Below are 115343 nucleotides of genomic sequence, written 5' to 3'. Positions count from 1 at the left end.
AGCGTTTTCAACGGGCGAATCCCTCGTTCATTAGTCAAAGCAAATAAGACTTGCCACACAATATCTTCGTTTTCTGAGCCACAATCGCTGATGACGTTTAAAAGCGATCGCTCTACCAAAACAGCTTTTGGGTCAGCGCCAAGGGCATAGTATTGGGCAGTGGTTGTAATCTTTTCCGCTTGTAACTGAGCGCCCACGACTTGCAATTCAATCAGACGAACTCCTCCGGAACGTTCTGCTAAATCTTGAACCAGTGCTTCAATCAGTGAGTCTTCTAACTTAAATTGAGACACTGTTGCCAGTGTGCGAATCACGTTTTTCGTATCTTCCGGGGAAATATCTCCCAAGGGATAACGAAGCTGTCGCTCCAAAATGTTGTTGTTGATGGCGTTGAGATTACAGTACTGTTCACACTCCAACAAATAATGCAGATAATCTTCTCGTAGTGACAAAATGACTTTCACAAAAGGAAGATTCAGACATTGCGCCAAAAAATCATAAAACTGACGCCGCTGGGCTAAATCAGTACACGCAAAGAAAAATTCTTCAAACTGGTCAAAAATTAGAACGGTTAATAAATTGCGTTCATAAGATAGCTGCAACTGCTCAAGAATCGTGGGAATGTCTGAAGGGGTGAAGGTTGGTACGTCATAAACGTTGGCTTTGCCAAACGGATAGGGAAGGCTTGAGGCTTGGGAGGATTCGTTTGAACTTTCTATTCTGCTAACTTGCCAACTGTTTAATTTTTGGGTAAGTAGTCGTCCTAACTCCCCTACCCAATCTCTATACACTTTTTGCACAACTGGCATGGTTGCTCTAGTACCGATGATTCGTGCTTCTAGAGCAGGTACCAAACCTGCATTGAGCAGCGAACTTTTACCAACGCCGGAGGAACCGTGAATGATCGTTAGCTTGTGGTCATTACGACTGAGACGTTCAATTAGGCGATTGACATCGATCTGCCGCCCTGCTGCTGCGATTTCTGGGGGGGAGAGTCTTCTCCCTTGCCGTCCCGGCTGCAAGGAGGTAGCACCGAGGAAGGGACAAAGACCATACTGTTGTTCAATCAAGCGCTGCTCTTGCTTGAGTTCAAACGCTCGTAGATATTGCTGTTGCTCAAGATAAAGCGATCGCAATTCCTGCAAGATATCAATGTAGAGCTGTAGTTGTCGCTGTTGAGAGTGGGGTGGTGACTTAATCGCTTGTTCCAGGGACGTAACAGCCGCGATTGGCTCACCCAACTGCCGCTGTGCTTTTGCCACAATCAACAGAAAAAAGGCTCGATAGTGATCGACACCTTGCAACACCACTTCACTACTACTTTGCGATCTCCCTTTAGACGGTACCGGAAGCAATCGCTTCTCTAAGCTTTGCTCTGTTAAAACAACGGAAGCCCAGGCTTGTGCGTCAACCGAGAGTTGCTGAGGTTCTGACGATTGAGAGGGGTCAAGAATATCGATAGCACTAGTGGCTAAGGCTTGTGCATCCTCCCACATTGACTCGACTAACGCCACAAGTGCCAAAAAACCATACGATTGAGCCAGTCGCACAGGATTGTTTTGAATTTGAGGCTGCGCTAGAGCCTGTAGCGCCAGAGCTTGTAGAGCTGTCCAGTTTTGTAGGTATCGGAACACCTCCCCCAGTTGAATGGTTAACTGAGCGACTATATCTAACCGCCCAGCTACGGCAAACACGTCTATTGCTGACTGAATCGATTCCCTAGCCTGCTCCCAGTTTCTACAACTTTCGGCTGGTTGCAACTCGGCTTGGCGGCAATAACACAAGCTGATGTGATGGAGCAGTACTCCGATACGCTCTAGTATTTTTTGGTTTTGAATGTTTGATTTTGAATTGGGCTGAGTTTGCCGACAATCGATTTGTTCAGTCGAGAAATTCTTTCCTCTTTTCAGTTCTTGCTGCCAAAAGCCTAGACTCTGCTGATACTGTTCTAATGCCAGAGCAATTTGATCATGGTCAAAAGCCTCTCGTCCCAAAATAAATTGCCAGGTAGCGCGTAATTCTGGTTCTAGGCTGATATCACGGACGTACAAATCCCGCAGTGCTGACTCCAGTTCCTGGCGTCGGCGGCAGCTTGGTGCCAAATCAAGAGCATTGTTGGGTAGAAACTCCCCGAAATCGCTGCCTAAAATCGCGGCAAAGAGATCATCGGCGGCTTGATGCCACAACGCAAACAACTGGTTTGTCGGGAGTTCAAACTTAATCGAGGTAGCAGCCCAACTCTTAAAATCCGGGGCAAACCGTGTGAGCTTTTGCAGTACGTCATCGGTTATCCATAGCACCAAGGGAAATGTCAGATGTTTACGAAACTCATCCCGCTCTTGGTTTGTCGAAACCAGTACGTGATCAATATCTGTTACCGACTCTAGGTCGAATAGGACTAAGGCGGATGGCTGTTCATCGTTAAGGACGGCGAGGATATTAATCAACAGGGTTTTGAGCGACTTTGGTAGAACTAACTCACGCATCGGTGCAGTTGTCAGTTCTTGTAGTCTCTGCCACATCTGCGTTGAGCAGACTTGGTAGTTACAGCGCACCAAAATCAGAGCAAAATGCCCCTGTGAGAGACTAATCGCACGAGATAGGGTTCCTAGCGATCGCTCATTTGATGCGACTATCTCTTCTGGTCGAGCTTGCTCCCTCATTCAACAAATGCTTTGACTGGTACTGGTACACAATTGCCAATTCGTCTAGGTGTATTTCTCTGGTCAGAGTAAAATCGAAAACTTTTGTTGAGCAGATATTGGACGTTTCCAGCAAAAATGTGGGCACTTAGCTATTGCTCAAAATTGACTTCTCTACACTGGCTCAGCTTTGAGTTGGGTATTCTGAGCCTTTAGCACCCATTAGTCATTTGGCTTTTCGATCAAACAGCTTCTGAATACACTTACCTCCTAAGTGTAGTAATTGTTCACTGACGATTTTTACCTAACGTCCTCAGTTTCTTGGCTAGACTACTCAAAAAATCCCCGAAAACACCAGAAATCGTATTCCTTTGATGAGTAACACGAGCCTAGATGAAATGTAACAGCCAAACCTAGCAATTTGGCATCCGTGATTTTGCGGATATTTGAGTTTGCCTACAAGTTAAAAATCACAATAATTACACTATCAGTGATTTGCCGGACAGTGTCAGTGACTAAAAATTAAGAAATCTAGTGATCATACAAGAAGATGAATGTGACAAAATATTCACTAACTAGTGATACTCGTCACTGCCTAAAGGTGGCTGGCAAGAAGGCAACGCTGATAAATCGTTGATTTTGCTACAACTTGCAGTAGGGTAGACACGGCTAGCCCTGTGTCTTGTTTAAGGCGCGTAGGTGGTAGGTTTTAGGGGAAAATCTAGAGCAAGACTTGGAAAGCTTGGGACTTCGGGAAAATTCTAACTCCAAGACTCGCCGCTCACCCTAGACAAACGCCACCTAAAACCTGCCAGTTTGACAGGGGTAGGTAGACACTACCTACCCGACTGAATCCTTGCTGTTGGCACGGCAGTTGAGTGCTGGACTTCTACGAAACGGAACTTTTATTAGTTACTGCACTCAAAGAACGAAACCGTTCTGTTTCTACCAAGGCTGGGTTGATCCCAAACCAGCGACCCAACTCATCCCGGTATTCATAGACAAACCCACTGCGTAGCAGAACTTGGTACTCCCTTTCACCTTTGACAACCTGCTGATGCACCACTTGGGACAGCAACTCCCATTCTTCATCGTCCACGCCCAGTGTGAGGTCATCACGGTTGCTTTTGATGACACTCTCCAGGCATCGGCGTGATAGGGGAGGATCTTCCTGTTGTAGGCAGCTATAGAGCAGCCCCAATAAGTTGCGGACATGACCCCCGCTAATACGACATAGACGGTTAAGGGTTGCCAGACTGTCAAAAACCTTGGGAATCAAACTCAGCCGCGCCTGAGCATCAACATCGGGAAAGGCTCGTGCCAGTACCAGTTGTTGCAACAGAGTTATTCCTTTGGGAGAGTCTCGACCATCTCGGAGCTGTATCGGCACCATCGGCAAGACTTTCGGGGCTACCCCACCCCCTAAGCGATTTTTTAGGGTTTCATATTCATTGGAGAACATCAAATCCAAGGGTAAGGTGTAAACAACGTGGCAGTTCAATCGCCGCAACTGAGAACCACGGTCGATGAAGAGGTACTCTGGTTGCGATCGCCCAGAGGGCATCGGGCGATTATCAACTCGGTCAAGATTATCAATAATCACCACCAAGCCTTTCTTGCCGCGTCCCTTGAGTTCTTCAATCCCTCGCCCTAGAATTTCTTCATTGATCGCACTCAAAATACCTTGAGTTCGGGGTTCTAGGTGCTGCCTGAGTTGTTCGCGCAGTTGAGGGCTGTCTTTGGTTTTAGCTGTAATTTTGCCAATACCGAGCGAGAGTTCGGCTTCAGCAGACAAATCAATCGGGGTTTGGAAAAAGTCTTTGATGTCGTTGAATAATCTCGCAAAATACTGGGGTCGAAGGTGGATACCAATCGCTTCCAAGCTTTCGCTCACTGACTTGGCGATGCTGAGCAAAATATCGCTGATATCAACATCCGCCATGTCCAAGTCTTGAGAAGACTCAAAATAAACGACATGAAATTGCTGCTGCTCCAACTGAGCTTTGAGTCGAAACAGCTCGGTAGACTTTCCACAACCAATGTGTCCGGTAAATAGCTGACAGGTCGGCTCATCTGGAGAAAGACGAGTGATGGTTCGTCCTAGGGCTTCGATAATCCTACCGCCCCGCACGGAGGAAAAATCGATATAGTACTGACGATCATCAGGATTCCCTACAATTAAAGTCTTTGCAGGGTTACACGCTTTGAAAAATGTTAGTAGATGCAAGTCCATTCTTACTACTTTACAGGTGTCTTTCCTGATCACCTGTCGCATTTGGATGTAAGACTTTATAGTGTCTCTACCCTCCCTAACGCAAGGGAAAGACAGCCCTCACCCAGGTCGGATTGACCAAGCCCCTCTGGGCTAAGGAGTAGGGAGTCGGGAAAAGACACCCCCTTGCGGAAGACTTTTGTCGTTGAACCTTGACGGGTTTCCTGTCAATAAACAACCGCGAACAGTTAACCACAGGCATTTGGGAAATTTCTGAAGGTTCAGAAAAGCTCTAGTGAATTAGAGCCGATAGCGGCAATAATTGGCATACTTATAGCGTCGGGAAAAGGAGTGGTTCAATGAAAAAGTATCGTGAGCTAAGTGGATACGGGAGTACGGCTAAAGGGGTTCTACCCAGCAGCCCGTTACTCTTCCTTCGTTAAGCAGTTCAACAAACACATTACATTCACTTATGTTCTTTCTTGATTGAGCGGTAGTAGATGGCAAACATCGCATCAGTCTCTCAAACCCAATTAACCACCCGACGCAAAAAGCTACGACGTGAGCGCCGGGTTAAATCATTTCAAGCACTTTGGCGATCGCTGTTTGTCGGTGGGATGGCAACCAGTTTGGTCTGGGCGATTACTTTACCCGAATGGGTGATTCGTCAACCGGAACAAATTGTGATCGAGGGCAATCATTTTCTTTCCGCCCAAGCGATTCGTTCGCTATTGCCCTTGTCGTATCCGCAATCTTTACTAAAAGTCCAACCCCAAGCGATCGCCAACTCATTGGAATCTCAAGCCCCCATTGCGGAAGCAACAGTCAGTCGGCAACTGGTACCACCTGGACTAACAATTCAAGTGAAAGAGCGTAAGCCAGTGGCGATTGCCCAAGCCGCCGCGTCAAAAAACGCCAAAAGTTCCCACTCCAATCAGCCAGGAGGATTACTGGATGAAGAGGGTGTCTTGATGCCCGAAAGTAGCTATCAGTCAAACTCTGCCAACGTAGAGTTGCCTACGCTGAAGGTTATTGGCTCTAGCGATCAGTATCGTCCCTATTGGTCAGAAGTTTACCAAGCCGTAAGCCACTCACCCGTCAAAGTTTTCGAGATAGATTGGCAAGATCCAGCTAATTTAATCCTGAAAACCGAATTGGGAAACGTTCACTTTGGTCCTTACAGTTCCAGATTTAGTGAGCAACTGGGTATTTTGGATCGGATGCGAGAATTACCAACTCGTGTAAGCCCCAGCAAAATCGCCTACATTAACCTCAAAAATCCAGACTTTCCGGCAATTCAAATGACAAAAGAAAATGTCTCTGTTCAATCGGACGCTGATTAAGATTAAAAAAAGAGTGTTACAAAGGTGCATTCAAGTCTATTGTTAAATTCTTACCAGCGATGTTTGACAACTAGCCTCTGGAACCCCATTCGGCAGTTCAACAAGCATTCGTTGGTTTTTCAATCGACTTACCCTATAGTTGACTCAGATTGCTACCTATAACTGATAAAGTTGTATATCGACCCTAACCTATTGCAATGACGCTTAATAGTAAACTAGGGCTTGACCATCAAAGCTCTCGTATCACATCCGCCGCTGATCTTTCAATTGAAGTGGACAATAGCCATCCCTTCAGCAATTCCGGACTACAGTTCGGCCACAAGCATGATTCCAAGGGAATCCCCAGGGAAGAAATGAGGAGTGACAATATCGTGCCAGGTAGTGTTGCCAAAATTAAAGTTATTGGTGTTGGCGGCGGTGGGGGCAATGCAGTCAACCGCATGATTGAAAGTGAGGTGGCTGGGGTAGAGTTCTGGTCGATCAATACAGATGCTCAGGCACTGGCTCAAGCGTCTGCTCCCAAGCGGTTACAAATGGGGCAGAAATTGACACGAGGGCTTGGTGCAGGTGGTAATCCAGCGATTGGTCAGAAAGCCGCCGAAGAATCCCGCGATGAAATTGCTCATGCTCTAGAAAATACTGACCTCGTTTTCATTACGGCTGGCATGGGAGGCGGTACAGGTACAGGTGCTGCCCCAATTGTTGCTGAAGTGGCAAAGGAAATGGGTTCCCTAACGGTTGGTGTTGTCACCCGCCCGTTTACCTTTGAGGGACGTCGCCGGACTTCTCAAGCCGAGGAGGGCATTGCCGCTTTGCAAAGCCGGGTGGATACTCTGATCGTGATTCCCAACAACAAATTGCTGTCGGTAATTTCAGAACAGACACCCGTTCAGGAAGCTTTTCGGGTTGCCGATGATATCTTGCGCCAAGGGGTGCAAGGAATCTCCGATATTATTACGATTCCGGGTCTAGTTAACGTTGATTTTGCCGATGTCCGTGCTGTAATGGCGGATGCGGGTTCAGCGTTAATGGGGATCGGTGTTGGTTCTGGAAAGTCGCGTGCCAGAGAAGCCGCGATGGCAGCAATTTCCTCTCCTCTACTTGAGTCCTCAATTGAAGGAGCAAGAGGTGTTGTCTTTAATATCACAGGTGGCAGCGATCTCACGCTCCACGAAGTTAATGCAGCCGCAGAAACCGTTTATGAGGTGGTTGATCCCAACGCCAATATTATTTTTGGTGCTGTGATTGATGAAAAACTTCAAGGTGAGATCAGAATCACGGTGATTGCTACCGGATTTAGTGGAGAAAGCCCGACTGTACCAGTGGCAAGAGAAATTCCCTATCAGCAACGGCGACCGATTACACCAATCCCAAATCCACCTTCACCGCAAAAGATGGACCCCGGCAGTAGACCTGGATTGGATATTCCGGAATTCCTGCAACGGCGCCGTTTCCCTAAGCCCTAGAGGAAGTCAAGAGAAGGAAAGCTTGAAGTGAAAGCGTCTTGATACGTTTCACTTATTCAAGACATTTCCTTTCATCAGTGATTTGGCTGGGAATTCGGTCTGAAGCTTTATCCTGCAACCAGATTCTGTTGGCTGGAGGCAAAATATTAACGCGGCTGAAGAGTGAGCGATCTTAGAGCCTAGCTGATCTACAGTGCAAAGCACTCAAAACTGCCTGCACTAGCCGAGCAAAATGCGATCGCAAGCTGACAATGCCGTAGGCTGATACCAGAGCAAATTGAGAACATCACTGGTAGGTATCCTTGTTCCTCATTTGCTTCAACACTAATTTAAAATATTTATTTTTCTTAAGATGATAGCGGATACAAAGTTGCAATCAGAGATATCACTTACTTCTCAACAATCAGGAGAAGCACTTGGAACAGTGCAGCAGGAAAACTTCTCCTCCAATACTCCAGTGACTTCAACCAATCTGCAACAACAGGACATAACTTGGTATACGACTCGCTCCCGCGTCCCTGTTGCTTTAACGATTGCGGGTTCAGATAGTGGTGGCGGCGCAGGGATTCAGGCAGATTTAAAGACATTCGCAATTCACTGTATTCATGGCACAAGCGCCCTAACCTGTGTGACAGCCCAAAATACTCAAGGCGTGACACGGGTTGATGCTCTACCTGTAGCATCGGTAGTTGCCCAAATCGCGGCGGTAGTTGGTGATATCGGTGTCCAAGCCACAAAAACTGGGATGTTACTCAACCAAGAAATTATTGAGGCTGTTGCCTCACAAGTAAAGGAGCAAGGGCTAAATAACTTGGTAGTAGACCCAGTGATGGTGTCCCGTACTGGTGCCCAACTTATTGATGACCAGGCTATAGAGTCCTTGCGGGATGCTTTAATACCATTGGCGACAATTGTGACGCCTAACCGTTACGAAGCGCAAATTCTAAGTGGTTTGGAACTTCATACCCTAGACGATATGCAATCTTCGGCTCAACGCATTCACCAATTGGGGGCAAAAGCCGTTTTGGTAAAAGGAGGAGCAATGACGGGCAATCTTCATGGTGTGGATGTCTGGTTTGATGGTCAAACTTTATTGACTCTTTATACAGAGTCGGTAGAGACATCAAATACTCATGGAACGGGTTGTACCTTGAGTAGTGCGATCGCAGCAAATTTAGCACTTGGCAAAGACCCGTTATCTGCCGTGCGGTTGGCGAAGGATTATGTAACAACTGCATTAAAGTACGCTCTTGACATCGGTCAGGGGACAGGTCCTGTTGGACACTTTTTTCCACTATTACCTGCCGATACCCTAAATTTGAATGTCGGTGCGAGTAAGGTTGAATAGGCAAGCAAATTTCACCAAAAAAATGCTGCATTTGAAGTCAAACTTCAACTATCCTTGCCTTACAGACGTTTTGCTGTACTCATAACCTCTATTTCCCTGATTAAGCCCTTTATGCAAAACCCGTCAACCGATCGCTACGTGCCGCCAACACCATCAAACGCCTATTGTCCGTCAGTTCCAATTTCTGTTTATCGGGAACTAGCGGCTGAGTTACAAACAGCACAGGCAAAGCTGGATTCTCTCACATCACAAAACCAGCACCTAGTCAAACAAAATCAACAACTGCGACAAGAAGTTGAAAAAGTTGTTCAGTCAGCCCAACACCTCCAGCAGATTGTCTCAACATTTGGACAGGCGAATCAGGGTGATGTGCCTCGTCCGATGCCACCCTCGTCACCGCATCGACCGACTGCTAGTGTTCCCAATGTTGAATTTCCTTCTTCTGTCCAAAACTCTGAACCGGATTTCGGTCCCTACAAGGAGACGGTGGTGATTGAACAAGAAGAACCTCGTCCTCGTCGCACATCCCACTCCGAAGGACTCTCTGATATCAACGGCTGGTTTTTAGTGGTAGCCATCTTAGGAATTGTCTTGACAGCCTTTGGCGCTGGCTTTTGGGTGGTGCGACCATTGTTAAACAACAGCAATCGTTAAGCCGTAGTGTCAGTTAGGTGATGATGGGTTAATCCCAGGTTTCACAATGGCTGCTATTGATGTCAAAACAGGCGTGTATTTACCGCCCTATTCGCTTCAAAACGCCTACAGTATTGGCTCGAACCCCTCCCCTCTCTGGATGGGGAAGCTGCTCTTCAAAAGCCTCTAGAATGCCCTTTAGGTCACGTTGGCACTCGTTTAACGAAGGACTGCGCTAGTGCGGACAATTGGCTAAATGCAATCATCAACTCGGATTGAGCTAAAGATTGGTCGAAATCGCCTGAACCGGACAAGTAGGAATACACTGTTCACAAACGATACAACGCGATCGCGTAAAGTTTAGTTTGAAGTCTTTAGGATTGAGCGTGAGCGCTTCTGTAGGACAGACTCCAGTACATAAGCCACAATCGACACAACTCTCTTCATTGATAAGAATCTCACGACCAACTAGAGAAACATTAATGTCTTGCGATCGCATCCACTCAATCGCCGCATCTAACTCATCAATATCCCCTAGTAGTTCCACCACTAGCGTACCGATTTGATTCGGAGCAACTTGGGCACGGATAATATTGGCTGCCACATTAAAATCTTTTGCCAGTCGGTATGTCACTGGCATCTGAACCGTGCGTTTGGGAAAAGTTAGGGTTACCCGTTTTTTCATCGTCTTGTTAGAGTGTTTTTGTAAAAGTTAACAAATTATAAGTTTGGTTAAGCATGGCGGCAAATTTACCTGACTCGGCAGCGACTTCTCCCCAGAAGTCTGGAACGACTAACGGCACTCGCATCAGAAATTTCTTAATTGCACTAGTTGCGATCGCGCTGAGTGTTGTCCTTTTCCTGGCATTACAAACAAAAACAGGTGCTACCTCCCTCGACACACAAGCAGAAGAAGCGACACCACTGGAAATTGCCTTAAGCAATGGCAAGCCAACGTTGCTGGAATTCTATGCTAACTGGTGTACCAGTTGTCAGGCGATGGCGAAGGATTTGGGTGAACTGAAACAGCAATACGCTGAGTCTGTCAACTTTGTGATGCTGAATGTCGATAACAGCAAGTGGTTACCAGAAGTCCTCAACTACCGGGTGGATGGGATTCCTCATTTTGTGTTTTTAGGTCAAGACGGAAAAGCGATCGCGCAGGCAATTGGTGAACAACCTCGTCCCGTAATGCAGGCAAACTTAGACGCTTTGGTAGCTTCTCTCCCTCTCCCTTATACCCAAGGTAGCGGACAGGTTTCTAGTTTTGAAGCCCCTGTGTCAACACCACAAGCTCAAGATGATCCACGTAGCCATGGTACTCAGGTAAAGCAGTAATGTCGTTGTTGGTTGTTGGTTTTTGGTTTTTGGTTGTTAAGCTTCTTGTGAATCCACAATAATGGAATTACTTGTACTTGGGAGCGGTGCCGATGACTCCAGCAATCTCTGAACAAGTCCGGTGGACGATCGCTGATTTAGAAGGTTTCCCCGATAACGGCAATCGTTACGAGATTATTGATGGAGAGCTATTTGTGACCCGTGCCCCACACTTAGATCATCAGGATGTTGCTGGCTTGCTCTACGCAGAATTATTGCATTGGTCAATCCAAAGCAGGCTAGGTAAACCGTATATGGCACCAGGCATCATTTTTGGTGAGAACACTTACTTTGGCATTGAGAGGGTCAACAATCCAATATTCAGGAATATCCAGGACGCTGTATTCTGCCCGTTTAGCGCCATAGTCAGTGCTTTTGGTTGATTCGCTGACAACTTCAACGACAAGTAGGGGTGGGGCTTCGTTTAATCCAGCTTACGCCTTCAGGAGACGACGAGCGATGAAGGTAGCACTTAGGAGTGTGAAACCTGCGATCGCATGTTGTTCAGGGACAGACTCAGATTTAGACTCAACCTCACTACCAGGGAATAAAGATTTATCAATTTTAAACGCGATCGTGTACTGACCTTTTACCTTGTCCTGCAAAAAAATACTCTGAAAAGTCTGCTAGTTTCTAGAGTTATTCATCCCACACCTAAAAAAGTGGGCTTTCTTGCCCGAATTCTGTAAAAATAGGTGCCGTGATGCTTCCATCATCTCAGGAGCCATATTTGTGACACTGCCCCCTAATCGCCGTCCCCCCAGCCAAGCAATAATTATCCTCTTATATATTGCTGGCATTGCTTTGGTTGTTACTGCCATTATTCTGGTGCTGAGAGGGACAGGTGTTCTCAAGCAAATTCCGGAATACCTCATTTGGGCGATCGTTCTATTTACAATTGGTGCAGGTATCCTGGGGGGCATCAGAAGTCTGAGGCGGTGGTAATGTTAAGTGCCTCAAGTGTTTGATTATTTATTGGGTATCAGCCTGTGACTCCATCTCCTCCGTCTGAAACTTTAATTGTTACTTACGTTTTTGCCGTTACTGTTGCCGTTACTGTTGTTGTCTATTTACTTAGAGGCTTTGGTGTTCTGACGTTTCTTCCCGGGGCCGTACTTTGGGTATTGATTTTGCTCTCAATTGCTACAGGTCTTGTTTACGGCGTTCAGAAAACACGACGCTATTGAGTGATTTGGAAGCTCTGACGCTGCGAAATTACTTTTATTCCCTCTATATTCAGAAGCTCTGTTAGAAGTTTGATTCCCTATTCTTCTAATTTGAAACTGGTACAGTTAATAATAAAAGTTTGAGCAAACTTATGTACTACTGTTGAGGGCTAATTCCGAAAATTTACTGGTGATGAGTGGTTATCTTTGAGCGTTTATTGGAAATGTACCCTTGGCTATGGCGAGTACATGATACAGTAAACCGGAAAAGCCCTTCTACAAAGGGTTGAACTACCCTCTGCCTCCAATTTTGTTAGTCAATCAGTGTCTCCCTTACTTTTCTCTCGCACTATTCATGTTGTAGCGCCCAGAAGAAAGACTGTGCTCAAACAACCATTGCTTATTTCCTGGTGAATTATTAAGCCAATGTTTAATCATATCAGCCCATTTTACCGGGATTTGTAACTGCTTCCAAGCTTCATAAGATTCCACAGAAAGGCTCCAATAAAGCTCCGGATTTGAAAGGAGTTTTTCAATACAGTCTGATAAAGCGATTGGGTTAGCCGATGAGAAAATCATTGCACTCACACCATTTTTTAAATTGTCTAGAAACATCGGGTGATCTGAAGCAATGATTGGAGTTCTCGCGCAAAGCGCATGAGTAATAGCTAGGGGAAAACCTTCTGGATATTCATGCCGACTAGGAACTAAAACGATATCCGCTTCTCTCATCAATGGTAATACGCTACTATTAGGTACCAATCCCAAGAAATCTACATAATCCTCAATTTTTAACTGCTTTGCTTTATTGAGAAAGTAGTCTTTCTCATCTCGACCCGCTATCTTTAACCTTACTGGGAAGTTCTTTACTTTTAACCGAGCTAACGCTTCTAAGGCATCACCAACACCCTTAGCTTCTATCATTGAACCGATATAAAAAAGTTCCCAACTCTTTCCGCAATCGGGAAGTTTTTTAGGAGAGAACGAGTCCGGTGTATCAGTAGCAATGAAATCCCAAGGAATTATTTTATCGGGTTTAACTCCTATTTTCTGGAATAAGATGGCTGAATTAACGCCATAAGCGCCAACCCATTCTATCTGCTTATTGTTTAATAAATTTGTTAGTAAGAAATTGCGTAACTTGCTTCTTAAACCTCTTCTTGAGACTGATTCTGCAAACGTCGCTATTGTCGGGATTTTATTGTTTATTGCCCACCGAAAAACTTCTCGGATCGGTGTTCGCATAATTAAATGAGTTGGCTTTTGTTCTTCAATCAATTTTATTAATTTATTGACTTGAATATCTTTATCAAACCCAGCTCCAATGGCACGTACCCCATTGTGGAGAACCTCATTGTAAGGTTCTTTTGTCATACAACAAAGAACTGTAACTTCCTCTGTTGTTTCTCTCATTTCAGCAACGGTGTCAACCGAATATCTTTGAGCATAATAGGTTTCGCTGCCTCCTGCCGCTAAACGCTGAGCTGCTTCACGATAATCGCCAGCATATTGCACAAACAATAAACGCATCAGTTTATCTCACTACATGAGCTTTAGGAATGTAATCCAGGTTTACTGAGCTAAAACTATGAAATTCTTTGATTGATGCTACGACTCGTTCTTGATCAATTTCAGTTAAATCATTGTAGAACGGGAGACGAAGTAAGCGATCGCTTATATCCTCAGTTACCATGCAATCTCTTTCCTTCCCTCCAAACCCACGTCCCATCTGCGATATGTGCAATGGCAGATAGTGAAAAGCACTGGAGATTCCCTCAGCCTTCAAATGAGAAATCAAGGCTTGACGTTCCTCTAGCGAGGGCATCAGCAGGTAGAACATATGATACGCCTGTTCACAGTGGGCGGGTACAATCGGAAGCCGGATGCCATGCTCCTGTGCCCAGTCTTGAAGATGTTTGTAGTAATACTCCCATACCTGTCGTCGTTTCGATTGAATCTGTTCGCGAGCTTCTAGCTGAGCATACAAAAATGCGGCAAGCATATCTGATGAAAGATAGCTTGAACCAACATCTACCCAGGTATATTTATCGACTAAACCACGGAAAAATCGGCTACGGTTAGTCCCTTTCTCTCGGATAATCTCAGCCCGTTCGATATACTGAGGGTCATTAATAAGTAGTGCGCCGCCCTCTCCACAGATAAAGTTCTTGGTGTCGTGAAAGCTTTGAACCGCTAAACAACCAAATGTCCCTAAATATTTACCGTCATACTTCGCGAACAACCCATGAGCATTGTCCTCAATAACCGCTACTCCATGACGCTGAGCAATCTTTAAAATTGCTTCCATTTCGCACCCAACACCCGCGTAATGTACAGGAATAATCGCTTTAGTACGAGGTGTGATGAGTTTTTCTAGCTGGGTTTCATCCAAATTGAGTGTATCTGGACGAATGTCGATAAAAATTGGGTGTGCGCCGCGTAGCACGAAAGAATTGATGGTTGAGACGAAGGTGAACGAGGGAACAATAACTTCATCTCCTGGTTGAATATCCAACAACAACGCCGCCATTTCTAAAGCATCGGTACAAGAAGTCGTCAGCAGCGCCTTTTGAACTCCAAGTGTCTGTTCTAGTAATGCATGACACTTCTTTGTAAAAGAACCATCACCACTCAGATGCATGTTCTCAATGGTCTGTCGGATATATTCAAGTTCTTTTCCGACAACAAAGGGACGACAAAAGGGAATGGAAGACAAAGAAATTTTTTGCTCTAACATGAGATTGCACCTAAAAGATGTTGAGTGGCTAGAAGCGCCCTCACTTGTCAATGCTGTACAGCCCAAAATTCACTGTAACTTAGCTAATATTTGATTGTCATTTAGCTGAATTCTGTGGCTTTACCTACTGTTCTGCCACACCATCAACTTCAATGGCTATAGAGCTTTTCAAAAGTTAAGTTTTAAAACAACACAATGAGTTTATATCAAATTCTTGCTGATCACAATTGATAGTAATTTTAAATCTCAATATACAAGAACTTTCCTTAAAAGTGCAACTTTTAATAGAAACAATACAAAAATGGTAGATACATTAACTATTGTCAACCTATCTTGACAAAAGCTTGAAACTGGCGATAAAGATACATACTATTCAGAGTAAACCTTTTTGAAACCAAGTTTTCACAAGTAATATGTGCTAAAAAAGCTTTAATAAACAGTCTTGTAGTTGATATCCGTTTTAGCTAAACATATCAAACTTGAATGGATGAAAACCAATAAAGAAAGTACTAGTTGGATAAGAGCTGCCTTTGTATTAATGTATTCTTAACTAAAATTTAATAATCAGCGTCTGCTGGGCAGTGCTGGTGGGAAAAAGTTCATACCACTGAAACGACCTTACTTCAGGGTGTGTTAGTAGATTGAACGAACTCAATAACTATGTGTATGCACGGTGCTGGGAAGGAAGACTTTAGCGCAGAATAGAAATTATTAGTCTCTATATTTATTTGGTACTTTTTTAGTTTTGAATCCTCTACGAGTTGTGGTGATTGGTGGCGGTGCTGCTGGTTTTTTTGGGGCAATTGCCTGTGCGACTGCCCATCCTCACGCACAAGTCACGTTATTAGAAGCTGGGCATCAACCCTTATCTAAGGTTCGTATTTCTGGTGGCGGACGCTGCAATGTCACCCATGCTTGCTTTGACCCGGCTGCCTTGGTGCAATACTATCCCAGAGGTGGTAAAGCCTTGCGTGGGGCGTTTTCACGATTTCAACCCAAGGATACGGTTGCCTGGTTTCAGTCTCATGGTGTTCAGTTGAAAACTGAGGCAGATGGGCGGATGTTTCCCGTTACTGATAATTCAGAAACGATTGTCGATTGTTTGGTAAAGGCAGCTAATGAGGCTGGGGTAAAACTTCGTGTAGGTACTGCGGTGAAGTCTGTCAGACGGCACTCCATACCAACTCAAGGGGAATTTGAGATTGAGTTGAAAACAGGTGAGATTGTAAAATGCGATCGCCTTCTCCTCGCGACTGGTAGCAATCCTCAAGGACACCGCTGGGCGAAAGACTTAGGTCATACGGTCGAACCTTCTGTCCCCTCTCTGTTTACCTTTAATATTCCAGACCCTCGTCTAAAAGATTTAGCAGGAGTTAGTGTTAATGATGCCCGCCTACGATTACCCGATGCACCGTCTACTTTGAATGAGCAAACAGGGCCCTTACTCATCACCCATTGGGGTGTGAGTGGGCCTGCTGTTCTCAAGCTTTCTGCTTGGGGGGCAAGATTCCTGCATGATCAACACTATCAAACCCCCTTACTGATCAATTGGCTTCCTCAGTACAACCAAGATAGCCTTCGTAAACTGCTGCTAGCGGTTAAGTCTCAGTTGCCTCAACGCCAAATCACAGGAAGTTGCCCGGTTCCTATCCCCAAGCGCCTTTGGATGAGTTTGGTTACTCATGTTGGTATTGGTGCAGAGGAACGTTGGGCCCAAGTCTCGAAGAAAGCGCTTAATCAACTGATTCAAGAACTCAATCAAGGGCGATACTTCATTAAAGGGAAGGGTGTTTTTAAGGAAGAGTTTGTCACCTGCGGTGGCGTGAGTTTAAAGGAAGTGGATTTCAAAACGATGGAAAGCCGTAAGTGTCCGGAGCTTTACTTTGCTGGAGAAATTCTCGATATTGATGGCGTTACAGGTGGGTTTAACTTTCAAAGTGCTTGGACAACGGCATCGTTAGCAGGTCAGGCGATGGGAACGATGCTGGTGGCAAATTAAAAACCTAACCCCTAACAGAACCGCACTCTCCTCTCCTCGTAGACTACCCTATATAAACAAATCCTCCGCTTCAAGTTTGAGACCGCTCAGCCCCCTAAATCCCCCAATTCTGGGGGACTTTGAGGAGTTCGGAAGCCCCCAGAATTGGGGGTTGGGGGCAGATATCCTTGTACCTTTACAAGGCTGGATTTACAAAATTAGGATGCTCTTGGCGGTACAATACTGGGCGACTGTAAAGGTTTAGCGACTTGCAGATAGGCTCTCAATATTCATCTTGAAACTTCTGGGCGAATAGGGCGTCTTAGCGGTTCAATTAATGTGTAAATATTGCAATGAAGTTTAGCGAAATTGCCGAAAAACTGAGCGATGCGACCGATCGCAATAGTCTAACTAGCAACCCAGAATTTAACCCAGAAATTACTGGAGTTGCACCAATTGAACACGCTTCTGGCGATACTCTCAGTTATATCGAAGGAGCTAAGTTTGCCGCTATGGTGGGTAAGACAGCCGCAGGTGCTTTGATTTTGCCACGGGATGAAGCCCTACAAGCACAAGCGACACAAAGAGGTATGGCTTGGATTGCTGTATCTGAACCCCGGTTAGTTTTTGCAAAAGCGATCGCACTTTTCTACAAACCCTTCCACCCGACACCAGAAATCCACCCGACTGCTGTCATTCATCCTTCTGCTGAGATTGGTAAAGATGTTTACATCGGCGCCCATGCCGTGATTCAAGCGGAAGTGAAAATTGGCAATGGCGCTTGGATTCATCCCAATGTCGTGATTTATCCTGAAGCCGAAATTGGCGATCGCACTATCTTACACGCAAATTGCACCATCCACGAACGCTCAAAAATTGGCTCAGATTGCGTAATTCATAGCGGTGCTGTCATCGGTGCAGAAGGCTTTGGCTTTGTCCCTATACCGACAGGCTGGTACAAAATGGAACAATCTGGTTGCACAGTGCTAGAAGATGGTGTCGAAGTCGGCTGTAATACTACCATTGACCGCCCTGCCGTTGGTGAAACACGAGTTGCCCGGAATACAAAGATTGATAACTTAGTGCAAATTGGTCATGGGTGCGAAATTGGCGAAAATTGTGCAATGGCATCACAAGTCGGTTTAGCGGGTGGTGTGAAAGTCGGCAACCGTGTGATTCTTGCAGGTCAAGTGGGAATTGCAAATCAGGCGAAAATTGGAGATGGTGCGATCGCGAGTGCGAAAGCTGGTATTCATAATGATGTAGAACCGGGTGCGATTGTCAGTGGAATCCCCGCCCTTCCTCACAAACTATTTCTCAAAGTTGCTGCCGTTTATAGCCGCCTCCCGGAAATTTATCAAACTCTCAAGCAGCTACAGCGACAGATGGAAGCCAAGAAATAATACTAATTGAATAGGCGTAACTCAACAAAACGAGTTTTCCTACCCCTTCAGCGAGAACCTAAAGCTTAGTCAGTTTCCAGCTACAGAGGGATTGGTAGATTGTTGTGAATTGATAAATTTAGAGCATAAGAAATGGAGCTTTAAATAATGCAACGTTCAAATTCATCTAAATCACTTTTGTCCAAAGTTGTTGGAGCTAGTGTTCTCGCTGCTAGCGTAGCCTTTGTTCCCTTCACTCTACCCGCTACCGCGCAAACCAACACCGCTCCTGATACGACCACAACTACGGATCAAGGTGTTCAAACAGCCGAATATGAAGATGAAGATAGTTTTGACTGGGGCTGGTTAGGTTTGCTCGGATTGGGTGGTCTTGCTGGTCTTGCTGGTCGTAAGCGCAATGATGATGTACGTTACCGCCAAGCTGATGATGTGCGGACTACTAACTACGGCCGATAAAACAAGGAAAACGAATAACTTTTTGGGTGTCAGATTTGGTTGATTAGTGGTTTTTGAAATAGACAAGGATCTTACTGGTGGATATTAAATGTCCACCAGTTTTTTCATTGCATTTAATTGGGGGTTTTTATGAGGCTTCTGACTGCAATTCATCCAGACGCGCCAGCACCTCTGTACTATGAATCGCTGGTCTTACCCCAATATAAATTTCTCTTAAAATGCCTTCTGGGTCAATGATGTAGGTGTGGCGTAGAGAGACGGAACCAAGCCAAGAACCATATGCTTTACTAACTTCTCCATCAGTATCAGCCAACAGAGGAAATTTCAGACCTTCAGAATCACAAAATTCAGCATGGGACTCTACATCGTCTGCACTAACACCGAGAATTTGCACGTTTCTATCTGTATATTTTTGCAAGTCTTGCTGAAACCGACGCGCTTCTAAGGTACAACCAGAGGTGAAATCCTTGGGATAGAAGTAGAGTACAACCCACTTACTCCGATAGTCCGAAAGTGACACCTCACCATCACCTGTATTAGTCGGTAGGGTGAACTCTGGTGCGGATTGATTGAGAGGAGGTTGTTTCCCGCCGAGGGCGTTAGCAGTTGGCGTGAAGTTCAACCAGGCAAGGAAGGCGAGACAGCTAGCAAAAAGAGTGGTTAAAAACGTGCGTCGAGACATCATGGTGAATTCGGAGCGTTTTACTTTACATAAGTTTACAATCTATCAGCTTTCAGCGGTCAGCTTTCAGCTTGGATAGGACTTACGCCAATTGCTCGTTTAAACACTATTCGTAGTAGTAGGGTGGGCACCATCGACAGGTAGAGGTTCTGCGTAAGTCCTGTTGGAGTTAGAAGTAATCTCTTAGTGAACGGTATACAAAAAGCACTGCGTCCAGTCAATTACTGGCTTTTAGCCATTTCAAGCTCATCAAACTTTCTTACTGAATCTGTAAAATAGCAACAGTAAAAAATAGGTTAGAGCCTGATTTAGAGGGAAAAGTGTGAAACCACTAAATGTGAAGAGATTCTACAACGCTTGTAACCCTGGTAAGACCCTAAATATGGGAAACCCAGACGACCAGAAGTACTACATCAATTTTTCTTCAGTCCGGGGCGGTGAAATCGTTGAGGAACTGGGGCAAACGATTCTGCTGTCTGATGAGTCAACCTGCCAGTTGTTTACAGGACACATCGGCTGTGGTAAGTCTACTGAATTACTCAGATTGAAAGAAGAATTGGAGGAACAGTCGTTTCATGTCGTTTACTTCGAGTCATCTCAAGACTTGGACATGGCGGATGTTGATATTAGTGATATTTTACTTGCGATCGCACGACAGGTGAGTGAAAGCTTAGAAGATGTTGGCATTAAGCTGAAGCCTGGATATTTTTCTAGTTTGTTTGGTGAAATCTCAAACTTTTTGCAAACCCCAATTGATTTTTCTTTGGGGGCAGAGTTATCGCTAGGGATTGCTAAAGTTACAGCTCAAACTAAAGAAAGTCCTAAACTTCGCAACCAATTACGGGATTATTTAGAGCCTAGAACTAGTAATATTTTAAAATCAATTAATGACGAACTACTTGCCCCTGCAAATGAAAAACTAAAGCAACGCGGGAAAGAAGGACTAGTCGTCATTGTTGATAATTTAGATAAAGTCGATAATACAGCAAAACCTTGGGGACGACGACAGCCAGAGTATTTATTTATTGACCGAGGTGAGCAATTAAGTCGCTTGAGATGTCATGTGGTTTATACGATTCCCTTAGCTTTAATGTTTTCTCCTGAATATGGAAAACTGCAAAGTAGTTTAGGCAGTGCTAAGGTATTACCAATGGTACCAGTGCAAGCACGTCAGGGGAATAACTTTGAAGTTGGCATAGAGTTACTACGACAACTGGTACTAACTAGAGCCTTTCCTGACTTACCTCACCCTGAACGACTCAATAGAGTCACAGAAGTTTTTGATAGTATTGAAACTCTAGATCGATTGTGCTGCGTGAGTGGTGGTCATGTGCGAAACTTACTACGGCTACTGCATGAATGTATTCCAAAAGAACGTCCTCCTCTTTCACGTATCTGCTTGGAAGGTGTGATTAAACAACGCTGTAATGAGCTAACGTTAGGCATTAAAGATGAAGACTGGGAGTTACTCCGTCAAGTTAGACAAATTAAGAAAGTAAGAGGCGAGGAAGGCTACCAAAGTCTGCTGCGAAGTCTATTTGTATTCGAGTACCGTGATGCCGATGGTTCTTGGTTTGATATCAATCCAGTTTTGGCAGAAGCTAAAGAGTTTAAGTCATGAATGACTTGCCTGAATCTGAAGATATTGCAGCTTTTAACGAAAAGGCTTTACAGACACTTGCCAATAAGATTGAGCTAACGGAAGGCTTCTCGCTAATTTTGGTGCGCTGCAACTATGCTAGTGTGCGATCGCGTATGGTTTCCCTACTACGAGAAATCTGTTCGGTTGAAATCCGTGAACTTGTCTTAGAGGAGTCTGTTAAAACACTCTACACCACGATTCAATCCGCTCTTGGCGAGGAACAGCCTGATGCTTTAATGGTGTTTGGCTTGGAGGCAGTTAGCAACATTGACAAAGTTTTAGTTTCTGCCAATTTAGTACGGGATGAGTTTCGCCGTAATTTTCTTTTTCCCGTTATCTTGTGGGTGAATGATGAAGTTCTGCAAAAGTTGATTCGATTAGCCCCAGATTTAGAGAGTTTTGCTACTACAACTGAATTTGCGATCGCAACAGATGAACTCATCGATACGATTAACAAAAGTGCTGATGATGCCTTCAAGAAAATCTTAGGCGCTGGTGCTGGGAAATTTCTCGATAATGCTGTGCTTAATATCGCAGTTGATTCACGTCATCGTTCAGAATTAGAGTCAGCTTTAAGAGATTTACAAAGGCGGGTAAAGCAATTAGATCCAGAGCTAGAAGCTAATCTCCAATTCCTCCTTGGACGAGATGCACAAGCGAATGGAAAAATGGAAAAAGCTGGACAATACTATGAGCAAAGTTTGGCATTTTGGAAACATAGTGATTGTGTAGAACGACATGGGGGATTGTTATTCTATCTAGGCTTATGGTGGCGGCGATATGCGGTTTTACATCGTGCTGAGTATCGGCAAGCTTGCCTACAAGCTAAGACTTTCTTTCAGCAGTGTATTAAAGTATTTCAACAGGGTAATCGTCCTGATTTAGCAACTAAGTTTATTAATGCCTTAGGAGAAGTTTTAACACGATTAAAGGAGTGGGATGAAGTAGAACGTGTTGCCAAGGACTCAATTCACCTGCATCAAACTTATCGAGATAAAAGTCACCTTGCTTCTTCAGGTTATGCTTATGGGCTTTTGGCTGAGGTTGCTCTCAAAAAATCGAACTGGAGCGAAGCAAGAAATTATGCGAAACTAGCACTACAAAAAAATGCTGAACCAGAAGTCGTTACTCATATTTTAAATGCAAACAAAGATTGGAGCTGGGCATGGCAACAGTATCAAAGTCTATATCTGTTATTACTGGCTCAATCTCAACAACACCTTGGTCAACAGCAAGAAGCGCTAAGTAATTTAGAGAATGCAAGACAAGAGTGTAATCCTCAATACGATCCACAGCTTTATATTCGCATCTTAAAAACCTTGCGATCGCTTTATTTCAACCAAGGTGAATACCTGAAAGCATTTGAAATTAAGCAAGAACAACGCTCTATCGAAGCGCAGTACGGTTTCCGTCCTTTTACAGGTGCAGGAAGCTTGTTACCTCTAAAACGAGTAACGAATCCTGCCTTACAGACAGCAGATATAGATGTAATAGCACGAGAGCGAATTACGGCAACAGGACAACACCAAGATATTAGTAACTTAATTGAAAGAATATCGCGCAATGACCACAAACTGATTGTAATTCACGGAATGTCAGGAGTGGGGAAAAGCTCACTATTGCGGGCGGGATTAGTGCCAGATTTGAAACAACGAACAATAAGCGATCGCAATGTCTTACCTGTTCTCTTAAGACGAGTCATTTATACGAATTGGGTCAAGGAATTAGGCAGGCAGCTAGCAGAAATATTAGCGGAAAACGAAATTAGAACACAAAGTAATCAGGAAGAAAATTTTAGCCCCGAATCCTTTGATTCTCAAGAGCTAAAGCTTGATTCAATAGAGGCAATTATTGAACAGTTAAGAAGAAATGTAGAGAGTAATCTCCTAACTGTTTTGATTTTTGACCAGTTTGAAGAGTTCTTCTTCATTTGTACTAATTTATGTGAACGGCAGCAATTTTATGAATTTCTTCGAGTTTGTCTGAATCTTCCGTATCTAAAAGTCATTCTATCCTTACGAGAAGATTATTTACACTATTTACTAGAGTGCGATCGCTATACAAATTTAGATGTTATCAACCAAAATATTTTAGATAAAAATATCCGGTACTATTTAGGAGACTTTTCTCCAAAACGTGCTAAATCAGTAATTCGCGAATTAACAGAGCGATCGCAATTCTACTTACAACCCGAACTCATCGACCAATTAGTGCAGGATTTAGTTGGAGAATTGGGAGAAATTCGCCCAATTGAGTTGCAGGTAGTAGGAGCGCAACTGCAAACAGATTACATCACAACGCTCGAACAATATCATCAGCTAGGGAGCAATCCTAAAGAAAAACTGGTTCAGCGTTCCCTTGAAGATGTTATCAAAGATTGTGGTGCTGAAAATGAACGTGCTGCTCGTCTAGTTTTGTACTTACTAACCAATGAAAATGGGACTCGCCCTCTCAAAACTCGCGCTGAGTTGATAGCAGATTTAGAAGTATTGGGCTTTGAGTCAGAGACAAAGCAATTAGATTTAGTCCTAGAGATATTAGTCGGTTCTGGACTAGTATTTTTGGTGCCAGAATCTCCAGCTAACCGTTATCAACTTGTTCATGACTATCTGGTTGCCTTTATTCGCCAACAACAAGCACCTGACTTGCTAGAAGAACTGGTAGAAGCGAAAGAGAAACAGAAGCTAACAGAAGCACAACTGAGACAAGCACTGCGGGAGAAAGAAGAGGTACTGCGCTTAGAACAGCAGGAACGCAAGCGGGCAGAAATTGCGGAGATTGAAGCGTTAAGTTCACTATCGCAAGCTTTGCTTCTATCCCATGATCACTTGGGAGCATTAGTCGCTGGTATTAAGGCAGTTAAAAAATTAGAAGCCATGGAAGCGCTAGCTGATCTCAAGATTAGGACAGTAGATAGGCTGCGGCAGACAGTCTACTCTGTGAGAGAGCGTAATCGCTTTCATGGACATAGGGAAGCTTTAAAAAGTGTCTGCTTCAGTCCAAATGGTCAGATGCTTGCTTCGGCTAGCAGTGACCGCACAGTGAAGCTTTGGGCATTGGATGGCACAGAACTGCAAACCTTTCACGGGCATAACGACAAGGTTTTTACTGTCAACTTCAGTCCAGATGGTCAGATGCTTGCTTCAGCGGGTGATGATTGCACAGTGAAGCTTTGGGCATTGGATGGTACAGAAGTGCAAACCTTTTACGGGCATAGTGACAAGGTTTTTACTGTCAGCTTCAGTCCAGATGGTCAGATGCTTGCCTCAGCTAGCCTTGATACCACTGTAAAACTCTGGCGTTTGGATGGGACACAAGTGCAAACCTTTCACGGGCATAGCGGTTCAGTCAGTAGCGTCAGCTTCAGTCCAGATGGGCAGATGATTGCCTCGGCTAGTTTTGACCGGACAATCAAACTCTGGCGTTTGGATGGTACACCAGTGCAAACCTTGCGCGGGCAAAGTCGTTTCTTTGACATCAGCTTTAGCCCAGATGGTCAGAGGCTTGCTGCGGCTAGTAGTAACCGGACAATAAAAGTTTGGCGTTTGGACGGTACACAAGTGCAAACCCTTCAAGGACATGGCGACAAGGTTTATCAGATTAGCTTTAGTCCCGATGGGCAGATGCTGGCTTCGGCTAGCCTGGACACAACGGTAAAACTCTGGCGTTTGGATGGAGATGGTACAGAAGTGCAAACCTTTCACGGGCATAGTGATAAGGTCAATAGCGTCAGTTTCAGTCCCGATGGTCAGATGCTTGCCTCAGCTAGCGGCGATCGCACAGTGAAACTTTGGTATCTCAATAGTCAAGAATTACAAATATTTCATAAACATTGTAGTCCGGTCAGTAGCGTTAGCTTCAGTCCGAATGGTCAAACCCTTGCCTCGGCTAGCAGCGATCGCACAATAAAACTCTGGTGTTTGGATGGCACAGAACTGCAAACCTTTCGTGGGCATAGCGATTTAGTGGGTAGTGTCAGTTTTAGTCCCGATGGTCAACTGCTTGCCTCAGGTAGTCGCGATCGCACAATGAAACTCTGGCGTTTAGATGGCACAGAATTGCGAACGTTTCAGGGGCATAGTGATTGGGTTAGAAGCATCAGCTTTAGTCCCGATGGTCAACTGCTTGCCTCAGGGAGTAGTGACAATACAATAAAACTTTGGAGTTTGGATGGCACAGAACTACAAACCATTCACGGGCATAGCGATCGGGTTTATAGTCTCTGCTTCAGCCCCGATGGGCAGATAATTGCCTCAGCTAGCACCGATCGCACAGTAAAACTTTGGAGTTTGGACGGCACAGAACTACAAATCTTTCGAGGACATACCAATAAGGTCTGTAGTGTAAGCTTTAGCCCTGACGGACAAACAATTGCCTCCGCTAGTGATGACCAGACGGTGAAACTCTGGCGTTTAGATGGCACAGAACTACAAACTTTTTATGGGCATAGCAGTTCAGTCTTTTGTGTCAGATTCAGCCCAGATGGTCAGACACTTGCTTCAGCTAGCCGCGATCGCACTGTGAAACTGTGGCGTTTGGATGGTACAGAACTACAAACCTTTCAGAAGCATAGCGATTGGGTTTGGGACGTTAGCTTTAGTCCTGATGGTCAGACACTTGCCTCAGCTAGTCATGATTCCACAGTAATGCTAATTAGGTGGAATTTGGGTTTAGAGGATTTACTCGTGCGTGGCTGCAACTGGCTTAGAGATTATCTAAAGACTAATCCGAATGTGAGCGAAAGCGATAACCCTTGCGGGATGCTTCGCTAGCGCACTCTGGTGCGATAGTATTTGCCCCCCTCCATAAATAGGAATCTACTCTTCCACCACTTCAATCAGGTCTTCAATCATCACATCAAACGTGCGAGCCAATTTTTGCAGCGCTGTCACGTCAACTGTGGCTAATCCAGGAGAACGGGCATAGGTTCTGAGAGTGCTATAAACAACCCCTGAGCGCTCAGAAACTTCCTTTAGTGTCCAACCTCTCTCTTCAGCGAACTCACGAATCCGCAATCTAACTAAGCCCATTTATATATTGACAAATGACTTATATAAGTCATTTAATAAGAATGTCCCAAAAGTAATCGCCCTGCTGCCTAGTAAACGGAAGGGCGATTACCAACTATCCCCAAATAAATTGGAGGCAAACACCATGATATCAAGACCGCAGCCGCTCTCATGCGCTGTAACTAGTTTTGCTGAGATTGCAGCAAGAGGGAGGGGTACATGACCTACAAAGACAGACTGTCTCCCTGGTGTATAATCCGCCATCTCCCGAATTCGCAACGATTAGTGGTTGGTCGTTCGCGTCGTCGTAATGATGCCGAAGAACACCTCCGACTACTGAAGCGGATGGTACCCAATAGCGACTACAGTATTATTTTTGACCCGATGCTTGATAATGCTGATGCTTCTGCTGATAGCAAACAGCCTCCTGAAGAGACTGCAACCCTGATCTAAATTACTGGAGGAGTGGAAAGAGCGATCGCATTTCTTAGGTAAGGTGCGATCGCTCTATTGATTCATCTAACTTCTCACAGCCAATGGTAATTTGTACCAGGGAAGATGAGGATATTCATGATGTTCCCAGTGGTACCCAAAGTGATAGCAAGTTACAAAAGACCAGAAGATAGAATAGTAGCTACTTTTGGCACAATGACGATTGGTATAACCAGCTTTAGGTCGCCGATGAGGTAAGAAAATACCGAAGTAAAACAACTGAATAGAACTCAAGAAAAGCGGTAAAAGCCAGAACAGGATGAGATTAATCATCGGGATATGTAGCCCCCAAAGCAGTGAGTAAAAGATGATGCTCATGCCAATGAGTAAAACCCAAGCTTGTTTACCATCTAAGTACTCTTTCATGAACTTGACATACCAAAAAAACGGGTTGTTTTGTCCTCGTTCACAAAAATCCGGGTCTTTTTCACTCGAAGGAAAGCGGTGATGTAACCTATGCTTTTCTGAAAGTGTTTTGTAAGGCAACAGCACATACAATCTTGCTGCAAGAGAGCCAATAAAATCGTTGATTTGGCGATTTTGAGGAAAGATAGTCCCATGTATCGCGTCGTGTGCCGTAATGAATATTCCTGTATGGAGAAATGCCCTCCCAAGTACAGCAGGTACTATCCAAATCAGAGGAATCTGAGAAACATCGATAGAAAGAAGGACGATCAAACTGCTTAACCATAAGAGGATTAGTGTAGAAGCAATAAAGATTCCTAAAAAGGGGTCAATTAGTGAGTGGATTAGCCCCTTTGTCGGGAAAATAGCATTTCGCATAAATCTAAGCTAAGTAGAATAAAGTGTATACTTTTCCAAATTATTGTAGCTTTTTGTTAACAAACCCTGTCTAAGGGCGCATTCGACTGTAATCAAATGAATGATTTTGTGAAGAGCGCTAAGGTAAACGCGATCGCATTAGCCCAATAACAACGAAAAGCTTTGCTAGTGTTAAAAGGGAGACACTTGTCCAATTACTCCTGTGGATATAGTCAATGTCTGGTAATTCTTCCCCTCTGATTCAAACACTGACCCCAGAACGCTGGGCTGGCTGGAGCATGGACTTCATTGGGGCAGGTGTCACAGGTTTATTAGTTAAAAATGGTCGGCTGGTACGGACATTAATTCCGGGGCGTCATTTCAGCTTTGCCCTGCCCTTCCTGGAACAATGCCAACTGGTTTTGGTAGATACCAAGGTTCGGAACCTAGAGATTGTGTCTCAGGGAGACTTTTTATCCCGCGACCAGTACTTGGTTAATGTTTCCCTGAATGTGATGTACCAAGTCGTGGATGCGAAGCGGGTTGCCTTGGAGTTATCCGACCCGATTGCCGCTCTGACAAGTGCAGTTAAGGATAATCTGGGAGTTGCAATTGGTCAGATGCGTGTCGAACAATTAACAACTCATGGACGAGTGCAAGTCCGGCAGTACCTACTCGACCATTCGGAAGTATCCTACGCCTTAGGCTTTGCCTTAGAAGATGTGCGAGTGAGCGATATCAGCTTCCCTCAAACTCGTGGAATAATTCGTCAGGTTGAGGGATTGAGTGCCCGTCAGGAAGCCGAACACGAAGCCGTGCTGAAAATGCAGATTGCACAAGCGGGTCGTCCAGAAATCCCCTCACCCCCCGTACAGCAGGTAAACATTATTTCTGGTCGTGACCCTAACGCCCATGAACCTGCCCTCGGTGCCACTCTAGAAGCGACAACTTTTGCGATTGAAGGACAACCTGTTCAAGCAAGTCTGCCAGTTCGAGATAGACCGATGCTTGCCCCGACGGTGCTGGAGACAGGAGGAGTTGCCGAAGCTCGTCTGGTGCATCGGGTATCGGGTGCGATCGCCATTCTATCAACCAACCCCTTCACCATTGGACGCGAACCCAACAACACTCTCGTCCTTGATGATGTTCTGTGTTCGCGCAACCATGCCTTAATTAGCCAATTTACTGACCCACAGGGTAAAGTCCGATACCAACTAACGGATTTGAGCAGTTCCAATGGTACTTATGTTGGTGGACAACGGCTTGCTCCCAATCAACAATTCTGGCTGACTCCTGGAAATGTCATCAAAATTGGTACGCAAGAGTGGACGTTTGAAGCATAATTTCAATTTTGTTTAGATCTTAAATGACAGATTGAAGCATAAGCCTCAGAACTCTAGTAAATGGACGAGAATGCGAAGCAAGTCTTCGACATCAGCCGGAACACGATACAGGTTTAAGTCTTGGGAAACCTGACGGGTTTGTCGGTTGTAAGTCCCAAACTGCCAGATAGTTCCGGTAGAAACAGCCCCTTGCAAAACAGCTTGCTCTGAATCCAACCATTGATCCAGAGCAATAAATTCGACGGCTAACTGCACAAATCCGCGCTCTAAGTCTTCATTTTTTGCCTCTATAACCACTACAGTTTGCTGAGTTTGCAAGAAATAATCGAGAGAACCTTTTAACTGATTGCTAACCGCAACAGGGTACTCAACATTCAAAGTTGCTTGGGTATAATGCAGAACATCTGTCAGGACAGGAGCAATCAAGAATTCCCGGCGAGCTGCTTCACTGGTGAGAGTAAGCCGGGGTAGGCTCTCTTCAATCCGCTGCTTCAAGTCAATAAGGCGATCGAGGTGGCGTTCAGACCGGGGAAAGTCGAGATGCTGTTTTTGAAGGGTTGCATCAAAGTATGCCAGGATGTCTCGCGGGGCAAAGTTTAGTTTGAAGTAGTCAGCAAAAGTGTAGGACTGACCTGGCTGAATGATATTAGCTCTGGACATGGTAGTTTTCGTTGTTGGTTGTTTGTTATTTGTTGTTTGTTGTTGGTTGTTTAGTAAAGAAGAAAAATAACTAATAATAAACAACAAATAACACTTTACTTGTGTGGTATTAGTCAACTTCTACGCTTCCAAAATGCCGCGACTCGCTCCTCCCATTGCTGTAATAAAGTCTGCATCACTTCAGGCTCAAACCAGAACACTTCAGCAGGTAGTCCTGGAATTGCTACAGCAAGCATCGTATGCTCCAGGTTAATATCATAGTCTTGGTAATAATGATTTACAGCACTACAATAAGCCGCAATTTGCAGGGGATAATCGTACAAACGCTCTACTGAACCTTTAGGTTTGTCCGCAGTTTTCCACTCACAGATACAGGGAATATTCCTAAAGCTAGCCACACAGTCCACTCGTCCTGCATAGCCCAAGTCATAGTTGAAAACGGTGCCTTCTATCAACCTGACATGGCTGATATCTTGCAAAATCGGTTCTATGCTTTGCCAGTAGGGTTGAATAGCATCAGGACAAGGAGAATCTTTGCCTTCGAGATAGCGTTGAATTTGCTTATGGGTTCCTGTACCACGTCGCGAAGCCGCTCCCGAAATTTGCTTAGCTTCAGCTACTCCAACTCGTTGTTGCCAATTGAATAACCTGTCTCTATCCTCTTGCGGTTTAGTAGCGTTAAGAATGGTTGTAACGCTCGGAAGCTTTGCACCCTCGGCATCAACGTAATATTGCTTGCCATTCTCTCGCACCTGTTTAGCGCTGAGGTGAGGGAGGAGTTGAGTATCGGAACGCATTGATTTAGTGTATTCCCTATTCAATTAACTAATTGCAAGTTAAAAGGGCAGCTTACCGCACTTTCAGAGTTCGTAAGCGATTGATTGCAGCCGCAAGCTCAAAGTGGCGGAAGAGTACCAAGTCTCCTTGAGGGAAGTGAGTTAGTATATCTAATCCCTGTCGCTCAATATCGACCATGACGCGATCAAGAATTTCTGGCAACGTGCTATGCCCATTGACATAGTGCCGCTTAGCATACACTATAGCTTCTGCGATCGCTCTTAATTGTCCCGTTTCCACAATCTGCTCTACTGCCGATAAGTCAATCTCCTGGGTACCAAATACCACTTCGTCTACATCTCGGACTTTCAACTTGACATCCCGTTGACCGCGACTAGGGTCGATACTCTCTGGTAAGGGTACACGGGGAGTAATTTGCCCAAACTGTTCGCCACCTTCGGGAGTGCGTTCTGTACTGTTAGCTTTAGCGATCGCTTTTGCCTTCTCGGTAACATCACTAGGTTGGAAGTTTTCCATCGCAATCACTGTATCCGCGACATCAAAGTAATCGCCACTCCCACCCATCACCAAAATTGTCGAAACACCGTAGTCTGTATATAGTTGTCGCACCTTGTCGATGAACGGTGTGATCGGTTCTTTGTCTTTAGCAATCAACTGCTGCATTCTGCGATCGCGAATCATAAAGTTAGTTGCTGCCGTATCTTCATCTACCAGCAGTAACTGTGTCCCAGCTTCTAGTGCCTCCATAATATTTGCAGCCTGGGAGGTACTACCACTGGCATTTGTTGTCGAAAATTCACGAGTAGATCGATTTTGGGGTAACTGGTTAATAAACGGTGAAATATCGACACTCGCGATACTGCGTCCATCTTCAGCACGAATCTTCACTGCTGCTAGCTGAGTAACAACCAGTTCTCGACCATCATTAGGAATATGGTTGTAGACTCCGAGTTCAATTGCTCTAAGTAAAGTGGACTTGCCATGATAGCCACCGCCAACGATTAGAGTGATACCCGCAGGAATCCCCATACCAGTAATCAAACCCCGATTCGGACAAGTGAAATCGACTCTCAACCTCTCTGGGGATTGGAAGGCTACCGCATCATTGAGCAAAGGTTGTTCATCAACACCACTACATCGAGGCAAAATTGCACCATCAGGAATGAACGCTACTAATCCTCGCTCATCCAATTGCTGACGCAACCAGTCTGCATCTTCAACCGTTTCGACATGATGCAGAATTGCTGTTGCATCTAGCGATCGATACTTGATAGCTTGGTCAACAATTTGGAGAATATCATCGCACAGCATTTGGGCTGCCTGTCGCCCTGCAATACTTCGCCCACGCGCTGGTAAGCCAACAACGAAGCGCACTTCTACTAATTCATCCGAAATAAACGCAGTGGTACGCTCAAGTACAGATTGTCCGACATGAGCGATCGCAATTAGTCCACTATTACCCGTATCCCGACGACCACTAATGTCCTGTGCAGTATGGTAAAACGAGCGAGTTAGGTAATCTCGTAAGGCAACTTCACGAGATGGGGTTTGATATAGCTGAGGAGGAAAACCCGCAACCGACTGCGGTAGCTGTACTCGTACTTGACTGGGAGTAGCGAAAGGGTCACCCTGAACACGGTCAATAATTAGAGTGAAATCAGGAAACTGGTAACTTCCTTTGATATCTTTATAAGCTTTGTAACCACGACCATCCAGTTGCAGGAGTAGTTGGCGCAGATTCTCTCGATTCGTCATGAGTCATTGGTTATTGGCAATGGGAAAGGGACAACTGACCACTGACAAAAAACCAGACTATCGCAAACTCACCGAAATGTCCCTCAACTTAAAACGATGAACCGGGTTGCTTGAGAAATTCGGCTTCTTCTGGAGTTGTCTCTCGACCAAGAATCTGGTTGCGATGGGGGAAGCGCCCAAAACGCTCAATTACTCTCAGGTGGCGGTAAGCATAATCAATTACCTCACGCATTTCAGGTTCATCACCTAGTTGTTCGCACAACTCAACGCACCGATGCTGATCTGCAAGATTTTCATTGTGTTCAAACGGTAGGTAGACAAACCAACGTTGCAGTTTAGGCAGCTCTTTGTCAAAGCCTTGAGTAACCATGTGTCTTGCATAAGCAAGCGCTTGTGGGTCAGTAGCAAAGGCTTGGGGTTGACCACGAAACATATTACGAGGGAACTGATCGAGTAGGATAATCAGCGCGAGACAGCCTTGAGGTGTTGCCTTCCAGTCGTCTAGTTTACCTGCTGCGGCTTGGTTGTGAACGTTGAGAAAACGCGATCGCACTTCATCATCAAACTCTGGGTTTTTGGTAAACCAAACTTTCCGGGACTTCCCATAATCCGCCTCATCCGGCTTACCAAACCAAAACTCTAGAATTGCCTCGGCTTGCAACATCAACCCTTCCTATTACCATCCGCTCCCACTTGCTTCACCAATTAGTGTAAAGGCTGCCCAGTTGATGGGTTGGGGATATTGTTTCATCGTTGTCAGCATCGCGCTTCTCAACGCTTGAGCTTTATCAGTATTGAGGGCAAGCTGACGATAAAACTCGGTCATTAATAAAGCCGTGGCAGTATCAGGCAGCGCCCACAGAGAGACGATCGCACTTGGCACCCCAGAGGTAATTAAAGAACGAGATAGCCCAAGGACACCATCACCTGTAATCTTTCCCTGTCCCGTGTGACAGCCACTAAGGACAACCAACTCCGCATTGAGCTTTAAGTTTAAGATTTCTCCAGCCGTGAGGAAGCCATCGTCATTCTCTGAGGGAGCCAGCGCGATCGCACCTGGTACACCTAATTCCTTAATGTCATCAAGTAACCCATGTGTCGCTAGGTGAACTAGTCGCATTTTGGGCAGTTGCTGCACAATCTCAACTTTGGTAGCTTGATCACCAATTACAGCTTTTGTGTTTAGTAGAGTTGCGATCGCATTGGCTTCCTCTTCAGAACCTGGTAATGGTGTCAATTGCTCAACCGTTTCCCCAAACTTGAGTGTTGGCATTGTGGGATTGCCTACAACTAAAACCTCCTTTCCTTGAAGCGGTTCCTTGTATTGTGTCTCTAAACGTTGCCGTTGTTGGTGTGTTAAATCCAGTACCTGAATTGCTGGAGCGGTCAAGATTGTATGCTTCTCAATTAGGTATTGACCCGAAGCATTTTGTAGTGCTGCAAAGGGTAATAAAAACAGGGATTCTTGGGGGATGAAAATGACACGCGCTTCAGGATTTGTCGGGAGAAACTCAGCAATTGGTTCAATTAGTAGTTGATGCAGTTGCTTTCTTGCCGCCTCTCCACGGCGAAGCCGAGGACCTTGCAATATTCTGCTAGTGTTAACGAGTTCATCTAAGGCTGTTAGAGCATTATCTGCTGCCTGTTTTTGCGATTGTCGTAAGAACTTGAGGTCAACTCGACGAAATGTTACTCTTCCAGTTGGCTGAACGACCCAAATCAACAGTTCAGATGGTTCACCTCGAAGCTTACCTTGAACCTTGAATGCTTCATCAGGAACAATCGAATATTCAACCAGTGTTGCTTGTTGTGTTTTAGCGATTTGTTGAATTTGCTCAATAGTTGGTGGCTTAGACTTTGCTGATTCTAGAGCCGCTTCTGGAGATAGGCGCTTTGCCAGCAATTCCACAAAAGCACGCGCTCTTCCCTGCTCCGAAATCTCTAAGGCGGCTTCAAATTTATCTTGAGCAATAAGGATTTGTTGCAGCAGGTTGTAGGTAAGAAATTGAGTATCAAAAATAGATATTTTCTCGGCATCCTCCAATCCTGGGCGGAGAGATTCTAGGACTTTCACCGCCTCTCGTAGTTTTTTCTCAGCTTCTTTGAGATTGCCGGAGTTGAACAAAGTATGCCCCAGGTTATTGAGAGCCAATCCCTCTGCACGGGGGTCACCGATTGACTGCGCGATCGCTAAACTTTGTTGTTGATAAGTAATCGCTGCTGCAACATCGCCTAAATCTGCATAGACTGCACCTAAATTACTCAATGCATCCCCTTCAAGCTGACGATCACTAACGTCTCTTGCGATCGCTAGACTTTCCTGATAATTTTTAATCGCTTGGTTGGTATCCCCTTGTGTATGGTAAGCGGAGCCTAAGTTGTTCAGTGTATATCCTGCTCTCTGTTGATCGTTAATCTCCTGCGTGAGCGCTAAACTTTGCTCGTAATGCTCAATCGCTTTGTCATAATCCCCTAATCTGGCGTAAATCGCACCGACATTCCCTAAGGCAGTCGCTTCTCCTTTGCGGTCGTTAAGTTCTCCTGCTATCGTCAAGCTTTGCTGAAAAGATGCGATCGCTTTTTCATAATCACCTAGGCGTTCGTAAGTATTGCCTAGATTACCCAAAACTTCCCCTTCTGCCTGACGATTCCCAGTTTCCCGCATGATAGCGAGAGCTTGCTGATGGGACTCAATTGCTTTGATATACTCACCTAACGCTTTGTAAGCAATACCAAGATTACCAAGAGCTTGTCCGATACTAGAGCGATCGCCTATTTCTTGAGCAACACTTAAGAACCTCTCCAGGACTTCAATTGCCGCTTGATTCTTTCCCAACAATAAGTAAGTAGCACCCAAATACCGTAGTACAATTCCCTCTTGATGAGGGTCTTGGAGTTGCTGATAGATTGCGAGTGCTTGCTGCCAAGACTCAACAGCCGCATCTAGTTGACCTTGCTGATACTGCTCAATACCTTGGCGAAATAGTTGCTCCGCTTGCGCTTGGCGGGGATGTTCTTGAGTTTGGACTGATGTTAGTGAGGATGAAAATACAACTGGGGGGCAAATCAAAAATGATAAAGCGATAGTTAGGAGGGTAACAGAGGCAGTGAAGCTAATTCCGTAGGATTGCATAGTGATTAAAGCAGCATCTTCATGATTCAGGGCTTCTAGTACCGCTTTACGGAAGTCAAAAGTTCCTTAAGTGTAAGGTGTTTAAACACTTGTAAGCTCGTGACTTATTTCTGCCCGCCTGCACTAATACTTCTATCGTTTCCTCTTGTGTACTTTCCCTACTGCCGTGGAGTAGCCCACATTACATCAGTCAGCAATTCCGGTGGAGATGGTCTTGGTAGGGTTGAGGTATCCGGCGAAGTATTAGTTTCTGGTGGCAGTTGTAACTCAATACGCAGCAATCTTGGCTCAGAATCCTCTTGAAGGACTTCTTGTTTCTCGCAATCTTCTTCCTCAGAAGAGCGATCGCTTTCATCAGTTTCATCAGTTGGTTGTCCAGCTTGTTCCCCAGGTTTCTGGCAATGGCTAACCAAATCGTCGGTTTGGCTATCTCTGTATTGTGATTGCTCATCTTGTTGCTCAAATAGTTGGGTCGCAACCTTCCTGGCATTACTGAGAGAATTATCAGTGGTATCCGTGTTACCCCCTGTATTTCCATCAGTAAGATTACTACCACCATCACCTGGAATATTGCCAGCCATGTCGCCACCAACACCACCATTACCTGGAATATTGCCACCACCGCCAGTACCACCGCCGCCAGTACCGTCACCATCACCAGGACTACCACTATCAGGAAGAACGCCAAATACTTGGTCTTGAAAAGATAAGACTACAGACGCATTGCCAGTGATTGTAATGATCGCTCCAGCCGTACCACTAATATTATCGGGAAGACTAAGTGGTTCGTAGGTTTCATTTCTATCAAGCGCAAAGGGTACATCTGGAATAAAGTCATCAGTATCGAAAAGCGGATCACTAGCGGGTACGAACGGTTCACCGTCCCCAAGAAAGACGTTAGGACCCACTAAAAAAGGCGCATCTCCACCTTGAATACTAATTGGATCTGTATCACTTCCAGATGCACCGTTGTGTCGAATAGTAATTGAACCTCCAGTGCGAACTTCAAGGCTGACTGGCAGTGGAGTTGGTCTGTATATGAAAAAAGAATTATTATCTAGTTCCTCTAATAAAGATGCCTCATCAGGAAGCCCAGTCTTGTCAAGCAGGAATTGTAGTAAATCGGGATTGTCTTGAAGCTGGGTAGGAGTTACAAGTTGTGGTTGTCCTAGAAATGAGCTTTCAAACACACCTGTCGCTTGGAAAAGACCAGAGGCTGTGATGTCAATAGTACGACCAGCCGTAATAGTTTCCACCACAATATTTCCTTCTGTGGAGGTCAAAGTCACAGAGTTGTTATTAAGAGCATATGCATCAATCTTTCCTCCAGTGATGCTAGCTCCAGTAATTTCTACATTCCCTCCATTCGTCTCAATATCTTGAAATTCAACATCACCTACAGCAGAGATAGATACAATCCCTCCATAGGTTCCATCGCCAGAGGTGTTGATATTTCCTACTGTGATGCTACCTGGTGATGACGGTTCTCCCGTAGATGTGAAATCGGTTCCCAAATTAGGTACATCTAGCTGAGGCGTATTTGGAAGATTGTCGAGTTCAGTAACACCTGCTCGCAAAATTAAAGCTGGACTACTTGCCAAAATGGGAATATCTGGATCTGTCGCCACTGTTGGTGTAGTCGGATCATCACCAAACAGGGCAGTATTCGCTCCTGTAATGGTAATATTTCCTCCAGTAAGGCTTCCTTGCGCTTCAACTTTAAGGGCTACCCCCTCGTAATCACCAAAGCTGACATCTCCCTGAGAACTGATAATACCCATTGAACCAGCCGCCGTGAACTCAAAGTTGGCAGGGACACTAGATAAGTTGAGAGCAGAAAAATTACCCCCAGTAGTAAAGTTACTATTTGCCGTAATCACACCATCACTAATCAGGCTTAAGTTACCGCCACTTTGAAACCATTGCTCAGAAGTCTCAATATCGATGCCATTATTACCTTGTATTAATAAATCTCCCTCAGCTTGAGCTACAAAGATTTCTGATTGAGTACTCTCGACTTGCACTGTATCTTGTGCCAACAACTCTATGTTGTTGCTTGAAACAAGTTGGCTATTACCAAGTACTAAATCCCCCTGCGCCTGTAGATTCAAGTTTTCTCCAACAAACTCGGTACTAGACCCAATAATTGTGCCTGTTTGGGCATCTGACTCTAAATTAGAGCTAGTTACTTCTACCGTACCGTCTGTATTGACTGTCAGTGCCTCGGTAGAAGAGCTATATAGTATTACTGTGTCATTACCACTAACAACAATTCCTTGAGTATCATCTGTTTCATTGCCAGTTAGTAGTTCGGGTAAAGAGAGAATCGGTAAAGTCCAGTCGTTAGGTTGAGTACCTGCCCCAAGTGGCTCAATCTCCAAACTCAGCACTTGTCCTTCCTGAGTAATCCTCACGAGGTTTTCGTTCGGAACAGCTGTTATCGTAATTTGACCATTAGGCGTTGAGAGATCTCCTGTGTTGAGGATAGTGCCGCCTAGTAAAGTTAAGTTTCCCTGCTCTACATTCAGGTTTCCAAGATTAACAATTAAACCTGATTCACTCCCTGGCTCACTAACTGTGAAGGCGAACCCTGTGGGACTACCTACTAGTGAGGTATAGTCATTTGTTCCTTGGGCACTAAACCAGTTATCACCAAAACTAATCCCTGTCGCAGTAGTAGCTGTAAAGGAGGCTGGTACATTCAGACTTGCCCCACGACCAAAAACTATCCCAGCAGGATTCATCAAAAATAGATTAGAGTTGCCGTTTGTGACTTGGATTAAGCCGTCAATCACAGAAGGATTGCCACCAACGACTCGACTGAGGATATTTTGAATAGTTGAATTAGAGATAAAGTTCGCAATCTGGTCTGAATTAAGACCAAACTGCTGAAAGCTGTGGAACAAATTTGCTCCTGATTGGGTGCCGCCTGTGATGTCAAATTGGTTGCCGCTGACGTTGACTAGAGTGCCAATCCCATCAGCCTCTGGAACAATGGGTTGTGCCTGTACTGGCTGGGAAGCGATCGCAATAAACAAAGCCGTCCCTAAGGGAATCGTCTGGAGAACTCGTGTGAGTAGTCTACTATTGCTTTTTGTAGATCGTTCCATACACTCTCCTTCAACAATATTTAATGGTAAAACAAGCTTTAATATGCTTGTATTTTTTTAATCTTAATTAAAGCTTTAAAAATGATACAGATTACCAATAAAGTAGTCATCGCATCCCGATTTGACTAGTAGTACAAACTTACAAGGTTCAATCCGGAAACTATAGAAAATTTATTTAACTTATATCTAAAAAAACAACACCCTTACAAAGGGAACTAAGACAGTTCTAGAAAATTGTATCTCAAGGATGTTTATTAGATAGCTCACTCAATGGGAGGAAGAGCAACAACCCAATTTAACTGTAGGTTGAGAAAAATCGGGTAAAGGTTGTGACGCTGTAGCGATGAGCGCCTATCAAAGAATTTTGTAACTCACCGCCCGATTTGAAGAAAGCCGCTATCTGTTTGATTGAAAAGAAATGAAAACACAGCTTGACAAGCGCACGTTAGTTGCAGCCGCTGTTACTCTTGTATGCTGGGCTTCAGCGTTTGCTGGTATTCGCGCCAGTTTATCAGCTTATACGCCGGGACAAATTGCTCTCATGCGGTTCTTGGTTGCCTCAGTTGTGCTTGCTGTGTACGCTGTAATTACTCGGATGCCTTTGCCCAAGAAACAAGACTTGGGTGCGATCGCGATTATTGGATTTTTGGGAATTACCGCCTATCACCTACTACTGAACTATGGGCAACTCACGGTAACAGCAGGTGCAGCAAGTTTGCTAGTGAACACAACTCCTGTATTTACAGCACTTCTTGCGATCGCTTTTTTGGGAGAACGGCTGAGTTTTCGGCGGTGGATTGGAATTGCTGTAAGTTTTACTGGAGCCGTAGTGATTACAGGGGGAGAAGCTAAGGGATTTAGCTTGGACTTTGGGGCTTTGCTTATTCTGCTCTCGGCTGTGTCTAATAGTGGTTGGATGATTCTACAAAAACCTTATCTCAAAAAGTACAGCCCTCTCCAACTCACCACCTATAGCATTTGGGCAGGAACACTATTCTTGACACCTTTCCTCCCCAGCTTGCTGCAAGCCTTACCGACAGCTCCCATTAATGCAACGATTGCCGTAATCTACTTAGGAGTGTTTCCTAGTGCGATCGCTTATGCGACTTGGGCTTATGTCCTGGCACAGATTCCTGCTTCCCGTGCTGCAACACTAATCTATGTGGTGCCAGTGTTAGCGATTTTCATTGCTTGGGTTTGGCTGGCTGAGGTGCCAACCCTGATTTCGCTAATTGGTGGCGCTATAGTTCTCTCAGGAGTTGTGCTAGTCAATACTGGCAGACGTGCTGAAAAACCGACCTAATTTTCTTTTCTCTCTCTTGCCCAACGCGATTGCAAGGGATGCAATGCATTGTCATTGCATCTCTACAAATCACCCGTGCTGACATCCCATAGTCTCACCGTTTGGTTAGCACTACTACTAACAAGTGTTTTACGGTTTTATTGAGGTGAACCAGAAGTACCAGATTGAGACTGGCTTTCACTTTGTTCTGGTGACGCCTGATTTGCCGTGTTCGGTTGTGTTGTTGTAGAAGTGCCAGTGGTAATCTGGTTTTCGGTTTCGGTGGGCGAGGCTTGATTCGTTGTAGAAGTGCTACTGGGAGCCGAGTTTTGAGGCAGCGTTGGTGAAGCTTGAGGTGCTGCGTTCTGCTGTGTAGCACTAGGTGGTGCGACTTCAGGCGTTGTATTTTGTTGAGCTGGGCTTTGCTGTTGTTCAGGAGTTGGAATAGTTATTTGGATATCAGGCTGGGTTTCTTGAGGTGCTGCTGGTGGTTCCTGGTTAATAACCGGAACTTCTTGAGTTCTTTCAATAATGGTTGTTTCTCGGATCGGTTCTTGAGGCGCACTGGGTGCAGGCACAAGTACAGGTGTTTGTGAATCTTGTTGCTGGTTTAGAAAGAACAGGCTACCAACAACCAAACCTACCAGAGAGGTGAGAGCAATGCCTATTACTAAACCACGCGCCGCTGTTTTTTCATCCCGCTCTTCCTGGCGTTGTTGTTCAAGGCTACGCTCGGAAGCACGACCGGACGTAGCCATCTCTATAGGAGGATACAGCACCAGGAGTAGGCGCTTTAACGTTCGTGTTGAGATTTTGTCCAGTTTTGGGATGGCTACTGGGATTGTTGGTTGTACGATTTTGTAGGTTGTCCATTTTGATTCCTAAAAAGTTATTAACTAGCTATTGAAGATTAATTGTTAGAGACTTCCTGATCATTGAAACCAAGATTTAATCAAAGGTGATGCACTTTTTTTAACAGTAGAAGAACTTTAAATTACTAACTTATTGGATTTATCAAAGTAGCTTAGAGTATCTAATTGAAGTGGGTTTCGCTGACCTTATTGAGTAGCTAAAAAACTTGACTGCTGGTTAGCGCCTATTACTTTTCTAATACTTTAAGACTGGCTAGTAATAGGTGCCGGAGCTATATTTACGGGTACCGTTGACGGTTGATTTTGATGCGTCAGTAAAAATATAGCTCCGCCTAGCAGTCCAGCAAGTGCAGTAATTGCAATGCCTAGCAGCAAGCCACTAGCCGCATTATTGTTGTCGCGGATGCTCTGATCAACACGCATTTCTTCCTGACTTTGATGTTCTTGTTCCATACCATGCAAATAACCATCACGGTAAGCAAGTTTATTAAGTCTGTCTACACGCTCATTAGTAGTTTTAACCATCTGTTTTTTATCGGTATTCATCTGATTAGACCTTGTTTCAATGGAACGCTAATACAGGTCAGGACGCAGATGTTTCGCTTAAATCTGTGAGTAAACTGATTTTTCAATCCTCTTTAATAATTAGCTTGAGTCTTATGTCCTGTATAGCTAAAGATATCCGCTTTAAGAAGATGAACCGCTCTATCTAGAAAAAGATTCTTCCCTACACCGAAAGATTGAGGTTATTGATGACTCTCTTAGAAGCGAGAAGTAGGAAGTAGATAAAACGCTTTTATTCATAGTTATTGACAAGCTTATAGAGAGTCTGGTCTTAAAAGAAGTTACCCTTGATTCAAGACCTTAATTTAATCTCTTCAATTTTCGGATGTTACTAGTTCTCGCCTAAAGTCTATGCTTGAGGCGAACTGTGGCTTAAAAAGCGATCGCGAAGTGAAGCATCTTCCTTGGTATTGCTCGTTTCAGGACTCACTCTTTTTCCCTGGCTCTAGTAACCTATGAAAATTACCCTGAAGCGGTTATGGCAATTCACAAATTATTCACAACTTAGTGAGTATTATGCTGTTATTAGCTTAGAAGTTCAACGCGCCCTCTGTAGTTGTCACCAAGAGGGTGCTTTTTTGTGTATCAAGACTCCCTGTAACATGGGCTACTACTTTACAAGCGCATTCGCTTTGTTGAAGATGTCGCGAGTACTGGGTATAGCTTAGGAGTTATCGTAGAGCAGGTAATCGCTGCTGCGCCTCCCCCAATAGAAGTAGATCAGTGCAAGACTAAACGGTAGCGTTGGCCCATACCGAGTTGCATTCAAAGATAGTAGACCCAGCAATGGGGAGATAGGGAGAAAGAGAAAGTACTACGTTTGACCGCAGCTTGGTATCAGGACGTGTTGATTAGCGTCACTATTAAGGTAAGGGGAAATGGGTGAGCCAGAAAAAATACTGTCCCATCATGAGAGAAAATTGTGAAAATTCCTGGCAATACTAAGTGTGTGAAGAGCGCCAATAGCTATCAGTCAAAAGCATACTAAAAAACCCAGCTGTTGATCTGCTGGGCTTTGTTTTGAAGAAGTGGTAAGCGATCACCACCCATTCACAAATTATTCACACTGAGTCAATACGCTTTTATTTGTATAGGCACTGCCGTAAATACTCTCTCAAGAAAAGGTTTGGGAGGGTATTTTTCTATTATCCTGTAGTCTGCGACATTATCTTCAGGCCGTGAGACTTAGAGAATTGCTCTACCGCGCTTGTATAGCAAAAGGCAGAGGGCAGAAGGGATGCATATTGACGGGTCCTGGTTTCAGTATGAGAGCGAGAGCCTAATCGCCTTGGCGACTGCTATGTTAAAGCGTTCCCCTACGTGTGAGTAGTCCCTCGACTGAATCTAATCCGGTAGGAAATATTTATACCCCAGTTCACAAATTATTCACACTACATCATTAAGCTCTAAGGATGAGTGTAGAAGCCAGCCCTCTTTACTGCCTCAAGAGGGCTTTTTTTTTATAGAAATCTCTAATTCTAGAACACCTATTGTCGCCGCTTCTCCCTGAGGAGAAATCCTTAACGCAGCAGTGCTCTCCAAGTCGCAGAACCCACAACTCCATCAGGTTCAAGCTGGAAGTTCTGTTGAGCGGCGATCACAGCAGATTGAGTTGCTGTTCCAAAGACACCATCGATGGTTCCTCCTAAAAAGCCTAGAGCTTTCAACCGCTGTTGTAGCTGGACTACAGCTGGTCCTTGCATACCCTCCCGGAGAATTGGCAAAGTAACATTCGTTGCAATGGGTGCTGGGATTTGTCCTACTTGGCTAACCTGCCCCGTTGTAGGTATCGTGCTGGGGCGGGTATTTGTTGTTTGGAGGGATGAGGGAACTGGAAACCCAGAGGCTGGCGTAGTTGAAGAGGATGTTGCAGGAGTCTGCTGTACTGAAGAGATACTGGGAAATAAACGGCTCCAAGTCGCTGGTCCTGCGATGCCATCGGCATTTAAGCCAGCGGCTTGTTGGAAGTAAGAAACAGCGCTTACCGTACTTTCTCGATAGACACCATCAACGGTATCGGTGTAATAGCCTAAAAGCTTGAGAGCAGCTTGAAGTTCAGACACAGCCGCCCCTTCACTACCGAGTTGGAGAGTTGGGCGATTGACAGTAGTTGCAGGTGTGGCTTGCGCCACCATTGGGATAACTGAATTGATTTCAACAGCAACAGTTGGTTTTCCAAAGTTGAGCGCAAGCAAACAGAAAACCCCCCCCTGGACGACACAGCTAGCATTAGTGATACCTAGCACTAGGCTTTTACCCATTGCCGCCAATCCTCTACCTCACTCCAAAACGATTCTCTCACTTGCTGCGGTCATCCTGATCAGATGGCAGAAGTTTGACCTATTCTATACCAGCTTTTGTTTTACTCATCAGAGTTTCCCTAAGGCGATCGCTACAAGTTCCCTCAGTTCCTACATCATCAAGCAAATCTAGGGCAGCATCCAACGCCACAATCCCGGATAAAGGGAATGAATCCCCTTTCATAGCAGTTAAACGGTCAGCTATCAGCCATCAGCTTATTGATTGCCTCAGCGGGTCCAACTACAGAGACATACGGTTCAAGGAAGTAGAGTCTAGCAACAGCTTGAGCCATTTCAGGAGTAACGTTAGCAACATCTTGCTGAAACCGAGTATCAAACTCAATCCCTAAACCTAATGTCTCGTACCAACCATACGTTTGGGCAAGCTGTGCATTAGTTTGCTTACCTAAAGCGTATTGACCAAGCAGCTTATTTTTCGCAGTTTGCAGTTCATCAGGACTTAGTGGGGTAGAGCAAAGACGTTCTACCTCAGTGCTTAGACCAACAAGAGCCGTTTCTGTATTTTCCGGTGCTGTACCCATGTAGACAACGAATGTAGAAGCCGACTGGCGCGTTGGGTAAAAGGCTGAGACATCGTAGGCTAAACCTCTTTTCTCTCGTAGTTCAACAAACAAACGGCTGGAAAGACCGTTACCCAGGTAAGTATTCAGCAGTTTCAGTGCAGCATAGTCTTGATCTTGTACAGGGGAAGCGAGATAACCCAACATCACGATTGACTGCTGCGTTTCTTGCGGTGTCACGACTTGGCTGGGTTGGGACACAATTGAGGGTAAGGGTTGAATTGGCAAAGGGGTTGCGGGAGATTGCCAATCCCCAAATACTTGCTTAACCTGTTCGACTGCCTGTTCTGGTGTTACACGACCAGCGATGCTAATCACCATGTTGTCAGGTCGGAAATAGGTCTGATGATGTAACTCCAAGTCAGCACGATTCAGACGAGAGGCGGTGGCTTCTGTGCCTAGAATTGAAACAGCATAGGGATGGTCTTGATACATGACCTGCCGCAACTGTTCAAAGGCGATACTAAAGGGTTGTTCTTTTTGAGAACGAATATCCTGAAGTGTGAGATGCCTTTCTAGTTCTACCTCAGCTTCTGGGAAACTAGGCGATCGCAACATCTGTCCGGCTAGCTGCAATATCTCAGACCAATCAGCAGAAACGGTCTTCAGAGATAGTAAAAAATAATCGGTAGACGCATCAGCGCTGAGATTTGCCCCCACTGACTCAATTCGTTCGGCGATTTCCAAGGATGAAAGCTGCGCGGTTCCTTTGGTAATTACAGTTGAGAGTAGATGAGATAGTCCTGCTTTTTCCCTTGGCTCCCACTGACTACCCGCTCGAATAAATAGGCGACTCGCAATAATATCTGCTGCTGAATTTTCGACAACAATTACAACAATGCCATTATCTAAAACTGTACGATGGATTATCTGCTGTGGCAAAGCGGTCACATTTTGAGGCATGAGTTGTTAATCGTTATGAGTTAAAAATCAACAGTTGAGCAAAGTCTAGGCGTTGTGAGCCAGAAGCCACTAATTAGAACGTCTGCGAGGGACGCTCTTGAGTACCGGAGTTCAAAGATTTTTCAATAGATCACTCTTTACTGATAACGCATAATGCTTCACTATTCCCCAACCATTGGTTTAACGACAGTAACGGCGTAGTGCCCAGGGGAAAGATATTGCTGCGCTAAGTGCATCAAGTCTGACGATTTGAGTCTTTGAATTTGATGCGGATAAGTGACGGCTACTTCTGCAGTCGCAATCGTGTTGTAGTACCCATACAAACCAGCAAGCTGACCTGCGGCTTCTGTAGAAAAGGTATAGTCATTACACAACTGACGTTGACATCGGCTGAGTTCTGCTTGTGAGACTGGTGTATTCTGCAATTGCAATAAGCGATCGCAAATTAATTCTTCTACTTGTTCCAAATACTGTGGCTCTAAGCACGCGCTGATTGTAAATAAACTTGAATCTCGCTGTAGAGAGAAACTGCTACTAATATTTTGCACCAATTGCTGCTCTTCCCGTAACTCGCGCACCAATCGAGAAGACCGTCCATCCGCTAGCAGCACCGAGAGTAAATCTAAGCCGTAAGCATCCCGTAATTGCTCTACTCCAGGCCCAATCCAAGCCATTAATAGACGTGCTTGCTCCAATCTAGGTAAATATAGCTCTTGGCGACGGATTTCTGTGAGCGGCGGTTCTGCCTCTACCTCAAACTTGGGACATTCAACAGGGAGAGGAAAGTCTTGAAAGGATTGGTTTACTAAATTCAAGGCGGATTCTCGATCAACCCCACCAACAACAACCACTGTCATATTTTCCGGCTGGTAGTGAGTCGCATGAAAGTGCCGCATCTGCTGAGGTGTTTGCGCTAGCAAGTGTTCTTCTGTTCCTAGGATTGAACGTCCGTAAGGGTGGCACTGGTAAACACTCTCACCTAAAGCTTGAAAGCCTATCCAATCGGGATTATCGTAACAGGAACGAATTTCTTCTAGTACAACATCCCGCTCCCGCTCAAATTCTTCATCGGGGATTGAAGCGTGTAAGAGCAAGTCGGCCAGGGGAGGCAGGGTATCTTCTAAATACTGAGCCGCTGTAGTAATAAAAAAGTGAGCGTAATCGTGGCTAGTTGCTGCATTTGAGACTCCGCCGCGACTTTCAATTACCCAATCAAAGACTCCTGTTGGTAGTCGTTCAGTGCCTTTGAAAATCATGTGTTCTAAGAAATGAGCCATTCCCGACCATTCATCAGGTTCTGCGGTCGCACCTGCACGCACCCAAACATCCACTACCACCACGGGGGTTGCAGGTACGTGTTGATGAATTACGGTCAAGCCATTGCTCAGTCTGAAGATATCAGCAGGAAACTTTAAAGCAGTCAGCGGCTCAGTTAACAACTTTTTTTATCTCAATCGTTGAGTGATTTTCAATAAGTTTATAGCAACGCTTCAGCAATCGAAAGATGAATGTTTTGGTCTACAGATAAAAGCCTCATTTCTATGTAAAAATCCCCCAGCCTTCAAGACAGGAGGATTCAACATTTACAGATTCCCCATGACGCCGTCTTACCTCAGTTTATGACCTGGAGAACCAGGTGGGCACCATTAGACCCTCGTTTGAAGTTTCCGGGTACAAGCCCGGTCTACTGTCACAAGAGCGCTAGATTCCCTTTTAAGAACAGACATAGATCAAAAAACAGTATTGGCAGTCACCAACGCCTCAGTAGAACCTGTATACCCATTGTAGCTATTTATCTACAGATGACCACTCGGTTGAATAAAGGTGGCACGCCTCTAGCTTCCCTTGCCTCCTATTCCATCATGCCTGTTCGGGTCTTTCTTCTGCTTCTTCGCCCCATCAGATTCTTTTTTGGGCTTCTTAGCTTCTCGACCGCCCTTTTCCTTTGCCATAAAATCATTCCCCAATAGAGGTTCCCTTCATTCTGAACCAATCTAATGATTTGAGGAGCAAATCTCTAACAATTAGGTATTGAGTCAAGTTCACCACATCTGTTGACTGGCTGGTGGGGAGCAGGTAAGTTTCACTGTTAACTGCCCGTAAGCGCCCGAATTAATCCGGGCAAAGGATAGTCAGTGTTGAAGAAGAAGGAAGCAACCCGCCTTTGGTCTGTAGCTATTTTTTGAGAAGGCTAACGCGATCGCTTTTTGTCCAACATCACAATGCACAAACGCGCTCAACGGTAAGCTAGAATTGGAATATTAAGAAATCTTGAGCGGAGCGTTTTACCTCTGCCATCCATTCCCAGACGCCTCTATGACTCTTCCCATTCGCAACGTCGCTATTATCGCCCACGTCGATCACGGCAAAACTACTCTTGTTGATGCCCTCCTCAAACAATCCGGCATCTTCCGCGAAGGGGAAGACGTTCCAGATTGCGTTATGGACTCTAATGATTTGGAGCGGGAGCGGGGAATCACAATTCTTTCCAAGAATACTGCTGTTCGCTACAAAGAAACATTAATTAATATTGTTGACACGCCCGGTCACGCTGACTTCGGTGGAGAAGTCGAGCGAGTGTTAGGGATGGTGGATGGCTGCATCCTGATTGTCGATGCGAATGAAGGCCCAATGCCCCAAACTCGGTTCGTGTTGAAGAAAGCCTTAGAGAAAGGACTGCGCCCGATTGTCGTTGTCAACAAAATTGACCGTCCCCAAGCCGACCCTTTTGGCGCAATTGATAAAGTCCTCGACCTATTCCTGGAACTCGGTGCAGATGATGACCAGTGCGAGTTTCCTTATCTGTTTGCCTCTGGTTTAGAAGGCTATGCAAAAGAAGATTTGGATGCCGAAGGCGTTGATATGCAACCGATGTTTGAAGCAATTCTACGCCATGTTCCACCACCAGTCGGAGACCCATTTAAGTCCCTGCAATTACAAGTGACGACCCTTGACTATTCTGAGTACGTGGGTCGGATTGTAATTGGCAAAATCCACAACGGCACCATCAAAAGCGGTCAGCAAGCGGCTCTAGTGACAGAGACAGGTGCTATTGTCAAGGCAAAAATCACGAAACTGATGGGTTTTGATGGGCTAAAGCGCGTTGACATGGAAGAAGCGTCAGCAGGTAACATCGTTGCTGTTGCAGGGTTTGCGAATGCCAACATTGGTGAGACGATTACGTGCCCTAATGAACCGCAAGCGTTGCCGTTGATTAAGGTCGATGAGCCAACGTTGCAGATGACCTTCTCTGTAAATGATTCGCCGTTTGCAGGTCAGGAAGGTGATTTTGTCACTTCACGGCAAATACGCGATCGCTTAATGCGAGAATTGGAAACCAACGTTGCCTTGCGTGTTGAAGAAACCGACTCTCCCGATAAATTCCTCGTTTCGGGTCGGGGTGAACTTCACCTGGGTATCTTGATCGAAACAATGCGTCGCCAAGGCTATGAGTTTCAGGTTTCTCAGCCACAAGTTATCTACCGGGAAGTCAACGGTCAACCCTGTGAACCTTTTGAATGCCTAGTGCTGGATGTTCCTGAAGTGGCTGTCGGTGGCTGTATCGAACGGCTAGGTCAACGCAAGGGCGAAATGCAAGATATGCAAGTTGGTGGCAATGGTCGCACCCAGTTGGAGTTTGTGATTCCGGCGCGTGGCTTAATTGGCTTCCGAGGTGAATTCATGCGCCTGACTCGTGGGGAAGGCATCATGAACCACAGCTTCCTTGACTATCGTCCTCTTTCGGGTGATGTAGAAACGCGCCGCAATGGTGTTTTGATTGCCTTTGAGGAAGGGGTTTCGACCTTCTACGCGATGAAGAACGCGGAAGACCGGGGTGTCTTCTTTATTACTCCTAGTACTAAGGTGTACAAGGGGATGATTATCGGAGAACACAACCGCGCCCAAGACCTCGAACTCAATGTCTGCAAAACCAAGCAGTTGACTAACCACCGTTCAGCGACAGGTGATGAACTTGTGCAGTTGCAAACACCAGTGGACATGAGCTTGGAACGTGCGTTGGAGTATATTGGGTCAGATGAATTGGTGGAAGTAACACCTCAATCGGTTCGCTTGCGGAAAGTGACGAAGAAGCTGGCAAAGCGATAAATCCCTTTGCCCAGGTAGCTCTGTGTTACTGGTGGTAAAGTTATAGCGACTGACGGGGTAGCTACCTCGTCAGTTTTTAATTTTTGGTGGGTAGCGGTAGTGTGACCAATAAAGTATAGCAATCAGCAGTCAGCTTTCAGCGCTCAGCTTTGGGTCAAATCGCCTCTAGCTAAGGAACGCTCTTCTCCCGTTAATCTCCTAACATTCGTGGCTACTGCTATATGAACGAGAGCAAGCAGTAATTCTTGAATGTGAAACTTTAAGGCACATTAGCTTACAAGCCATTGCCAATCAAAATGAAGGGTGCCCAGTAGTAGGGATGACTGAGGCGATTACTGACAGCAGAAGGCAAACTAGCCTCCGTTTGTCCGATTACTCCCAGCCCCCGACCTTCGCCTAAAGCTTTATATTCACCTGTGATCAGGGCAATTTGGGCTTGCCGTAAAGCTGAAGCTTTTGTCATTTTGCCTGTCTGCAACGCCCCATAGAAGGCATTCATCAAGCCTTGAGTTCCGCCATCACTGACATACCACAACGAGGCAATTGCTGCTTCTGCTCCTGTACGCTGTATCTGATAGCCAAAGCCCAAAATTTCCTCTCCGCTTCCTAATTCCCCACTCGCTGCCGTGCGACAGGCACTCAAGACAACCAAATCTACACCCGGCAACTTCCACTCATCAATTTCTGGCAGCGTCACCCGTTCCCCACTGCCAAACAGGATGAACGACTCTTGCGGTAACCCGGAGACGAACTCAGCATGAGTTGCCAGATGTATGATGGAATGTTCGCCTAGGCGTGGTTCAACGTTGTTACGGTTGAAGTCTTTGTTGAAGAATGCTGTTGTGTTTGGAATGTCCTTAGCAATGGTTTCGACCTCAACTCCAGCAAAAGCCAAGCCATTAAAACTAAACTGGTTTTCTCCAATCTGGAACTGGTAATTGAGTTGTGGATCGCTATAGGCAGCCGCAAGGATTTGCAGGGGGCGATCGCGTTTCCCATTAAAATTAGTTAATGAGGTAGCCGTGATGTGGTTGACGGTAAAGCGTTGGGCAAGCCACTGCTTACCATCATGTAAAGCTGCTAAGGGAATGTAACGCAGTTGTTTGTCAGCAGCATAAAGGATGGTTTTGACTTGTGCTTGTTCGAGTTCCGCTTCAAGAGGTTGGATGAGCCACTGGTAGAGCTGTTGAGCATTTGCAATGGGATTGCTCGATGGCGAGGTGATGTCAGAACGGAAGTTTGCGATCGCTTCATTCAACTTCACCCGATCCACGGCTACAGTCTTCCGCACCAGACTGCTAGGCGTGACTAGCACTAATTCCACTCGGTCTTCGAGAATCAGAGGATAGAGTAATGCTGCATTATCGAGGAATTGCAGATTGTCTTGTAGCCGCGATAGTTGCTCTGGATTGAGGTTCTGTCCTCTTGCGGTGCGTTGCAGTTGCCCCACTAATGCAGTCACATCTGGATTCTTGACAAAATTAACAAACGGCGAATCCGGGTTTTGCACAATCCATTGCTTGTACAGTTGGATAATTTGCTGTTCCGGTTGCCAGAAGTCCAGTCCTTGAGCAGTCTGTTCGTTGCCACGCACATCACGGAGGTAGTCTTCAAGTTCTTGGAGTTTGAGCAAGTCGAGGACTTCTTGAGCTTCCAGTACCCGATCTTGTTGAAGGAGGAGTTCGGCAAGCTGGCGATAGGTATCAGCGACAGTTTGAGCATAGGACTGCTGAAGTTCTTCAGAGAGTGGGCGAAGGTTATCCCGAATACTTTCCCTGACATTCACCGCTTGCTTGTAGAAGACAATCGCTAATTCTGGCTGGTTTTGTTTGACTAGCAGTTCACCAAGATTGCTAAGAACACGTCCTTCACCTTCGCGATCACCAATGTTCTGTTTAATAGTAAGAGACTGCTGATAGAATGCGATCGCTTTGTCATACTGCCCTTGAGAAAGGTGAGCTTCCCCTAAATTATTCAATGCACTCGCTTCTCCACCTCGATTGGAAATTTCCTGAAAGATTGCTAGTGCTTGCTGATGAGACTCAATTGCCTTTTGGTATTGCTTCAAAGACTGATAAGCACTGCCCAAGTTGTTCAAGGTGATCGCTGTTTCGTTACGATTCTTTTCATCCCAACGAAGCATTTCTAGAGCTTGCTGATGGAATTTGATTGCAGTTTGGTGTTGTTCTAACGCTTGATAAGTTATTCCCAGATTATCTAGGGCAACAACTTCCTCAACAACATCATCCCACCTATTAGAGCGCTGCTGAGCGATTGCTAGTGCTTGTCGATGCAAGTCAATTGCCTGTTGGTACTGCCCTAAATCGCGATATACAGTACCAAGCTTGTTCATGGTAACACTCCTAGAGTCTTTGCTGAACGGGTTGTTAGGAGCCTTGAGAACCTGTTGATACGCTTGAAGGGCTTCAGCGTACTGTCCCATATGGTGATATGCAATCCCTATCTCACTTAAAATATTTATATTTTTCCTAGTATTACTACTTACATCCTCAGTCTTATAGATTTCGATCGCTCCCTGATAGGATTCAACAGCTTTTTGATAAGGACCAACAAGTAGATAAAGATCGCCTAGTTTCAATAAAGGATAAATTTCTGCTCTACCAGTATTAATGGTACGAGCAAGAGTCAGCGCTTGCTGATAAAGCTCAATCGCCTTAGGGTTGATATTCAAGCTGTCATCATAAATGCTGGCTAGACGATAAGTTGTGACAAATTCTCCCTCAGAACCACTAAGATTGCGAGAGACTGCCAAAGCTTGCTGATAATAGTCACTCTCTGCTTGCCCTTCTCCAAGCAAATAATAAACAACACTTAGATCAATTAGAGCTTCAACTTCAATATCTGGGTCTACATAAGGATTGATGATGGCCTTGATTTCTTGTCTGCGATCGCTACTTTTTCTACTAATCTCTTGTGCAATTGCCAATGCCTGCTGATACACCTTAAGAGCTTCTGGGTACTGCTGCTGTTGTCGATAAATTTCACCTATCCTTCTCAGCAATGCAAGCATCCTTTCGCGATCACTCACAGCACGAGTAACGGTCAACGCCTGCTCATAGGACTCCATCTCTTCCGAATACTGCCCTAGCCGATGGTAAGCACGACCTAGAGCAATCAGTACGTCGCTTTCGTCCATTCTGCCGAAATAACCCGATCTAAAATCCAAAACGTCCGCCCTGCGTATAGTGGCTAAGATTTGCTGATAAATCTCGATTTCTTTGGAGTGTTCGCCCAGAAATCTGTAAAGATTAGCAATTTTATTGAAAGTACTCGCTTCTTCCTCACGATTCTGAAGGGTACGATCAATGTCCAACTTCTGTTGATAAACCTCAATTGCCTCAGAGTATTGCCTCGACATCTCATACAACTTTGCAAGCAAAACTACTGTTTCTGCTTCTTCCTCATGATTGGCAGCAGCCCGAAAAATATTGATCGCTTGCCGATAGAACTCAACTGCTTTGGGATGTTGTTGATCCAGGTACTCGTTAGCTATCTCTCTGAGTAACTTACCAATCGTATTGAGGATGCTGATTTCTATGGTATGTAAGCTCAGTTCTCTGGCAATGACTAGAGACTGCTGATAATGTTCTAATGCTTGTGGGTACTGCTCTAGAGCGCGATAAGTCTTCCCAATATCGTATAGAGTTTTGCCTTCTTCATGGCGATTGCCGATTTCTCTGTAAATGACTAAGGCTTGCTGAAATATTGCCAATGCTTCTTGCAAGTGACCCTTATTAAATTGCTCAACGCCTGTTTGGAGCAAGCGATCACCTTCTTCTCGGTCTTGAAGAGTTTGTGCCTGTGCTGAGAGAATCTCAAAGTAACCTGTTTGTAATAGAGGAGATGTTAGCAACAGTAGTAAGGTAGTTGCGGCAAGGCTGAGAGTTCCGAGACGGTAGTGCATTGGCAATTTCCTAACTGGAGTAAAGCTTACTCGTTTAGCTATATCTCACAACAGAGGGAACTTATGCAAAAATTGAGGCGATCGCACTTTCGGATTTTGTCTCACCAAGTGCCTCGGCTGACATCACACAACCTCCTCAACTATCTTTTATTAGCTGTCAGATACCCAAGGGATTACCTTAATAGGCAAGTTTAATGCCGACTAGCTTACATTCCACCTTAGCTTAGAGTGATTGGAAGATGCGATCGCGTTGCTTGTGACCTTGAGACCGATTCGTTCGTTAAGATTGTTGCAAGCTTAGGACATACTGAAGCGTATCATGACCCTCATTCAGTCACCGACCCAACTAACCCTTGCAGAGTTTTTGGAACGACCAGAAACTGAACCCGCTAGTGAATATATTGATGGGCAAATCTATCAAAAGCCAATGCCTCAGGGAGAACATAGCATCTTACAAGGCAGTTTAGTGACTGCTATTAATCAGATTGGTAAATCTCAGAAGTTAGCTTGTGCCTTTCCAGAATTACGCTGTACGTTCGGAGGACGCTCGATTGTTCCTGATGTATCAGTATTTGAATGGCAGCCTATTCCTCGCAAGACGAATGGAAGGATTGCCAATAAGTTTGAAATTTCCCCAGACTGGGTTATTGAAATACTTTCCCCAGACCAATCACCAAGTCGAGTAATTGATAAAATTATTTTCTGTTTAAAGCAGGGAACAAAATTAGGTTGGTTTATTGAACCTGAAGATGAATCGGTAATGGTCTTTCAACCAAATCAGTTACCTGATGTCAAATATGATGCTGAATATCTGCCTGTTCTTGAGGTATTAAGAGATTGGCAACTTTCTGTAGCAGATGTATTTAGTTGGTTGCAGCTTTGAATTTATGCACTTGTAGAAGAAAGCACACAACTATAGCCAAAAACCCTAATCAAATTCCGCTCGTTCATTCAAAAGCCGTTGCCAATGAGGACGAATATGAAGAGGCTGATTTAATCAGCCTACCTTCTGCGTATTCAGCACTCATTATCGAGAGGAGAAAAACTACACTTTATTCAAATGCATCTAAGTCTAATGCTTTTGAGCCACCTCGCTCTAATTGAGTTAAAAGCTTGCTGAGTTGTAACCAAACCAAGACAGCAATGAGTACGGTGAGAGGAAGGGACACGGAATAAGATAACCAGCTAGGGAAACCAAAAATCTCTAAACCAGCAGAGAGAAATATACAAATTCCCAAGGCAATTCCCACGAAGGGTAGAAGCAACTGAAACCCCTTCATTTGAGCGAGGGTGCGAGTGGAGCGGTTTTTTGACCATTCCTGCACTTTCTGCTTTAGGGTAGCTTCAAATGCCAGACCACAGGTAAGACTAGCAAATAAACCAAAAGCTAATAAAAAATAGGGCGGTTCGGGAAAGCTATACACAAAATACTCCTGATTTTAAGTAAGACACAGGCAGATTTAATCTCACAAACGGCAATTACTCAGCACTTGGCTCAGAGCATTTTGTGAAGTGTCGAAAAAAGTCAGGATTACTCTTCACCTGTTGTTTATTGGCTGTTGATTGTTAACCAACAACAGTTAATAAAAACCGACTAAATTCAACACAAAATTTAAACGCCCATTAGCTTACTTGATTTTAAGAGCAGTTGCTAGAGGTAAGATTGCCGCAACACCCTCGGTAGAAAGTTCACTTAGAGTACTCAGTGCCACATTGAACAAACGTCCAGGTTTCAAGTCATCTTTGACCAAGTTCCAGAGACGTTGTACTTCTTCTGTGTGCAGCCTATCATCTTCTATGAGCGCTAAGAGCAACTGATGCCGCAAAAACTTACCTTCATCAGAGAGAAGATACTGCAAACCGAGTTGAGCGGTGGGTAGCAAATCAAACTTCTTGTCAGAGCGTGCGATCGCAATCATATTTTCCAACCGCTCCCACTGGAACTTCCCATCCTTGAACAACACCTCAATGAGATGTCGTCGCATTTCTGGAGATTCACCCGTGAGGAGACGCCGTGCCACGTAGGGGTACGATACCTCAACGATTTTGAATTGGGGATTCAAACTCAGAGCTAAGCCTTCCTGAGTCACCAAGGAACGGATAATCAGAGCAAACTTTGCAGGGACGCGGAAGGGATAGTCATACATCAACTCCGAGAACTTATCAGTAATTGTCTTGAAGTTGAAGTTACTAACACTTTCACCTATCGCTTCTCCCAATACCGTTTCTAATGCTGGAATAATCGGTCGAATGTCTGTGTTTGGTGTTAAAAAACCGAGCTTGACAAAATTAGCGGCTAGTGCTTGGTAGTCTTTGTTAATCAGGTGAACAACAGAACCGGCAATGGTTTCTTTGGTGTACTGCTCCAGCTGATCCATCATGCCGAAGTCGATATAAGCCATGCGACCATCGGCTAGAGCGAACAAGTTGCCAGGGTGGGGGTCGGCGTGGAAAAAGCCATGCTCCAAAAGCTGACGCAAACCCGCTGTAACCCCGGTTTCAATGATCTTGTCGATCTCCAGTCCAGCCTCACGAATGCTTTTGGTATCGTTCAGCTTAAAACCATTAATCCATTCCAATGTAAGGACGCGGACACTACTGTAGCGCCAGTAAATGCTTGGCACTTTAACCGTTGGGTCATTGCGGAAGTTGTTGGCAAATTTCTCCGCGTTGTGCCCTTCGTTGATGTAGTCGATTTCCTCAAATAACTTGATGCCAAACTCATCAACGATGAGGGACAGGTCATGACCTAAATTCAGTGGTAACCAAGGAGAAAGCCAACCAGCCGCCCAGCGCATTAAGTAAAGGTCTAGGGTAATCACTGGGAGGAGATTGGGGCGTTGCACTTTGACGGCAACTTCTTCACCTGTATGGAGAAAGGCGCGATAGACTTGACCAAGGCTAGCAGCCGCTACTGGATTTGGGGAGATTTTGCTATAGGCTTCTTGGAGCGAGCATCCCAAGTCTGCCTCAATGATCGAAAAAGCGATCGCATTATCATACGGTGGTAGCTGGTCTTGTAATTTAATCAGTTCGTCTAGAAAATCTTTCCGAACTAAGTCAGGGCGAGTCGAGAGGGCTTGTCCTACCTTAATAAAGGTGGGTCCCAAGCGCGTCAGCATCTCCCGCAGTTGGGAAGCTCGTTTGAACTTGTTCCGTTCAGCCTGATCGAACCATTCGTCAAACTTCAAACTGAGAACGAATCGAGAGAAGAACCAAATAATCGTGACAGCTCGCCAAATAGCTGCCCACGGTCGATAGCGATAATACCGTGCGATCGCCTTGGCGTCATAACGCCTCTGCTGTTGGCTTAGCTGCGGCTCAGGAGAAACCAGTTGATGCTGACTCACGCTGAATAGTTGCCTCTCAAACTATAAATTTTATTTTTTATCTTTTTATTAAATATAGTATATAAAACTACAAACTTTCTTGATTTTTAACCTTGGTAAGCCATCAGCGGTCAGCTATCAGCTAGATGCAATCTAGCTAAAAGTCTGACGCTTGTTAGGTAGCCCAAAAATAAAAACGCTAGTCCAAGCTAAACGCTGAAGGCTGACCGCTGATCGCTTTATCCTTAGCTACAGTTACTTAGCCTTCGCTTCCAGATTCTCCATGCGGCTTTTGAGTTCCTGGTTCTCTTGTTTCAGCAGGTCGAGTTCTTCCCGCAACTGCTTAACCGCTTGGTCTGACCCAACGTTCTTCTGCACCTTCTGAATCGCTTCCTCAGCAATGCGGCGGACTCGTCCATCAGGAGTTTGTTCAGCAAGCGATCGCAAAACCCCAATTGCCTTCACCGTCTCCATCTGCCCCAGCGCTGAAACAACTGACACTTGCGTCAGGAAAAATGTTTCGGCGGCGAGTTCTTCAAGTTGCTCCAGAATCCACTCGGTATTGCTGGGCGTTTGACCTGTTGAAATTGTTCCCAATGCGCGAATTGCTGCTAGACGTAGCGGTTGGGAGACACCGGGAGTAGTGTATTCCAGAATCACTTCTAGCGCCACAGGAGATGACTTCATCTGACTCAAGCCACTAATCGCCCCGCCACGCACCACTTCATTCCAGCCAGCCCTCTCTCGGAGTACACGAGTTAATAGCTGGAGAACTTCATCCTCCTTATCCTTGAGGTTCGCTGACACCATTCTGCCAAGGGCACTAGCGGCTGATGCTTCCACGTAGTAACTAGCATCCCCGTTTTCTACTAACTGTTTTAGTGCCTCGTAGCTTTGGGCTGTCTTGATTTTACTCAAGGCTTCCACCACTGACCGACGTACACGGCTGTCTTCATCCTTCAACCCAGCAATCAAAGCATCCGTTGTCTGATCAAGTTTCACCTGCGCCAGTTGTTTCGCGACTTCCACCCGGACACCCCAGAAAGCATCAGCCTTCAAAGCCTCTGATAGGGCTTTTACCGCTTCCAATCCGCCTTTCTTCGCCAATGCCTTTGCTGCATAGATGCGAGAGATTGGATCGGGGTCAAATTGTAGCTGGGCTTTTAGTTCTGGGGTTGGGTACTCTAGGGAAACTGTTTTCAGGTAGTTGTTCTCAAAATCAAAGCTGATGAACTGGGGTTTTTTCTCTAAGGGGAAGTAGAAACTCTGTTCCCGTTCATGAACCCTTACACTGAATGTTTTAAAAGTAGGAGTTGGTTGTTGGTTGTCATTTTCAGCAAAGCCAAAGGCGATAGGAATCTTCAGGTCAAATAACTCACTACCACTGCCGTTCTTGCCTTCTTTGGCTTGAGTTTGGGTAACTGTGACTTTCGCTAATTGACTATCGGCATCCCAGGAATAGGCAACTTTGTAATCTGGATGACCACCTCGGAAAACATATTGGTCAAAGAGAAATAGGAGATTACGACCTGTTGCTTTTTCAATTGCCCGTAACAAGTCAACTGTTTCTACTGTGTTATGGGCATTGTCTTGAACAAAGGTTTGAATCGCCTTCCAGAACAACTCATCACCTAACTCTGCCCGAATCATATGGTAGACACAAGCACCTTTTTCATAAAGGTGTCGATCATACAGTTCGATTGCTTCTCGGTAGATGTGGGTAACAATCGGGCGGCGATAGCGAGAACTATCTTCTGTAAAGTAGCTACGTGCTTCCCCTAACAGATAGTAAGCTGCATCATCTTTTCCATATTCATGTTCTGTCCAAAATACCTCGGAATACGAAGCTAAGCCCTCCTTAATCCAGGCATGAGACCAATGCTTGATTACTACTAAATCACCAAACCATTGGTGGGCAAGCTCATGAACCACTAAGCTTTCAGTACGATCATTATCGAGGGCAGCTCGTTCATCCAGCAAGCAACGGTCAGTTAGCAGGGTTGTGGAGGTATTCTCCATACCTCCAAAGATGAAATCATCAACGCAAACTTGAGCATACTTGGGAAAAGGGTAGGGGTAGCAAAACTTCTCACTGAGAAACTCAATCATTCGAGGCGTTTTGCCCATGCTGCGGCGGCCATCTTCCTCGTAACCCTTTTCAACGTAGTAGGTGACAGGTTTGCCCTGCCACTCATCCCGAATTTCAGCAAAGTCTCCTACAGCTAAAGTCATTAAGTAGGTGGGATGGACTTGCTGTTGTAACCAGTGGTAAATCTTGTTGTCGCCGTCTTCTTCTGTGGCGATGAGTTCGCCGTTGGAAATTGCGATTAATGGCTTTGGTACTTTGACACGGATTTCCGAGGTTGCCAACTGACCAGGGTAGTCAAAGCAAGGAAACCAGAAGCGAGAGTCTTCATCTTCGCCCTGTGTCCAGACTTGGGTGGGTTTGTTGGGGTAATGCTGATTGGGAACGATGAAGTAAAGACCACGCTGGGGTTTTTCTACACCATAGGCGATCGCAATCTTGATTTTTTTGTCCGCTTCTGTTGCTTGAAGTAGCTGAACGTGCAGTTGTTCACCGTCATAGTCAAACGGTTGGGGCGTTTCGTCAACCTGTACGGATTCAATATTTAAATCAACGGCATCGAGTACTAGCTGATTGATGCCACTGCGTACTGGTGCAACGGTAATCGTGCAGGTGCCGTGAAAACTTTGCTGGGGAATGTCAAGCGTCAAATCTAAGAATATATGCTCAACTTGTCCTGGGCGATCGGGGTTGTAGTGGGGTCTAGCGCCAGGTAACTCAAAAGACTTATGACCGTTACTTTCAGAATCAAAATAAGACTGTGACATTCGTGAACCTGTAAAACTAAAACTAAGGAGAAGCAATCAGGAGTTAGGAGTAGGGTAGAAATCTCTCCTAAGACCGAGGCATGATTCTTTCAGATTAGCGCGTCTGTTAAAGCAAGTCTTTTTAGTAGCTTTATCCTAATAACGACGGGAAAATCTCTCTTCCAGATGCCAGTAATAGATTCTCCTCTACTTCCCTAGTTCCCCCTTCTGCGACAATAAAGCTGGATGAACTACTCGCCGTTACTTCGTTGAACGGCTAGTTTCTGTCGTTTCAACAAGGTAGTTTGCTTCCAACCTCCCGTGTGCCGGGGGCTAGAAGTAGGGACTTCCGCGAAATGTTAAATCAAGAGTCTGTGAGAAAACGCTTTTTATGACGACTGCTGTAAATACTGCTCCTAGATTAGCCTCTCGGCTTGTCAATGGATTGCTCTCGATCAAGCCCTTGGCTGCCTTAGCCAAGCACCAAGCCCGCAGCATGATGATTAAACGGGCAGAACAAATTGGCGTACCTTGGACAAAACGGGTGCAGGAATTGCGCTTACTTGACTGGGAGACTCAGTTAATCCAGGTACAAAACACCGAGCTTTCCTATCCAGATTACTATTTGCGATCGTTCCACGCTTACGACAATGGCAATCTTAGCTGGGATGCGGCATTAGAAGTAGAAGTGGCTGCCTACGCTGTGCATGCGAAAATTTGGCCGGGTGCTGATGCTGAAGGTGACCCTAAACTCCGCCAGAGTTACCATGATGTCCTAAAAGGTCAACTCAATGTTGCTGTGCAAGATATTGTAGATTTGGGTTGCAGTGTGGGGATGAGTACACTCGCGCTTCAGGAGGCTTATCCTCAAGCAAAAATTACTGGTGTGGACTTGTCACCCTACTTTTTAGCCGTTGCCAACTATCGCTCCCAACACGCTCAAAATCAGGCTGAGACGGCGGCTAAAAGCCAAAATCCAATCCACTGGGTACACGCTGCTGCTGAATCTACGGGGTTACCCGATGCTTCTTTTGATTTAGTTTCGGCTTGTTTGATGTTCCACGAACTGCCTCAAGTCGCTACCCGACAAATCTTTCATGAGGCACGGCGTTTGCTACGTCCAGGTGGTCATCTAGCACTAATGGACATGAATCCTCAATCAGAAATCTATGCTAAGATGCCACCCTACATCTTGACATTGCTCAAAAGTACAGAGCCTTATCTGGATGAGTATTTTGCCTTAGATCTGGAAAAAGAACTCGTAGAAGCAGGTTTCCAGCCACCAACAATAGTTTGCAATACCCCTCGTCATCGAACAGTAGTTGCTCAAGTCAGTTAACGCCAGAAACAATCTGTTTTATGCCTCAGAGCCTTTTTTAGGAGAAAAACAACTGGGTAGCTGTAAGTAGGTCTAAGGAAAATTAATAAATTGCCTATGTAGATCGAGGATGGTTTTATCTGGTTTTAAGACAGTACGGTAAACTTGAGGTTTCCACGATAACTCAAGCGTAAATAGCTATTAGCTAACCGCTAACCGATGTTAAGTAGCGTTGAGCGTCTATTATTTGTCAGGGCTGTCCCGATTTTCCAAGAATTACGGGATGACTTTTTGGTGCGACTGGCTTCCGTGATGGATGAACTATCGTTTCCAGCGGAACACACGATTTTTACGGAGGGGCAGGAAGGGCGATCGCTTTATATTGTGGTTTCGGGTTTGGTACGGGTTCACATTGGCGATCGCGATTTGGCGAAGCTGAAGCAAGGAGATGTTGTTGGAGAGATGTCGTTGTTTGATTCTGAACCCCGTTCAGCGTCAGTAACAACTCTGGAAAACTGCGAATGTCTGATGCTAACCCAACTGCAACTGTATGATGCGATTGATGAAACACCAGGGATTGCCATAAATATTATTCGTCTGCTTTCCCGTCGCATTCGGGAACTCAATACTAAGGTGAATGTTTACGAGGCAAGGAATCCAGCACCGACGTTAAGTCGAGCGGGTGGTAATTTGGTGGGATAGAAGCGATCGCTCTATCGCAAACGTAGTTGGTAGGTGAGTGCAAAAAATATGACTAGATTTTCAGACTCGTCGTAATTCAACCCATCTTAACGCCGTAAAATCAGGGCATGATCAATCCTCCGTCGCACCCAAAAATCCCTGATTGTAGTTGGAATCGTCCCCTTGGACTTGGCTGGGAGAAGCCCTACACCGTCCGCTACGCTAGTAATCTCGATGATGGTCCCTGGCATGGAATGCCGCTAGGGGGTTTTGGCGCAGGTTGCATTGGTCGTTCTCCGCGAGGGGACTTCAACTTGTGGCACCTTGATGGTGGAGAGCATACGTTTAAAAGTCTCCCAGCTTGTCAGTTTAGTGTCTTTGAACAGCAAGAGTCTTCACCTGCACAAGCTTATGCTCTATGTACAGAATCACCAGAAGATGGCACCCTTAACTCGTGGCAATGGTATCCGGCTTCTCATGACAGTGGTGATTTAGAAAAACAACGGACAACAGACGACAAACAACGGACACATACAGGAACTTACCATGCGCTTTATCCTCGGAGTTGGTTTGTCTACAACAATGTCTTTCAAACCGAACTGACTTGTGAACAGTTTTCTCCGATTTGGGCGGGATGTTATCAGGAAAGTAGCTATCCTGTCGCGATTTTTGAGTGGACGGCGCATAACCCTACAGATGCCCCTATTACGCTCAGCATCATGCTCACCTGGCAGAATATGGTGGGCTGGTTTACTAATGCGATAAAGAGTCCACAGGTGCAGGTGCGGGATGATGGTAGCCCGGTTTACGAATACCAGCCCCGTCTGGGAGATAGTACGGGTAGTTTTAATGAGTGGATTGTCGATCACTACCGCGTCGGCTGTCTCCTCGATCGCGTTCGCTTACATGATGAGATTCAGGAAGGGGAAGGGCAACTTTGTATCGCAACTGTCACTAATCCCAGCCTAGAGGTGTTCTATCATAGTCGCTGGAATCCTACGGGTGATGGTGCTGAGGTTTGGAATACCTTTGCCTCTGATGGTAGCTTGGCAGACTTTCAAGATGAAACCCCAGCCGCACCGGGAGAACAAATTGCTGCTGCGATCGCAATTCGTTTTACAATCCGTCCGGGTAGAACGCGAAAAATTCCTTTTATCCTCGCTTGGGATTTCCCAGTAACTGAGTTTGCACCAGGAATCAACTATTACCGACGCTACACCGATTTTTTTGGTCGTACTGGAAATAATGCTTGGTCAGTTGCCCGTACTGCCTTCAAGCACAATGAACTGTGGAAAGAGAAAATTCAGGCTTGGCAGGAGCCGATCTTAAACCGAGGGGACTTGCCAAATTGGTTCAAGATGGCGCTCTTTAATGAACTCTACCTACTTGCTGGCGGTGGTACTCTGTGGAGTGCAGCGGATGACCGTGACCCTGTGGGTCAGTTTGGTGTCTTGGAATGCATCGATTATCGCTGGTATGAGAGCCTGGATGTACGGCTTTATGGCTCTTTTGCTCTCATGATGCTCTGGCCGCGACTGGATAAAGCGGTATTGGAAGCATTTGCTCGTGCTATCCCAACCAGTGATGAGACGCCCCGGATTATTGGCTATAACAAGGCTACAGCTATCCGCAAAGCCGCTGACGCAACACCTCACGACCTTGGTGCGCCCAATGAGCAGCCTTGGGAGAAGACGAATTACACCAGCTATCAGGATTGCAATCAGTGGAAGGATTTACCTTGTGACTTTGTGTTGCAGGTCTATCGAGATTTTGTCCTCACAGGTGCAAATGATGTCGAGTTTTTGTGGGAATGCTGGTCAGCGATTGTAAAAACGCTTTCTTATCTCAAGGCTTTTGATAAAGATGAAGATGGGATTCCCGAAAACTCTGGCGCACCGGATCAGACGTTTGACGACTGGCAGCTTAAAGGGATAAGTGCCTATTGCGGCGGGTTATGGTTGGCAGCACTAGAAGCTGCGATCGCAATTGGTGAAATCCTCCTCAATAACTACCCACCTATATCCCAACTCGTAGAAGCACCATTACCAGAATCCATCCAAGAAACAATCGACTTGTATCGCCACTGGCTAAAACAAGCTCGACCCCTTTATCAAGAAAAGCTATGGAATGGTCAATATTATCGGCTGGATAGTGAAAGTGGCTCAGATATCGTTATGGCCGACCAACTCTGTGGTCAGTTCTATGCCCGTTTACTGGGATTACCTGATATTGTGCCAATCGAGTGTGCCCAGTCAGCTCTCAAGAGCGTGTATGAGTCCTGTTTTTTGAAATTCCAGGATGCTCAGATCGGTGCAGCCAACGGGGTTAGACCCGATGGTTCACCAGAAAATCCCAATTCTACCCATCCCCTGGAAGTCTGGACGGGCATCAACTTTGGGCTGGCAGCTTTCCTGATGCAACTAGAAATGAAAGAGGAAGCCTTGCGACTAACGGAGGCAGTAGTACGCACTGTTTATGAGAATGGATTGCAATTTCGCACCCCGGAGGCAATCACCGCTACAGGTACCTTCCGCGCCAGTCACTACCTGAGAGCTATGGCAATTTGGGCAATTTATCTGACATTTAGGGATTAAGCTTGGAAGAAGGCAGAAGGCAGAAGAATTATTACTAGTACGCGGTCGTTTCAGCCTTTAAAGAAAGTCCTAACCTTTATGGCGACAGCTATGCTTCAGTCAATGCTGTTTGTGAAAGACTCGAAACGCAGAGATATTCAAGATAATCCCAAGCATAAATTTCAGCAGGGATGCCGGAATAAGCCCGACTAGCAAGCCCCCTGAAAAAGCGCCAATGACAGAACCCACGCCCATCGGAACAACTGTGTTTTTCAAGGAAGAGCGATCGCTAAACGCTCCCCGACTAGCATACTTCACTAACCCAACAAACACTGTTGGTAAACTCACCAGCAGGCTGGCTGTTCCCGCCGTCTTAATATCTGCACCAAAGGCGAAAACAAGTGTTGGAATAATCACCTCACCGCCTGCAACCCCCAGCAGACTGCTTACTAATCCGATAGCCAGCCCGAACAGAATGCCTGCTGGAATGTGCCAGATTAGAGCAGAGGGTAAGAGGGCGGGGATAGTTTGAGGCAGAAAGCTCTCAATAATTAAGGCAACGCCAATCAGCACCAGCAGCACCAGGATGGCTCTCTCAAGCTGTTCGTTAGAAAGCCGTCCTGCCATTAATGCGCCAAAAAATGCCGTGACGATCGCTCCGGCAATCAAAGACAGTAATACTGGCAACAACGCTATAACGGCACCAAAGGACAGTGTCTTAGCCCGGATTACCAGCGATGCGACAATGGTAATTAAGCTCACTGCCAGGTTGAGTGGTACAGCTTGACGCACCTGATAGCCCAAAGTGCCAGCCAGAACGGGCAGACGAAACTCCGCACCTCCTAAGCCAATTAGTCCACCTAACGCTCCAATCGGTACTGAATATAGGAACGACAACCGAAACCGACGCTGTGCAAAGGCTTTGTCTCTTAGCTCTGCTACAGATGAGGGGGACTTTCTAATCAAGGGTTCAGCTCCGTTGAAATTATTCATCGATTATCGAGTTTTATCGCCAGCTACAGCAGCACCCCGATAAAGCTCAAGCCTTGCGACAGGCGATGCTTGCGACAATGAAACAACATCCTAATCCCAGAGATTGAGCAGGCTTTACCCTAATTGGGGAAGTGGATTAATCTAGCGGTTCTCACTCTTGTGAAGTAACGTTACTGGAGTGACTGGAATTACAGATGCACAAAAATTAACGCTGAAGACATTGGGTGCAGTGGAAGCTGGGTAAGTTTGTTACTGATTCACACTCAACACTCAACACAAGATTATGTAACAATTCTTACCCTTTGACTCAACAACCAAATCCAGAAGCGTTTTAATACCCTTCACTACGTGGCGGTCTTTGGGCGATCGCAGCGCCGTTATACGCCACTGACCATTCACCATTAACGCTAAAGCAGAGATCGAACCCTAAGGCATGGGCTTTAACCGCATACTGTCGATACCCAATCATCAAGGCATTCCGTAAGGCTTCACTGAAGCATTCAATTCGCAATGTGCGATATTGCAACAACAGACCCAAGCTGTTTTTCACTTTGTAGTTGTCAAGTACGATTTCGCAAGGTGTCAGTGCCTCTCTATGGATAAGATCTAAAGAATCAATCCACAAAGAGATTACTCGCTTGTCTAATTGGACGGTCAGGGTTTCATTTTGCATAGTTCAAGAAATTGCCTGGTCTTAGCAGTGCCAGAAATATGTCATCTCTCTAATGGATGATATTACAAAAACCCTGCCCGTGTCTCGTGGGATCAAGCCCATTCTATTGATAGACGTTGGAAAAAACAGGAGCAATTACTTTTGAGGATATAAGAGTAACGATTTGTTAAGCAATCAAAATTGCCCTTGAAAGCCTATGCAGGCATAGGTTCAGGGCTAATTACTACTTTGCTGAAACCTCGTCACTGTCGTTTTTCTCAAAAGGATTTAGTGAACACAATGCAACTGAAGCCAATAAACCAACAGGTTGTCACGATAGTTGGGGCTTCCAGCGGGATTGGACGAGAAACAGCTCTCCAGTTCGCCGCACGGGGAGCAAAACTAGTTGTCGCGGCTCGTAGTCAGTCGGGATTAGACTCTTTGGTGCAGGAAATCCGGAGTCAAGGTGGGCAGGCTGTGGCTGTGACTGCTGATGTTACAGATTTTGAACAAGTAAAAGCGATCGCAGATAAAGCCGTTGAGGAATACGGGCGGCTCGATACCTGGGTTCATGCTGCTGCGACTGGTGTCCTTGCCCGCTTCGACCAAACTACACCGGAAGAGTTCAAGCGCGTTGTTGATGTCAACCTCAATGGGCAAGCCTATGGGGCAATGGCAGCGTTGCCTCATCTTAAACGAGAGGGACGCGGGGCGCTGATTCACATTTCCTCAATGGAAGGTAGGCGAGGACTCCCCTTGCAAAGTCCCTACTCTGCTGCCAAGCATGGTGTTGAAGGCTTTTTGGAAGCACTGCGGGTTGAGCTAAAACACGAAGGGCTACCGATTAGTGTTACGAGCATCAAGCCAGCCGTAATCAACACACCCTACTACAACAAGGTACGCACCAAGCTAGGTGTTAAACCAACAGGAATACCACCCTACTATCAACCTAGCCTTGTTGCTGAGGCAATCCTCTATGTTGCCGAGCATCCCACCCGTGACTTTCTAGTTGGGGATGTCAGTAAGGTACTCGATCTGCTACAGCGGATTTCACCCGAACTGGTGGATGCGATACTGCTCTTGATTGCTTTTCAAGGGCAGCGGACTAATGAACCGAAGTCCGAAGATGCACCAGACAACGTCTTCGAGCCTATTGAGGGCTACAACAAAATTAAGGGAGATTTTGACGAGTTGACGATACCGAGCGTCACTGACTGGTTTGATAAGAATCCACCGCTAAAGTGGGGTGCGATCGCAGCGACAGCGTTGGGAGGAGTTGCCTTAGCGATGTTGGCAACCCAAGCAGCCAATAACGGAAAGCTAATGTAACCCCTAAATATCCAATGTGGGATGTTTAGTAGCTTACAAGTCCTTAAGGCGTTCAGGACTTACGCAAGCGTACTATATGTAGCGGTCTGAAACTCAAGACTTTGCAAAGTATACGCCATATCTAGAACCTCTGCGTAAGTCCTGGTATTGCTCCGGGACTTGTTTGTGTTAAGCGTTACAGGCATCCTTAACGATAGTCCATTTCTTCGGAGAGAAGAGCGGGCAAACTGGCAGGACTATGTTGTGAGGAATGAGTGCCATCAACAACATCTAGTAATGCGATCGCTGCTTCTCTACAAGGAAGAACAGTTACTCCTCCAACCCAACTAGGGCAATAACCAGAATTTTTCTACACCAGGTGTACGAGAACATAAAATCCTATGCAGAATGAATCCTTCGATAAGGAACAGATATTGTCCCCTGCTGGACCCTATTCAGTCACTCAACAGCTTTCGGAAAACGTCATTTTGACGACAGTAGACGATCTTTACAATTGGGCGCGACTCTCCAGTTTATGGCCGATGTTGTACGGTACAGCTTGCTGCTTTATCGAATTTGCTGCCATGATTGGCTCACGTTTCGACTTTGACCGATTTGGCTTAATTCCTCGTGCTAGTCCGCGTCAAGCCGACTTAATCATTTTGGCAGGGACTCTGAACATGAAAATGGCTCAACCGACGCTTCGCCTTTACGAGCAGATGCCTGAGCCAAAGTACGTCATTGCAATGGGTGCTTGCATGATCACCGGAGGGATGTTCAGCGCCGATTCCTATACAGCAATTCGAGGGGCGGATAAAATTCTGCCAATAGATGTTTACATTCCGGGCTGCCCTCCCCGACCAGAAGCAATCATGGATGCAATTGTTAAGTTGCGAAAGAAGATATCCAATGAATCTATGCAGGAGCGAGGCAAGATTCAGCAGACACATCGCTACTACAGCACCACCCACAACATGAAGCTGGTTGCCCCCACCGCCGTGACTGGAAAAGATGCAACGTTGCCTTCTCGCCAGCAACCACCTAAAGAATTGACGGAGGCAATCGGAATGCCAATTCCTCCTGCACTCAAAACTGCTCAACAGGAAGAGCTTAATTCATAGTTCAGTAGGTGGACATAAATAAACCTAAGTGTAGGTAAGCGATTACGCATTCAATTTGCAATATACGCTTATGGGAAAAAGGTTAAAGGGTAAAAGGTTTTTCTCTTTAACCTTTCTTTTTTCTCAAAAACCGATGAGTTAAATATTTTATTAGTAAGAAAAGATACCTACACTTAGGCATTAATTCGCTTACCGAAACAATAGGGTAGATTTTTTGTATGCCTAATTACAGAATTATTTTCATTCTGGCTCGTTCCACAGGTAGACGAGTCAATTGAGTTGTAGAGGTAATTTGTAGGGATAGGCTTTCTACGCCTATCAATGTTGCTTGGTACTCTTCAAAGCCGCTTTAGAAGGAGCTACACCCATCCTTCTAGCGTCGCTGACCAACGACATTGCTTCTGAGTACAAGATTAAAGATTAGAAGAGGATAAACTCAATGAGCTTATTGGCTGTAGAGGAAATTAAAGAACTGGTAGGACAACCTAAAGGATTGTTTGTATCAATTTATATGCCTATCGAGCGAGCTACGGCAGAACATCAACGGAATTCTATTCGGCTCAAAGATCTGATGCAAGAGGCTAGAAGTAGCATAGTAGAGAGTGGTTTAGACGATAAGGAAGCGTCGGACTTTCTACAGCCAATCCAAGAACTAATTGATTCTGATGAGAGTTTTTGGGGGGAAGAACATAGTGATGGACTGGCAGTTTTTCTAGCTTCTGGAGTATTTCGCTATTATCGTTTGCCACTAAGTTTCCAAGAATTAGTTGTTGTTACTGACCGTTTTCATCTCAAACCATTACTACCTCTTTTGATGATTGGTGATGAGCAATATTATGTTTTAGCTTTGAGTCAAAAGGAGGTTAGGTTCCTTAGGTGTACACGCGACAATGTCAAAGAAATTGAACTGAAAGATGTACCCCATAGTCTTGATGAAGCCCTAGGGTATGACGCGACTGCCAAGGATGGTCAGCGACGCATGAGTACCCCAAAAGGGGGAACCAACAATTCTTTTCAGCAGGCAGGCAGTTTTCATGGGCAGGGAAGCCCCGATCAGGATAAACAGCAAGACGGCATTCTGCAATTCTTTCACTCTATTGATAAGGGATTGCACAAATACTTACGAGGAAAACGTGCTCCTTTAGTGTTAGCAGGAGTAGAGTATCTTTTCCCTATTTACAAAGAAGCAAATACCTATCAGCATTTAGTTGATGAAGGTATTACGGGTAACGCTGAACATGTTAAATCAGAAGAATTACAAGCACAAGCCTGGGAGATTGTAGAACCTCTATTTTCAAAGGGGCAACAAGAAGCTGTCGAACGCTATAAGGAACTGAAAGGGACGGGGCTAACCTCTACTGACATTAAAGAGATTGTTCCCGCTGCTTGTTATAGTCGAGTTGAGCAATTGTTTGTTGCCGTTGGCGTCCAGCAGTGGGGAATCTTTAATCCCGACAGCAACATAGTTGATTTGCATTCTGAGGCGGAACTTGGTGACGAGGATTTACTGGATGCTGCTGCGGTTAACACGGTTTTGAATGGTGGAACTGTCTATGCAGTAGAGCCAAACCAAGTACCGGATGAGGCACAAGTAGCCGCTATTTTCCGTTTTTAAGCCATAGGTTTGTTTAGGAAAGCAAACATTTGAAGAAGCCTGGGAAGTTTCTCAGCGTTAGTGAAGAAAGGCAGTAGGATACTAAAAGAGTAAACCCTGTTTTCTTTGCCGTCTAGAAACTCCCAGGAGTTTATAAGGAGAATTTACTATACCTAGTGGCTCTATCTATTAAGTAATATAGTGTTTTATATATTTAGTAATATCTTCCCAAAGTAAAGGTTGAACTTTACTTGAATGTATAAGCACGAACACTCGTTAAATTTTTTGTATCATTAATCACAACTTTAGTTAATATTAAAACACGTCTTGGGCTAGAACTAATAGGAAACGGCAATCGTTATTGTGTAAGAACTTCGGATAGAAACCATCCCAAACCTAGACTTTAATCAGCTAGCTTGTTTATTAAGAGCAGCTAGTTTGATTGACTGGGATGGTTTTTTCTTGAACTCCCTGAGCTTGTCATATTTATTAATATCAATTGAACGAAAAACGGAGACAAAATGCCATTAACTGAGAACAGTGGGCAGTTGGTGATTATTGGTGGAGCGGAAGATAAAAAAGGGGAATCTATAATTCTTCGGGAGTTTGCTCGACGGGCAGGAGGCACCGAGGCGCGAATTGTCATCATGACAGTGGCGACAGGACTACCCAAAGAAGTGGGAGATAATTATATCAATGTGTTTGAGCGGCTAGGGGCAGAGGATGTTCGAGTCGTTGACACAGAAGCTCGTGAAGCAGCAAGTGATGAAAGTGCATTGAAAGCGATCGCAAAAGCGACTGGTGTCTTTTTTACGGGTGGAGACCAAGCGCGAATCACAAGCATCCTGAAGGATACCGAGATTCATAAGGCACTTCACCAACGGTTGTCTGAAGGACTCGTAATCGGAGGCACGAGTGCAGGCGCGGCAATGATGCCTGACATGATGATTGTTGAAGGAGAGTCGGAGACAAATCCTCGGATTGAGATTGTGGACATGGCACCTGGGATGGGATTCCTACCAGAAGTCGTGATCGATCAGCATTTCGCTGAACGGGGACGTTTAGGTCGCCTACTCTCCGCCGTTGCACAGCAGCCAGTTGCCTTGGGATTCGGTATTGACGAGAATACTGCGATCGCAGTAAATGGCACCGAGTTTGAAGTGATTGGGGAAGGCGCTGTTACTGTGGTTGATGTGTCAGGAATCACTCATACCAACTTGGGCAATATTTTGAAGGATGAAGACTTGGCACTTTGTGGAGTGAATCTTCATATTCTTCCACATGGGTATCGCTTTGACCTGAAAAGCCGAAAACCAATTGTGTAAACTGCTTCTTCAGGTGGATAAGCTGATGTGCACTTAAACTTCATCTTGAACAAGAAAGGCAGAAGGCAGAGGGTTTTACCTTCTGCCAAAAGTAATAGTAGGGTGCGTCATGACGCACCCTACTCCTTAGAGGTTGTGCGTAAGCCCTAGCTTGACCTGGTATTTGGGTAGGGGTTTGTGGTGAATTGGCTTCATCCCCCTTAGCGATACCGATTTTGGTAGGGTTGGGGTAGATGAGTTGAGTATGAACCCCCCAGCGATTCCGGCGGTTAAGGTCGGTATTTCAAGGTTGACGATGAGTGAAGCAAAAGCGATCGCCTATGAGGTATTGCAGCTTCCTTCTGCCTTAGAAGTCAAAGATTATATAGCCGCTTGGTTAAGTCAGAGGACGCGAGAACATCAAGGGTAAATAACAGGAGAGTTTTATGTGCTTTTCCGCAACCGCCAGTTTTACAGCAGGAGCCACACTATCTGCTTTAGGAATTGCGACGCTTACACAAATTCGCTCAAGACGTGAGCTTCTACTAGGGAGTTTTCCTTTGTTATTTGCTATTCAGCAATTTATTGAAGGACTAGTATGGTTAACGATTGACCAGACCTCTTTAAACACAATTAATTCTCTATTAACCTACAGCTTTTTATTCTTTGCAACAGGACTATGGCCTGTTCTTTGTCCTCTATCTGTTTATTTATTGGAGCTTAATCCCTCAAAAAGACGTGCAATATTAGCAATAGTCATGTTTGGTATTGCAACTGGAATTTATCTCTTTGGTTCTGTCATTACTCATGGAGTTTCCTCAGACTATTTTTCAGGAAACTTACTTTATAATTTAAGGTTTATACCATTTTATGAATTCAATAAATACTTGTATCTTATAGTGACTAGTGTTCCTTTCTTGATAGCTAGTGATAGGCGACTCAAACTCTATGGGGCATTGGGGATAGTTTCTTTTGGCGTAGCTGAGCTATTTTACAACGTCACATTTGTTTCAGTCTGGTGCTTTTTTGCGGCTGTTCTAAGCGGAGGATTATATTTTATCTTTCGAGATTCCAATCTTAAGGTGAATGTCACTGACTTAAGCCCTGAACTAAAGTACCCTACCCTTCGGGAACCCCTACGGGGAACGGGAACGCTACTCTTCGAGAACGCTTCGCGAACGCGAACGGGCTAAAAGCTAAAACCCGTTAAAACGGGTTGAAAGGCTGATGTAGTAAGCTAAAGCTTACTTCAGCTTTGAGGGGTGAAATTTATTTCAAGGCTCTTATGTCAGTGCCATTCATCTCCCTCGGCATCAACTCGACGGCGAAAGCGTTCGACGATTGATGAACGCATATTTGGGAAGGGACGGATGATGCACCAGGGATGGAGGCGTTCAAAGTATGTCATGATGTCTTCCTCCTGAGAAATGCATAGCTGTTTAACCCAGATCGTTTTGACCTGTGTGGAAATGGTTTTTTCATGGGAAAGTAGTAGTGATAGATATGGGGCGATCGCATTTAGCTACCCTGCCCTGAAGTAAACTTTGGGCTAATAGCTGGGGGCGATCGCTTTTTCCTGCAATCAAGGCGAAGAGTCGGAAAGTCCACCCGGAACTCAAGTTCCCGGCTAATAGCTCAAGTCGGTTCAAACCGACTAAAACACTTGACATATAAGGTTTTCAGTCCTCTGAAGAGGACTTGAGCTATGAGACACGGGTTTAAACTCCTGGGTGAGAATAAACTCTTCTTCTGTTGGAGAACAGCAGAACGTTGTACTGCTTATCGCCTTCCATATCGGGGATGTCTTTTAAAATCGGAATGAAAACTATAATAAAACTTGATAAATTTCTGTGAATTGCTGGCGGCCTTTTAACCGAACACTACCAATAAACTTTGTCGTGAATTGCCCCTGTATATATTGGTGAGTTTCCTTATTAATTAAAATGCGACAAATACCACTATCAATTGACTTCTTGTAGCTTTCCAACCGCGCTGCTACATTAACGCTGTCTCCAATTGTTGTGTAGTCCAGCCTTTTGGAACTGCCAAGGCTGCCAGTGACAACAGTGCCAGTCGCAATCCCAACTCGCATGGCAGCAGTGGGGAGTCCTTGAAGGCGCCATTGCTTATTGAGAGTCCCAAGGGTAGATGCCATATCTTGAGCGCAACGTACAGCAGCGATCGCATCTTCGGCAATTGCTTCCGGTGTGGTTCGCTGAATCGGCACCCCAAAAACCGCCATAATCGCATCCCCGATAAATTTATCCACAACGCCCCCATGCGCTAATACAAGTCCTGCCATCGCATCCATATATTGGTTGAGCCAAGACATTAGGGTTTCTGGATCAGTCTGCTCAGCAATCGTACTAAAGTCTTTCAGGTCTGCAAAAAGTACCGTTGCGGTCATCTTACGCCCCAAGAGACGTCCCTCTTTGAGGAGTTGGTGGCGATCGCGCCAAATCGTTCTGGCAATTGTTGGAGTAACGTGACGCCCAAACAGATTCATCACCATAACGCGGTCTTGGCGCTCTATTTGGGCAATGTAACCTGTGATTACCGTCGCCGCTCCAACCAAAGCCAATAGCGGTGGGAAAACAGGTATCCACCAGTTACCGATAAAAAACAGGTACGAACTACTGCTAAGCACCCCAGCCGCAATGACAATGCCAACAGCGGTTCGTAACATTGAATAATTTTGATTGCCTTCAGAACGAACTGCCCAACTCAAAGAAGCACCGATACCAGACCAAAGGATAATCCATAGAACTTCCAGTGGCTCCGACCACGTTTGAAGCAAGGGACGGCCTTCTAGAGCAGCACTCAAGATGAGCGAAGTGACATGAGCTTGAATTTCAACACCAGCCGTTTGCTCAGGCGAACTCAGCAGACCATGACTGTAAGGAGTGTAAAAGAAATCTTTCAAGCTAGGTGCAATCGTACCAATCAAGACAATGCGATCGCGTATCTTTGATTCAGGAACTCGGTCTTCCAGAACATCCCTCAAGGAAACACTCTCAAATAGGTTAGCCCCTTTAAAATTCAACAAGAACTGGTAACCACCTGCATCAGCGCGAACATAGCCACCATCATTTGCCTCAAAAGGAACAAATACCGTCTTACCCAATTTCATAGAACCGTCTTGGGCGGCGACTGGAGTAATCCCTTTAGCCTGCAAATAAATCAAAGCCAACTGTAGCCCCAAGCTTGGTAAAGCTGGCTTAGATTCAGGTGTCAAGAATAGTAAGCCACGACGGAGTTTACCATCTGCATCTGGCATAACATCATTCGCTCCAACCTGCCCCAGTTGGCTCAAAACCTGCGGCGGTGGTACAGCCTCACTATTACTATCTGCGACTTTTTTTTCAATTCCAATTAGATTCGGTGTGGACTTAAAAACCTGCTCCAAAGCTTGGGTACCCGGCGGAGTCGGCAAATCTCGATAGAGGTCTAAACCGATTGCTCTCGGCTTTTTGGCTTTGAGCTTCTCGATCATTTGTGCAATCAAAGCATCAGTTGCTGGCCACTTCTTGACATAACGAATATCTGACTCGTTAACGGCAACAATTAAAATCCGCTTTTGGGTAGGCTCAGCCGGACGCCAACGAAAAAACTGATCCAGGGCTGCCCACTCCCAAGATTGCAACAACCCAGTTAACCGCAGCGCAACAACAACGGCGGCTACACTGGTTGCTCCAAGCCACACTGGTCGTCGTTGCCAAATTTTCTGCCTCAGCCGCTTGGTTCGCATATTACGATCGGCTACCAACGTAAAGAGACAACAATAAAACTTTTGCTGTTGCCGTTTGCCAAATGTTTTCCTTTTGCCCTCTACTCTCTGCCCTCTGCCTTTTTTGGTAAGTTGCATTCATATAGATCACCCTGATAAACCTCATCTCCATCTAACAAGCGAGATACTAAACCTAGATAGGTTTAATTTGATCGTTCTCTTATTCCCTGGATTGGCTGGCTGAATCTGGAAAAAGGCAGACTAAATCTTCTACCTTAGCTAGAGTTGCGACTTGTGAGGACGTACCGAGAATGATGCGTCCGTCATCTGTGACGAAGATTCCTTGTGCCTCTTGGAGGGGAAGAACTCGACGTTGTTGTTCAAATTCTGCTTGCTGGATGCGATCGCGACGAGTCGCGCTGTTGCCTGAAATTGGCTCAACATTAGTTACGGTATAGCGATCGCTAATTGCTCCATAAGGAGTTGAGGGTAACCCACCCGTACCAGTAACAGTAAAGCTTCCAGGTTGAAAGCTACGACGTGCTAAACAACTGTCAGCCAGCACTTGATCGGAACTCACAAATTCCTCTTCTAGAGGCTCTAGGGAACCTTCTACGTCACGAACGGAGGTATCAATATCGACAACACCATTAATTCCTAAGGTAGAACTAGCGGTGATTCTACTAGTTGGGTCAACAAATAATCCTTGGGTATTGATTTCAATCCTACCTCCAGCACCCTGAAGAGCATTGGCAGTGATGCGGCTGTTTTCTAGGACGGCTAGAACATCGGTATCAATCGTGATGTTGCCGCCATTGCCACTACCACCCGCTTCAGCAGAGACAATGCTGTTGCGGCGCAGTAGTAAAGACTGCGTTTTTAAGTTAACGTTGCCGCCTTCTCCTGCTATGGTTGTCGCAGCAGCAATACTTGCTTGCTCATCCAGACTAATCGAGTCAGCAATCACCTTCAGATTGCCTGCATCTCCAGTGCCTCGACTACGGACACTGAGTCTTCCCTCATTCTCCAGAATCAATTCTCCAGTTTGTACCGTGAGGTTTCCGCCTTGACCTGTCGAACCTGCTTCAGCCGTAGCCGCTAAAGCACTGAGAGCCGAACCATTGGGAGAACTACCACTCAACGTTACCGACTCCGACGCAATCACAGTAATATCTCCACCCCGACTTGAACCGACAGTACTTGCTGCGATCGCCGCCCCATCCCGTACTAATAATTCTCCCGTTGTCACCTCCACATTTCCAGCATCTCCAGCCGCCAAGGCATTACTAAACAAGCCAGTGAAAAATCGAGTGGTTGGTGAAAACTGCACCGGATCGCTGCCAACCAACTCAATTGACTCCAAAGCATTAACCGTCAAGTTTCCGGCTCGACCCGTCCCAAAACTAGCCGTTGTTACAGTTGCGTTATCTTGAGCCAACAACCGTCCTGTATTAATCGTCAAATCTCCAGCATCTCCACCAACACCAGCCCCCGTCCCTGTCAATAAGGAGGATGCACTCAGATCAACAGACTCGGAAGCGTTGAGTGTTAAATGCCCCCCCTCACCTGTTCCAAACGTAGAAGTAGCAACAAAGGCTCCATTACGAGCAACGAAAGAAGGTGTATTAATCACCAAATCCCCAGCCGAACCAGAATCAAAACTGGCTGTAAACAAACCGTTGCGGAGGTTTGTTGGGTCAACCGTTCCCGTCGCGAACTTGACGATATCTTCGATATAAGTTCCCGTTCCTATCAGTTCTACTGATTCTGAGGCGTTGACGGTAACGGTTCCTCCCCTTTGCCTACCTAACGTCAATGCAGTTAGGCGTGACTCCTCACGTAGCTGAAAGGTTCGCGCCTGCACTTGGATATCACCCCCCCGAATCCCACTGACATCTACCGTTGCTCCCTGAGATAACTCGATATCCTGAAAGTTCGGCACAGTGCTATAACCGAGTTCCCAGCCATTAGGGGTTGGATTCAAGTCAACTAAACTGGTGCCAGCAACACTCCCTAGCTCAACTCGTCCGCTAGGTGCCGTAACGTTGCCACCTTGGAGTAAAACGTTCCCTCCCACAAGCCCCAAGGTTTTTCCTGGTAGAACCGCTAAATTTGACCCTTGTATTTGTAGAGAACCTGGTGTCGCTCCAAATTGCAGTCCTAGAGGAACACTGACTGTTAGAAGCGGTAGATTTTGAGGACTTGTCGTACTGAACTGAGTGCCATCGGCAAAAACAACGCTGCTAGCAGTACTGGCAAAAAAGGAACCACTCACATCAAGACGGGCATTCGGTCCAAATAAAATGCCATTGGGATTAATTAGAAATAGATTAGCAGTACCCTCAACACCCAAGGTTCCTAGAATAGTCGAAGAGTTAGCACCTGTTACCCGTGTCAGAATGTTTTCAACTCCAGGAGGATTGGCAAAATAAACTTGCTGACCATCATCAAGATTGAATTCCAGAAAACTGTGGAACAGGTTTGTGTCTCTCAATGCCCCACCCTCGATGCGCTCAGCAGATTGGTTATTGATGATGGCACCAGGAGTAACAATAGAATTTTCGTTGCCCAACGTACTATCAGGTGTCAACTGAGCAAATGCATTGTCTTCGGAACTTAAAACAAAAAAAAGTAAAACGACGAAGCCAAAAATCTTCTCGTTTGCTTTTACTAGATTGACTCTTATCTTGTTTACAAGCCAAGCAAACCTTTGCGGCGCTAGCGCTACTGTACCGACTTCTGGACAGCAACTAACTCGCTCTTTTCTCGGCTTTAGCTCAGCGCACCAACTCCTCGTTTGCTGTGCCAACTTTACGTCCCCTACCACTTACCCCTAGTTTGGATTGTGTTGTAGGAATTTCTATCTATCGAAAGTGCAGGAACCAGAAAATTGAAATCTCTGTATAAAGTGTTACAAAAGGTAAATCTTACTTTATACAAACTTCAATAAGATGTTCACTCCACAACACTGGTAGGTAAAGCTAGCCTGAAGTTGTTGCTGTGTCTATAAGGCTCTTACTGCTCTACTACAACTGAATTCTGCACAGAATTTACTCACTGTTCTCTATTAACTCAATTTTACCCATTGGCTTGAATATCATTGCCAGTTGCCAATTAGGATAAACGGTGACCAAACAGCGGGGTGAGAGTATTCCAAATTAGCGATCGCTTTTAACTGAGCCTTTTGCAATGCCTCGGCTTTCATAACATTGGGTTGTTTTAGCTGGATGTAAAACTCTTCGATTAATGGCACTGTTGCAGCATCATTAATGTTCCATAAACTCGCAACAGCACTCTTAACACCAGCACGAATTGCTACCCCTGCAATTCCCAAAGCCGCTCGATCATCGCCAACAGCGGTTTCACAGGCACTTAGCGTAAGAAGTTCTACAGGTTGTTGACTTCGGCGCGAACCTCCGGAGACTCTTTGCGATCGCAAAACTGTATCAATGTCCTCAAGCGTAATCCGCGAGTCAAACGCTAGTAAAAAGGTATTTGCGGCATCTACCCCAAACTTGCCATGCGTAGCGATGTGAACAACAGGATAACTTTTTTCTTGCAATTGCTCTTGTAGCGTTTCCAGAGTGAAATCGCGATCGAGAAGCTTGGTTCCGCCCAGAATTTCCTGAACACCATCAACCTCAGCACGGACATTCATTAAGGCATTAAAAGGTGGACGCTCAACGGTTAAGCCCAGAATTAGGGCATCTGAATAATCTTGCTTCAGTGCTGTGCGAGTCGTCAGTGTCAGACTGGGAGTTGTCGCGATCGCATATTTCTCAATCAAAAACTTCTGTCCATCATGCAACGCTGCCATTGGTACTTGTCGCAACACCCCATCCTGAATAAAGACAAGTGTTTTAGGACTAGCTGCCGCTAACTCTGCCTCCAAGGGACGAATCAAAGCCTCATAGATTTTTTGAGCAGGTTTTAAATATTCATTAGTAGAGCGTTTTTCAAGTAATCGACGCAACTGGTCAATTTCTTGCTGCATTTGCTCTTGCGAGTAAGCGACAGAATGGCTAGTTAACTGTCCATTTGGCAAGCGCAAGATCATCTCAGTGTAGTCATCAAGAATCACCGAGTAAATAATCGCTGTATTCGCCTCTAGCAAACCCACCTCACCACTCGCCTCTGCCTGGGCAACTTGTACGCACTCGTCACCAAAGAAGTTTTGTAGTTCCGCCAGTGTGAGCAAGTCTAAAGTATCAATCACCTTTTCCAGATTTTTGGAGTCTGATGCCTTACTCTCCAGCCGCAGTTGGATTAACTCTCGATAGACAGGTTCAACCGAATCGCGAAAGTCAAATTGTAAGTCTGTATTCGCGGCAAGCAGGTTAGTGCGAATGCTTTGGAGAGTTGTGATCGCTTCTTCATAAGATGCGATCGCTTCTTGTGTCTTTCCTGCCGTCTTCAATAAACGCCCAGCCTGCCACTGCCAACGATAAAGGCTATCGGCTGCATTAACTTGCTCCGCCGCCAATTGCGCTTGTCGAATCAACTCCGTCGCCGTTGACAATTTGCCTAATGAGTGACTAACCTGCCCTAAGCTACCCAATGCAAACGATTCAGCCCGTCGATCTCCAATGGTTCTAGCAACGTTGAGTGCTTTGTCTAGGAGTAAGGCAGCAACGTTTCTCTCCTGTCCCCCTGTACTCCTGCACTCTTGTTCAATATTTAGGCAATTCTCACGCTCAACGGACGCTTGATGCCGAAGACTCTCAGCCAGATTAATCAAGATATAAGCTTTGTCTCGTGAATCGGGTAACGTTTCAACAAGTGCCAGAGACTGCTCACGATTTTTAGCAATCCCTGCCCAATCAGTTGATTCTCGTTGCTCTAGTAAACGATTGAGATTCAGTAACGCCTTGACTTGGGCGATACTTCCTAAGGCTTGACTCTCACGTAAGCTTTCCTCAAATGCCGACTCAGCCGCTGCGATATCTTGTTCTGCCAACTGAATCAATCGATTCTCTTCTGTTTTATCTCCTTCAATACGCCCAGCGATATCAGCCTGGTAGCGATACCGCTCATGACGGCTGATGTAGAGATTGCCTAGATAATTTAGAGACGTTGTAATGTAGTCTGGATAGTTGAATTGACGAGCAATTTGTAAACTCTCTTGGTGGGCAGCAAATGCCTGTTCATAGTCACCCAAAGCCCAATAAGCATTACCCAAAGCTCCCAACGCCGCCGCTTGAGTTCTTGAGTCTTGGTATTGTTGTGCAAGTTCTGCCACCGACTGCAAAATCTTAATCGCCCGTCGGTGCTGTCCCAAATCATTAAACGCCTGTGCCTGCTCCGTTAGTAGTTTCGGCAACTGACGACGAGACGCTTCATCATCTTGACGTTGGTAAATCTGAATCGCTTGCTCCCATTGCTGCGCTGCTTCTCCTAGTTGTCCAACTTGTCGATAAGCGAGTGCCAGGTTATTGTAAACAACTGCCCGTTCCTCATTGGGTAGAGGTTGTGAAAGAGCTTGTAAAAAAAGTGCGATCGCCTCATTAAATTTACCCGCCTCATACTGCTCAATTCCACTACGCACCAATTGCTGGGCAGGACTTGACTGAGCCACTACAGCAGTTTGTCCAATTGGCAAAACACTAAGTGTTAAGCAAAGAACAAACCCAACTAATAAGAAGAAAATGAAGCGATACAGACGACGGCAAAATCGGGACATTTTACATAATCCAAGTTTTACACTGTGGGCGCATAGCTGTGCGCCCCTACAGATGTATCTCAATAATGAGAACCCCCACATCTATCCTCATTACCACCAATCACACCTTGTGCAGGGGGTCTGGGGGAGGCACTCCGTCCCCCAGAAGGGGGGTTTGGGGGGTCTCCCCCCCAATTCCGGGTTCTTCCAAAAACTTAAACCAATACCATTACCTCCTAAGCAGGTACCCCCATCCCACGCTCTACAGCCGGACGCTGTTCTAATGTCTCCACCCAACGCTTAAGATTCGGGTGATTATCTAGAGTGAGTCCTTGCATATCATGAATTGCAATCCAAGGATAAGTTGCAATATCAGCAATCGAGTAGTCACCACATAAGAACTCTCGCTCTGCCAGTTGTTTATCTAAGACGCCATATATCCGTAAAGTTTCCTTCTCATAACGCTCAATTGCATAAGGAATCTTTTCCGGCGCAAACTTCTTAAAGTGGTTCAACTGACCTAACATTGGGCCCACACTCCCCATCTGCAACATCAGCCAAGACAAAACCTGAAACTCAGCTTTCTCCTCAGTCGGCAAAAGTTTGCCAGTTTTCCGGGCTAAATAAATCAAGATTGCACCAGACTCAAAAACAGTAATGCCAGTATCTTGGTCAACGATCGCAGGAATTTTGCTGTTAGGATTAATTGCCACAAATTCTGGCGTAAATTGGTCACCTTTAGTAATGTCAATTTTATGGACATTGTAAGGCAGCTCAACTTCCTCCAACATGATGGAAGCCTTACGCCCGTTGGGTGTCGTGAAAGTGTAAAGGTCAATCATTTGGAAATAGGTGTTAGGTGTTAGGTGTTAGGGGAAACTAATTTTCCTTTTTTGTTGTGTGCCTTAAGTAGCCTAAGATGCCCCCTGCATAAGCCATTATCAGAGTGAGTCTAGCTTGAAATCTTTAACCCGACTATCTTCCGAAGAGCAGGTTGCTCTTGAGGTCGTTACCATAATTTCAGCAACGAATGAGACAAACAGGCTTACCTAATGCAGCAGACAACCCATCCGATTGTCAAAGACTTAGTGCTTGTTGGTGGCGGTCATTCTCATGCGATCGCATTAAGAATGTTTGCAATGAATCCCTTGCCAGGAGTACGTTTAACGCTGATTACGGAAGCCTCTCATACCCCCTATTCAGGGATGCTACCTGGTCACGTTGCTGGTTTCTATGATTTTGACGAATGCCACATCGACTTGCGGCGACTCGCTCAGTTCGCCCAAGTTCAACTCTACATCGACCGAGCCGTTGGACTTGACTTAGAAAACAAAAAAGTTCTTTGTGCCAATCACCCACCCGTTGCATTTGATGTATTGTCTATCAACATTGGCAGCACTCCAGCACATATTGATGTTTCAGGAGCTACCGAATATGCCATTCCCGCCAAACCAGTTCCTCAATTTTTGAGTCAGTGGAATCAGTTAGTAGAGGACGTTGCCAAGAATCCTCAACAACCCATCTGTCTTGGTATTGTTGGTGGTGGTGCAGGAGGTGTGGAACTCGCATTAACCATGCAACGCCGTCTGCATCAAATCCTCCAAGATACTCAACTACCTCTACAAATCCATTTATTCCATCGTGACGCTGAACTGTTGCTCAGTCATAGCCCTTGGGTACGCCAACGACTTCTAGATATTCTGGTTAGTCGAGGAATACAGGTGCATCTTCAGGAACCTGTATCTGAGGTTCTACATGGAAAAATTCAGTGTGAATCGGGTTTAGTCGTAGAGTGCGACTACACGTTCTGGGTAACTCAAGCGTCTGCACCGGATTGGATTCAGGAATCTGGACTCAAAACAGACCCAAAAGGCTTTGTTCTAGTTAACGATACCTTGCGATCGCTTTCTCATCCCGACATCTTCGCAGCAGGTGACATCGCCACAATGGTGAATCATCCCCGTCCTAAAGCGGGAGTATTTGCTGTGCGTCAGGGGAAGCCGCTATTTGAAAATCTGCAACGAGTCTTATTAGGAAAACCACTAAAACCCTATAAGCCACAGAAGTTGTACTTAGGCTTAATTGGTACTGGGGATAGAAGTGCGATCGCATCCTGGGGACGCTTCGGCTGGCAATCTCCGTTACTGTGGCGCTGGAAAGACCATATCGACCGCAAGTTCATGCACCGCTTCAGTGACTTGCCTGAAATGTCAGTACTTACTAATCAGTCGTCAGTAATTAGTGGCAAACAACCAACAACCAACACAATGCGTTGTGCTGGTTGCGGCTCAAAAGTAGGTAGCACTACCCTAGAGCGAGTTTTGCAACGGTTGCAACTGGAAGCCCCGAATTGGGGTAAACGAGACGATATTCTCATCGGATTGGGGACACCGGATGATGCGGCTGTGCTGCAAGTGCCAACGGGTCAGGTAATCGTGCAGACAATTGATTACTTTCGCTCCTTAATCAATGACCCCTATACCTTTGGGCAAATCAGCACCAATCACTGTTTGAGTGATATTTTTGCAATGGGTGCCACAGCTCAAAGCGCCTTAGCTATAGTGACTGTTCCTTATGCTATGGAAGAAAAGGTTGAGGAAACGCTCTATCAACTGTTATCAGGGGCAATGAATGTACTGTCCAAAGCGCAAGCACCATTAATTGGTGGTCACACAACAGAAGGGACAGAATTAGCCTTTGGACTTACCTGCAATGGACTTGCTGCACCTGACAAACTACTACGAAAAGGTGGGATGAAGCCTGGTCAAGTGCTGATTCTTACCAAAGCGCTAGGGACTGGTACTTTATTTGCGGCTGATATGCGCTTGCAGGCAAAAGGTCGCTGGATTGATGAGGCGGTTCACTCAATGTTGCTGTCGAATCAGGAAGCAGCGATCGCATTTATGAAACATGGAGCCACTGCCTGTACAGATGTTACAGGTTTTGGGATATTGGGACACCTGCTAGAAATGGTAAAAGCGTCAGGTATTGCGGTTGAGTTGAATTTAGAGGCAATTCCGGTTTTGGAAGGGGCTTTGGAGATGTTGCAACTAGGAATTACCAGTTCGCTTCAGCCGCAAAACCTCCGTGCATCGTTTTACATCAGTAATTTATCTGAAGTGAGTGTTTCTCCTAAGTACCCAATCCTATTTGATCCACAAACATCTGGTGGACTTCTCGCAACGGTGTCTTCTGAACAAGCGGATTCCTGTTTAGCGGCACTGAAGGCACAGGATTATCCTCACAGTCAAATCATTGGTCGTGTGGTACAAACAACTGATGGTATTCAGCCAATTGCGATCGCATCTATCTAAAATAACTTCTCTATTTCAAGGTAAGGAATTTCTCCAAAGCCGCGACCATCACCGGAGGCCAACGGCGAACTGACTTCACCCAATCTATATTTCTATATCGCCCATCCAAACCAACAACCGCTGCCCAATTGCTTTCCGCTTCGCCTTGTAGTCCCTGTTGCCAGAGTGCGGCGGTTAGTGCGGCTCGGACATCGGGAAATTGAGGGTATTTGCGGATAATATTACGCATGGTGCGGATTGCTTCTTCTGTCTGACCCGTTTGATACAGGGCAAGGGCATAGTTAGCACGGGCAAAGGCAAAGTTTGGGGCTAATTCAGCGGCTTTCTGGTAATCTGCGATCGCTTCTTCCCATCGTCCTTGCCCTGCTTTGGCATTTCCTAAGTTGTTATACGCCATTGCATCATTAGGATTGAGTTCCAGCACTCGCTTGTAATCAGCAATTGCCTCATCCCAACAACCCAGTGCTTCAAGTGCGGTGCCACGATTCAGGTAGGGGTCAGCGGCATCAGGAGCGAGTTTAATAGATTTGTTGAAATCTGCGATCGCGTCTTCTAACTTATTCTGACTTACCCTTGAATTTCCCCGATTACTCCAACCCACAAAATTGTCCGGTAATAACTCAATCAACTGAGTCCAGTAGCCTTCAGCGGTGGGAAAGTTACCCTTCTCTGTCGCCGCAAACGCTTCTTGCCTAAGTTCATTCAGTTGCTGTATCTGAGACTCATTCAAGTCAGCCATCTGACTCTGCGCCAATACAGACTCATCTGAGGAGAAAACTAGTAATACACAAAGTAGTAAAGTCAGAATCCAGCGAATCATAAATGACACTTAAGGAAGCTTAGAGTTTGGAAAATTAAATAACAAATAAATTTAGGCATCAAAAAAATCACCTATTATTATTCATCAACTATTTTATTAATACAAGTTGATTAACTTAACAAAACGACCTGCCAAGGGCAAATCAAATTCTGACTTTTCCCGAATCGCCGACATACACATTATCCACTCATCACAGCCCTGCCAAGGCCATGCCATTGCTGCTCCACCTCTTACAACATACGGTGGTTCCTGAACTCCTGGCAATTCATTTTCTGAAGCTTTGGTGTAGTCGGGACGATAAGAGTCTTCACACCACTCACCAACTGACATTCCTACTAAACCAAAAGGATTAGCAGCCGCTTTACACTTTTCGGAATCACTAAACTCATAAAGTAAAATCTTCTGTTCCAAAACCTCATCACTTGGAATCTCATCACCCCAGTAAAATAACGTTGTCGTTCCACCCCTATAGGCATATTCCCACTGAACTTCTGAGGGTAAGTGAAAACCAAATTTCTCCAGTAGTACCTCAATTCGCTCTCTTGTTAAAGAAGCAGGAACTATATCAGTTTCCTTTTCAGCAAAGTCAGAAATGAAATCATCAGAATATAGTGCCAGATGTTCTTGAGCAAAATTATTGAGCAAGGGAAACCGGGAGATTAAAAAAGGTGGTACCTGAACTAAATGAACAGGACGCATAAAATCGAAAGAATCCAAGCAGAGTTCTTTCCCCTTAACTAAGCGCCTTAAGGCTGCTTCTTCTTGCGAAGAGAAGCCCATATTAAACTGACCACCAACAATAAAGTTAAACTCTAACCCTGTTGGCAAATGTCTAAAGGTAGGAACACGCAATGAGGGTTGATTTGTGTAGCTCAAGGTGTATTGATGAACATATTCTCCCCTAAGCTGCTCTTCTAAATCTCTCACAACAGCATCTTGCTCATCCTCGCTAAGGCTCAGCCATTGCTCTAACTGTTCTAAAGCGCAAAAGTCGCTCTTGATTACTGTCATAAGCTGCTCATCCTTGTAGTTTGCACCCACTCGTTGAAGGCTTCAAGAGTTAAGCTTATATAGCCCAAAGCCGTCAGCTATCAGCTTTTTTGTTTTCCTTGCTCCGTCTCTTGTTTCACACCCCTTCCGCTGTACCTCATCTAATCTGAAAAAAGGCAGAAGGCGGAGGGCTTTTATGCAGAAGGAATAAGGATTTTCATCCAAACGTTTGTGAGCTTTCGTCTCATGGTATCTAACTGAAAACCGCTATAAATTCTTATTCTTCAGAATACAGCGTTTCTACTCATACCCTAAGTGCTTCCGAGCAGCGGCTGTAGCTACACGACCACGAGGTGTCCGGTGCAAGTAGCCAATCTGCAACAGATATGGTTCATAGACTTCCTCAATGGTTTGAGCATCTTCTCCAGTGGCTGAAGCAACGGCTTCCAAACCCACAGGCCCGCCATTAAATTGTTCAATCATTACACTCAATACCAGTCGGTCTGTCCAGTCCAAACCACTGGGGTCTACATTAAATACTTCGAGTGCTTCTGCGGCTACTTCTTTGTTAATCGGTGCATATTTTTTGACCTGAGCATAGTCTCGTACTCGCTTGAGCAATCGGTTAGCAATTCGAGGCGTTCCACGGGAACGACGAGCAATTTCTTCAGCACCATCCTGTGTTACAGGTGTTTTAAGAAGTTCCGCTGTCCTTTGGACGATCAGAGTCAGTTCATCGGGTTCATAGAAGCGCAGTCGTTGAATCAAGCCAAAGCGATCGCGTAATGGCGAAGTCAGCGAACCCACACGAGTTGTCGCCCCCACTAACGTAAAGTTCGGTAGTGGAATACTCCGAATGCGAGCCGTCTGCCCCTTACCAATCGTGATATCCAATCGATAGTCCTCCATCGCTGGATACAGAAGTTCTTCAGTCATTCGCGACAGCCGATGGATTTCGTCGATAAACAACACATCCCCTGGTTTCAGATTTGTCAAGATTCCCGCAATATCTCGCGGACGTTCCAAAGCGGGTGCAGCGGTAATTTTGCAGTTGACTCCCATCTCCGTCGCCAAAATCAGCGACATTGTTGTTTTTCCCAATCCTGGCGGCCCGTACAAAAGCAGGTGATCCATTGACTCATTTCTAGCTTTTGCCGCTTCAATCGCAATTTCCAAGACACCTTTTAATTCCTTTTGCCCGATGTAGTCAGCCAAGCGTTGCGGTCGGATGCCTTCTTCTTGGTTACCCGTTTCGTCAGCCATTGCCGTGGCTAGCAAAAGGTCTTCTTCTGACTGTTCCTTACTGAAATTTTTACGGCGACTCTTGGTTTTCTTACCTGCCTGAGGTTGCCGATCGGGTTCTTGTGACTGTTGTCTGAAGGAAGTTATCGCCATGATAGGGAGTGGAGAGTAGGGGCAGGGGAGTAAAAGAGTTTTGTCTTCGAGTCCCCAAAATCTTGTCTAATTAACAATGACTAACGATCATTGACTTAGGATACAGAGCAATGCTAGCTAAACGAATCTTACCTTGCCTGGATGTGAAAGCTGGACGAGTTGTCAAAGGTGTCAACTTCGTTAATCTGCAAGATGCGGGTGATCCAGTGGAATTAGCACAAGCTTATAACGAGGCAGGGGCTGATGAACTAGTGTTTCTAGATATCACGGCTACCCATGAAGACCGGGACATTATTCTTGATGTGGTATACCGCACGGCAGAACAAGTATTTATCCCTTTAACAGTTGGTGGCGGTATCCAATCCTTAGAAAGTATTAAATTATTGTTAAGAGCCGGAGCGGATAAAGTCAGCATCAATTCAGCGGCGGTACGCAATCCAGACTTTATTAACCAGGCAAGCGATCGCTTTGGCAATCAGTGTATTGTCGTAGCCATTGACGCGAGACAGCGCAAAGATCCCAGCAATCCTGGCTGGGATGTCTACGTCCGAGGTGGACGGGAAAACACAGGGATAGATGCCATCCTTTGGGCAAAAGAAGTTGAGCAACGGGGTGCGGGAGAACTACTTGTCACCAGCATGGACGCTGATGGAACTAAGGCAGGCTATGACTTAGAACTGACTCGCACCATTGCCGAACAAGTGGAAATTCCCGTCATTGCTTCCGGTGGTGCAGGCAACTGCGCTCATATTCATGAAGCACTCACCACAGGGAAAGCCGAAGCCGCGCTTCTGGCTTCTCTACTGCATTACGGAGAACTCACTGTATCAGAAATCAAAAATTATCTCGCAGAACACCAAGTCCCTGTACGACTTCTGTAATACATCTAAGCGATTCTTTCCGAAACTATTAAATATTGTTGTGTATCACAACACTGTGCGTTGTGTTCAGCCATCTGAGCGGCTGCTAGAATGGACAAAGTGTTAAATTTCGTTAACTTATGTTGATTGCTATTTTAATATTTGATGTTGCTTTAGTGGCTTGGTCGCTGCACCTGATGCAGGAAGCCTTCGACAGCCAACAGTTTTCCCTGATGCTAGCTGGCACTCTAGTCGCCATGTCAGCCGCTGCCATGTTAGTCGTCTACTTCCTGATGGGTAGTTATGTTGGCTATCTGACCCAGATGGCTCAATCCCCAAGTTCGTTCTACTGAAACCAACGCCAACCGCTTCCCTAGACTTGACGAAACCTAGTTATTACGGCATCATAAAAAACGCACTGCACGGGGTTATAGCTCAGTTGGTAGAGCACCTCAATGGCATTGAGGGGGTCAGCGGTTCGAATCCGCTTAGCTCCATACCTAGGAAAACCTAAATTAAGGGTTCTAGCTTAAATTAAGGCTAGAACCCTTAATTAATAGGGGAAACATCTAAGAAGTCGCGCAGAAATAACCAAACTTTTGGGCTAGGGAAAAGGTTAAAGGGGCAATGCTTCCACATCAAGCTTTCCCTTTCTCCCTATATCCTTTCCCCGACTCAACACGGATAACTTATTTTTTCGCGAGTCCTAAGAGTTTTGATTGCTTCTCAAAAATTAGCTCGTCGGTATAAAAATCTATGTCGATTCTGGAGATATTGGCTACATTGAGAGCTATCTATAGATAAAAAAAAGTGATAAGAGATGAGTCATGAGTACTGGGAGTAATCTCTAGGTTCCAGTACTCAGGACGGGCAGGGGGGGGCGGATGCCCAGATATTACTCAAAACTCTTTGAGGGACATTGCTATGCAGCCGGAACAACAACAGCGAATAATGGGCTACTTCATTGAGGAGGCAAAAGACCACCTCAATACGATTGAGCAAGGTTTGCTCAATCTGCAAAGCACCATGGAAGACACCGAAATGGTAAACGAGGTCTTTCGTGCAGCCCATTCTGTCAAAGGCGGAGCGGCAATGTTGGGATTCAACAGCATTCAGAAAACCGCTCATCGTTTGGAAGACTGCTTCAAAGTCCTCAAAGAATCACCTGTGAAGGCTGATCATCAACTAGAATCCTTATTTTTACAAGTATTTGATACCCTCCAGGCACTTGTCGAGCAACTCCAAGGACCATTTGGGCTAACCGATGAAGCCGCTAACACGATCATGGCGGAGGCTGAGCCAGTTTTTGAGGAACTCAATAATTACCTAGGGCAGTTGGTCAAGAAAGCTGAGGATAGTACTTCCTTTGCCACGGCTGAGACTTTATTGCCAGTGGAAGTTCATACTAGCGCTGCCGTACACCACGCACCGCTAGCGGCAAATGCTTCGTTCAGTCAAGACCCTATAGAGGTGGTACCAGAAAGCTTCAGACGAGATGTCTTGGTCGAACTTCGAGAAATGTTGCAGTTGTTTAAGCAAGCAGACTTGCCTGAGTGCCGTGAAGCATTGCAAGAACACTGCCGATTCTTAGCGCATCTTGGAGAGCAACTAGATTTGCCGGGTTGGAGTGAGCTATTAGAGTCATCACAAAATGCGATCGCTTGTGAAGGTAATTCCTTCCGCCTACTGGCGAGCCTTGTGATCAAAGAAATCAAACAGGCTCAAGAATTAGTCATGGCAGGTCGTTCGGTTGAGATTGCCCCCAGTGAACAACTGCAAGCACTCGTCCCAGCCGCTTCTGTCGAGACAACATTGGATAGCGATTTGTCAGCGACTAGCCTATTTGATGACCTAGATAGTCCTATCCAAGAACAACACAACTTTATAGAAGCAGAGGACACTTCAGCCAACCAATACGAAAGCTTGCCTGAAATCCAACAAGACTCCTGGTTTACCTCAAGCTCTAGTCCTCAATCTCGCAGCGGAGCAAATTTTTCATTCCGCACGACTAGTACCACTTCTAGTCCGGGTGAACCTAGCGATCCTGAAGTCGGAATGGCAGAGCTTAATAGCCTAGCGGATATCTTTGAAGGTCAAACTCCTGATTTAGATCAAACCTGGCAAGAAGAGGAAATCATCAGCTTTAATGACAGGCAACCCAGACCCGCTCAAGACAGCTCTTTCACTTGGGACGATAATCCTTACGAGATTCCTTCGGAAGGCAACGATTTTGCAGACTTGATGGGTGACCTAAATGACTTGGAACTCTCAACAACTGAGGCATCCACTCATGAAGATTTGAGAGATTGGTTGGGTGACGATGCAAGTGTTGAGGTACCCTTACAAGAAGATTTAGCACCATTGAGCAACGATTACTCAGAAAGCTCATTAAGCGCAACGGATGACTTTTCAGACCTACTATTTGAGGCGGATAGCTCAGATCTGCTAGCAACATCAAGCACCTCATCAGACGACTTGAACAGTTTGTTTGGTGACAGTTTCTTTGAAGAAAACGCGCCTGTTTCACAGAACCCAGAAGAGTTTGTTTTTGACGCTGAAGCAATGACTGAAAGACAGCCACAGGATGATGACTTCTTTGCCATGCCAGTGGTAGAGGGGTTCGATGAGGCAGATGCTCTTGGACTGGAAGATGCAGGACTCTTATCAGCAGATGATGAGGAATTCTTGAGTGAAGCGTTTATCAGGGATGAGGATAACGCTCTTACTTTTGAAGACTCAGCCTGGGAACTAGAAGACATTGGTAACGACGAACTCCAGTTGGATGAAGCGTCATTTACTGAGTCAGAGCTTGACCTAGGCGACTGGCTGGAAAGCTCTGAACGTGAAGCAGCCAATCTTTCTGAGAATGATTTAGGCTTTGGGGAAGAACTGGTAATTGACGACGAACAAAGCGACAGCCTCTTTGAAACCACTCCGGAAGAAACAACTTTAGGCAGTTTCGAGGAGCCTTTCGATTTCGATGAATTGGCTTTTGACGAATCTGCCAATAACTTTAATTTGTCGGCTGATGAAGACTTCGACTTAAGTGGATTTGAGGCACAGAGCGATATATCAGCTAGTCCATCAGCACAGCAGCCAGATTTGTCACTTGATGATAGTCTTTGGGACACCCCGACAATAGACGAATTGTCAACTCCGCAAGCGGAAAGTTTACTTGAAGAGTCACTGTTGGATGTAGACGAGCCGGAATTTACCCTGGATGAGCTGAGTACAGCTGGGATGAATGCCGACTTCATCGATTTCGACTTAGATGAGACATCAGCCAACTCCCTCAACCTAGATGAAACAAGTGAGGGAGATTTGGATAATTGGTTTGGGACTGAAGCTCCTTTAGTTGCTGAGGCATCAGAGAATGAGGCTTTTGACTCATTAGAGACCTCAGAGGATTGGCTAGAGTCTCAAACAACTGAGACAGAAGCATTAGGACTCGAAGAGTTTAACCTTTCTTCATTAGAGGAGTTAGATGCCAATCCTAGCTTTAATAGTCTCGATGACTTATTTGATACCGATTCAGAAGCGACTGAGACTTCGGCAGCTAATAACATCTTAGAGTTTGAAGACTTTTCTTCTACTGAAGCATCAGCAACGACTGATAGCTGGGATAGCGAACTTGAAGAAGCTTCCCTAATGTCCTTTATAGACAATTTTGCTGATATCTCAGAATTCAATGATGAGGAACTCTTTGAACAAGAGACCACTGAAACGAATCAAGTCACCGACAGCGATATCTCCCTCAATTGGCAAGAGTCAGACATAGACTCGCTACTAGGTGACGAAGCATCAGAAGATATCGATCCTTTAGACTTTGCCTCAGTTGATGTAGATTCTCTCAATCTGGAAGAAGATTTCGGTAGTACAACCTCAGCAGAAGGATTTCGCTTCGAGGAGATGCCGGGAGATAGCGAGGCATTAGATTTCGCCTCAGCTGATTTAGAGCTTTTCAATCTAGAAGAAGATTTCGCTACTGAAGCCTCGGCACAAGAATTAAGCTTTGATGAGGCACCAGCAGATGCACTCGAAGATATCGATGCTTTGGACTTTGCCTCAGTTGATGTAGATTCTCTCAATCTGGAAGAAGATTTCGGTAGTACAACCTCAGCAGAAGGATTTCGCTTCGAGGAGATGCCGGGAGATAGCGAGGCATTAGATTTCGCCTCAGCTGATTTAGAGCTTTTCAATCTAGAAGAAGATTTCGCTACTGAAGCCTCGGCACAAGAATTAAGCTTTGATGAGGCACCAGCAGATGCACTCGAAGATATCGATGCTTTGGACTTTGCCTCAGTTGATGTAGATTCTCTCAATCTGGAAGAAGATTTCTCTAGCACAACCTCAGCAGAAGGATTTCGCTTCGAGGAGAGGCCGGGAGATAGCGAGGCATTAGATTTCGCCTCAGCTAATTTAGAGCTTTTCAATCTAGAAGAAGATTTCGCTACTGAAGCCTCGGCACAAGAATTAAGCTTTGATGAGGCACCAGCAGATAGCGAGGCATTAGATTTTGCCTCAGCTGATTTAGAGCTTTTCAATCTGGATGAAGATTTTGCGACTGAAGCCTCAGTAGAAGGATTGAGCTTTGATGAGGCACCAGCAGATAGCGAGGCATTAGATTTTGCCTCAGCTGATTTAGAGTCTTTCAATCTGGACGAAGATTTTGCGACTGAAGCCTCAGTAGAAGGATTGAGCTTCGAGGAGATGCCAGGAGATATTGATGCTTTAGATTTTGCCTCAGCCGATTTGGATGCGCTCAATTTTGAAGAAGATTTGGGAACTGAGGTATCGGCACAAGAATTGAATTTCGATGAGGCACCAGGAGATATCGATGCTTTAGATTTTGCCTCAGCTGATTTAGAGCTTTTCAATCTAGAAGAAGATTTCGCTAGCGAGGCTTCGGCAGAAGGATTTCGCTTCGAGGAGGCACCAGGAGATGCACTCGAAGATATCGATGCTTTGGACTTTGCCTCAGTTGATGTAGATTCTCTCAATCTGGAAGAAGATTTCTCTAGCACAACATCAGCAGAAGGATTTCGCTTCGAGGAGATGCCAGGAGATAGCGAGGCATTAAATTTCGCCTCAGCTGATTTAGAGCCTTTCAATCTGGGAGATTTCGCTAGTGAAGCCTCGGCAGAGGGATTAAGCTTTGATGAGGTACCAGGAGATAGCGAGGCATTAAATTTCGCCTCAGCTGATTTAGAGCCTTTCAATCTGGGAGATTTCGCTAGTGAAGCCTCGGCAGAGGGATTAAGCTTTGATGAGGTACCAGGAGATAGCGAGGCATTAGATTTTGCCTCAGCTGATTTAGAGCTTTTCAATCTAGAAGAAGATTTTGGTAGCGAAGCCTCGGCAGAAGGATTTCGCTTTGATGAGGTACCAGGAGATAGCGAGGCATTAGACTTTGCCTCAGCTGATTTAGAGTCTTTCAATCTGGACGAAGATTTTGGTAGCGAAGCCTCGGCAGAGGGATTTCGCTTTGATGAGGTACCAGCAGATATCGATGTTTTAGACTTTGCCTCAGCTGATTTAGAGCCTTTCAATCTGGACGAAGATTTTGGTAGCGAAGCCTCGGCAGAAGGATTTCGCTTTGATGAGGTACCAGGAGATAGCGAGGCATTAGATTTTGCCTCAGCTGATTTAGAGCTTTTCAATCTAGAAGAAGATTTTGGTAGCGAAGCCTCGGCAGAAGGATTTCGCTTTGATGAGGTACCAGGAGATAGCGAGGCATTAGATTTTGCCTCAGCTGATTTAGAGTCTTTCAATCTGGACGAAGGTTTCGCGACTGAAGCTTCGGCACAAGAATTGAACTTCGAGGTAGAAGCCGAGGAGACAGTAGAGCCTCAAGCGGCGATGTTTGAATGGGAAACGGCTGAAACAACTGAAGCTGTTGATAGTGAATCCTTAGCAACTTCGCCAGTCTCGGAGTTAGAAGCACTACTGGGAACTGGGGAATCGGAAGAGGCAGATGCCCTTAATGTTTTAGAGGAGGGCTTATTTGAGACGGAAGCCGCTTCTGACTGGGAGCTTGCGCCAGTTGAAGAAGAAGCTATTGATGATTTCCTAGATTGGCAAGGAACAGACGCCGTTGAGACAACTGAAAATCTAGAAGACTTCTTGGGTGTTGAGGCAGATAATCTCACAGTTTCCGAAGACTGGGAGGAGATGGACACAGATCAAGGTTCATTAGAACTTTGGGATGTGGAGACAGAGGAAGACCTGAACACGGCTTTGGGATTGGAGTGGGAAACGGCAGAGAGTGATGAACGACCGGAAGCTGCACAAACCCCAGCAGTACCAGATGTGCTAGCTACTGAAACTAGTGCTGATGGCTGGGCCGATTTGGATAGTCTCCTGGGAGAAGGGAGTGAAGGAGAAGCCCAACTCGATGATTTCGCTTTCTTAAATGAACAAGAAGAAGACCAGTCTCTGACAGCTGAGTTCGATAGCTTCGAGAGCGCTAGCGAGGTAACAAGTTCCCTAGAGTCGGAGTTTGACGATTTAGAGGCACTGCTAACGGAGGAAGCGCTACCGGCTCCAGCCTTAGCCTCATCCAATCTGGATGCATTTGATGACCTTGAACTCCTCTTGGAGGACATCAATACCGCTGAGCAATCGCCAGCGCCTGTAACAAGTAAGGCTCCTGAGACAGACAGCCTTGATGATGAATTTGGCGACTTGGAGAAACTGCTAGAGCAGGCAGATCAGACGATGGGTGGGCCACAAAAAGCGATCGCTGACCAGCGACAGGCTCGCTCGGTTATCCGACCGCGTAATGGTGCTAGGCTCTTTGAGCAGACAATGCGGGTGCCTGTAAAACACCTGGACAGTCTCAGCAACTTAGTGGGGGAACTGGTAGTAAACCGCAACAGCTTGGAGCAAGACCAAGAACGTTTACGGCAGTTTTTGGATAATTTATCGCACCAAGTCTTAGCCCTTAGTGATGTAGGGGCGAGGATGCAGGATTTGTATGAACGCAGCCTCCTGGAAACCTCGCTGCTGTCTAGCCGCCCAGGTCAACGTTCCTCTTTCCATTCAGACCGCGCCCCCAATAACAACTCTTCTGGTATGGAGTACGATCCCCTGGAAATGGATCGTTTCACTGGGTTCCATTTGCTCTCCCAAGAGATGATTGAGCTGATTGTTCGGGTAAGAGAGTCGGCATCTGACATCGAGTTTTTGGTCGATGAAACAGACCAAGTGGCTCGGATGCTGCGGCAGGTGACCACCCAGTTGCAGGAAGGACTGACACGCGGACGGATGGTGCCGTTTGCCCAGACGGCTGACCGCTTATTCCGAGCTGTCCGTGAAATTTCCCTAAAACTCAACAAGGAAGCTCAATTACACGTTGAGGGTCGAGAAACATTAATCGACAAAATGATTCTCGAACACCTCTCTGACCCGATGGTTCACCTAGTCAACAACGCCCTGACTCATGGCATTGAACCACCCGAAGTACGCAAAGCCGCCGGTAAGCCAACGGCTGGTCAAATTACCCTGAGGGCTTCCCAGCAGGGTAACCAAACCGTGATTTCTGTCTCCGATGATGGCGCAGGTATTGACCCAGAACTAGTAAGAAGAAAGGCAGTTGAGCAAAAACTCATCAGTCGAGCCAATGCCAAAAACCTTACTAACTTAGATTTGTACGACTTCCTCTTCCATCCCGGCTTTACGACCAAAGATAAAGAGGATGAGTACGCGGGTCGAGGGGTTGGCATGGATGTCGTGCGAACAAGCTTGAGTGAGATTCGGGGCGCAATTCACATTGATTCGGCATTAGGTAAGGGAACAACCTTTACGATTCGTCTGCCTTTAACGTTGAGTATCTGTAAGGCGCTTTGCTGTCTAAGCGCTCACGCTCGTCTCGCCTTCCCAATGGACGGGGTAGAAGATATGTTGGATGTGCCGTGCGATCGCATCCAAACGAATGCAGAAGGTCAAACCTGTATCCAATGGCGTGATACATTGCTGGCGTTCCAGCCCCTCTCTGAACTGCTAAGCTACAATCGCCAAATCAATCGGGCTACTGTATACGGCGGCAAGCGAGAAGACGACATGATTTCCATAGTCGTGTTGCGTAGTTCTAGTAACTTCATCGCTATCCAAGTCGATCAGGTGTTGGGCGAACAGGAGATCGTAATTAAGCAACTCGAAGGACCTGCACCTAAGCCAATAGGAATTGCTGGAGCGACTGTCTTAGGGGATGGTCGGATTATGCCAATTGCTGATGTTTTGGAACTGATTGACCTCTCGATGGGTCGCATTCGCAAAGATGGAGTTACTACTCTCTGGTCGAGAGATGAATCCTCCGCTCAACCGCCAGAAGATGTGCCTCCTGTCAAGGTAGAGCCAATGGTTCTGATTGTTGATGACTCCATTACAGTGCGTGAACTTCTATCTATGACCTTTACCAAAGCGGGTTATCGGGTTGAACAAGCCCGTGATGGTCAGGAAGCTTGGGATAAGCTACGCTCCGGTCTACCGTGCGATATTGTCTTCTGTGACATTGAAATGCCAAGAATGGACGGTCTAGAGTTGCTATCTCGGCTTCAGAAAGACGAAAATCTCCAGCATCTACCAATCGCCATGCTCACCTCTCGCGGTGCTGACCGACATCGGCAAATGGCTTCTCAGCTAGGAGCTAGCGGCTACTTCACCAAGCCTTATCTGGAAGAAGTACTGCTTGAGGCAGCACAGCGAATGATCAAAGGAGAAGTTCTCTTTGGCAGCAGTAGTAATGCTTGAACGGTTGGGGGAAAGGTTAGATTAGGTGAAAGGGAAAAGGTGCAACTTCTGCCTTCTGCCTTTTGCCTTTTGCCTTTTGCGATAAAGGTCAGCTTCCAGAATATATGTTCTATCCTGGGAGAGTTGATCAGTATAACTTCTTTGTGTCTTGAGGAAGATTTTGAGACAGCAGACCCTGACGAAAAAACGAGTTAGTCAAAGCTTAAGCACTGTCCTGATGACAGTATCCCTATGGGGACTGACAGGGATATTCCAACCACCTGCAAAAGCCAAGGACGTAGAGCTGAAAGTAGGAGTCGTGCAGCGATTCGGAGACGAACCAACTGACCAGCTAACCTTGAAAGCGACTCCAGGCGATCGCCTTACCTTACGGTTTTTGTCAGGCGATATGCAACCGCAAACGCTGCAAGTGGAAAGCGTCAATCTGGAAACTTTGATGCAAAAGATTCCAGAACCAATGGTGGAAGAGCGTCTCGTACTCAGCAACCACGCCACCTTTGAAACAGCAGAAGACAATGCTAATCAGTGGCGACAGTACGGTATTGAGGTTGAGATTACTCAACCCGAACGCTGGCAAGTTTGGGCAAAACGGAATGTTTATCAAACCCCCTTACTGCGACGGTTGCTGCTTTCTGCACTTCAAGCCAAAGGCGATACAACGGCTCAAATTGAAACAGAAATTCTACAACGAGTGCCACGAGTATCCTTTGTTGTCAATGGCTACCGCTACACTCGTCGGCAGTTGGAGATTTCTTCAGAAAAAAATCTTATTCAGGTTGGTGTTGGGAAGGATGACCAAAACCCACGTCTCTACAGTGGTAGTTTGCGAATTCAACCCAACGCCTACGGGACTTACACCCTGGTGAATCAGGTTCCTGTCGAAACCTATCTGCGGGGTGTAGTGCCTCATGAAATTGGAGCGGGTGCCCCCTATGCTGCCGTAGAAGCTCAAACTATCCTTGCGCGAACCTATGCCTTACGCAACCTACGCCGATTTGTCGCTGATGGTTACGAACTGTGTGCAGATGTCCACTGCCAGGTTTATAGAGGATTAACGGGTACAGCACCGATTACTGACCAAGCGATCGCAGCCACAAAAGGATTGGTGCTAACGTACAACAACGAGCTAGTAGATGCCCTTTATTCTTCAACCACTGGGGGTGTCACCGCTCCTTTCAGTGATGTCTGGAATGGCTCAGAACGCCCCTATCTAAAAGCCGTCATAGACTCACCTAACTTAGTCTGGAATCTAGCGCAAAAGCCCTTAGCTGATGAACGAAATTTTCGGGAATTCATTAACTTAAAGCAGGGTTTTAATGAAACTGGCAGAGATGCCTTCCGATGGAGTAGGGGAAACACACTAGAACAGATAGCCAAGGATTTAAGACGCTATCTTGAAAGATCCAAACACCCCCTTGCCAACTTCACCACAATTGTGCAGATGCAGGTAGTGGAACGCTCTCCATCAGGGCGAATTCTTAAACTCACTGTACAAACGGACAAGGGCGTTATTGAAATCAACAAAAATGAAGTTCGCAGTGCCTTTGGCCCGCCTCGGAGTACTCTGTTTTACTTAGAGCCAATCTACGGAGATAATAAAACCCTCAAAGGCTATACCTTCGTTGGTGGTGGCTTTGGTCATGGTGTTGGCATGAGCCAATATGGTTCTTACAACTTAGCCAATCTTGGCTGGTCGGGAGCAAAGATTCTCAATTTCTACTATCCCGGAACTCAAATTCAACCACTCAATGATTCAATTGTCTTCTGGCAAGAAGAACCAAAACCACTGCTTGCACCTTAATGCATTCACTAATGTGGCATCTGGTCAACCGATGTAATCAACCCTTCACATGATTGTCTTCCGTGTCTCATAAGGATGACCAACAAGCACTACTAGACCTCGCTGAATCTTATTTACGAGAGTCAGTAGCGCCCTTGGCATCAGAGATTGATAGTGATTCAGCGCTTTTGAAAGATGCCCTGCGAGGTATGGGCGATCGCATTTTACTGGCGCTACGGGTTCCTACATCTTGGGGAGGGACACAAGTTAGCGAAGCAACGTATCGCCGCTTTCAGCAGTTGGTGCCACGCTATTCAGGCGCTTTGGCATTCCTCCAAACTCAACATCAGAGTGCTGCCGAACTACTTACTAGCAGTGAAAATGAATCCTTGAAGCGGCAGTACCTCCCCTATATGGGCAATGGGCAGAAGCTAGTAGGTGTCGGCTTCTCCCAACTGCGTCGAACAGGTGACCCACTTGTAAAAGCAATTCCCGTAGAAGGTGGCTATCAGTTAGAGGGAGAGGTGCCTTGGGTAACAGGTTTTAGATTCTTTCAAGATTTTATCGTTGGCGCAGCACTACCTGATGGTCGGGCAGTCTACGGGCTGATGCCATTTGTTGAAACGTTCCAAGATACTGGTGGAGCAATTAGCTACTCTGAACCAATGCAACTCGCTGCAATGGCATCAACAAAGACCGTTACAGCTACTCTGACTCAATGGTTTTTACCCCAAGAACGTATAGTTTTTGTCAAGCCAGCAGGCGCGATTCATGAGAACGACAAGAAGAACGTAATTCATCATGGTTTTTTTGCTTTGGGGTGTGCCAGAGCAGGACTGGATATCTTAGAAACAACTTACTCTAAGAAGCCGCTTCCCTTTCTCAAACAAGCGTTTGAGTCTCTTCACGCAGAAGTTACTCACTGCGATGAAGCGATGATGCTGGCTTTGTCTCCAGACTCCCAGCCTTGGGAAGAACGAGTGCAACTTCGGGCTTGGGCAATCAACCTGGCACTACGATGTGCAAATGCAGCAGTGACAGTTTCTAGTGGTGCTGCTAACTACAAAAATCATGCTGCACAGCGAGTCTATCGCGAGGCATTGGTCTTTACTGTCTCTGGACAAACAACAGCAGTAATGGAGGCAACTCTGGCTCAGTTAGTAAGGAAGTAGCGCTTAGCCGTCAGCTTTCAGCCATGTATAAACGTTGCCAGGGTGGGCGAAGGCATTGAGAGAAGGCGAGTCTCCTTGCCGGATAGCCTCAACCGTTGAGTAAGGCTTCAACAAACTCGTAGCTAGAGAAGGGACGTAGGTCTTCGATGCCTTCGCCAGCGCCAATAAACCGGATGGGTAGACCCAATTCCTGCACGACAGCAAGAGCAACCCCGCCTTTTGCCGTGCCATCAAGTTTCGTTAAAACGACACCACTGAGTTTTGCTGCTTGTGAGAAGACTTCTGCCTGACGTAGACCATTTTGACCGAGTGTGGCATCCAAAACTAGGAGAGATTCAACCTTGGCATTGGGGGCTTTTTTGTCCACAATCCGCCGAATTTTCGCGAGTTCTTCCATCAGGTTTTTCTTGTTTTGTAGACGCCCTGCTGTGTCTACTAGGAGCAATTCTACATCGCGAGATTGAGCCGCCGCGATCGCATCAAAGACGACAGCCGCAGGGTCAGTGTTCTTTCCAGGATTGGCAATCACCTCGGTACCACTACGCTGTCCCCAAACCTTCACCTGTTCCACAGCCGCCGCCCGGAAGGTATCGGCTGCCCCAATTAAGCAATGGTAGCCCGATTTTTGCCCTAGGTGGGCAAGTTTTCCAATCGTCGTTGTCTTTCCTGCGCCATTAACGCCTGTAATCAGCCATATATTCAGTGTGTCTTTTTCTGGCGCAAAATTAGGGCTGTAAGACTCTTGACAAGGTCGATCCAGCAAGTCTCGGAGAATTTGTTTAAGATATGCGATCGCTTGTTCCGGTGGCAGCACTTCCTCCCGCAATCTCTGTTGCAGGGTATTGATAATATAATCCGTTGCCTCGACACCCACGTCTGCCTGTAACAGCAGCGCCTCGATCTCCATCACGGCGTCTTGATTCAACGGGCCTTGACCAACAATCGCCTTGAGTTGGTTAACTAAACTACGACGGGTTTTATCTAATCCCTGACGCAGTCGCTTGAGCCAGCTAATTTCTTCCAGGGAGACATCTTCAGGACGACGCCCTTGTGCTGCCAACACCTCGGCTGACCAGAGGAACCCTTCATCAAAGGCAAGTCCAGGTACTTCCCCTGCTTCAACAGTCGTCGTTGCTGCGGGTTCAGCTTGCTGTACAGCTGCCCTAACAGGCTCAGGTTCTGGTATCTCAATTGCAGTTGCCTTGAGGCGTTCTAGTCGTGCTTGTCGTTCTGCATTAGACTGACGCGCCCAAATTGGGATAGAAGCAGAAGAAGATTCTGCCTCTGACTCAACTGCTAGAGGTGCCGCTATAACAGGCTCAGCTTCTGAATTCATACCTGTAGTAACGACAGGTTCTTCTGATGACACAGCCACTGACTCATCACCAGAGTCCGTTGCGGCTTCAGATGTTGCTGTCTCTTCCTCTAGAACTGGAGCTTCAGCAGTTGGGGTTTCTACACTCTCTTCAGATGGTACGACTAAATTGTCTTGAGATTCAGTGGGTTCGCTATCTGCTGGGATTTCTGGTGCTTCTACTGTAGCCGTTGCCTCTAGTTCAGCTTCAGTAACCACAGGTTCTATTGAAGCCGTGTCTTCTGCCACGGCAGCATCTAGTTCAGGTTCTGAAAGGATTGCTGGAGTTTCAGGTGTTGCTGCTTCAGTTGGTTGTGCCGTCTCTGTTGGGGCGCTCTCCTTAGTGGTTTCTTCTAGCTGTGGGGTATCTGTCACCTCTATAGAGGGAACAGAAGTCTCTATTGCGGCTTCTGGGGCTTGCTCCTCTACCGTTTCGCTGGCAGGTGGTTCTGTCGCCGTTGTCTCAGGTTCTACAGACTGTTGCTGCTTCTGGATGTTTTTGTATGCCGCTTTCGCCCAACTCAGATAATCTTCAGCAACGGCTTGAGTCTGCGCTTCGGTTGACTCAGCAGGTTTTACGTCTGGTTGCTCTGAAGCCTGTTTTTCCTGTTCAACCTGGGGAGTTTCCTCTAAAGGCTTCTCACCCTCTTTACCAATCTGTCGGCGGAACCAATTAAAAACCATTGCACCTACTTGACTACCCGCGTCAATTTATTTTTCTTTATATGGATACCTAAATTCTCTATTGTAGGCGGGCTTCCGCTTTAATGCGATCGGTGACACGGCGTAGGACACCATTGATAAATCGGTGCCCTTCGTCATCGCTGTAGCGTTTGGCAAGTTCTACAGCTTCGTTGATCGCAACGCGATCGGGTACACCCAGAAATGAAATCTCTACTACCGCAATCCGCAAAATGTCTCGGTCAATTCGAGGTAGACGATGAAGTTGCCAATCTTGGAGTGCTTGGGTCAAAATTTCATCGATCTCAGCTTGTCTCCGGTTGATAGTTTTCAGCAGCTCTAAGGCGTAGGTACGGACTTCTTGCTGATTAGACAGTTGAATCACTTCCGGCATTTCTACAGCGCTTCCGAGGCGGTTAATCGCTTTCTCGGTTAGCTCGATCGCATCGGCTACCATCGCTTTGGAACTGTTGACATCAACAGCACGAGTTTCGCTAGTTAGCAAGCGATCGCTTCCTCGTCTGAGTTCTGCTGCTGCCGTCTCTAAAGCTTCTTGAATTTCACCGGTAAGAGTACGAACGGCTGCCAATACTAAATTAGTTAGCTGCTGCGTCTCCAGCCGTTCAGGGGCGTTAGGCATCTGAGATAGGCTCAAAAGAGCCAGTTCACGAGCAATTCTGCGGGGTTGCATGGTACGTCTAGGATAAATAGCACAGTTTAAGGATTTAAAGGATGTTCCGCCATCCATCATTGGAAGAGTAGCTAGTAACTATCAGCTTTCTTCCGTTGGTAGAACCTGACGTCTCATCTCAGGCAGAGGTTGCTCTAGTGGTTTCTTACTATAAGGTGTCTGAAGAGGAATTGGGACAGATGAACCTGTTGGGCTAACAATTCCACCCGAAATGACTACCTTAAAGGCATCTTCTATGGACATTGATAGGTTAACAACTTCGTCTTCCGGAACAATTGCATACCAGCCAGTCGTTGGATTTGGTGTTGTCGGAATAAAAATGCTTAACATTGGGCGAGACATCTGAGATTGAATCTCAGCACTCATCACGCCTGTGACAAATGCGATCGCCCAAATCCCTCGGCGAGGGTACTCTACCAAAATTACCCGGCGAAACTTACCGTTGGAGTCCTTTAAAATTGTCTCCAACAGTTGCTTGAGAGTCTTATAGACGGAACCCGCTAAGGGAATTGCCTGCAAAACCCGCTCTCCAAAATCTAGCAACCACCGCCCTGCAATATTACGTGCCATCAAGCCGATGAGCAGAATACATATTAGTGGCACCGTTAGCCCAACCACCAAATTTAGGAGATTGACCAAAATTGGGTGGAGGTTATCGTAGGGATTGATTTGCTTGGGAATACGGGTTAGAAAATTGATCACCCAACTAGCGATCGTAATCGTTAGCCAAATTGTCGTAGCGAGAGGAATCACTACGAGAAGACCTGCAATCAGGTCATTTTTGAAGTCCTGCTTTAAGCGTTGGATCACAGAGCACCGACTCTCCTTAACAATGGCTCTTAAAATTTTGCTATTGCCATCTCAATCACTGGCTGAGAAAAGCATAAACAAGCTTATAAACCTTACCCTAGCAACCCCTAAGCACAGGAGGACGACCTGCCGTTGATTGGAGGTGAGTTCTCATCTAAGCCACACTTGCTTGCTCCAGTGAAGCTGTGTTCGTGGTAGAAGACTCTATTCTTATTTTTAAGGCTTGTAAAGAAATGTTGCAAGTAGTGATATCCCTGTAGATGTTCGGCTCTCTTCAATATTATTTTGTACTTTTTTTTCAAACATGAATCCATATAACATCGTTCGGTGTCGCCAACCAGACACCGAGAGTAAGCAGAATTATCTTATAAAGACAACTGGTATACCAATTTACAGTTTAACAGAGAGCCTTACGCCCACTGCCGATTTCCCTACAGATACGTTTGGTCAAGTCAGATACTGAGTTTTTGTTATATTTCTTTTATTTTTCTAAGCTTACGATGGTGTACTAATTTCTCTCAATTCACGAGCGGGCATCGATCCATCGGTTGGGGGTAATTTAGTGGATTGCTTTAGCTCCCAAACCTTGAGCAAGATGAGATATTCATAAAAAGCCTGTAGAGTACACCAGGTAAATCCAGCTTTGCCATCAAGGAATCCGCCTAGTAAGAGGTACATATAGATAAAGCGCACGAGCGGTCGTCCAGGTAAGCGCAGTGACAAATCTTTAAGAGCGCGGCGTCTTTCGACTTCTGAGCGACCCCATAACAACGTTCGCCAGTTGACTGTTCCTGCTTGTAGCTGGTGCAGTGTTTCTACGGCTTCATCAGTAGAGTAGCGGTTGTGCTTTTCAATCCAGCGTGTCAAGCCCTTACTGCAGGTGTAGTGAGGATAGGTTTCCTTCAGAAAACCAGTTTGTCCATCACAAACTTCTCGTTCGGTATGACCATAATCACTGAACCAGACTTTATCCTTGTGAAACAGGCGTAGCTGGTAACGGGGATATTGAGTGCAGTAGCGAATCCACCGATTCATAAACATGACGCGCTCAGCGACGTAATAGCCCACGTAGTCAGATGTCTGTATGGCTTCCAGACATTCAGCAAACAACTCTGGGGTCATCCGTTCATCGGCTTCGAGGATGTAGACCCATTCATACTTTGTCGGAACTTCTTTGAGCATCCAGGTGCGCTGTCGCCCGTGACTTTCAAAAGCGTGTTGTACGATTCGTACAGGGTAGCGATCGGCAATTTCTACAGTGCGATCGCTACTGATGGAATCTACGACAATAACATCATCTGAAAGCTGCGCCGACTCGATACAAGCTGCAATATCGAGTTCTTCGTTGTAGGTCAGGATATAAATCGAGAACATCTCAGGTAGGTCATATTAACGATTGAGTCCGGTTTAAGATGCTTCCTCACAAAGAGAACTCATCACAGCGCTGAGTGGTGCTGGTGGCATCAGGAAAATCGAGAAAAACAAATAGTCAAGGTGCGAGGAACTTCGTAAAAACTTCTGGGACCCTGTACTTAGCGGCTGTTCCCCAAGCTACGAAATCCTGTCCAGCCAATGACAATGTAACCAATCGCTAAGAGCAAGCTATTCAAGCCTGTCCTTAAACCTAACTTCAACGCCCCAGTTCTGGTTTGTTTTTCAGCGGCTAACCTCTCACTTCGGATTTTAGTCTGCGCCTGCTCAACTTGTTGATTGAGAGTTTGTGGGTCTTGCTTAAACGACTGTAATTGCTGCTTGAGTGCCTGTAGCCGAGCGAGTTGCTCTCCTTGAACTTGACCACTCGCAATTGCTTTGTCTAGCTCTGAAAGCTTCTGAGGGTCTTTGACAAGAGCATCAACTTGCTTACTTTGATTGTCCAATTGAGTTTCAAGCGTACTCGCTTTCTTGCTGATCTGCTCAAGCGCCTGATTGCTCTGCATCCGAATATTGTTGAAGTGCAACGGCACAAGTACCAGGAAAATTAACCCAAGCAGGCTAGCAAGTATAAACGCCCAAAATCGTAAGTCTTGAACCGCAGACCTAGGCTCTGCTGGTGAAGCTCCGCTAGCATTAGCAATCCAATGCCCCACAACTAAAAGTGCAATACCGACCATCGGGATGATGCCCCGGTCAACCAGTTGGGTGACAAAGCCGATTTGCCAATCTGTCCTTAGTGGGTTAAAGGGAATCGCCAAAATGATGAAGTCTAAGAGAGAAGACACGATCATAACCACCCCGACCGTCTTGAGAGTCAGAGCTGTGTACGGAGAATATATAGCACTACTTTTCATGGGTTATGCCTCTGAGGAATGTGATGATCCATCTCCAACTTTACTGTGCGAACTCCCTTACTCGTCGCCAAGACTGGTACAGCTAGCTTAATAGATGATGATGTACCTCATGCCTTGGGGCGAGATTGGGTGCATCTAGGGATTGGAGAAGGAGGGGAGAGCAATTAGGCTAATCAGCACTCTCGCACTCGGTAATGAGTTAGAGTGATCGCGACTTGGAGCAACAAGCCGCTAAAAGATGCTCATCACTTGGCGTTTGTTGATAGATTACGGCAAGTATGATGCTTAATTAGGGTTTAAGTTTCAGTCGAGCTAGTCATTTTAAGTCGGGTTATTGGCTGGGTCTAGTAGACGTGATTTTTTGTCCGTTGTTCATTGTCTGTTGTAACTGAACTCGTGACCAGTGACTACTTACAAAAAGCGACAAACTAGCTTCTGCAGTGATTAATAAACTTGGACAATATAGAGCCTTGTATAGGTTATAGACATTAGAAATGGGGTGAAAGGTTTTATGAACAAAGTTGTTGAAGTTCTACCGGATAAAGAGGCACTGATTGCGCGATCGCTTGAAGTCGTCCTCTCAAAGATACAATCAGCGATTCAGGAACGAGGTCGGTGTACGATCGCGCTTGCTGGGGGTGGCACACCAAAGCCCTTGTACGAAGCGATCGCCAACCAAAACCTCCCTTGGGATAAGATTCATGTATTTTGGGGCGATGAACGCTATGTGCCAGCTAACCACCCGGATAGCAATGAGGGAATGGCACGGAGTGCTTGGTTAAACAAAGTTGACATACCCGCTACCAACATTCATCCCATGCCCACAACTGGGGAATCGCCATCGGCGGATGCCGAGAAGCATGAAGCCGAGTTGCGAGAGTTCTTTGGTACATCTGTGGGGGAGTTTCCTTGTTTAGATATAATTTTGTTGGGAATTGGCGATGATGCCCATACCGCCTCACTCTTTCCTCATACTGACGCTCTACAAGTGCAAGATCGGCTTGTCACTGTAGGCAACAAAGATGGTCAATCCCGCATCACCTTTACTGCACCCCTGATTAATCATGCCCACTGTGTGATTTTTCTGGTCGCTGGTGCTAGTAAACGACCCGCCCTCGCTCAGATATTTGCCCCTGATGCTGATGCCCTGACTTACCCATCCCGGTTAATCCAGCCCCAAGGTGAGCTTTTGTGGCTCTTGGATGACTCAGCGGGTCTTGACCTAAAACACTAAACTACCTTTGCGTTGACTAATGCCTAAAAATCTAACTGTCTGTTGTGCTTTTATAGGGAGGATGAATTCTGGCTGCAAGGAGGTTCTATGATTGTCTGCCCTAACTGCAATCACCAAAATCCGGACGGTGCTAACCAATGTGAAGCTTGTTATACCCCTTTACCCGCAACCACGAGTTGTCCTAACTGTGGTGCAACTGTTCAGACAGACGCGAGCTTCTGCGGTCAGTGTGGCTTTAATTTAAATGTGAGTGGTTCAACGGGAGGAGGGAATACAGCACCCCCAACCCCACTTCCTAATGTGCCAGACTTAGTAGCTCCTGACCCGCTTGTTGAACCTGAACCTATGTCTGTTAGCTCTCAATTTCCCGATCCGGAGCCGATTTCGACAAATCCACCAACTCCTGACCCTGGCTTCCCACTTCCGGCTACTGTTGTCAGTCAACCAGCCAACCCAGAAGTTGGAACCCCAAGTTCTCCTGACTTAGGTACACTCCCGCCCCCCCCTCCTCCTGTTAGCAACGAACCAGAGGCACCACCTGCGGCAACGAGTAGTAGTGCCCCTATGCCACCGATACCACCTCCTATAAGTAACCTACCTCCTGTTACCTCGACAGGTCTAGGCAAAACTCAGCTACAAGTACAGTCGGCTCACCTCTTACACCTCCAAACGAATACACGGATTGAGTTGCCCTTGAATCTCTCGGTGATTCATATCGGTAAGACCAATGACCAGATTCCACCTGATATTGACGTTTCGGGTTTTCCAAACTCAGAGATTGTTTCCCGTATTCATGCGGATATCCGGGTTGAGGGAGATGCCTACTTCCTTGAAGATGTTGGCAGTTCTAATGGTACTTACGTCAATCACACCCCCCTACCGAGGGGCAATCGGCACCGTTTGCGAACAGGCGATCGCATTAGCTTAGGTAAAGGTGACCAAGTGACATTTTTGTTCCAAGGTTCTTGATGCTTTGGCGACGAGTTGGGTGAACGACACACCTGTTGACGCTCACCCAACACCTTCGGATGAGGGGTCAGACCTAATTGCCGACTTGGTTTTTAAAAGGTAGCTTTGGTTTAAAAATCAAGCTATTATTGGCGTTTCTATTCAGTTGCTAATTTTTACCAACCGAATGAGCATCGGAACAATGCTTAAGGTTTAGGGTAATTGTCTCCTAGGCAGAAGTGGCAACTATCAAGTAAGTATTAAAAACAAAGATTATCTGGCAGCACCTCCTGACATATTGGATAATTCAATCATGAAGACTGTGAACCTTACACCCTTACTCCTGTTCTCTCGTCCTAAGCTGTCGAGGGGCAAGGAGGTAATGAGTGCTTTAGTTCTCAGATCCCAAGCCACTGTCGAAGCATTCAACGTCACTGAACAAGGAGCAGCTACGGCTGTTCAATCAGTTATTCAAGAGTGCCTCAATCGGTTTAGCTTGAACCAACAAGCCAATCCGAAGTATCAGCATTCTTGGTTGTAGTCTAGTCAGTGGACTGAAAGCATGTTCTCTAGAAGAGGCACAGCTGTCAGCCTATCAAGGTTGAAAAAGGTGTTTTATGTAGCTGTGTAATTAGAGTCGGGTAAACTCTCACACGTTGAGATTGCATCCACTTAAACTTAGTCTAGAAACAGCGTCAGTTAACCAAGAAAAGAATCCCCTACTAGTTAGTGGGGGAAGTGTCAAGAGTCTCAGACCGTGAGACGAAAGTCTTTGAAAGATGTAACATCGGTGATTACTCTGACCCTCCTGCATCCTCTCCAGTCTGTGCCTGTTCAAAGTTGGCCTTTTGAAACTGAATCATTGATTCGGATTGGGCGGTCAACTGATAACGAAGTCATTCTCTACAGCGCCGTAGTTTCCCGTCATCATGTCGAGCTAAGGCGTAAAGGTTCAGAATGGGAAATTGTTAGCTTAGGTGCCAATGGAACTTATATAGATGGGAAGCGCATTACCCAAATCCCGGTTGTAGACGGAATGATCATTCGTCTAGCCAGTTCTGGTCCAAAAATTCAGATTCGCCTGGAAGGAGAAACCCCAAAGGCAAAGCTGAAGACGGCTCTAGGTAAGCGAGTCGCTCGATCAAAAGATGTAGACTCATCCAAAGAGACGTTGGTGGATGCCCAAAGTAGTGAAACAGAAGACACTAACTAACCGGATAGAGAGGTGTGGCGTTCCTGGGGCATCGAAGAAAAGTTGACGGATTGCTTTGGCACTTGTGGATTGTTAGGCGATCGCGTAAATCTTCACAGAAAGCGGCAGGAAGCCCCTTCCTACACTGAGTTTTGCCTTCAAAAAACTCGACTATCGAGTGTTTATGAATGATGTACGGTTGTGGTTGCCCCAGGGGCGCATCTATACCTATCCCAATGTGATGGTCGTGGTGGGAGCGCCGAAGTATTACAATAATCGTACAGATACGATTACCAATCCCAGCGTGATTATCGAGGTTTTGTCACCGTCAACCAAGGGATACGATCGCAGCAAGAAGTTTGAGGCATACCGCACGATTCCCACATTTCAGGAATATTTGTTAATCGACCAAACTCGGATATATATCGAACATTTTTCTAAGACGGATAAGAAGCGATGGTCGTTTTGCGAATATGATGAATCAGATGATGCGATCGCGCTAGCTTCAGTATCCTTTGAAGTTTCTCTGGCAGATATCTATAGTAAGGTGAACCTTGAACAGGTAGATGCAGAAACGGCACCCGAAGTTGGAGAAGTTTAAGGTAGTGCAGATTCCCAAATTTTTTAGCTGATGAATAAATTATTTCTCTAGCCAGGTAGGGCACGAATGCCAAAGCCCCTACTGCGTACCTCGCTCTCGCCGAGAATTGCTATAACTTTCATAGATACACGATAACCTGAAAACCTAATTTACCCTTGACAGCTGGGCGATATTGTGAGTTAGAGCCGTGGCGGGGGTCTTGGAGCCTGTAGCGTTCTCTAGCCGTGATTTGACTTGATAATTGTGCTATCAATTCTCGTGATGGTTGAGCGCATCCGTGCTGACGATTAATAGTCTGAGCTTTCATCCGGCTGCTCCACGTCTTTGTATTGCCTTTGTGGAAGAGAATCCTTGATGTCTTTATAGAAGGTTTCAGAAGTGTTCTGGTCGGTATCATCGAGATCAGCATCAAGCTCTCGATACACATTGTCGGCTGATGTCATCGAGGCAGAGGTTTCAGACTCATGTAGATCTAAAGCCTTTCTCTGGCTGGGTGGAAGACGGTCAACTGACTTACGCCCTGTTGAGGGACGGTTCCAGGTTTTCCAAGCCGCTTTGACACCTGCGACAACGCCACGAGTATTAACCTGTACCTTCTTCGCCTGGTTTTTTGCGCCAGTAAGACTTTGATCAACTTGTTTAACCACTTGACCAGCGCTTTTAACCCCTTCACTGACATCATCAGTCAAATCACTGATTTCTAAGCCTGTGAGACGAATTGCCTCTAAGGTAGGCGGCAATTCTCGCCGGAGGGTATCAAATAACTTTTCAGCACTACGGGCTGCCCGTGCTAACTCCTGCAAAGCGGGCAGTGCGGCAACTAAGACAGCAGTCAAGCTGACAGCCACCAACAAAATAGACAATCCTAGCCAAAATAGAGGGTCAATCACCAACGGTTCGCCTACAGCTTATGGTCAGGAACCGACGGCTGAGTCTCAGTGACCACTTCCGCCTTGGACTGTCTGAGTTCTAGATTCTCTCGTTGAGAAGCTTCAATACCTGCGGCGATCGCTTCTCGCAGTCGAGCAAGTGTGCCATCCCAATTACGCAGTGCCGATTCAGAAAGGCGATCGGCTTGTAGCTGTACGCTACTCGATAGATCTTCGGCTAACTCCGGCAAAGCGTCTGCGGATTTCTTCAATAGTTGCCGCGTATCTCGACCCGTGCGCGGGGCAATCAGTAAACCAGTCACGGTTCCGATGGCGCTACCCAGTAGCAAGCCACCAATAAATGATCCAGCACTTTTCTTTGACATTTTCTGGTTCCTATCGCTACACCAATTTTATGCAGATTTGCTCTTTAGAAATTGAACTTAACCTCTGAGTCCTCTGCTTTGTTGTGAATATGCTAGTCATTATCCACTCGTTCTCGCTACTGAACAGCCAGATATACTGGATAGATGTCTAGAGCAACCTTAGCGTAATCCTGTTTTGTTTGAGACAAGCCACACTGTTAAATGGCTGCAACTCTCACGATCGCCGCTTGTAGCGCCGTGGACGCCGTAATCGTTTTGAGGGCGATCGCAAATTACTACGCCTAACCGACCGCCAAGCACGTTGTAGCAAACCGATGAGGGCTAGAACTTGCTGAACTTTTTGCAGTTGAATATCCAGTTGTTGATAGCTCTCTCTCAATCCGTTGACACCGAGTTGTCCCTGCGAAATTGCATTTGGGGCACCGTGTAACACAAGATAGGCACTGCGCTCAACATTAATCAAAATAGCTGTGACAACCACTAGCGTCCGCCGCAAATTCCACACTTGCCAAGCCGCATAGAAGCACAGCAGCGAGATCAATACATTAAGAACCACCACAACTGTTACCATCTTTTAGGCATTCCGCAATCTCTTGGTGGAATTGAACATGAACAATCGAAAGGATGATTATAAACGGCTCCTACTTTAGTCTTGAACTAGCGCTGGTAGAACTTTCTCTCCGAAGGTTTCTATAAATGCTTGCTGTTCTCGGTTCACATTGTGCAAAAGAATATCACTAAATCCCCAGTTCCACATCCTTCTGTAGCCACTCCAGTCTCTCTTGTTTAGGTGCTTAGGGTTTTGATACTTTGATCCATCTGATGTGACGATAAAATCAATCAACTCTAAGTCTATAAGCCACTCTAAACTTAAAGTTCTTGATCCAACAAGGCTCGCTTCCTATGCAAAATCCTCGCCAGTTGGCATTTCTTGCCCTTCGAGATATCCAAAAACGAGGTGCTTATACTGACATCGCCCTTGATCGGGTGCTGAGAACCGCTAAATTAAATAGTGCTGACCGCTCTCTAGTGACTGAACTCGTTTATGGGAGCGTCAGACGAAGGCGATCGCTCGACGCTTTAATTGACCAACTCGGCAAAAAGAAAGCCCACCAGCAGCCCCCTGATCTCCGCACAATCCTCCATATCGGCTTATACCAGCTACGCTACCAATCACGAATCCCTGCCTCAGCAGCCGTTAATACCACGGTTGAACTGGCGAAAGAAAATGGGTTCAAAGGACTCGCTGGTGTTGTGAATGGCTTACTACGACAGTATGAGCGTCTCGCAACAGCTTCAGCCGATGCCGAGTCAAACCCTCCAAAATCACATGACCCGCTACAGTTACCAGAGGAACCTGTGGCACGTTTAGGCATCTTGCACAGCTTTCCTGACTGGATTATCAAGCTGTGGGTAGAACAACTGGGAATCGAAGAAGCTGAATCGCTTTGTGAATGGTTGAACCAATCCCCAACAATTGATCTTCGGGTTAATCTGCTACGGGTATCAATTGAGGAAGTGGAAGCCGCGATGCAATCGGCTGGCGTTGATGTCCGTCGTGTGCCACACCTACCCCAAGCGTTACGAGTGGTTGGTGGTACGGGGGCAATCCAACAGCTACCTGGATTTAATGAAGGTTGGTGGACGATTCAAGATAGTAGCGCTCAGTTAGTAAGCCATCTCCTGAACCCAAAAGCAGGTGATGTTGTTATTGATGCTTGTGCAGCACCGGGAGGAAAGACAACCCATATTGCCGAATTAATGGGAGATGAAGGTAAGATTTGGGCATGTGACACGAAACCTTCTCGCCTGAAAAAGGTGCAAGAAAATGCCCAACGGCTACAACTACAATCCATTCAAATCTGCACAGGCGACAGTCGCAACTTCCCTCAGTTCATCAATTCGGCCGATGCTGTCTTACTGGACGCTCCCTGTTCAGGTAATGGTACACTCCACCGCCGTCCTGATATCCGTTGGCGTGTGACACCAGCAACAGTCGATGAACTTTCAGTGTTGCAAGGAGAACTCTTAGAACAAGCAGCAACCTGGGTGAAGCCTGGAGGCATCCTCGTTTATGCTACCTGCACACTGCATCCCCAGGAGAATGAAAGGGTAATTCAAAGCTTTCTTGAGCGTCACTCTTCCTGGCAAATTGAGCCACCACTGGCTGATTCACCCCTTACTAATTTCACCACACCACAAGGCTGGATGAAAGTTTGGTCTCACCGCTATCAAATGGATGGCTTCTTCATGGTGCGTCTAAAACTAGGGAGTGGGGAGGAGAGGGTTTTATAGCGGTTTGCAATTGGAGGCAATACACTTTGACCTCTCCAACCTCTCTCCTAATCTTGAGATAGGCTTACCCCCTTTTCCTTGCAGGGAAGGGGTTGGGGGTTAGGTCTCTTATTTCACTCAAACGAGAAGCTCTATATTTAACTGTGCCTCTTGGCATGGTATTTGTTGTATCAAAAAGCTGAAGCGTTGAGAAATCAACGTTTGCTAACTTTAACCTGTGATTTCCGTAACCCGTTTCAGTGTTCTGTTATAGATAGAGGGGCACTTAGTTAGTTAAAGAAAAATCATGGTTGCAAACTCTAGTGTTAAACAATTAGTCAAGATTCTGATTGGTGCGGCTTGGATTGACGGCAAAGTTCAGCCAGAGGAGCGGGAGTATCTCAAGCGAGTGGCAACACAATCAGGCGTTGCTGACGACCCAGAGATTCAGCCCTTGTTGTACGAACTCAGAGCCGTTCTCCCTGATGAGTGTTATACCTGGGTGAAAGAATATTTAGGCGATCGCCCAAGTTCGGAAGATTACGAGCGGCTGATTGAATCCCTCAGCGCTTTAATTTACAGCGATGGCGATGTTGCCACAGAGGAAGCTAAACTCTTGACTCGCTTGCAGCTTCTCGATCCATCGAATACTGCACAAAAGTCGGGGCAAAACAACGTCCTCAAAGCGATTCAAAAACTTTACCACCGATGGATAGATAAACAAGCTTAACAATTTAAATTCTTCTACGGAGACCAAGACCTTTATCCCATCCCCGCTGATTGGGGTTGGATTGGGGATGACAACAGCAATCCCCCAGCCTCGAATTTTGATGATTTGGTGAAGTCCCTTGATTCAGGAAACTATTTTCTTTTACTTAGCAACTAATGAAGTGGAACTAGCGTCTTTTACCTTGAGGTTGTTCATAACAACTTAGGTAAAAACTGCTGTAATTGAGCATTTTGCAGTGTGAGCCACTAAAAAGTTTAGCTAGTAAGTTCTAGGAACATTTAACGCCATCTCAGGTCTGATTACTTAACAACGCAATTGTTTTTGGAGAACGCCTTCAATGTCTAACTTCTCTCGCTGGCAAGCAGGAACCGCCGCTTTCCTAGCGCTCGGAATCACCACTGGAACCCTTGCCCCTCTCGTGTCAACTGCCCCTGCTTTTGCACAAGCAAGCGGTTTTAGTGATGTCTCATCAAACTACTGGGCAGAGGATTTTATTTCAGAACTGTCAGAACGGCAGATTATCGCTGGATTCCCTGATGGCACATTCCGCCCTGATGCACCAGTAACCCGTGCCCAGTTCGCGGCGATGCTGCGTAAAGCGAATGAATCCTTCGATCAGCCATCTGTTCGCGGTAATACCAATTTCGTTGATGTCCGCTCAAACTACTGGGCAGCTTCCGCCATTCAAACTGCCTACACAACTGGCTTCATGGCAGGTTACCCTGGTAACGTTTTTAGACCAGAGCAAAATATTCCCCGTGAACAAGTCTTAGTTGCGCTTGCAAATGGACTAGATTACTCTTCTAGCACAGCAACATCCAGTGTTCTGAATATCTACAACGACGCTTCTAGGATTTCTAACTTCGCTCGCGATCCAATTGCGGCGGCAACAGAAAATCAGTTGGTGGTGAACTACCCCAACCTCTCGACTCTGAATCCAACTCGCAATGCAACTCGTGCAGAAGTAGCTGCTTTCATCTACCAAGCATTGGTCAAAGAAGGGGAAGCGGTAGCGATCAACTCGCCCTATGCCGTTAATCAGACACCAGTAGTAACTGGCCCTGTGACGATTCCTTCCGGGACTTCTATTCCTGTGCAGTATGAAAGAGAAAAAATTCTCATCACAAACGAGGAAACTGTACCACTAACCCTGACAGTGGATGCTAATATCACTACGGCTGATGGTAGAGTCCTGATTCCTGCCGGAAGTGAGGTTATTGGTGAGTTACGTCCTGCCCAAGGTGGTGCTCAGTTTGTCGCCCAAACATTGGTGATGGGTAGCCAGCAGATGCCAATCAACGCCACATCTCAGGTGATCACCACGACTGAAACTGTTCGCAAGGGCATTAATGTTGGCAATCTTGTGAAGAATGCGGCATTAGGTACAGCCGCTGCTGCCGCGATCGCAGCCGTCACAGGTGACCGGGCGATCGCTACTGAAGAACTCTTGATTGGTGGTGGTGCAGGTGTTGTACTCAACCTAATTTCGACCTTCCTCGGACGCAACAGCGTTGACCTGATTTCGATTGAACCTGACACAGACCTAGACCTCAGATTAGGCTCTAACTTGGTGATTACCCCTCGATAGATTGGGTAAATAACGACAAGTTGTGAAGTCGTAACTAAATATGGGGGTACGGTATACCGTGCCCCTAATTTATTTTTATATCGCTTCTGTAACCAAGTATGATTAGGGACTCGATTGTAATTCAATTGAATAGATTGTAAATTCCATGCTGGGTGAAACTGATCTTGATGTTCTGCTTAAATCTATGAAGCCTGTCCTGCGGGACGGAGAGTTTGTGTTTTGTACTTTATCTCCTGAACGTTTTAATGAATTGGCTGTTCAACCTATTGGCCAGTTTCAGGAAGATGAAGGGCTGACTTTAATTCTGAAACGAGAACAAGCAGATAATCTGGGGTTGCAGTACGAATATATCTCTCGGATGATTACTTTATCTGTACATTCCAATCTGAATGCCGTAGGTTTTCTAGCCGCAATAACGGGAAAACTTGCTGAGTATGGCATCAGTGTCAATCCAGTTGCAGCCTATTACCACGATCATTTGTTTGTACCTACAGAAAAGGCAAACGCTGCAATGGAAGCACTCGCTGAATTGTCGATATAACGAGGCAGTATTATGCATAACGAATATACAGAGTCAAAAGTCATTATTTTTGATACCACAATGCGGGATGGAGAACTGATGCCTGGTATCAAAATGAATGCTGACCAAAAGATGAGTATCGCTGAGCTTCTAAATCAGATGCGTGTTGATGTGATTGAAGTAGGGTATCCGGGAGCTTTTAGGAAGGATTTTGATGAAATCTCAATGATTTCTAAAAATGTCAAAGAAGCTACAATTTGCGGATTGTCTAGTGCAGCGCAGCAGAAATAACCCACCAGTTCAAGCGGCCTCTGGGTAGCCCT

General features: G+C 45.9%; 89 protein-coding genes, 1 tRNA gene, 1 other RNA gene and 2 pseudogenes (1 of these 93 running past the window's edge). 47 read left to right on the top strand and 46 right to left on the bottom strand.

The features are described 5' to 3' along the window. Both AC5JL3_RS00465 and AC5JL3_RS00460 read right to left on the bottom strand, forming a co-directional pair. Window positions 1–2663 carry the 5' portion of a WD40 repeat domain-containing protein gene (locus tag AC5JL3_RS00465; protein ID WP_496072613.1) on the bottom strand. It extends 2572 nt beyond the left edge of the window, so the window shows 2663 of its 5235 coding nt (coding positions 1–2663); the start codon lies at window positions 2661–2663; its stop codon lies beyond the left edge, outside the window. Between the two features lie 868 nt (window positions 2664–3531). Next, the gene (locus AC5JL3_RS00460; RefSeq protein WP_496072612.1) at window positions 3532–4875 is read right to left on the bottom strand and encodes a P-loop NTPase fold protein; all 1344 of its coding nucleotides are present in this window, start codon (window positions 4873–4875) and stop codon (window positions 3532–3534) included. 479 nt (window positions 4876–5354) lie between these two features. Between AC5JL3_RS00460 and AC5JL3_RS00455 the strand changes: the two genes are divergently transcribed. The 4 genes from AC5JL3_RS00455 to AC5JL3_RS00440 all read left to right on the top strand — a co-directional run bounded on the left by AC5JL3_RS00455 (window position 5355) and on the right by AC5JL3_RS00440 (window position 9665). Beyond that, the gene (locus tag AC5JL3_RS00455) at window positions 5355–6197 is read left to right on the top strand and encodes a cell division protein FtsQ/DivIB (protein ID WP_496072611.1); all 843 of its coding nucleotides are present in this window, start codon (window positions 5355–5357) and stop codon (window positions 6195–6197) included. A gap of 197 nt (window positions 6198–6394) precedes the next feature. Continuing rightward, window positions 6395–7663: a cell division protein FtsZ gene (gene ftsZ / locus AC5JL3_RS00450; RefSeq protein ID WP_496072610.1), complete on the top strand. Its 1269-nt coding sequence runs from the start codon at window positions 6395–6397 to the stop codon at window positions 7661–7663. Between the two features lie 352 nt (window positions 7664–8015). Continuing rightward, the gene (thiD, locus tag AC5JL3_RS00445; RefSeq protein WP_496072609.1) at window positions 8016–9011 is read left to right on the top strand and encodes a bifunctional hydroxymethylpyrimidine kinase/phosphomethylpyrimidine kinase; all 996 of its coding nucleotides are present in this window, start codon (window positions 8016–8018) and stop codon (window positions 9009–9011) included. Window positions 9012–9122: 111 nt separating this feature from the next. Next, window positions 9123–9665, top strand: coding sequence for a bZIP transcription factor (locus AC5JL3_RS00440; RefSeq protein ID WP_496072608.1), 543 nt, complete (start codon window positions 9123–9125; stop codon window positions 9663–9665). Window positions 9666–9924: 259 nt separating this feature from the next. On the opposite strand, the gene AC5JL3_RS00435 is transcribed toward AC5JL3_RS00440, so the two are convergent. Next, the gene (locus AC5JL3_RS00435; protein WP_496072607.1) at window positions 9925–10329 is read right to left on the bottom strand and encodes an NIL domain-containing protein; all 405 of its coding nucleotides are present in this window, start codon (window positions 10327–10329) and stop codon (window positions 9925–9927) included. A gap of 53 nt (window positions 10330–10382) precedes the next feature. Between AC5JL3_RS00435 and AC5JL3_RS00430 the strand changes: the two genes are divergently transcribed. Beyond that, window positions 10383–10982 (top strand): thioredoxin family protein, encoded by a 600-nt coding sequence (locus AC5JL3_RS00430; RefSeq protein ID WP_496072606.1) that lies wholly within the window; start codon window positions 10383–10385, stop codon window positions 10980–10982. 278 nt (window positions 10983–11260) lie between these two features. Here the strand turns inward: AC5JL3_RS00430 and AC5JL3_RS00425 are convergent. Both AC5JL3_RS00425 and AC5JL3_RS00420 read right to left on the bottom strand, forming a co-directional pair. Beyond that, window positions 11261–11383: pseudogene (locus AC5JL3_RS00425) on the bottom strand (Uma2 family endonuclease); the annotation flags it as partial. Window positions 11384–11455: 72 nt separating this feature from the next. Beyond that, window positions 11456–11626 (bottom strand): hypothetical protein, encoded by a 171-nt coding sequence (locus AC5JL3_RS00420; RefSeq protein ID WP_496072605.1) that lies wholly within the window; start codon window positions 11624–11626, stop codon window positions 11456–11458. 127 nt (window positions 11627–11753) lie between these two features. Between AC5JL3_RS00420 and AC5JL3_RS00415 the strand changes: the two genes are divergently transcribed. Continuing rightward, on the top strand, window positions 11754–11966 hold the full coding sequence (locus AC5JL3_RS00415; RefSeq protein WP_313929820.1) for a hypothetical protein: 213 nt from the start codon (window positions 11754–11756) through the stop codon (window positions 11964–11966). A 44-nt stretch (window positions 11967–12010) separates the two neighbouring features. Then, entirely contained in the window at window positions 12011–12208 is a 198-nt protein-coding gene (locus tag AC5JL3_RS00410) for a hypothetical protein (RefSeq protein WP_192218362.1), read from the top strand. Window positions 12209–12520: 312 nt separating this feature from the next. Here AC5JL3_RS00410 and AC5JL3_RS00405 read toward each other — a convergent pair whose 3' ends face one another. Continuing rightward, window positions 12521–13717, bottom strand: a complete 1197-nt coding sequence (locus tag AC5JL3_RS00405) for a glycosyltransferase family 4 protein (protein WP_496072604.1) — start codon at window positions 13715–13717, stop codon at window positions 12521–12523. A 4-nt stretch (window positions 13718–13721) separates the two neighbouring features. Next, window positions 13722–14924: a dTDP-4-amino-4,6-dideoxygalactose transaminase gene (gene rffA / locus AC5JL3_RS00400; protein ID WP_496072603.1), complete on the bottom strand. Its 1203-nt coding sequence runs from the start codon at window positions 14922–14924 to the stop codon at window positions 13722–13724. 745 nt (window positions 14925–15669) lie between these two features. On the opposite strand from rffA, the gene AC5JL3_RS00395 reads away from it, so the two are divergent. The 3 genes from AC5JL3_RS00395 to AC5JL3_RS00385 all read left to right on the top strand — a co-directional run bounded on the left by AC5JL3_RS00395 (window position 15670) and on the right by AC5JL3_RS00385 (window position 18761). After that, window positions 15670–16923 carry a BaiN/RdsA family NAD(P)/FAD-dependent oxidoreductase gene (locus AC5JL3_RS00395; protein WP_496072602.1) on the top strand — a complete coding sequence of 418 codons (1254 nt, stop codon included), beginning with the start codon at window positions 15670–15672 and terminating at the stop codon, window positions 16921–16923. A gap of 332 nt (window positions 16924–17255) precedes the next feature. Continuing rightward, a complete protein-coding gene (gene lpxD / locus AC5JL3_RS00390) occupies window positions 17256–18305 on the top strand; it encodes a UDP-3-O-(3-hydroxymyristoyl)glucosamine N-acyltransferase (RefSeq protein ID WP_496072601.1) in 1050 nt (349 codons plus the stop codon). Window positions 18306–18452: 147 nt separating this feature from the next. Beyond that, a complete protein-coding gene (locus AC5JL3_RS00385) occupies window positions 18453–18761 on the top strand; it encodes a WGxxGxxG family protein (protein WP_496072600.1) in 309 nt (102 codons plus the stop codon). A gap of 127 nt (window positions 18762–18888) precedes the next feature. Here the strand turns inward: AC5JL3_RS00385 and AC5JL3_RS00380 are convergent, their stop codons facing one another. Continuing rightward, a complete protein-coding gene (locus AC5JL3_RS00380) occupies window positions 18889–19443 on the bottom strand; it encodes a peroxiredoxin (RefSeq protein WP_496072632.1) in 555 nt (184 codons plus the stop codon). A 322-nt stretch (window positions 19444–19765) separates the two neighbouring features. Here AC5JL3_RS00380 and AC5JL3_RS00375 point away from each other — a divergent pair, with 322 nt between their 5' ends. Both AC5JL3_RS00375 and AC5JL3_RS00370 read left to right on the top strand, forming a co-directional pair. Next, window positions 19766–21064: an ATP-binding protein gene (locus AC5JL3_RS00375; RefSeq protein WP_496072599.1), complete on the top strand. Its 1299-nt coding sequence runs from the start codon at window positions 19766–19768 to the stop codon at window positions 21062–21064. Beyond that, window positions 21061–25857 (top strand): WD40 domain-containing protein, encoded by a 4797-nt coding sequence (locus AC5JL3_RS00370; RefSeq protein ID WP_496072598.1) that lies wholly within the window; start codon window positions 21061–21063, stop codon window positions 25855–25857. The genes AC5JL3_RS00375 and AC5JL3_RS00370 overlap by 4 nt, the downstream gene beginning before the upstream one ends. Window positions 25858–25902: 45 nt before the next feature. On the opposite strand, the gene AC5JL3_RS00365 is transcribed toward AC5JL3_RS00370, so the two are convergent. Continuing rightward, window positions 25903–26115, bottom strand: a complete 213-nt coding sequence (locus AC5JL3_RS00365) for a helix-turn-helix domain-containing protein (RefSeq protein WP_226572898.1) — start codon at window positions 26113–26115, stop codon at window positions 25903–25905. Window positions 26116–26313: 198 nt separating this feature from the next. Here AC5JL3_RS00365 and AC5JL3_RS00360 point away from each other — a divergent pair, with 198 nt between their 5' ends. Beyond that, window positions 26314–26547, top strand: coding sequence for a hypothetical protein (locus AC5JL3_RS00360; protein WP_496072597.1), 234 nt, complete (start codon window positions 26314–26316; stop codon window positions 26545–26547). A gap of 66 nt (window positions 26548–26613) precedes the next feature. Here the strand turns inward: AC5JL3_RS00360 and AC5JL3_RS00355 are convergent, their stop codons facing one another. Beyond that, complete coding sequence (locus AC5JL3_RS00355) at window positions 26614–27369, bottom strand: fatty acid desaturase (RefSeq protein ID WP_496072596.1); 756 nt, start codon at window positions 27367–27369, stop codon at window positions 26614–26616. A 215-nt stretch (window positions 27370–27584) separates the two neighbouring features. On the opposite strand from AC5JL3_RS00355, the gene AC5JL3_RS00350 reads away from it, so the two are divergent. Next, complete coding sequence (locus AC5JL3_RS00350; RefSeq protein ID WP_496072595.1) at window positions 27585–28691, top strand: FHA domain-containing protein; 1107 nt, start codon at window positions 27585–27587, stop codon at window positions 28689–28691. Window positions 28692–28736: 45 nt separating this feature from the next. On the opposite strand, the gene AC5JL3_RS00345 is transcribed toward AC5JL3_RS00350, so the two are convergent. The 6 genes from AC5JL3_RS00345 to AC5JL3_RS00320 all read right to left on the bottom strand — a co-directional run bounded on the left by AC5JL3_RS00345 (window position 28737) and on the right by AC5JL3_RS00320 (window position 38147). Next, entirely contained in the window at window positions 28737–29351 is a 615-nt protein-coding gene (locus tag AC5JL3_RS00345; protein ID WP_496072594.1) for a hypothetical protein, read from the bottom strand. A 113-nt stretch (window positions 29352–29464) separates the two neighbouring features. Next, the gene (locus tag AC5JL3_RS00340) at window positions 29465–30148 is read right to left on the bottom strand and encodes a hypothetical protein (RefSeq protein WP_496072593.1); all 684 of its coding nucleotides are present in this window, start codon (window positions 30146–30148) and stop codon (window positions 29465–29467) included. A 52-nt stretch (window positions 30149–30200) separates the two neighbouring features. After that, the gene (locus AC5JL3_RS00335) at window positions 30201–31904 is read right to left on the bottom strand and encodes an ABC-ATPase domain-containing protein (RefSeq protein WP_496072592.1); all 1704 of its coding nucleotides are present in this window, start codon (window positions 31902–31904) and stop codon (window positions 30201–30203) included. Window positions 31905–31992: 88 nt separating this feature from the next. Then, window positions 31993–32568 carry a DUF924 family protein gene (locus AC5JL3_RS00330; protein WP_496072591.1) on the bottom strand — a complete coding sequence of 192 codons (576 nt, stop codon included), beginning with the start codon at window positions 32566–32568 and terminating at the stop codon, window positions 31993–31995. Between the two features lie 12 nt (window positions 32569–32580). Beyond that, window positions 32581–35037: a CHAT domain-containing protein gene (locus tag AC5JL3_RS00325; RefSeq protein ID WP_496072590.1), complete on the bottom strand. Its 2457-nt coding sequence runs from the start codon at window positions 35035–35037 to the stop codon at window positions 32581–32583. A 158-nt stretch (window positions 35038–35195) separates the two neighbouring features. Further along, window positions 35196–38147 (bottom strand): two-partner secretion domain-containing protein, encoded by a 2952-nt coding sequence (locus tag AC5JL3_RS00320; protein ID WP_496072589.1) that lies wholly within the window; start codon window positions 38145–38147, stop codon window positions 35196–35198. 418 nt (window positions 38148–38565) lie between these two features. On the opposite strand from AC5JL3_RS00320, the gene AC5JL3_RS00315 reads away from it, so the two are divergent. Next, window positions 38566–39450: a DMT family transporter gene (locus AC5JL3_RS00315; RefSeq protein ID WP_496072588.1), complete on the top strand. Its 885-nt coding sequence runs from the start codon at window positions 38566–38568 to the stop codon at window positions 39448–39450. 137 nt (window positions 39451–39587) lie between these two features. Here the strand turns inward: AC5JL3_RS00315 and AC5JL3_RS00310 are convergent, their stop codons facing one another. The 8 genes from AC5JL3_RS00310 to ssrS all read right to left on the bottom strand — a co-directional run bounded on the left by AC5JL3_RS00310 (window position 39588) and on the right by ssrS (window position 46420). Then, a complete protein-coding gene (locus tag AC5JL3_RS00310; RefSeq protein WP_496072587.1) occupies window positions 39588–40187 on the bottom strand; it encodes a hypothetical protein in 600 nt (199 codons plus the stop codon). Then, window positions 40156–40302, bottom strand: a complete 147-nt coding sequence (locus AC5JL3_RS00305) for a hypothetical protein (protein ID WP_496072586.1) — start codon at window positions 40300–40302, stop codon at window positions 40156–40158. Before AC5JL3_RS00305 ends, AC5JL3_RS00310 begins: the two co-directional genes overlap by 32 nt. A gap of 242 nt (window positions 40303–40544) precedes the next feature. Further along, on the bottom strand, window positions 40545–40826 hold the full coding sequence (locus AC5JL3_RS00300) for a hypothetical protein (RefSeq protein WP_496072585.1): 282 nt from the start codon (window positions 40824–40826) through the stop codon (window positions 40545–40547). Between the two features lie 1559 nt (window positions 40827–42385). Further along, the gene (locus AC5JL3_RS00295) at window positions 42386–43126 is read right to left on the bottom strand and encodes a peptidoglycan-binding domain-containing protein (protein ID WP_496072584.1); all 741 of its coding nucleotides are present in this window, start codon (window positions 43124–43126) and stop codon (window positions 42386–42388) included. Between the two features lie 79 nt (window positions 43127–43205). Next, window positions 43206–43349 (bottom strand): hypothetical protein, encoded by a 144-nt coding sequence (locus AC5JL3_RS00290; RefSeq protein ID WP_192222416.1) that lies wholly within the window; start codon window positions 43347–43349, stop codon window positions 43206–43208. Window positions 43350–43362: 13 nt separating this feature from the next. Continuing rightward, window positions 43363–44649 (bottom strand): M16 family metallopeptidase, encoded by a 1287-nt coding sequence (locus AC5JL3_RS00285; protein WP_496072583.1) that lies wholly within the window; start codon window positions 44647–44649, stop codon window positions 43363–43365. Between the two features lie 161 nt (window positions 44650–44810). Beyond that, window positions 44811–46088, bottom strand: a complete 1278-nt coding sequence (locus AC5JL3_RS00280) for a M16 family metallopeptidase (RefSeq protein ID WP_496072582.1) — start codon at window positions 46086–46088, stop codon at window positions 44811–44813. Between the two features lie 148 nt (window positions 46089–46236). Continuing rightward, a non-coding RNA gene (gene ssrS / locus AC5JL3_RS00275) (6S RNA) lies at window positions 46237–46420 on the bottom strand. Between the two features lie 545 nt (window positions 46421–46965). Between ssrS and typA the strand changes: the two genes are divergently transcribed. Next, on the top strand, window positions 46966–48756 hold the full coding sequence (gene typA / locus AC5JL3_RS00270; protein ID WP_496072581.1) for a translational GTPase TypA: 1791 nt from the start codon (window positions 46966–46968) through the stop codon (window positions 48754–48756). Window positions 48757–49030: 274 nt separating this feature from the next. On the opposite strand, the gene AC5JL3_RS00265 is transcribed toward typA, so the two are convergent. Next, complete coding sequence (locus tag AC5JL3_RS00265) at window positions 49031–52681, bottom strand: CHAT domain-containing protein (protein ID WP_496072580.1); 3651 nt, start codon at window positions 52679–52681, stop codon at window positions 49031–49033. 319 nt (window positions 52682–53000) lie between these two features. On the opposite strand from AC5JL3_RS00265, the gene AC5JL3_RS00260 reads away from it, so the two are divergent. Further along, window positions 53001–53564 carry a Uma2 family endonuclease gene (locus AC5JL3_RS00260; protein WP_496072579.1) on the top strand — a complete coding sequence of 188 codons (564 nt, stop codon included), beginning with the start codon at window positions 53001–53003 and terminating at the stop codon, window positions 53562–53564. A 169-nt stretch (window positions 53565–53733) separates the two neighbouring features. Here the strand turns inward: AC5JL3_RS00260 and AC5JL3_RS00255 are convergent, their stop codons facing one another. The 3 genes from AC5JL3_RS00255 to AC5JL3_RS00245 all read right to left on the bottom strand — a co-directional run bounded on the left by AC5JL3_RS00255 (window position 53734) and on the right by AC5JL3_RS00245 (window position 58863). Next, a complete protein-coding gene (locus AC5JL3_RS00255; protein ID WP_192222407.1) occupies window positions 53734–54105 on the bottom strand; it encodes a hypothetical protein in 372 nt (123 codons plus the stop codon). Window positions 54106–54309: 204 nt separating this feature from the next. Then, window positions 54310–56031, bottom strand: coding sequence for an ABC1 kinase family protein (locus tag AC5JL3_RS00250; RefSeq protein WP_496072578.1), 1722 nt, complete (start codon window positions 56029–56031; stop codon window positions 54310–54312). A 234-nt stretch (window positions 56032–56265) separates the two neighbouring features. After that, window positions 56266–58863: a M1 family aminopeptidase gene (locus AC5JL3_RS00245; protein WP_496072577.1), complete on the bottom strand. Its 2598-nt coding sequence runs from the start codon at window positions 58861–58863 to the stop codon at window positions 56266–56268. 370 nt (window positions 58864–59233) lie between these two features. On the opposite strand from AC5JL3_RS00245, the gene AC5JL3_RS00240 reads away from it, so the two are divergent. The 3 genes from AC5JL3_RS00240 (at window position 59234) to AC5JL3_RS00230 (ending at window position 63435) form a co-directional block, all read left to right on the top strand. Then, a complete protein-coding gene (locus AC5JL3_RS00240; protein ID WP_496072576.1) occupies window positions 59234–60181 on the top strand; it encodes a class I SAM-dependent methyltransferase in 948 nt (315 codons plus the stop codon). Between the two features lie 198 nt (window positions 60182–60379). After that, window positions 60380–60862 carry a Crp/Fnr family transcriptional regulator gene (locus AC5JL3_RS00235; RefSeq protein WP_496072575.1) on the top strand — a complete coding sequence of 161 codons (483 nt, stop codon included), beginning with the start codon at window positions 60380–60382 and terminating at the stop codon, window positions 60860–60862. A gap of 107 nt (window positions 60863–60969) precedes the next feature. Then, complete coding sequence (locus AC5JL3_RS00230) at window positions 60970–63435, top strand: GH116 family glycosyl hydrolase (protein ID WP_496072574.1); 2466 nt, start codon at window positions 60970–60972, stop codon at window positions 63433–63435. Window positions 63436–63534: 99 nt separating this feature from the next. Here AC5JL3_RS00230 and AC5JL3_RS00225 read toward each other — a convergent pair whose 3' ends face one another. Together AC5JL3_RS00225 and AC5JL3_RS00220 are read right to left on the bottom strand one after the other, a co-directional pair. Continuing rightward, window positions 63535–64380 carry a sulfite exporter TauE/SafE family protein gene (locus AC5JL3_RS00225; protein WP_496072573.1) on the bottom strand — a complete coding sequence of 282 codons (846 nt, stop codon included), beginning with the start codon at window positions 64378–64380 and terminating at the stop codon, window positions 63535–63537. A 358-nt stretch (window positions 64381–64738) separates the two neighbouring features. Then, window positions 64739–65080, bottom strand: a complete 342-nt coding sequence (locus AC5JL3_RS00220; RefSeq protein ID WP_496072572.1) for a hypothetical protein — start codon at window positions 65078–65080, stop codon at window positions 64739–64741. Window positions 65081–65359: 279 nt separating this feature from the next. Here AC5JL3_RS00220 and AC5JL3_RS00215 point away from each other — a divergent pair, with 279 nt between their 5' ends. The 8 genes from AC5JL3_RS00215 to AC5JL3_RS00180 all read left to right on the top strand — a co-directional run bounded on the left by AC5JL3_RS00215 (window position 65360) and on the right by AC5JL3_RS00180 (window position 71579). Further along, window positions 65360–66388, top strand: a complete 1029-nt coding sequence (locus tag AC5JL3_RS00215) for an SDR family oxidoreductase (RefSeq protein ID WP_496072571.1) — start codon at window positions 65360–65362, stop codon at window positions 66386–66388. Between the two features lie 165 nt (window positions 66389–66553). Further along, window positions 66554–66718: a hypothetical protein gene (locus tag AC5JL3_RS00210; protein WP_496072570.1), complete on the top strand. Its 165-nt coding sequence runs from the start codon at window positions 66554–66556 to the stop codon at window positions 66716–66718. A gap of 50 nt (window positions 66719–66768) precedes the next feature. Beyond that, complete coding sequence (gene nuoB, locus AC5JL3_RS00205; RefSeq protein WP_496072569.1) at window positions 66769–67488, top strand: NADH-quinone oxidoreductase subunit NuoB; 720 nt, start codon at window positions 66769–66771, stop codon at window positions 67486–67488. A 439-nt stretch (window positions 67489–67927) separates the two neighbouring features. Further along, entirely contained in the window at window positions 67928–69103 is a 1176-nt protein-coding gene (locus AC5JL3_RS00200; protein ID WP_496072568.1) for a baeRF3 domain-containing protein, read from the top strand. A 500-nt stretch (window positions 69104–69603) separates the two neighbouring features. After that, window positions 69604–70407 (top strand): cyanophycinase, encoded by an 804-nt coding sequence (locus AC5JL3_RS00195; RefSeq protein ID WP_496072567.1) that lies wholly within the window; start codon window positions 69604–69606, stop codon window positions 70405–70407. Window positions 70408–70592: 185 nt separating this feature from the next. Further along, window positions 70593–70640: a hypothetical protein gene (locus AC5JL3_RS00190; RefSeq protein WP_496072631.1), complete on the top strand. Its 48-nt coding sequence runs from the start codon at window positions 70593–70595 to the stop codon at window positions 70638–70640. Window positions 70641–70651: 11 nt separating this feature from the next. Beyond that, the gene (locus AC5JL3_RS00185; RefSeq protein WP_192222396.1) at window positions 70652–70816 is read left to right on the top strand and encodes a hypothetical protein; all 165 of its coding nucleotides are present in this window, start codon (window positions 70652–70654) and stop codon (window positions 70814–70816) included. Window positions 70817–70832: 16 nt separating this feature from the next. After that, entirely contained in the window at window positions 70833–71579 is a 747-nt protein-coding gene (locus AC5JL3_RS00180; RefSeq protein WP_496072566.1) for a DUF6629 family protein, read from the top strand. 285 nt (window positions 71580–71864) lie between these two features. On the opposite strand, the gene AC5JL3_RS00175 is transcribed toward AC5JL3_RS00180, so the two are convergent. From AC5JL3_RS00175 to AC5JL3_RS00155, 5 genes are all read right to left on the bottom strand, one after another. Then, the gene (locus AC5JL3_RS00175; protein ID WP_496072565.1) at window positions 71865–72056 is read right to left on the bottom strand and encodes a hypothetical protein; all 192 of its coding nucleotides are present in this window, start codon (window positions 72054–72056) and stop codon (window positions 71865–71867) included. 155 nt (window positions 72057–72211) lie between these two features. Then, window positions 72212–74251: a CHASE2 domain-containing protein gene (locus tag AC5JL3_RS00170; protein ID WP_496072564.1), complete on the bottom strand. Its 2040-nt coding sequence runs from the start codon at window positions 74249–74251 to the stop codon at window positions 72212–72214. An 82-nt stretch (window positions 74252–74333) separates the two neighbouring features. Continuing rightward, window positions 74334–76922, bottom strand: coding sequence for a two-partner secretion domain-containing protein (locus AC5JL3_RS00165; protein ID WP_496072563.1), 2589 nt, complete (start codon window positions 76920–76922; stop codon window positions 74334–74336). Window positions 76923–77210: 288 nt separating this feature from the next. Next, the gene (locus AC5JL3_RS00160) at window positions 77211–79793 is read right to left on the bottom strand and encodes a CHAT domain-containing protein (protein ID WP_496072562.1); all 2583 of its coding nucleotides are present in this window, start codon (window positions 79791–79793) and stop codon (window positions 77211–77213) included. A gap of 215 nt (window positions 79794–80008) precedes the next feature. Further along, window positions 80009–80614 (bottom strand): glutathione binding-like protein, encoded by a 606-nt coding sequence (locus tag AC5JL3_RS00155; RefSeq protein ID WP_496072561.1) that lies wholly within the window; start codon window positions 80612–80614, stop codon window positions 80009–80011. A 210-nt stretch (window positions 80615–80824) separates the two neighbouring features. Between AC5JL3_RS00155 and AC5JL3_RS00150 the strand changes: the two are divergent. Then, window positions 80825–81973: pseudogene (locus tag AC5JL3_RS00150) on the top strand (FAD-dependent oxidoreductase); the annotation flags it as partial. Further along, window positions 81953–83086, top strand: coding sequence for a selenide, water dikinase SelD (gene selD / locus AC5JL3_RS00145; protein ID WP_496072630.1), 1134 nt, complete (start codon window positions 81953–81955; stop codon window positions 83084–83086). The pseudogene AC5JL3_RS00150 and the gene selD, both read left to right, overlap by 21 nt. A gap of 10 nt (window positions 83087–83096) precedes the next feature. On the opposite strand, the gene AC5JL3_RS00140 is transcribed toward selD, so the two are convergent. From AC5JL3_RS00140 to ruvB, 3 genes are all read right to left on the bottom strand, one after another. After that, a complete protein-coding gene (locus tag AC5JL3_RS00140; protein ID WP_496072560.1) occupies window positions 83097–83906 on the bottom strand; it encodes a tetratricopeptide repeat protein in 810 nt (269 codons plus the stop codon). Between the two features lie 96 nt (window positions 83907–84002). Further along, entirely contained in the window at window positions 84003–84917 is a 915-nt protein-coding gene (locus tag AC5JL3_RS00135) for a formylglycine-generating enzyme family protein (protein ID WP_496072559.1), read from the bottom strand. Between the two features lie 279 nt (window positions 84918–85196). Then, the gene (gene ruvB, locus AC5JL3_RS00130) at window positions 85197–86159 is read right to left on the bottom strand and encodes a Holliday junction branch migration DNA helicase RuvB (RefSeq protein ID WP_496072629.1); all 963 of its coding nucleotides are present in this window, start codon (window positions 86157–86159) and stop codon (window positions 85197–85199) included. 242 nt (window positions 86160–86401) lie between these two features. Between ruvB and hisF the strand changes: the two genes are divergently transcribed. From hisF to AC5JL3_RS00100, 6 genes are all read left to right on the top strand, one after another. Then, window positions 86402–87172, top strand: coding sequence for an imidazole glycerol phosphate synthase subunit HisF (hisF, locus tag AC5JL3_RS00125; RefSeq protein ID WP_496072558.1), 771 nt, complete (start codon window positions 86402–86404; stop codon window positions 87170–87172). A 119-nt stretch (window positions 87173–87291) separates the two neighbouring features. Further along, entirely contained in the window at window positions 87292–87504 is a 213-nt protein-coding gene (locus AC5JL3_RS00120) for a hypothetical protein (protein ID WP_496072557.1), read from the top strand. A 71-nt stretch (window positions 87505–87575) separates the two neighbouring features. Further along, window positions 87576–87648, top strand: a tRNA-Ala gene (locus tag AC5JL3_RS00115). Window positions 87649–88075: 427 nt separating this feature from the next. Further along, on the top strand, window positions 88076–95902 hold the full coding sequence (locus tag AC5JL3_RS00110) for a response regulator (RefSeq protein ID WP_496072556.1): 7827 nt from the start codon (window positions 88076–88078) through the stop codon (window positions 95900–95902). Window positions 95903–96119: 217 nt separating this feature from the next. After that, the gene (locus AC5JL3_RS00105; protein WP_496072555.1) at window positions 96120–97703 is read left to right on the top strand and encodes a SpoIID/LytB domain-containing protein; all 1584 of its coding nucleotides are present in this window, start codon (window positions 96120–96122) and stop codon (window positions 97701–97703) included. 62 nt (window positions 97704–97765) lie between these two features. Further along, on the top strand, window positions 97766–98854 hold the full coding sequence (locus AC5JL3_RS00100; protein WP_496072554.1) for an acyl-CoA dehydrogenase family protein: 1089 nt from the start codon (window positions 97766–97768) through the stop codon (window positions 98852–98854). Window positions 98855–98942: 88 nt separating this feature from the next. On the opposite strand, the gene ftsY is transcribed toward AC5JL3_RS00100, so the two are convergent. The 5 genes from ftsY to hpsJ-B form a co-directional block, all read right to left on the bottom strand. Then, window positions 98943–100892 (bottom strand): signal recognition particle-docking protein FtsY, encoded by a 1950-nt coding sequence (gene ftsY / locus AC5JL3_RS00095; RefSeq protein WP_496072553.1) that lies wholly within the window; start codon window positions 100890–100892, stop codon window positions 98943–98945. Window positions 100893–100950: 58 nt separating this feature from the next. Further along, window positions 100951–101580 (bottom strand): transcription antitermination factor NusB, encoded by a 630-nt coding sequence (gene nusB, locus AC5JL3_RS00090; RefSeq protein WP_496072552.1) that lies wholly within the window; start codon window positions 101578–101580, stop codon window positions 100951–100953. A gap of 81 nt (window positions 101581–101661) precedes the next feature. Then, the gene (locus AC5JL3_RS00085) at window positions 101662–102390 is read right to left on the bottom strand and encodes a DUF502 domain-containing protein (protein ID WP_496072551.1); all 729 of its coding nucleotides are present in this window, start codon (window positions 102388–102390) and stop codon (window positions 101662–101664) included. Between the two features lie 495 nt (window positions 102391–102885). Further along, on the bottom strand, window positions 102886–103764 hold the full coding sequence (locus AC5JL3_RS00080) for a glycosyltransferase family 2 protein (RefSeq protein ID WP_496072550.1): 879 nt from the start codon (window positions 103762–103764) through the stop codon (window positions 102886–102888). Between the two features lie 158 nt (window positions 103765–103922). Then, entirely contained in the window at window positions 103923–104678 is a 756-nt protein-coding gene (hpsJ-B, locus tag AC5JL3_RS00075) for a hormogonium polysaccharide biosynthesis protein HpsJ (protein WP_192222377.1), read from the bottom strand. A gap of 45 nt (window positions 104679–104723) precedes the next feature. Here hpsJ-B and AC5JL3_RS00070 point away from each other — a divergent pair, with 45 nt between their 5' ends. The 6 genes from AC5JL3_RS00070 to AC5JL3_RS00045 all read left to right on the top strand — a co-directional run bounded on the left by AC5JL3_RS00070 (window position 104724) and on the right by AC5JL3_RS00045 (window position 108653). Further along, on the top strand, window positions 104724–104846 hold the full coding sequence (locus tag AC5JL3_RS00070) for a hypothetical protein (protein ID WP_277927628.1): 123 nt from the start codon (window positions 104724–104726) through the stop codon (window positions 104844–104846). A 343-nt stretch (window positions 104847–105189) separates the two neighbouring features. Next, a complete protein-coding gene (pgl, locus tag AC5JL3_RS00065) occupies window positions 105190–105912 on the top strand; it encodes a 6-phosphogluconolactonase (RefSeq protein WP_496072549.1) in 723 nt (240 codons plus the stop codon). An 87-nt stretch (window positions 105913–105999) separates the two neighbouring features. Then, a complete protein-coding gene (locus AC5JL3_RS00060; protein WP_496072548.1) occupies window positions 106000–106881 on the top strand; it encodes a double zinc ribbon and FHA domain-containing protein in 882 nt (293 codons plus the stop codon). A gap of 292 nt (window positions 106882–107173) precedes the next feature. Next, on the top strand, window positions 107174–107401 hold the full coding sequence (locus AC5JL3_RS00055) for a hypothetical protein (protein ID WP_496072547.1): 228 nt from the start codon (window positions 107174–107176) through the stop codon (window positions 107399–107401). 249 nt (window positions 107402–107650) lie between these two features. Next, a complete protein-coding gene (locus AC5JL3_RS00050) occupies window positions 107651–108073 on the top strand; it encodes an FHA domain-containing protein (RefSeq protein WP_192222438.1) in 423 nt (140 codons plus the stop codon). 88 nt (window positions 108074–108161) lie between these two features. Further along, on the top strand, window positions 108162–108653 hold the full coding sequence (locus tag AC5JL3_RS00045; RefSeq protein ID WP_496072628.1) for a Uma2 family endonuclease: 492 nt from the start codon (window positions 108162–108164) through the stop codon (window positions 108651–108653). Window positions 108654–108940: 287 nt separating this feature from the next. Here the strand turns inward: AC5JL3_RS00045 and AC5JL3_RS00040 are convergent, their stop codons facing one another. The 3 genes from AC5JL3_RS00040 to AC5JL3_RS00030 form a co-directional block, all read right to left on the bottom strand. Further along, a complete protein-coding gene (locus tag AC5JL3_RS00040; RefSeq protein WP_496072546.1) occupies window positions 108941–109543 on the bottom strand; it encodes a DUF948 domain-containing protein in 603 nt (200 codons plus the stop codon). Window positions 109544–109554: 11 nt separating this feature from the next. Then, window positions 109555–109908 (bottom strand): YtxH domain-containing protein, encoded by a 354-nt coding sequence (locus AC5JL3_RS00035; protein ID WP_192222372.1) that lies wholly within the window; start codon window positions 109906–109908, stop codon window positions 109555–109557. Window positions 109909–110122: 214 nt separating this feature from the next. Further along, window positions 110123–110479, bottom strand: a complete 357-nt coding sequence (locus tag AC5JL3_RS00030) for a hypothetical protein (protein WP_496072545.1) — start codon at window positions 110477–110479, stop codon at window positions 110123–110125. A gap of 332 nt (window positions 110480–110811) precedes the next feature. Between AC5JL3_RS00030 and AC5JL3_RS00025 the strand changes: the two genes are divergently transcribed. The 5 genes from AC5JL3_RS00025 to AC5JL3_RS00005 all read left to right on the top strand — a co-directional run bounded on the left by AC5JL3_RS00025 (window position 110812) and on the right by AC5JL3_RS00005 (window position 115311). Continuing rightward, window positions 110812–112203, top strand: a complete 1392-nt coding sequence (locus AC5JL3_RS00025) for a 16S rRNA (cytosine(967)-C(5))-methyltransferase (protein ID WP_496072544.1) — start codon at window positions 110812–110814, stop codon at window positions 112201–112203. 286 nt (window positions 112204–112489) lie between these two features. Then, on the top strand, window positions 112490–112912 hold the full coding sequence (locus tag AC5JL3_RS00020) for a tellurite resistance TerB family protein (protein ID WP_496072543.1): 423 nt from the start codon (window positions 112490–112492) through the stop codon (window positions 112910–112912). A gap of 337 nt (window positions 112913–113249) precedes the next feature. Continuing rightward, window positions 113250–114500 carry an S-layer homology domain-containing protein gene (locus AC5JL3_RS00015; RefSeq protein ID WP_496072542.1) on the top strand — a complete coding sequence of 417 codons (1251 nt, stop codon included), beginning with the start codon at window positions 113250–113252 and terminating at the stop codon, window positions 114498–114500. 145 nt (window positions 114501–114645) lie between these two features. Further along, window positions 114646–115041, top strand: a complete 396-nt coding sequence (locus tag AC5JL3_RS00010; protein WP_496072541.1) for an ACT domain-containing protein — start codon at window positions 114646–114648, stop codon at window positions 115039–115041. Between the two features lie 12 nt (window positions 115042–115053). After that, entirely contained in the window at window positions 115054–115311 is a 258-nt protein-coding gene (locus tag AC5JL3_RS00005; RefSeq protein WP_496072540.1) for a hydroxymethylglutaryl-CoA lyase-like TIM-barrel protein, read from the top strand. Window positions 115312–115343: the final 32 nt, after the last annotated feature.

The sequence above is a fragment of the Symplocastrum torsivum genome (assembly GCF_059505465.1).
The sequence above is the reverse complement of the archived record's forward strand: the minus strand, read 5'-3'. Positions and strand labels throughout refer to the sequence as shown.

Excerpts from the sequence above, each read along its gene's own strand:
- ftsY (WP_496072553.1), bottom strand. The coding sequence starts at position 100,892 with ATGGTTTTTAATTGGTTCCGCCGACAGATTGGTAAAGAGGGTGAGAAG.
- AC5JL3_RS00120 (WP_496072557.1), top strand. The coding sequence starts at position 87,292 with ATGTTGATTGCTATTTTAATATTTGATGTTGCTTTAGTGGCTTGGTCG.
- AC5JL3_RS00350 (WP_496072595.1), top strand. The coding sequence starts at position 27,585 with ATGTCTGGTAATTCTTCCCCTCTGATTCAAACACTGACCCCAGAACGC.
- AC5JL3_RS00080 (WP_496072550.1), bottom strand. The coding sequence starts at position 103,764 with ATGTTCTCGATTTATATCCTGACCTACAACGAAGAACTCGATATTGCA.
- AC5JL3_RS00215 (WP_496072571.1), top strand. The coding sequence starts at position 65,360 with ATGCAACTGAAGCCAATAAACCAACAGGTTGTCACGATAGTTGGGGCT.
- AC5JL3_RS00185 (WP_192222396.1), top strand. The coding sequence starts at position 70,652 with ATGAACCCCCCAGCGATTCCGGCGGTTAAGGTCGGTATTTCAAGGTTG.
- AC5JL3_RS00355 (WP_496072596.1), bottom strand. The coding sequence starts at position 27,369 with ATGCGAAATGCTATTTTCCCGACAAAGGGGCTAATCCACTCACTAATT.
- selD (WP_496072630.1), top strand. The coding sequence starts at position 81,953 with ATGCACCGCTTCAGTGACTTGCCTGAAATGTCAGTACTTACTAATCAG.
- AC5JL3_RS00170 (WP_496072564.1), bottom strand. The coding sequence starts at position 74,251 with ATGCAACTTACCAAAAAAGGCAGAGGGCAGAGAGTAGAGGGCAAAAGG.
- AC5JL3_RS00235 (WP_496072575.1), top strand. The coding sequence starts at position 60,380 with ATGTTAAGTAGCGTTGAGCGTCTATTATTTGTCAGGGCTGTCCCGATT.
- AC5JL3_RS00300 (WP_496072585.1), bottom strand. The coding sequence starts at position 40,826 with ATGGTTAAAACTACTAATGAGCGTGTAGACAGACTTAATAAACTTGCT.
- AC5JL3_RS00010 (WP_496072541.1), top strand. The coding sequence starts at position 114,646 with ATGCTGGGTGAAACTGATCTTGATGTTCTGCTTAAATCTATGAAGCCT.
- AC5JL3_RS00325 (WP_496072590.1), bottom strand. The coding sequence starts at position 35,037 with ATGCAATCCTACGGAATTAGCTTCACTGCCTCTGTTACCCTCCTAACT.
- AC5JL3_RS00195 (WP_496072567.1), top strand. The coding sequence starts at position 69,604 with ATGCCATTAACTGAGAACAGTGGGCAGTTGGTGATTATTGGTGGAGCG.
- AC5JL3_RS00155 (WP_496072561.1), bottom strand. The coding sequence starts at position 80,614 with ATGATTGACCTTTACACTTTCACGACACCCAACGGGCGTAAGGCTTCC.
- AC5JL3_RS00160 (WP_496072562.1), bottom strand. The coding sequence starts at position 79,793 with ATGTCCCGATTTTGCCGTCGTCTGTATCGCTTCATTTTCTTCTTATTA.
- AC5JL3_RS00230 (WP_496072574.1), top strand. The coding sequence starts at position 60,970 with ATGATCAATCCTCCGTCGCACCCAAAAATCCCTGATTGTAGTTGGAAT.
- AC5JL3_RS00030 (WP_496072545.1), bottom strand. The coding sequence starts at position 110,479 with ATGGTAACAGTTGTGGTGGTTCTTAATGTATTGATCTCGCTGCTGTGC.
- AC5JL3_RS00265 (WP_496072580.1), bottom strand. The coding sequence starts at position 52,681 with ATGCACTACCGTCTCGGAACTCTCAGCCTTGCCGCAACTACCTTACTA.
- AC5JL3_RS00025 (WP_496072544.1), top strand. The coding sequence starts at position 110,812 with ATGCAAAATCCTCGCCAGTTGGCATTTCTTGCCCTTCGAGATATCCAA.
- AC5JL3_RS00320 (WP_496072589.1), bottom strand. The coding sequence starts at position 38,147 with ATGGAACGATCTACAAAAAGCAATAGTAGACTACTCACACGAGTTCTC.
- AC5JL3_RS00055 (WP_496072547.1), top strand. The coding sequence starts at position 107,174 with ATGAAGACTGTGAACCTTACACCCTTACTCCTGTTCTCTCGTCCTAAG.
- AC5JL3_RS00035 (WP_192222372.1), bottom strand. The coding sequence starts at position 109,908 with ATGTCAAAGAAAAGTGCTGGATCATTTATTGGTGGCTTGCTACTGGGT.
- rffA (WP_496072603.1), bottom strand. The coding sequence starts at position 14,924 with ATGTTAGAGCAAAAAATTTCTTTGTCTTCCATTCCCTTTTGTCGTCCC.
- AC5JL3_RS00220 (WP_496072572.1), bottom strand. The coding sequence starts at position 65,080 with ATGCAAAATGAAACCCTGACCGTCCAATTAGACAAGCGAGTAATCTCT.
- AC5JL3_RS00020 (WP_496072543.1), top strand. The coding sequence starts at position 112,490 with ATGGTTGCAAACTCTAGTGTTAAACAATTAGTCAAGATTCTGATTGGT.
- AC5JL3_RS00290 (WP_192222416.1), bottom strand. The coding sequence starts at position 43,349 with ATGAAAGGGGATTCATTCCCTTTATCCGGGATTGTGGCGTTGGATGCT.
- AC5JL3_RS00345 (WP_496072594.1), bottom strand. The coding sequence starts at position 29,351 with ATGTCCAGAGCTAATATCATTCAGCCAGGTCAGTCCTACACTTTTGCT.
- hisF (WP_496072558.1), top strand. The coding sequence starts at position 86,402 with ATGCTAGCTAAACGAATCTTACCTTGCCTGGATGTGAAAGCTGGACGA.
- AC5JL3_RS00240 (WP_496072576.1), top strand. The coding sequence starts at position 59,234 with ATGACGACTGCTGTAAATACTGCTCCTAGATTAGCCTCTCGGCTTGTC.
- lpxD (WP_496072601.1), top strand. The coding sequence starts at position 17,256 with ATGAAGTTTAGCGAAATTGCCGAAAAACTGAGCGATGCGACCGATCGC.
- AC5JL3_RS00380 (WP_496072632.1), bottom strand. The coding sequence starts at position 19,443 with ATGTCTCGACGCACGTTTTTAACCACTCTTTTTGCTAGCTGTCTCGCC.
- AC5JL3_RS00430 (WP_496072606.1), top strand. The coding sequence starts at position 10,383 with ATGGCGGCAAATTTACCTGACTCGGCAGCGACTTCTCCCCAGAAGTCT.
- nuoB (WP_496072569.1), top strand. The coding sequence starts at position 66,769 with ATGCAGAATGAATCCTTCGATAAGGAACAGATATTGTCCCCTGCTGGA.
- AC5JL3_RS00340 (WP_496072593.1), bottom strand. The coding sequence starts at position 30,148 with ATGCGTTCCGATACTCAACTCCTCCCTCACCTCAGCGCTAAACAGGTG.
- AC5JL3_RS00260 (WP_496072579.1), top strand. The coding sequence starts at position 53,001 with ATGACCCTCATTCAGTCACCGACCCAACTAACCCTTGCAGAGTTTTTG.
- AC5JL3_RS00310 (WP_496072587.1), bottom strand. The coding sequence starts at position 40,187 with ATGGCTACGTCCGGTCGTGCTTCCGAGCGTAGCCTTGAACAACAACGC.
- AC5JL3_RS00175 (WP_496072565.1), bottom strand. The coding sequence starts at position 72,056 with ATGTCAAGTGTTTTAGTCGGTTTGAACCGACTTGAGCTATTAGCCGGG.
- AC5JL3_RS00370 (WP_496072598.1), top strand. The coding sequence starts at position 21,061 with ATGAATGACTTGCCTGAATCTGAAGATATTGCAGCTTTTAACGAAAAG.
- AC5JL3_RS00060 (WP_496072548.1), top strand. The coding sequence starts at position 106,000 with ATGATTGTCTGCCCTAACTGCAATCACCAAAATCCGGACGGTGCTAAC.
- AC5JL3_RS00405 (WP_496072604.1), bottom strand. The coding sequence starts at position 13,717 with ATGCGTTTATTGTTTGTGCAATATGCTGGCGATTATCGTGAAGCAGCT.
- nusB (WP_496072552.1), bottom strand. The coding sequence starts at position 101,580 with ATGCAACCCCGCAGAATTGCTCGTGAACTGGCTCTTTTGAGCCTATCT.
- AC5JL3_RS00285 (WP_496072583.1), bottom strand. The coding sequence starts at position 44,649 with ATGCCTCAAAATGTGACCGCTTTGCCACAGCAGATAATCCATCGTACA.
- typA (WP_496072581.1), top strand. The coding sequence starts at position 46,966 with ATGACTCTTCCCATTCGCAACGTCGCTATTATCGCCCACGTCGATCAC.
- AC5JL3_RS00330 (WP_496072591.1), bottom strand. The coding sequence starts at position 32,568 with ATGTTGCAAGCCGAGGCAATTCTAGAGTTTTGGTTTGGTAAGCCGGAT.
- AC5JL3_RS00110 (WP_496072556.1), top strand. The coding sequence starts at position 88,076 with ATGCAGCCGGAACAACAACAGCGAATAATGGGCTACTTCATTGAGGAG.
- thiD (WP_496072609.1), top strand. The coding sequence starts at position 8,016 with ATGATAGCGGATACAAAGTTGCAATCAGAGATATCACTTACTTCTCAA.
- AC5JL3_RS00365 (WP_226572898.1), bottom strand. The coding sequence starts at position 26,115 with ATGGGCTTAGTTAGATTGCGGATTCGTGAGTTCGCTGAAGAGAGAGGT.
- AC5JL3_RS00015 (WP_496072542.1), top strand. The coding sequence starts at position 113,250 with ATGTCTAACTTCTCTCGCTGGCAAGCAGGAACCGCCGCTTTCCTAGCG.
- AC5JL3_RS00305 (WP_496072586.1), bottom strand. The coding sequence starts at position 40,302 with ATGGACAACCTACAAAATCGTACAACCAACAATCCCAGTAGCCATCCC.
- hpsJ-B (WP_192222377.1), bottom strand. The coding sequence starts at position 104,678 with ATGAAAAGTAGTGCTATATATTCTCCGTACACAGCTCTGACTCTCAAG.
- AC5JL3_RS00360 (WP_496072597.1), top strand. The coding sequence starts at position 26,314 with ATGACCTACAAAGACAGACTGTCTCCCTGGTGTATAATCCGCCATCTC.
- AC5JL3_RS00315 (WP_496072588.1), top strand. The coding sequence starts at position 38,566 with ATGAAAACACAGCTTGACAAGCGCACGTTAGTTGCAGCCGCTGTTACT.
- AC5JL3_RS00105 (WP_496072555.1), top strand. The coding sequence starts at position 96,120 with ATGACAGTATCCCTATGGGGACTGACAGGGATATTCCAACCACCTGCA.
- AC5JL3_RS00245 (WP_496072577.1), bottom strand. The coding sequence starts at position 58,863 with ATGTCACAGTCTTATTTTGATTCTGAAAGTAACGGTCATAAGTCTTTT.
- AC5JL3_RS00180 (WP_496072566.1), top strand. The coding sequence starts at position 70,833 with ATGTGCTTTTCCGCAACCGCCAGTTTTACAGCAGGAGCCACACTATCT.
- AC5JL3_RS00385 (WP_496072600.1), top strand. The coding sequence starts at position 18,453 with ATGCAACGTTCAAATTCATCTAAATCACTTTTGTCCAAAGTTGTTGGA.
- AC5JL3_RS00135 (WP_496072559.1), bottom strand. The coding sequence starts at position 84,917 with ATGACAGTAATCAAGAGCGACTTTTGCGCTTTAGAACAGTTAGAGCAA.
- AC5JL3_RS00335 (WP_496072592.1), bottom strand. The coding sequence starts at position 31,904 with ATGACGAATCGAGAGAATCTGCGCCAACTACTCCTGCAACTGGATGGT.
- AC5JL3_RS00455 (WP_496072611.1), top strand. The coding sequence starts at position 5,355 with ATGGCAAACATCGCATCAGTCTCTCAAACCCAATTAACCACCCGACGC.
- AC5JL3_RS00200 (WP_496072568.1), top strand. The coding sequence starts at position 67,928 with ATGAGCTTATTGGCTGTAGAGGAAATTAAAGAACTGGTAGGACAACCT.
- AC5JL3_RS00440 (WP_496072608.1), top strand. The coding sequence starts at position 9,123 with ATGCAAAACCCGTCAACCGATCGCTACGTGCCGCCAACACCATCAAAC.
- pgl (WP_496072549.1), top strand. The coding sequence starts at position 105,190 with ATGAACAAAGTTGTTGAAGTTCTACCGGATAAAGAGGCACTGATTGCG.
- AC5JL3_RS00005 (WP_496072540.1), top strand. The coding sequence starts at position 115,054 with ATGCATAACGAATATACAGAGTCAAAAGTCATTATTTTTGATACCACA.
- AC5JL3_RS00140 (WP_496072560.1), bottom strand. The coding sequence starts at position 83,906 with ATGATTCGCTGGATTCTGACTTTACTACTTTGTGTATTACTAGTTTTC.
- AC5JL3_RS00435 (WP_496072607.1), bottom strand. The coding sequence starts at position 10,329 with ATGAAAAAACGGGTAACCCTAACTTTTCCCAAACGCACGGTTCAGATG.
- AC5JL3_RS00460 (WP_496072612.1), bottom strand. The coding sequence starts at position 4,875 with ATGGACTTGCATCTACTAACATTTTTCAAAGCGTGTAACCCTGCAAAG.
- ftsZ (WP_496072610.1), top strand. The coding sequence starts at position 6,395 with ATGACGCTTAATAGTAAACTAGGGCTTGACCATCAAAGCTCTCGTATC.
- AC5JL3_RS00295 (WP_496072584.1), bottom strand. The coding sequence starts at position 43,126 with ATGGGTAAAAGCCTAGTGCTAGGTATCACTAATGCTAGCTGTGTCGTC.
- ruvB (WP_496072629.1), bottom strand. The coding sequence starts at position 86,159 with ATGGCTGACGAAACGGGTAACCAAGAAGAAGGCATCCGACCGCAACGC.